At 40.8% G+C, this 115343-nt stretch carries 120 protein-coding genes, 9 tRNA genes, 1 pseudogene and 1 riboswitch (1 of these 131 running past the window's edge); of the genes and pseudogenes, 29 read left to right on the forward strand and 101 right to left on the reverse strand.

Translation table 11 applies throughout. The features are described 5' to 3' along the window. Positions 1-58: 58 nt before the first annotated feature. From V514_RS0113345 to acpS, 23 genes are all read right to left on the reverse strand, one after another. Positions 59-132, reverse strand: a tRNA-Gly gene (locus V514_RS0113345). Positions 133-135: 3 nt separating this feature from the next. After that, positions 136-212, reverse strand: a tRNA-Arg gene (locus V514_RS0113350). A gap of 30 nt (positions 213-242) precedes the next feature. Then, positions 243-328: transfer RNA gene (locus V514_RS0113355), tRNA-Leu, on the reverse strand. Positions 329-405: 77 nt separating this feature from the next. Beyond that, a tRNA-Lys gene (locus V514_RS0113360) sits at positions 406-481 on the reverse strand. Positions 482-527: 46 nt separating this feature from the next. Continuing rightward, positions 528-602 (reverse strand) — tRNA-Gln (locus V514_RS0113365). A gap of 9 nt (positions 603-611) precedes the next feature. Beyond that, positions 612-688, reverse strand: a tRNA-Asp gene (locus V514_RS0113370). Between the two features lie 2 nt (positions 689-690). Continuing rightward, positions 691-767, reverse strand: a tRNA-Met gene (locus tag V514_RS0113375). Between the two features lie 19 nt (positions 768-786). Beyond that, positions 787-861: transfer RNA gene (locus V514_RS0113380), tRNA-Glu, on the reverse strand. Position 862: 1 nt separating this feature from the next. Next, a tRNA-Asn gene (locus V514_RS0113385) sits at positions 863-939 on the reverse strand. 109 nt (positions 940-1048) lie between these two features. After that, entirely contained in the window at positions 1049-1498 is a 450-nt protein-coding gene (locus V514_RS0113390) for a SprT family protein (protein WP_029500421.1), read from the reverse strand. A gap of 63 nt (positions 1499-1561) precedes the next feature. Then, the gene (locus tag V514_RS0113395) at positions 1562-3691 is read right to left on the reverse strand and encodes a Tex family protein (protein ID WP_029500422.1); all 2130 of its coding nucleotides are present in this window, start codon (positions 3689-3691) and stop codon (positions 1562-1564) included. 81 nt (positions 3692-3772) lie between these two features. Beyond that, the gene (locus V514_RS0113400) at positions 3773-4357 is read right to left on the reverse strand and encodes a PP2C family serine/threonine-protein phosphatase (protein WP_161630207.1); all 585 of its coding nucleotides are present in this window, start codon (positions 4355-4357) and stop codon (positions 3773-3775) included. Continuing rightward, the gene (sigB, locus tag V514_RS0113405; RefSeq protein ID WP_029500424.1) at positions 4350-5129 is read right to left on the reverse strand and encodes an RNA polymerase sigma factor SigB; all 780 of its coding nucleotides are present in this window, start codon (positions 5127-5129) and stop codon (positions 4350-4352) included. The genes V514_RS0113400 and sigB overlap by 8 nt, the downstream gene beginning before the upstream one ends. After that, positions 5107-5580 carry an anti-sigma B factor RsbW gene (rsbW, locus tag V514_RS0113410; protein ID WP_029500425.1) on the reverse strand — a complete coding sequence of 158 codons (474 nt, stop codon included), beginning with the start codon at positions 5578-5580 and terminating at the stop codon, positions 5107-5109. Before rsbW ends, sigB begins: the two co-directional genes overlap by 23 nt. Before the next feature lie 4 nt (positions 5581-5584). Further along, a complete protein-coding gene (locus V514_RS0113415) occupies positions 5585-5905 on the reverse strand; it encodes an anti-sigma factor antagonist (protein WP_029500426.1) in 321 nt (106 codons plus the stop codon). A 21-nt stretch (positions 5906-5926) separates the two neighbouring features. Continuing rightward, positions 5927-6910: a SpoIIE family protein phosphatase gene (locus tag V514_RS0113420; RefSeq protein WP_029500427.1), complete on the reverse strand. Its 984-nt coding sequence runs from the start codon at positions 6908-6910 to the stop codon at positions 5927-5929. Positions 6911-6957: 47 nt separating this feature from the next. Further along, entirely contained in the window at positions 6958-7356 is a 399-nt protein-coding gene (locus tag V514_RS0113425; RefSeq protein ID WP_029500428.1) for an anti-sigma regulatory factor, read from the reverse strand. Positions 7357-7358: 2 nt separating this feature from the next. Further along, positions 7359-7724 carry an STAS domain-containing protein gene (locus V514_RS0113430; protein ID WP_035944883.1) on the reverse strand — a complete coding sequence of 122 codons (366 nt, stop codon included), beginning with the start codon at positions 7722-7724 and terminating at the stop codon, positions 7359-7361. A gap of 5 nt (positions 7725-7729) precedes the next feature. Further along, positions 7730-8509 (reverse strand): STAS domain-containing protein, encoded by a 780-nt coding sequence (locus tag V514_RS19280; protein WP_029500430.1) that lies wholly within the window; start codon positions 8507-8509, stop codon positions 7730-7732. A gap of 172 nt (positions 8510-8681) precedes the next feature. After that, positions 8682-9032, reverse strand: coding sequence for a type II toxin-antitoxin system PemK/MazF family toxin (locus V514_RS0113440; protein WP_029500431.1), 351 nt, complete (start codon positions 9030-9032; stop codon positions 8682-8684). Positions 9033-9059: 27 nt separating this feature from the next. Beyond that, on the reverse strand, positions 9060-9320 hold the full coding sequence (locus V514_RS0113445) for a hypothetical protein (RefSeq protein ID WP_029500432.1): 261 nt from the start codon (positions 9318-9320) through the stop codon (positions 9060-9062). A gap of 159 nt (positions 9321-9479) precedes the next feature. Further along, complete coding sequence (alr, locus tag V514_RS0113450; protein WP_029500433.1) at positions 9480-10598, reverse strand: alanine racemase; 1119 nt, start codon at positions 10596-10598, stop codon at positions 9480-9482. Between the two features lie 163 nt (positions 10599-10761). Further along, positions 10762-11118: a holo-ACP synthase gene (acpS, locus tag V514_RS0113455; RefSeq protein ID WP_029500434.1), complete on the reverse strand. Its 357-nt coding sequence runs from the start codon at positions 11116-11118 to the stop codon at positions 10762-10764. Positions 11119-11188: 70 nt separating this feature from the next. Between acpS and V514_RS0113460 the strand changes: the two genes are divergently transcribed. Then, positions 11189-11809 (forward strand): rhomboid family intramembrane serine protease, encoded by a 621-nt coding sequence (locus V514_RS0113460; RefSeq protein ID WP_029500435.1) that lies wholly within the window; start codon positions 11189-11191, stop codon positions 11807-11809. A 34-nt stretch (positions 11810-11843) separates the two neighbouring features. On the opposite strand, the gene V514_RS0113465 is transcribed toward V514_RS0113460, so the two are convergent. From V514_RS0113465 to V514_RS0113495, 6 genes are all read right to left on the reverse strand, one after another. After that, the gene (locus tag V514_RS0113465; RefSeq protein ID WP_029500436.1) at positions 11844-13304 is read right to left on the reverse strand and encodes a PH domain-containing protein; all 1461 of its coding nucleotides are present in this window, start codon (positions 13302-13304) and stop codon (positions 11844-11846) included. Beyond that, complete coding sequence (locus V514_RS0113470; protein WP_029500437.1) at positions 13297-13776, reverse strand: PH domain-containing protein; 480 nt, start codon at positions 13774-13776, stop codon at positions 13297-13299. Before V514_RS0113470 ends, V514_RS0113465 begins: the two co-directional genes overlap by 8 nt. A 209-nt stretch (positions 13777-13985) precedes the next feature. After that, positions 13986-15542, reverse strand: coding sequence for a DEAD/DEAH box helicase (locus V514_RS0113475; RefSeq protein WP_029500438.1), 1557 nt, complete (start codon positions 15540-15542; stop codon positions 13986-13988). A 450-nt stretch (positions 15543-15992) separates the two neighbouring features. Beyond that, positions 15993-17348, reverse strand: a complete 1356-nt coding sequence (locus tag V514_RS0113485; RefSeq protein WP_029500440.1) for a UDP-N-acetylmuramoyl-tripeptide--D-alanyl-D-alanine ligase — start codon at positions 17346-17348, stop codon at positions 15993-15995. A 15-nt stretch (positions 17349-17363) separates the two neighbouring features. Beyond that, on the reverse strand, positions 17364-18428 hold the full coding sequence (locus V514_RS0113490) for a D-alanine--D-alanine ligase (protein ID WP_029500441.1): 1065 nt from the start codon (positions 18426-18428) through the stop codon (positions 17364-17366). Between the two features lie 215 nt (positions 18429-18643). Further along, positions 18644-19405, reverse strand: coding sequence for a hypothetical protein (locus tag V514_RS0113495; protein WP_327059470.1), 762 nt, complete (start codon positions 19403-19405; stop codon positions 18644-18646). Positions 19406-19547: 142 nt separating this feature from the next. On the opposite strand from V514_RS0113495, the gene V514_RS0113500 reads away from it, so the two are divergent. Then, positions 19548-20726: an FtsW/RodA/SpoVE family cell cycle protein gene (locus tag V514_RS0113500; protein WP_029500443.1), complete on the forward strand. Its 1179-nt coding sequence runs from the start codon at positions 19548-19550 to the stop codon at positions 20724-20726. 677 nt (positions 20727-21403) lie between these two features. On the opposite strand, the gene V514_RS0113505 is transcribed toward V514_RS0113500, so the two are convergent. After that, on the reverse strand, positions 21404-22573 hold the full coding sequence (locus V514_RS0113505; protein ID WP_029500444.1) for an MFS transporter: 1170 nt from the start codon (positions 22571-22573) through the stop codon (positions 21404-21406). Between the two features lie 371 nt (positions 22574-22944). On the opposite strand from V514_RS0113505, the gene V514_RS20520 reads away from it, so the two are divergent. Next, entirely contained in the window at positions 22945-23082 is a 138-nt protein-coding gene (locus tag V514_RS20520) for an Lmo0850 family protein (RefSeq protein ID WP_199754697.1), read from the forward strand. A 133-nt stretch (positions 23083-23215) separates the two neighbouring features. Here V514_RS20520 and V514_RS0113515 read toward each other — a convergent pair whose 3' ends face one another. Continuing rightward, complete coding sequence (locus V514_RS0113515; RefSeq protein WP_029500445.1) at positions 23216-24607, reverse strand: L-cystine transporter; 1392 nt, start codon at positions 24605-24607, stop codon at positions 23216-23218. A 208-nt stretch (positions 24608-24815) separates the two neighbouring features. Between V514_RS0113515 and cls the strand changes: the two genes are divergently transcribed. Then, on the forward strand, positions 24816-26264 hold the full coding sequence (gene cls / locus V514_RS0113520; protein WP_029500446.1) for a cardiolipin synthase: 1449 nt from the start codon (positions 24816-24818) through the stop codon (positions 26262-26264). A gap of 39 nt (positions 26265-26303) precedes the next feature. On the opposite strand, the gene V514_RS0113525 is transcribed toward cls, so the two are convergent. The 5 genes from V514_RS0113525 to V514_RS0113545 all read right to left on the reverse strand — a co-directional run bounded on the left by V514_RS0113525 (position 26304) and on the right by V514_RS0113545 (position 29878). Next, complete coding sequence (locus V514_RS0113525; RefSeq protein ID WP_029500447.1) at positions 26304-26942, reverse strand: M15 family metallopeptidase; 639 nt, start codon at positions 26940-26942, stop codon at positions 26304-26306. A gap of 68 nt (positions 26943-27010) precedes the next feature. Continuing rightward, the gene (locus tag V514_RS0113530) at positions 27011-27769 is read right to left on the reverse strand and encodes a M15 family metallopeptidase (RefSeq protein ID WP_029500448.1); all 759 of its coding nucleotides are present in this window, start codon (positions 27767-27769) and stop codon (positions 27011-27013) included. A 26-nt stretch (positions 27770-27795) separates the two neighbouring features. Beyond that, positions 27796-28041: a hypothetical protein gene (locus V514_RS0113535; RefSeq protein WP_029500449.1), complete on the reverse strand. Its 246-nt coding sequence runs from the start codon at positions 28039-28041 to the stop codon at positions 27796-27798. Positions 28042-28105: 64 nt separating this feature from the next. After that, a complete protein-coding gene (gene yidC / locus V514_RS0113540; protein ID WP_029500450.1) occupies positions 28106-28990 on the reverse strand; it encodes a membrane protein insertase YidC in 885 nt (294 codons plus the stop codon). A gap of 102 nt (positions 28991-29092) precedes the next feature. Next, complete coding sequence (locus tag V514_RS0113545; protein WP_029500451.1) at positions 29093-29878, reverse strand: AraC family transcriptional regulator; 786 nt, start codon at positions 29876-29878, stop codon at positions 29093-29095. A 556-nt stretch (positions 29879-30434) separates the two neighbouring features. Here V514_RS0113545 and V514_RS0113550 point away from each other — a divergent pair. Both V514_RS0113550 and V514_RS0113555 read left to right on the forward strand, forming a co-directional pair. After that, the gene (locus V514_RS0113550; RefSeq protein WP_010307316.1) at positions 30435-31085 is read left to right on the forward strand and encodes a LytTR family DNA-binding domain-containing protein; all 651 of its coding nucleotides are present in this window, start codon (positions 30435-30437) and stop codon (positions 31083-31085) included. A 262-nt stretch (positions 31086-31347) separates the two neighbouring features. Then, positions 31348-32850 (forward strand): succinate CoA transferase, encoded by a 1503-nt coding sequence (locus V514_RS0113555; protein ID WP_029500452.1) that lies wholly within the window; start codon positions 31348-31350, stop codon positions 32848-32850. Positions 32851-32985: 135 nt separating this feature from the next. Here V514_RS0113555 and V514_RS20555 read toward each other — a convergent pair whose 3' ends face one another. Next, positions 32986-33525 carry a hypothetical protein gene (locus V514_RS20555; RefSeq protein WP_029500453.1) on the reverse strand — a complete coding sequence of 180 codons (540 nt, stop codon included), beginning with the start codon at positions 33523-33525 and terminating at the stop codon, positions 32986-32988. Positions 33526-33681: 156 nt separating this feature from the next. On the opposite strand from V514_RS20555, the gene V514_RS0113565 reads away from it, so the two are divergent. Continuing rightward, entirely contained in the window at positions 33682-34257 is a 576-nt protein-coding gene (locus V514_RS0113565; RefSeq protein WP_029500454.1) for a TetR/AcrR family transcriptional regulator, read from the forward strand. A gap of 128 nt (positions 34258-34385) precedes the next feature. Here V514_RS0113565 and V514_RS0113570 read toward each other — a convergent pair whose 3' ends face one another. The 16 genes and pseudogenes from V514_RS0113570 to V514_RS0113645 form a co-directional block, all read right to left on the reverse strand. Next, on the reverse strand, positions 34386-34859 hold the full coding sequence (locus V514_RS0113570) for a DUF4064 domain-containing protein (protein WP_029500455.1): 474 nt from the start codon (positions 34857-34859) through the stop codon (positions 34386-34388). A gap of 134 nt (positions 34860-34993) precedes the next feature. Further along, positions 34994-35278 (reverse strand): GNAT family N-acetyltransferase, encoded by a 285-nt coding sequence (locus tag V514_RS0113575; RefSeq protein WP_029500456.1) that lies wholly within the window; start codon positions 35276-35278, stop codon positions 34994-34996. A gap of 66 nt (positions 35279-35344) precedes the next feature. Beyond that, positions 35345-35542: a VOC family protein gene (locus V514_RS0113580; RefSeq protein ID WP_029500457.1), complete on the reverse strand. Its 198-nt coding sequence runs from the start codon at positions 35540-35542 to the stop codon at positions 35345-35347. A 91-nt stretch (positions 35543-35633) separates the two neighbouring features. Continuing rightward, positions 35634-36621, reverse strand: a pseudogene (locus V514_RS19290) (RNA-guided endonuclease TnpB family protein). A 15-nt stretch (positions 36622-36636) separates the two neighbouring features. After that, positions 36637-37041: an IS200/IS605 family transposase gene (gene tnpA / locus V514_RS0113590; RefSeq protein ID WP_029500458.1), complete on the reverse strand. Its 405-nt coding sequence runs from the start codon at positions 37039-37041 to the stop codon at positions 36637-36639. 99 nt (positions 37042-37140) lie between these two features. After that, positions 37141-37971: a VOC family protein gene (locus tag V514_RS0113595; RefSeq protein WP_029500459.1), complete on the reverse strand. Its 831-nt coding sequence runs from the start codon at positions 37969-37971 to the stop codon at positions 37141-37143. 145 nt (positions 37972-38116) lie between these two features. Further along, positions 38117-39061 carry a DUF1002 domain-containing protein gene (locus V514_RS0113600; protein WP_029500460.1) on the reverse strand — a complete coding sequence of 315 codons (945 nt, stop codon included), beginning with the start codon at positions 39059-39061 and terminating at the stop codon, positions 38117-38119. 90 nt (positions 39062-39151) lie between these two features. After that, positions 39152-40012, reverse strand: a complete 861-nt coding sequence (locus V514_RS0113605; RefSeq protein ID WP_029500461.1) for a CvfB family protein — start codon at positions 40010-40012, stop codon at positions 39152-39154. 30 nt (positions 40013-40042) lie between these two features. Further along, a complete protein-coding gene (mntR, locus tag V514_RS0113610) occupies positions 40043-40468 on the reverse strand; it encodes a transcriptional regulator MntR (RefSeq protein WP_029500462.1) in 426 nt (141 codons plus the stop codon). A gap of 80 nt (positions 40469-40548) precedes the next feature. Beyond that, the gene (locus V514_RS0113615) at positions 40549-40833 is read right to left on the reverse strand and encodes a late competence development ComFB family protein (RefSeq protein WP_029500463.1); all 285 of its coding nucleotides are present in this window, start codon (positions 40831-40833) and stop codon (positions 40549-40551) included. 14 nt (positions 40834-40847) lie between these two features. Continuing rightward, a complete protein-coding gene (locus V514_RS0113620; protein ID WP_029500464.1) occupies positions 40848-41957 on the reverse strand; it encodes a GNAT family N-acetyltransferase in 1110 nt (369 codons plus the stop codon). An 88-nt stretch (positions 41958-42045) separates the two neighbouring features. Further along, a complete protein-coding gene (locus V514_RS0113625; RefSeq protein ID WP_029500465.1) occupies positions 42046-42387 on the reverse strand; it encodes a fluoride efflux transporter FluC in 342 nt (113 codons plus the stop codon). Then, complete coding sequence (locus V514_RS0113630) at positions 42384-42740, reverse strand: fluoride efflux transporter FluC (protein WP_029500466.1); 357 nt, start codon at positions 42738-42740, stop codon at positions 42384-42386. The genes V514_RS0113625 and V514_RS0113630 overlap by 4 nt, the downstream gene beginning before the upstream one ends. Further along, the gene (locus V514_RS0113635) at positions 42733-43491 is read right to left on the reverse strand and encodes an exodeoxyribonuclease III (protein WP_029500467.1); all 759 of its coding nucleotides are present in this window, start codon (positions 43489-43491) and stop codon (positions 42733-42735) included. Before V514_RS0113635 ends, V514_RS0113630 begins: the two co-directional genes overlap by 8 nt. Positions 43492-43547: 56 nt before the next feature. Next, the gene (gene murB / locus V514_RS0113640; protein ID WP_029500468.1) at positions 43548-44480 is read right to left on the reverse strand and encodes a UDP-N-acetylmuramate dehydrogenase; all 933 of its coding nucleotides are present in this window, start codon (positions 44478-44480) and stop codon (positions 43548-43550) included. Between the two features lie 81 nt (positions 44481-44561). Next, complete coding sequence (locus tag V514_RS0113645) at positions 44562-44870, reverse strand: winged helix-turn-helix transcriptional regulator (RefSeq protein WP_029500469.1); 309 nt, start codon at positions 44868-44870, stop codon at positions 44562-44564. A gap of 152 nt (positions 44871-45022) precedes the next feature. Between V514_RS0113645 and V514_RS0113650 the strand changes: the two genes are divergently transcribed. The 3 genes from V514_RS0113650 to V514_RS0113660 all read left to right on the forward strand — a co-directional run bounded on the left by V514_RS0113650 (position 45023) and on the right by V514_RS0113660 (position 46979). Further along, a complete protein-coding gene (locus V514_RS0113650) occupies positions 45023-45886 on the forward strand; it encodes a VOC family protein (protein ID WP_029500470.1) in 864 nt (287 codons plus the stop codon). Positions 45887-46003: 117 nt separating this feature from the next. Then, a complete protein-coding gene (locus tag V514_RS0113655) occupies positions 46004-46528 on the forward strand; it encodes a YceI family protein (protein WP_029500471.1) in 525 nt (174 codons plus the stop codon). A gap of 115 nt (positions 46529-46643) precedes the next feature. Next, a complete protein-coding gene (locus V514_RS0113660) occupies positions 46644-46979 on the forward strand; it encodes a DUF2500 domain-containing protein (RefSeq protein WP_029500472.1) in 336 nt (111 codons plus the stop codon). A 570-nt stretch (positions 46980-47549) separates the two neighbouring features. On the opposite strand, the gene V514_RS0113665 is transcribed toward V514_RS0113660, so the two are convergent. Then, positions 47550-48197, reverse strand: coding sequence for an FMN-dependent NADH-azoreductase (locus V514_RS0113665; RefSeq protein ID WP_029500473.1), 648 nt, complete (start codon positions 48195-48197; stop codon positions 47550-47552). Positions 48198-48324: 127 nt separating this feature from the next. Beyond that, positions 48325-49029, reverse strand: a complete 705-nt coding sequence (locus tag V514_RS0113670) for a DsbA family oxidoreductase (protein WP_029500474.1) — start codon at positions 49027-49029, stop codon at positions 48325-48327. A gap of 171 nt (positions 49030-49200) precedes the next feature. Here V514_RS0113670 and V514_RS0113675 point away from each other — a divergent pair, with 171 nt between their 5' ends. Further along, complete coding sequence (locus V514_RS0113675; protein ID WP_029500475.1) at positions 49201-50076, forward strand: SH3 domain-containing protein; 876 nt, start codon at positions 49201-49203, stop codon at positions 50074-50076. Positions 50077-50233: 157 nt separating this feature from the next. Here the strand turns inward: V514_RS0113675 and V514_RS0113680 are convergent, their stop codons facing one another. After that, on the reverse strand, positions 50234-51160 hold the full coding sequence (locus V514_RS0113680) for a manganese-dependent inorganic pyrophosphatase (RefSeq protein ID WP_029500476.1): 927 nt from the start codon (positions 51158-51160) through the stop codon (positions 50234-50236). 236 nt (positions 51161-51396) lie between these two features. Here V514_RS0113680 and V514_RS0113685 point away from each other — a divergent pair, with 236 nt between their 5' ends. Continuing rightward, positions 51397-52197, forward strand: a complete 801-nt coding sequence (locus tag V514_RS0113685) for a GNAT family N-acetyltransferase (protein ID WP_029500477.1) — start codon at positions 51397-51399, stop codon at positions 52195-52197. Between the two features lie 54 nt (positions 52198-52251). Here the strand turns inward: V514_RS0113685 and menC are convergent, their stop codons facing one another. The 5 genes from menC to V514_RS0113710 all read right to left on the reverse strand — a co-directional run bounded on the left by menC (position 52252) and on the right by V514_RS0113710 (position 58346). Continuing rightward, a complete protein-coding gene (gene menC / locus V514_RS0113690) occupies positions 52252-53355 on the reverse strand; it encodes an o-succinylbenzoate synthase (protein WP_029500478.1) in 1104 nt (367 codons plus the stop codon). A 15-nt stretch (positions 53356-53370) separates the two neighbouring features. Continuing rightward, the gene (locus V514_RS0113695) at positions 53371-54540 is read right to left on the reverse strand and encodes a M20 peptidase aminoacylase family protein (protein ID WP_029500479.1); all 1170 of its coding nucleotides are present in this window, start codon (positions 54538-54540) and stop codon (positions 53371-53373) included. Positions 54541-54677: 137 nt separating this feature from the next. Beyond that, positions 54678-56171, reverse strand: coding sequence for a glycerol kinase GlpK (gene glpK / locus V514_RS0113700; protein ID WP_029500480.1), 1494 nt, complete (start codon positions 56169-56171; stop codon positions 54678-54680). Positions 56172-56189: 18 nt separating this feature from the next. Then, entirely contained in the window at positions 56190-56993 is an 804-nt protein-coding gene (locus V514_RS0113705; RefSeq protein WP_029500481.1) for an MIP/aquaporin family protein, read from the reverse strand. A 132-nt stretch (positions 56994-57125) separates the two neighbouring features. Further along, the gene (locus V514_RS0113710; RefSeq protein WP_029500482.1) at positions 57126-58346 is read right to left on the reverse strand and encodes an MFS transporter; all 1221 of its coding nucleotides are present in this window, start codon (positions 58344-58346) and stop codon (positions 57126-57128) included. 214 nt (positions 58347-58560) lie between these two features. Between V514_RS0113710 and thrC the strand changes: the two genes are divergently transcribed. The 3 genes from thrC (at position 58561) to V514_RS0113725 (ending at position 61423) form a co-directional block, all read left to right on the forward strand. Then, entirely contained in the window at positions 58561-59613 is a 1053-nt protein-coding gene (thrC, locus tag V514_RS0113715; protein ID WP_029500483.1) for a threonine synthase, read from the forward strand. 1 nt (position 59614) lies between these two features. Beyond that, entirely contained in the window at positions 59615-60526 is a 912-nt protein-coding gene (gene thrB, locus V514_RS0113720; protein WP_029500484.1) for a homoserine kinase, read from the forward strand. Positions 60527-60772: 246 nt separating this feature from the next. Further along, the gene (locus V514_RS0113725; RefSeq protein ID WP_029500485.1) at positions 60773-61423 is read left to right on the forward strand and encodes an NAD(P)-dependent oxidoreductase; all 651 of its coding nucleotides are present in this window, start codon (positions 60773-60775) and stop codon (positions 61421-61423) included. Between the two features lie 147 nt (positions 61424-61570). Here V514_RS0113725 and zupT read toward each other — a convergent pair whose 3' ends face one another. Then, the gene (zupT, locus tag V514_RS0113730; protein ID WP_029500486.1) at positions 61571-62380 is read right to left on the reverse strand and encodes a zinc transporter ZupT; all 810 of its coding nucleotides are present in this window, start codon (positions 62378-62380) and stop codon (positions 61571-61573) included. 175 nt (positions 62381-62555) lie between these two features. Here zupT and V514_RS0113735 point away from each other — a divergent pair, with 175 nt between their 5' ends. Further along, positions 62556-63752 (forward strand): MFS transporter, encoded by a 1197-nt coding sequence (locus V514_RS0113735; protein ID WP_029500487.1) that lies wholly within the window; start codon positions 62556-62558, stop codon positions 63750-63752. Here the strand turns inward: V514_RS0113735 and V514_RS0113740 are convergent. After that, positions 63747-64340 carry a phosphatase PAP2 family protein gene (locus tag V514_RS0113740; protein ID WP_029500488.1) on the reverse strand — a complete coding sequence of 198 codons (594 nt, stop codon included), beginning with the start codon at positions 64338-64340 and terminating at the stop codon, positions 63747-63749. The two genes, V514_RS0113735 and V514_RS0113740, sit on opposite strands and share 6 nt — an antisense overlap. Positions 64341-64411: 71 nt before the next feature. Here V514_RS0113740 and solA point away from each other — a divergent pair, with 71 nt between their 5' ends. Then, positions 64412-65533 (forward strand): N-methyl-L-tryptophan oxidase, encoded by a 1122-nt coding sequence (gene solA / locus V514_RS0113745; protein ID WP_029500489.1) that lies wholly within the window; start codon positions 64412-64414, stop codon positions 65531-65533. A 453-nt stretch (positions 65534-65986) separates the two neighbouring features. Here the strand turns inward: solA and V514_RS0113750 are convergent, their stop codons facing one another. The 3 genes from V514_RS0113750 to V514_RS0113760 all read right to left on the reverse strand — a co-directional run bounded on the left by V514_RS0113750 (position 65987) and on the right by V514_RS0113760 (position 69869). Continuing rightward, on the reverse strand, positions 65987-67474 hold the full coding sequence (locus V514_RS0113750) for a peptide MFS transporter (RefSeq protein WP_029500490.1): 1488 nt from the start codon (positions 67472-67474) through the stop codon (positions 65987-65989). Positions 67475-67823: 349 nt separating this feature from the next. After that, the gene (gene hflX / locus V514_RS0113755; RefSeq protein ID WP_029500491.1) at positions 67824-69092 is read right to left on the reverse strand and encodes a GTPase HflX; all 1269 of its coding nucleotides are present in this window, start codon (positions 69090-69092) and stop codon (positions 67824-67826) included. A gap of 81 nt (positions 69093-69173) precedes the next feature. Further along, positions 69174-69869, reverse strand: a complete 696-nt coding sequence (locus V514_RS0113760; RefSeq protein WP_029500492.1) for a VOC family protein — start codon at positions 69867-69869, stop codon at positions 69174-69176. 328 nt (positions 69870-70197) lie between these two features. Here V514_RS0113760 and nhaC point away from each other — a divergent pair, with 328 nt between their 5' ends. The 5 genes from nhaC (at position 70198) to V514_RS0113785 (ending at position 76974) form a co-directional block, all read left to right on the forward strand. Further along, positions 70198-71580 (forward strand): Na+/H+ antiporter NhaC, encoded by a 1383-nt coding sequence (gene nhaC / locus V514_RS0113765; RefSeq protein WP_029500493.1) that lies wholly within the window; start codon positions 70198-70200, stop codon positions 71578-71580. 83 nt (positions 71581-71663) lie between these two features. Continuing rightward, positions 71664-72824 (forward strand): class I SAM-dependent methyltransferase, encoded by a 1161-nt coding sequence (locus V514_RS0113770; RefSeq protein ID WP_029500494.1) that lies wholly within the window; start codon positions 71664-71666, stop codon positions 72822-72824. A gap of 235 nt (positions 72825-73059) precedes the next feature. Then, entirely contained in the window at positions 73060-73932 is an 873-nt protein-coding gene (gene efeO / locus V514_RS0113775; RefSeq protein WP_029500495.1) for an iron uptake system protein EfeO, read from the forward strand. Between the two features lie 17 nt (positions 73933-73949). Then, positions 73950-75221 carry an iron uptake transporter deferrochelatase/peroxidase subunit gene (gene efeB, locus V514_RS0113780; RefSeq protein ID WP_029500496.1) on the forward strand — a complete coding sequence of 424 codons (1272 nt, stop codon included), beginning with the start codon at positions 73950-73952 and terminating at the stop codon, positions 75219-75221. Further along, positions 75199-76974 carry an FTR1 family iron permease gene (locus tag V514_RS0113785; protein ID WP_029500497.1) on the forward strand — a complete coding sequence of 592 codons (1776 nt, stop codon included), beginning with the start codon at positions 75199-75201 and terminating at the stop codon, positions 76972-76974. Before efeB ends, V514_RS0113785 begins: the two co-directional genes overlap by 23 nt. 247 nt (positions 76975-77221) lie before the next feature. Here the strand turns inward: V514_RS0113785 and V514_RS0113795 are convergent, their stop codons facing one another. Then, complete coding sequence (locus V514_RS0113795) at positions 77222-78964, reverse strand: methyl-accepting chemotaxis protein (protein WP_035944895.1); 1743 nt, start codon at positions 78962-78964, stop codon at positions 77222-77224. A gap of 219 nt (positions 78965-79183) precedes the next feature. Further along, positions 79184-80566 (reverse strand): class II fumarate hydratase, encoded by a 1383-nt coding sequence (fumC, locus tag V514_RS0113800; RefSeq protein ID WP_029500499.1) that lies wholly within the window; start codon positions 80564-80566, stop codon positions 79184-79186. Between the two features lie 472 nt (positions 80567-81038). Between fumC and V514_RS0113805 the strand changes: the two genes are divergently transcribed. Both V514_RS0113805 and V514_RS0113810 read left to right on the forward strand, forming a co-directional pair. Continuing rightward, positions 81039-81659 (forward strand): DUF47 domain-containing protein, encoded by a 621-nt coding sequence (locus V514_RS0113805; protein ID WP_029500500.1) that lies wholly within the window; start codon positions 81039-81041, stop codon positions 81657-81659. Positions 81660-81670: 11 nt separating this feature from the next. After that, positions 81671-82672 (forward strand): inorganic phosphate transporter, encoded by a 1002-nt coding sequence (locus tag V514_RS0113810; protein WP_029500501.1) that lies wholly within the window; start codon positions 81671-81673, stop codon positions 82670-82672. A 192-nt stretch (positions 82673-82864) separates the two neighbouring features. Here V514_RS0113810 and V514_RS0113815 read toward each other — a convergent pair whose 3' ends face one another. From V514_RS0113815 to V514_RS0113830, 4 genes are all read right to left on the reverse strand, one after another. Next, positions 82865-83473 carry an alpha/beta hydrolase gene (locus tag V514_RS0113815; protein ID WP_029500502.1) on the reverse strand — a complete coding sequence of 203 codons (609 nt, stop codon included), beginning with the start codon at positions 83471-83473 and terminating at the stop codon, positions 82865-82867. Between the two features lie 85 nt (positions 83474-83558). After that, the gene (locus V514_RS0113820; protein ID WP_029500503.1) at positions 83559-84023 is read right to left on the reverse strand and encodes a hypothetical protein; all 465 of its coding nucleotides are present in this window, start codon (positions 84021-84023) and stop codon (positions 83559-83561) included. 78 nt (positions 84024-84101) lie between these two features. Further along, entirely contained in the window at positions 84102-85184 is a 1083-nt protein-coding gene (locus V514_RS0113825; protein ID WP_029500504.1) for an AI-2E family transporter, read from the reverse strand. 121 nt (positions 85185-85305) lie between these two features. Further along, a complete protein-coding gene (locus V514_RS0113830; protein WP_029500505.1) occupies positions 85306-87003 on the reverse strand; it encodes a M3 family oligoendopeptidase in 1698 nt (565 codons plus the stop codon). Positions 87004-87201: 198 nt separating this feature from the next. Here V514_RS0113830 and V514_RS0113835 point away from each other — a divergent pair, with 198 nt between their 5' ends. Next, positions 87202-88296 carry a YecA family protein gene (locus V514_RS0113835; protein WP_235073414.1) on the forward strand — a complete coding sequence of 365 codons (1095 nt, stop codon included), beginning with the start codon at positions 87202-87204 and terminating at the stop codon, positions 88294-88296. A gap of 68 nt (positions 88297-88364) precedes the next feature. On the opposite strand, the gene V514_RS0113840 is transcribed toward V514_RS0113835, so the two are convergent. The 9 genes from V514_RS0113840 to V514_RS0113880 form a co-directional block, all read right to left on the reverse strand. Next, positions 88365-88931: a YdcF family protein gene (locus V514_RS0113840; RefSeq protein ID WP_029500507.1), complete on the reverse strand. Its 567-nt coding sequence runs from the start codon at positions 88929-88931 to the stop codon at positions 88365-88367. Between the two features lie 64 nt (positions 88932-88995). Next, on the reverse strand, positions 88996-90696 hold the full coding sequence (locus V514_RS0113845; protein ID WP_029500508.1) for a methyl-accepting chemotaxis protein: 1701 nt from the start codon (positions 90694-90696) through the stop codon (positions 88996-88998). Between the two features lie 301 nt (positions 90697-90997). Continuing rightward, positions 90998-91711 carry a YebC/PmpR family DNA-binding transcriptional regulator gene (locus V514_RS0113850; RefSeq protein ID WP_029500509.1) on the reverse strand — a complete coding sequence of 238 codons (714 nt, stop codon included), beginning with the start codon at positions 91709-91711 and terminating at the stop codon, positions 90998-91000. A 218-nt stretch (positions 91712-91929) separates the two neighbouring features. Further along, complete coding sequence (ypfJ, locus tag V514_RS0113855; RefSeq protein WP_029500510.1) at positions 91930-92778, reverse strand: KPN_02809 family neutral zinc metallopeptidase; 849 nt, start codon at positions 92776-92778, stop codon at positions 91930-91932. Between the two features lie 72 nt (positions 92779-92850). After that, complete coding sequence (locus tag V514_RS0113860; RefSeq protein ID WP_029500511.1) at positions 92851-93303, reverse strand: low molecular weight protein-tyrosine-phosphatase; 453 nt, start codon at positions 93301-93303, stop codon at positions 92851-92853. 55 nt (positions 93304-93358) lie between these two features. Continuing rightward, positions 93359-93901 (reverse strand): signal peptidase I, encoded by a 543-nt coding sequence (gene lepB / locus V514_RS0113865; RefSeq protein WP_029500512.1) that lies wholly within the window; start codon positions 93899-93901, stop codon positions 93359-93361. 146 nt (positions 93902-94047) lie between these two features. Beyond that, a complete protein-coding gene (locus V514_RS0113870; protein WP_029500513.1) occupies positions 94048-94335 on the reverse strand; it encodes a helix-turn-helix domain-containing protein in 288 nt (95 codons plus the stop codon). A 91-nt stretch (positions 94336-94426) separates the two neighbouring features. Further along, positions 94427-95029, reverse strand: coding sequence for a lysophospholipid acyltransferase family protein (locus V514_RS0113875; protein WP_029500514.1), 603 nt, complete (start codon positions 95027-95029; stop codon positions 94427-94429). Between the two features lie 398 nt (positions 95030-95427). Next, entirely contained in the window at positions 95428-95943 is a 516-nt protein-coding gene (locus V514_RS0113880) for a DUF2179 domain-containing protein (RefSeq protein ID WP_029500515.1), read from the reverse strand. A 448-nt stretch (positions 95944-96391) separates the two neighbouring features. Here V514_RS0113880 and V514_RS0113890 point away from each other — a divergent pair, with 448 nt between their 5' ends. Continuing rightward, positions 96392-96859 (forward strand): VanZ family protein, encoded by a 468-nt coding sequence (locus V514_RS0113890; RefSeq protein ID WP_268744228.1) that lies wholly within the window; start codon positions 96392-96394, stop codon positions 96857-96859. 15 nt (positions 96860-96874) lie between these two features. Here the strand turns inward: V514_RS0113890 and V514_RS0113895 are convergent, their stop codons facing one another. The 5 genes from V514_RS0113895 to V514_RS0113915 all read right to left on the reverse strand — a co-directional run bounded on the left by V514_RS0113895 (position 96875) and on the right by V514_RS0113915 (position 102099). Next, positions 96875-97387 carry a GNAT family N-acetyltransferase gene (locus V514_RS0113895; RefSeq protein WP_051392479.1) on the reverse strand — a complete coding sequence of 171 codons (513 nt, stop codon included), beginning with the start codon at positions 97385-97387 and terminating at the stop codon, positions 96875-96877. A gap of 11 nt (positions 97388-97398) precedes the next feature. Continuing rightward, positions 97399-98730: an FAD-dependent oxidoreductase gene (locus V514_RS0113900; RefSeq protein ID WP_029500519.1), complete on the reverse strand. Its 1332-nt coding sequence runs from the start codon at positions 98728-98730 to the stop codon at positions 97399-97401. Positions 98731-98820: 90 nt separating this feature from the next. Beyond that, positions 98821-99654, reverse strand: a complete 834-nt coding sequence (locus V514_RS0113905) for a putative RNA methyltransferase (protein WP_029500520.1) — start codon at positions 99652-99654, stop codon at positions 98821-98823. A 65-nt stretch (positions 99655-99719) separates the two neighbouring features. Next, on the reverse strand, positions 99720-101063 hold the full coding sequence (locus V514_RS0113910; protein WP_029500521.1) for an MATE family efflux transporter: 1344 nt from the start codon (positions 101061-101063) through the stop codon (positions 99720-99722). A 106-nt stretch (positions 101064-101169) separates the two neighbouring features. Beyond that, complete coding sequence (locus V514_RS0113915; RefSeq protein ID WP_035944898.1) at positions 101170-102099, reverse strand: 1,4-dihydroxy-2-naphthoate polyprenyltransferase; 930 nt, start codon at positions 102097-102099, stop codon at positions 101170-101172. A gap of 135 nt (positions 102100-102234) precedes the next feature. Here V514_RS0113915 and V514_RS0113920 point away from each other — a divergent pair, with 135 nt between their 5' ends. Beyond that, positions 102235-102675, forward strand: coding sequence for a GNAT family N-acetyltransferase (locus V514_RS0113920; protein ID WP_029500523.1), 441 nt, complete (start codon positions 102235-102237; stop codon positions 102673-102675). Positions 102676-102707: 32 nt separating this feature from the next. Here the strand turns inward: V514_RS0113920 and V514_RS0113925 are convergent, their stop codons facing one another. The 3 genes from V514_RS0113925 to V514_RS0113935 all read right to left on the reverse strand — a co-directional run bounded on the left by V514_RS0113925 (position 102708) and on the right by V514_RS0113935 (position 105771). Continuing rightward, positions 102708-103592, reverse strand: a complete 885-nt coding sequence (locus V514_RS0113925; RefSeq protein WP_029500524.1) for a DMT family transporter — start codon at positions 103590-103592, stop codon at positions 102708-102710. A gap of 98 nt (positions 103593-103690) precedes the next feature. Beyond that, positions 103691-103867, reverse strand: coding sequence for a hypothetical protein (locus V514_RS20445; protein ID WP_161630208.1), 177 nt, complete (start codon positions 103865-103867; stop codon positions 103691-103693). A 77-nt stretch (positions 103868-103944) separates the two neighbouring features. Continuing rightward, complete coding sequence (locus V514_RS0113935; protein ID WP_029500525.1) at positions 103945-105771, reverse strand: APC family permease; 1827 nt, start codon at positions 105769-105771, stop codon at positions 103945-103947. A gap of 79 nt (positions 105772-105850) precedes the next feature. Then, a riboswitch (cyclic di-AMP (ydaO/yuaA leader) is annotated at positions 105851-105993 on the reverse strand. Between the two features lie 135 nt (positions 105994-106128). On the opposite strand from V514_RS0113935, the gene V514_RS0113940 reads away from it, so the two are divergent. Beyond that, the gene (locus tag V514_RS0113940; protein WP_029500526.1) at positions 106129-106323 is read left to right on the forward strand and encodes a hypothetical protein; all 195 of its coding nucleotides are present in this window, start codon (positions 106129-106131) and stop codon (positions 106321-106323) included. An 870-nt stretch (positions 106324-107193) separates the two neighbouring features. On the opposite strand, the gene V514_RS0113945 is transcribed toward V514_RS0113940, so the two are convergent. The 9 genes from V514_RS0113945 to V514_RS0113985 form a co-directional block, all read right to left on the reverse strand. Beyond that, complete coding sequence (locus tag V514_RS0113945) at positions 107194-107427, reverse strand: hypothetical protein (protein ID WP_029500527.1); 234 nt, start codon at positions 107425-107427, stop codon at positions 107194-107196. A gap of 160 nt (positions 107428-107587) precedes the next feature. Further along, entirely contained in the window at positions 107588-108313 is a 726-nt protein-coding gene (locus tag V514_RS19820; protein WP_029500528.1) for a hypothetical protein, read from the reverse strand. A gap of 138 nt (positions 108314-108451) precedes the next feature. After that, a complete protein-coding gene (locus V514_RS0113955; protein ID WP_029500529.1) occupies positions 108452-108952 on the reverse strand; it encodes a DNA-deoxyinosine glycosylase in 501 nt (166 codons plus the stop codon). Positions 108953-109316: 364 nt separating this feature from the next. Further along, positions 109317-109805, reverse strand: a complete 489-nt coding sequence (locus V514_RS0113960; protein WP_029500530.1) for a GNAT family N-acetyltransferase — start codon at positions 109803-109805, stop codon at positions 109317-109319. A 266-nt stretch (positions 109806-110071) separates the two neighbouring features. Then, complete coding sequence (locus V514_RS0113965) at positions 110072-110449, reverse strand: hypothetical protein (protein ID WP_029500531.1); 378 nt, start codon at positions 110447-110449, stop codon at positions 110072-110074. A 31-nt stretch (positions 110450-110480) separates the two neighbouring features. Further along, positions 110481-111359, reverse strand: coding sequence for a cation diffusion facilitator family transporter (locus V514_RS0113970; protein ID WP_029500532.1), 879 nt, complete (start codon positions 111357-111359; stop codon positions 110481-110483). Positions 111360-111497: 138 nt separating this feature from the next. Further along, positions 111498-112595 (reverse strand): 3-phosphoserine/phosphohydroxythreonine transaminase, encoded by a 1098-nt coding sequence (gene serC, locus V514_RS0113975; RefSeq protein WP_035944903.1) that lies wholly within the window; start codon positions 112593-112595, stop codon positions 111498-111500. A gap of 312 nt (positions 112596-112907) precedes the next feature. Then, the gene (locus V514_RS0113980) at positions 112908-113348 is read right to left on the reverse strand and encodes a universal stress protein (RefSeq protein WP_029500534.1); all 441 of its coding nucleotides are present in this window, start codon (positions 113346-113348) and stop codon (positions 112908-112910) included. A gap of 112 nt (positions 113349-113460) precedes the next feature. Further along, positions 113461-113607, reverse strand: coding sequence for a helix-turn-helix domain-containing protein (locus V514_RS0113985; RefSeq protein ID WP_235073451.1), 147 nt, complete (start codon positions 113605-113607; stop codon positions 113461-113463). A 148-nt stretch (positions 113608-113755) separates the two neighbouring features. Here V514_RS0113985 and V514_RS0113990 point away from each other — a divergent pair, with 148 nt between their 5' ends. Then, a complete protein-coding gene (locus V514_RS0113990) occupies positions 113756-114433 on the forward strand; it encodes a Dph6-related ATP pyrophosphatase (protein WP_200864034.1) in 678 nt (225 codons plus the stop codon). Between the two features lie 34 nt (positions 114434-114467). On the opposite strand, the gene V514_RS19300 is transcribed toward V514_RS0113990, so the two are convergent. The 3 genes from V514_RS19300 to V514_RS0114005 all read right to left on the reverse strand — a co-directional run. Then, complete coding sequence (locus tag V514_RS19300) at positions 114468-114782, reverse strand: iron chaperone (protein ID WP_051392480.1); 315 nt, start codon at positions 114780-114782, stop codon at positions 114468-114470. Between the two features lie 82 nt (positions 114783-114864). Continuing rightward, the gene (locus V514_RS0114000) at positions 114865-115260 is read right to left on the reverse strand and encodes a DUF6892 domain-containing protein (RefSeq protein ID WP_029500537.1); all 396 of its coding nucleotides are present in this window, start codon (positions 115258-115260) and stop codon (positions 114865-114867) included. Positions 115261-115328: 68 nt separating this feature from the next. Continuing rightward, positions 115329-115343, reverse strand: partial view of an antibiotic biosynthesis monooxygenase family protein gene (locus V514_RS0114005; protein ID WP_029500538.1) — the 3' end only. The gene runs 312 nt beyond the window's last position; 15 of the gene's 327 nt are visible here — the last part of the coding sequence; its start codon lies beyond the right edge, outside the window; its stop codon occupies positions 115329-115331.

Below are 115343 nucleotides of genomic sequence, written 5' to 3' on the forward strand. Positions count from 1 at the left end.
ATTGTGATTACATCTTGCTTGTTCAGTTTTCAAGGTTCATTCCTTAAATAATAATACTTGGAGCGGGTGAGGAGAATCGAACTCCCGACAACAGCTTGGAAGGCTGTGGTTTTACCACTAAACTACACCCGCATATGGTGCGCCCAGCAGAAGTCGAATCCACAACCTTCTGATCCGTAGTCAGACGCTCTATCCAATTGAGCTATGGGCGCATTATTATAAAGTTAAAATTATGAAATATTTGGTGCGGTCGAGAGGACTTGAACCTCCACCGAGTTGCCTCGACTAGGCCCTCAACCTAGCGCGTCTGCCATTCCGCCACGGCCGCATCTCATTTAACGAAGTGTTCATATTATAACATCTGTGTTTCACAGTGTCAATACTTAACTTCCAAAAAAAATAAAATGGTGAGTCATGCAGGATTCGAACCAGCGACCCTCTGATTAAAAGTCAGATGCTCTACCAACTGAGCTAATGACTCATGACCAAAAATAACAAATGCAATAAATTAATTTCATATTTAAAAATGGCTGGGGTACCAGGATTCGAACCTGGGCATGACGGAATCAAAATCCGTTGCCTTACCGCTTGGCTATACCCCAATATTTAAATGGCGGTCCGGACGGGACTCGAACCCGCGACCTCCTGCGTGACAGGCAGGCATTCTAACCAGCTGAACTACCGGACCATTGGTTGCGGGGACAGGATTTGAACCTGCGACCTTCGGGTTATGAGCCCGACGAGCTACCGAACTGCTCCACCCCGCGATAATAATATTGAATTAAATGGTGACCCCTACGGGATTCGAACCCGTGTTACCGCCGTGAAAGGGCGGTGTCTTAACCGCTTGACCAAGGGGCCATGGCTCCGTTGGTAGGACTCGAACCTACGACCCTCTGATTAACAGTCAGATGCTACTACCAACTGAGCTACAACGGAATAATAATAATAAAATTTTCGTGCCGTTCAAGTAAGTGATTACCTTGTCGACTTTTACTATTATAGAGAGGTATATGAGAAACGTCAATAGTTTTTCCAAAAAAACTTTTTATTTTTCTAAAAGCTGCCCTGAACACTTACCACAACGGTATTTCATTATATTTACCCTACGTTTCCGCTCATAGCTTTGCCCACATTTATTACATACATAATGATGTTTATATAATGTTTTGGCCGCCGGATGTTTAATCGATGCACAATAACGTGGTGCCCCTACCTCAGCGAGTAGCTGCTTAAAATCTCGATCGTTATGTTGGTAGCCCTTTTGTTCAAGATGTAAATGGTAGTGGCATAACTCATGTTTAATAATTCCGATTAATTCATCGAGTCCAAATAATTCATACATTGTATAGTTTAATTCAATATTATGTGTGCGTAACATATAGCGCCCGCCCGTTGTCTTTAAACGCCTATTAAAAAATGCTTCATGCCGAAACGTCTTCTGAAAATCGCGCGCTGAAATCATACAGACGAGTTGATGTACTTCTTCATTTGTCATCACAAGCCCTCCCGTCAAAAAAGCACTACCTTCTATTGTACACAGAGAAAGTAGTGCTTGCTATTATTGTGGCGCAAGCATCGTCAAGGCAATGCGCTCTTTTTTCGTATCAACTGAATCGACCCATACCGTCACGATATCACCTAATGAAACGACATCTAGTGGATGCTTCACAAAACCTTTTTTCAATTTTGAAATATGCACAAGGCCATCTTGTTTCACACCAACATCAATGAACGCGCCAAAATCGACAACATTTCGTACGGTTCCTTGTAATTCCATCCCTGGCTTTAAATCTTCCATTTTTAAAATATCTTTCTTTAATAATGGTTGTGGAAAGGCATCACGCGGGTCACGCGCTGGTTTCATTAACACGTCTAGCGTATCTTTTAACGTAATTTCGCCGACTGCTAATTCCGCGCTCAACTCACTGATATTGAGCTTGTGAAGTGCTTCTTCAGCATCAGCTGCACCAATCGTGACATTCGCACGTTTCAATAACTCTTTTGCTAATGGGTAGCTTTCCGGGTGAATACCTGTCGCATCTAATGGATTTTTCGCATCGACTACGCGTAAGAAACCAATTGCTTGTTCATATGTTTTCGCACCAAGTCGTGGCACTTTTTTCAATTGCGTACGCGCCGTAAACTTGCCCTTGTCGCCACGCATCGCCACGATGTTTTCAGCGACGCTTTTTGATAAGCCTGATACATACTGTAGTAGCGATGCAGATGCTGTATTCACGTCTACACCAACTTGGTTTACGGCTGTCTCGACGATAAACGTCAGCGACTCGGATAATTTCTTTTGCGATACGTCATGTTGATACTGCCCAACACCGACCGCTTTAGGCTCAATTTTCACGAGTTCAGCTAGCGGATCTTGTAGACGGCGTGCAATCGATACCGCACTGCGCTGCTCTACTTGTAAATCCGGGAATTCCGCGCGCGCCACATCGGACGCTGAATAGACGCTCGCACCCGCTTCGCTCACAATAACATACGCCGCGCTACTCGCCGTTTCCTGTAACACTTCCGCTACAAATGCTTCCGATTCGCGTGAGGCAGTACCATTGCCAATCGCGACAATCGAAATCGGATACTGCGCTAATAGTTCTTTTATAATGCGCTTTGCATCATCGCGTTTCGCTTTCGGTGGATGTGGATAAATGACCGAAATAGCAAGCATTTTACCGGTATCATCGACAACGGCTAATTTACAACCCGTACGATACGCAGGGTCTAAGCCTAGCACATATTTGCCTTTCATCGGTGGTTGCAGCAATAGACTGCGTAAGTTTTCTGAGAAAATATGAATGGCCTGCGCCTCTGCTTTGTCTGTTAACTCACCGCGTACTTCGCGTTCAATGGACGGTGCAATCAAACGTTTGTAGCTATCTTCAATCGCAAGCTCCACTTGTGCGGCAGCCGGTGACTGTGGATTTGTCAGCCACACGCGTCGCATCGCTTCCTCAATTTTTGCAACAGGTGCCTTAATCGCCACGCGTAAAATATCTTCATGCTCACCGCGATTAATCGCTAATGTCCGGTGCGGCACGATTTTTGCAAGCGGCTCTTCGTAGCTATAATACATTTCAAAAATTGCTTTTTCATCTTGCTCTTCATTTTTTACAGCCGTTGAAATGACGCCTGCTTTCCATGTGAAGCGGCGAATCGTCTCACGAATTTTTGCATCATCACTAAAACGTTCTGCTAAAATATCACGCGCCCCTTGCAATGCACGCTCAACATCTAATGCATCCGACGTAAAACTTTGCGCCAAGACCGCTAATGACTCGCGCGAAAAAGTCATCAACAAATCAGCCAATGGTTCTAACCCTAACTCCTTCGCAATCGTTGCTTTTGTACGGCGCTTTTGTTTATACGGACGATATAAATCTTCTACTTGCTTTAAAATCGTCGCCGCATTAATTTGCACCACAAGCTCTGGTGTTAATTTTTGTTGTTCATCAATCGAGGTGATGACGTCTTTTTTGCGCTCTTCTAGTTGTACTAAATAATGATGACGGTCCTCAATCGCTTTGATTTGAACTTCATCAAGTGAGCCGGTCGCTTCCTTTCGATAACGCGCAATAAATGGTACGGTGTTGCCATCTTCTAGCAACGTAATAACAGCTGTCGCCTGCTTTGGCGCAATGCTTAGTTCTTTTGCAATAATCGTTGAAAAATTCATCTATGTCATCCTTTCTCATTGTTATTAGTTTATCATTTTTGCGTGACATAAAAAAAGAAGGCCCGTTACCGGCACCTTCATTTAAAAATTAAGCATCACATACGTTAGATCATCATCTTTATATGTGAGATATTGTTCGGTATCATCGTGTTCCAACGCTTGCCACGTTGTGTCGTCAATCAATTGTGTTATTTCATTTACTTCGATGCCGTCTGAATGTAGAAAACAACGGTCCCCTACCGTAAATGAAATCGTTTCAACAAAAGGCTCAATGCGCTTGCCAGCTAAATAGCCGTAATGTGGTTTTGGATAACTCACTTTATTATCATGAATAAAATAGCAAGAAATATTGCCAACACCACAATACTGTAACGTCTGTTGCTCAAAGTCGATATACATAATCGAGGCGACAGCTCCGCGCTGCATCCGCAACACGTCATTGCATTTATGCATTAGCTGTTGAAGCGATAACGTCGCACCGTATGTCGATACCGCTTGCGTCACACGCTCAGCACTGTCATGCGCATTTGGCCCGCTTCCTAACCCATCTGCTACAACGCAAACGAGGCGCTGCTGAAACTCACCAATAAAAAAACTATCTCCACAAACATCATATTCCTTTTTATTGCGCTGAAAAGCATGATACGACCACTCTATATTAGACACCACCTGAGGCGATAATCGCCTGCTGTAATTTTTTAATTGCTTTACGCTGCAGGCGCGACACATGCATTTGTGAAATACCGAGGCGCTCGCCCGCTTCTTTTTGGCTCAATTGCTCTAAATACGTCAATTGAATAATTTGTTTTTCGCGTTCATTTAACACGTTCATTGCTTCTGAGACAATCATGCGGCGATTCGTTTTTTCAAACTCATCGTCTTCTTGACCAACGACATCAAATAACGTTACCGTACTACCATCTGAATCCGATTCAATCGAATGGTCCATCGATAATGCTTGATAGCTACGGCTCATTTCCATCGCTTCAAGCACTTCCTCTTCCGTCACTTCGAGGCGTTCGGCAATTTCTGATACCTTTGGCGAACGTTGCAATTCTGTCGTCAACACCTCAACGGTTGCTTTAATACGCGGACCAAGCTCTTTAATACGGCGCGGCACATGAACATCCCAAGTTTTGTCGCGTAGGAAGCGTTTAATTTCACCAACGATTGTCGGCACCGCAAAGGCTTCAAAGCTACGACCAAATTCTGGGTCAAAACGACGAATGGCCCCTAACAGACCGAGCATCCCTACTTGCACGATATCGTCATGATATGAACGCCCATTTGAATATTTACGCGCAATCGATTCCACTAAATATTGATAGTTTTCAACGAGACGCGTTTGTGCTTCATCGTCTTTTTCTTCTTGGTATAATTTAATCCAAGCAAGTACTTGTTCTTTTGAGGCATTTCTAGTGGACGTCTGTTTCCACATGTGCATTCACCTGCTCTCGTGAAACATATTTGGTCATGAACACTGTTACGCCATTTTCGTTTAATACTTTCACTTCATCCATTAAACTTTCGATTAAAAATAACCCTAACCCTCCTTCACGAATAAATTCAACTTCCGTTTCTTCGTGATACGGGCCTACTTTTTCTTTTACTTCTTCAAATTCAAAGCTGCGACCATAATCCGCAACCATAATTTCTAATTTATCTTCATATACTGCACAGCCAACGACAACTTCTTGCTTCTCTTCATCTTCTACATAAGCATGTTGAATCGCATTTGTTACCGCTTCGCTTGTCGCAATTTTTAAATCTTCAATATCATCATACGAAAAACCTAGACGACTTGCTAAACCAGATACTGTTAAGCGCGCCACACCAACGTATTGCGTTTTTGACGGAATGCGCATTTCAAAATAATCGAATTCTCTCATGTTGCTATGCCTCCTCCTCTACGTGAATAATACCGCTTAAACCTGTAATATCGAATAAACGTTTTAACCGTGGAGACAAGCCAATTAACGTAAGCTCACCGCCATCTGCAATGACGCTTTTGTAAAACGCCACGATGACGCCGATACCAGTACTATCCATATAACCTACACCCGCTAAATCAAGTACGGCTTTATTTGTGCTTTTCGTATCGATCGCTAGTAATTGTTCGCGTAGTTTCGGCGCTGTATGTGCATCGATTTCACCGCTAATAACACCTAAAATACTGTTGTCTTGTTGTGTTTTAATATTTACTGTTAAATCCATCTTCTACACCTCTTGTTTAATTTACTGTACTTTTTTAATAACCGCTAATGTAAAATCATCGCGCTGATGGAATGCCTGGAATTTTTCGAGCGCTTTAAATACGCTATGCGCTAAATCACCGGGCGTCTCATCTTTAACGTTATAAATCATATCGATTAGCTCTTGTCGTGATAAAAATCGCTCATTTTCTGTGCGACATTCTGTTACGCCATCTGTCATAATAATAATCATGTCATTTTTCGCTAACTTAATCGAACTTTCCATATAATGAACATCTGGTAAAATGCCTAATAATAACCCTTTTGATTCATCAAGATCATAAAATTTTTCTTCACGTGCGCAATAATAAAGTGCTGGTTCATGCCCCGCCGACGCATATGTAAACACCGACTCTTCATTGTCATACCGTCCATAAAACATTGAAATAAACATGTTATCTTCCACACTTTTTTCAACGATGCGATTTAATACATCAAGTGCATAGGCCGGACTAATGCTCGCTTGCCCTAATGTATCAAGCCCATTTTTCACCATCGACATGCACAATGCTGCAGGAATCCCCTTTCCTACAACATCTGCGACACCAATACCAACAAAATCGCTATCATCATCTTGGAAATAAACGTAATCACCATTCATCTTGCCTGCTGGTACAGAAAGAAAATCAATATCCACACCATCTAACTCCGGCTTTTTTGTACGCAACATCGTATTTTGCACTTTCGCTGCTAATTCGATTTCATGATTCATCGATTCTTGTTGCTCAACTAAAATTTTATGTTCGCGTAGCGCCAAGCCATACTGAATCATAAATTCCGTTAAAAAATCGAGTGAAATAATCATCGTATCGGTCATGCCTAATTCTTGAATCTCTTCAAGCGCAACTTTATGAATACTAATGACCTCTTCTGGTGTAATGTTCTTTTGGACAAGGTGGCGACTAAAGTTTTGACCTAAATATAAATTTCTCTCGGTTTGATACTTTAAATATTGGCTCAGTAACATCGTATACTGCTTTTGTATCTCTTTCGTAACGCATCCTCACCTATCTGCTAAGACAACCATTTTACAATTGTAATCTTCGTGCCTTCTCCTACTTCTGTTTGAATATCAAATTCATCCATCAAACGCTTTACCCCTGGAAGCCCTGCTCCTAAACCATAAGAAGAAGAATATCCATCTTGAAGTACTAATTGTACATCGCCAATCCCAGGTCCTTGATCCTCTGCAATTACTCGGATTCCTACTTTACCGTCTTTTTCGAAACGTCCAATCGTGACGCTTCCTTGCTCCGCATATAAATAAATATTTCGAGCTAATTCGCTAATTGCCGTTGTGATACGCGCTTGGTCTACAGCGCCAAAGCCAATTGTTTTCGCTTCGCTACGGCCCATTTGACGTGCAGCAACAATATCCCATTCCGTCAAAATGCTCACTGAGGAAACGTCCATCTTTATCCCTCCAATTCTTGTTGTAATCTATCTAAGCCACTCTCTAAATCGAGCGCTGTTAATACATCACTTAATTCAATTCCTAATTCAACAAGCGTAATCGCAATCGGTGGCTGAATGCCCGTTAGCGCTACTTTCGCGCCCATCATGCCAGCCATTTGAATGACTTCATCTAAAATTCGCGCAATAAATGAGTCGATAAAATCAAGCGCTGTTAAGTCGATAACGACACCCCGCGCATTGGTTTCATGAATTTTTTTGAGTACATCTTGTTGGAATTGTAGCGCCGTAGCGTCATCTAGCTCCCATTGAATCGAAATAATCAAACAATTTTTTAATTTTAAAATCGGCACTTTTGGCTGAATCATCGTTATCACACCTCGTTAATTTTTCGCTTTGTTAAACGTAATGCCTCTTCTACTCCGCGCTGTAATGTACCGGTTGTTTTAAAGTTATCTAAATTAATACCTAACGACACAATCGTATGGGCTATTTCTGGGCGTATGCCAACAATGATACATGTTGTGCCAAGTAGCTTTACAGCTTTCACCGCTTGCATAATATGATGCGTCACCATCGTATCAATGACGGGTACACTCGTAATATCAATCAGCAGTACTTCCGACTTGTGCTGCAATACACCGTCTAATATATCTTCCATAATTCGCTTAGCACGCATTGTGTCGATCGTACCAACGAGCGGTAACACGGATATTTTATCAAGAATGGGTATAATCGGCGTCGATAATTCTTTTAATGCGTTGCGTTGCGTATCCATCGCATATAAATAACTACGCTCATATTCCTCGATAAGTGAACGTTCAATGTCATGCATCTTTTTCAGATTTTCTCGTAAAAAAATGCTTAGCTGCTCAACGGAATGGGTATTTGATTTAAGAACGGCGTCTAATATGACTTCTTCTACAAGTTGTATTAAAAAAACCGTATCCTGGAAATACGCATATTTTCGGCTGTACAATTGGCAAACTTGTTGTCGATGCTGCTCATCGTCACTATAAATGGTTTGCTCGACTAGTTGCACGCTATCAATAATTTTTTCGTCGGCAATTTCTTGCCCATTCGTCCGCTGTTGCCACATGTTGGCTACACCTGATATAATTTCTGATTTATATTGTTCAATCCAGTTAATCAAAACTCACCATCCCTCCAGTTTAATCTTTACACAATTGTATAATATTTCTGCACATAATTCACTTTTAAAAGTCATTTTTTTCTATATCAGCTATTTTTTATTTTTCTACATATAATAGATTTTGGATACAAAAAAGACTACTCGAAATTCGTGTAGTCTTTTTTTATGTATACTAAAATTTAATGAGGCCTAAACTAATCTCCAATGCCGACTCCACTTTGCGCATTAATGGTCCGTCCAATTGAGTTATTTTATCCGTTAGTCGAGACTTATCAATTGTTCTAAGTTGTTCTAACAAAATAACCGAATCACGCTCGAAGCCATATTTCTTCGCATCAATTTCGACATGTGTTGGTAGTTTTGCTTTTTGTATTTGTGCTGTAATCGCCGCAATAATTACGGTCGGGCTAAATCTGTTACCAATATCATTTTGAATTATCAACACCGGTCGCGTTCCACCTTGCTCGGAACCGACCACTGGTGATAAATCTGCAAAAAAGACATCTCCGCGTTTTACGTTCACTTTTTCATCCTCCGCAAACGAGACGCGTTACCATATACGGCCAGTTACATGCTCCGCTTCATACTCCACATGCAAACATTCGCTGCATATCGTAAGGTTAATTTGGGACATCTCTTCGTATCCTTTAACCATTGCCTCTCGAATATGTTTTTGTTGTTCTTGACGCGCATGTTTACGCACATCACTTTCATACGCATAATGCTGTGCAATTTTTTGCAGCACAGCTTCATACGCTTTTTCCATTTCATATTCGGGCAATTGCACTAATTCTAATTGTTTTTGACTCACAGCCAGCACCTCCAAAACAAACCTCAATTTATAGTCGTTCTCAAATAAGCTTAACACCCATACTACCATCGATTTGGTATCTTGAAAAGGTGTAAAACAAAATAAGCGATATAAGTAAAGTTAGTTTTCAGAATCTTCTTGCCTTCTACAGCGCCAAAATCAGGCGTTGTAGACGCGTGGAATCCGAGTTGTTAGCATACATGGAATCTCGTAAACAATCGTATTTAGACGACTTGCCCACTCCTGCATTGTAATTTCATCATTACCTTGTTTACCGATTAACACGACGCGTTCACCGACCGTCATTTTTTTCGGTAATTTAATCATAATTTGGTCCATACAAATGCGACCAACGATTGGTGCGCGCATACCTTGTACTAAAACTTCTTGGTTTGCAAGGCCGCGAAGTACACCATCTGCATAACCGACCGGGATCGTGCCAATCCATTCGTCACCCGTAGCTTCGTATGTAGCACCATAGCCAACCGTCTCGCCGTTGTGTAGCTCTTTGACATGAACAAGCTCCGTTTCTAATGAAAACGCAGGTTGTAATGCATATGGCAAATGCTCGCCCACATATGGGGACGGCGCTAGGCCATAAAGAGAAATCCCAAAACGTACCGCATCAAACTGCACATGTTCTTTAACAAGTGCAGCGGCTGTGTTTGCGGCATGTACGAGACGCGGCTTTGTAGGAAGGGACGCCACAAGCTTTTTAAATGTTGCAAGCTGCTGTTCGTAAAATGTCGTTTCTTCATCATCGGCCGTCGCAAAGTGCGTAAAAATGCCATCGACAACGACGTGTTCCATTTGCGCTGCATCATATACGGCACGCAACTCTTCAACTGTGCGAACGCCAATGCGGCCCATGCCACTATCAACCTTCACATGAATACGTAACGGCTTTTCAAATTGTGGCGCAAGAGGTGCTAGCTGCTCAAGCCATTCCGTTGAAAAGACCGTTAGCGTAATGCCGTATTTTGCTGCATATGGTGCAAAAGAAACCGGCACCGCTCCTAAAATTAAAATCGGTGTGTCCGCGATATGACAGCGAACATGTAGTGCTTCCTCTGGTGTTGCTACTGCAAGCATCGTCGCTCCTGCCTCAAGTGCAGCTTCAGCCACGCGAATATCTCCATGGCCGTAAGCGTTTGCTTTAATGACTGCCATAATATGTACGTCTGAATGCAAGTGCTTGCGTAGATTTGAAATATTTGATTGAATCGCTTTTAAATCGATAACGGCCTTTGTAGGTCGAAAGTTTTGTAGTTCTTCCATTTGTCTAACCTCTTCTAATCGTGATTTATGCTAATATTATGTACCTCTCAATTGATGAGGTCAATCTTTCCAAAGGCTCTTTAAAAGACCATTTTTTCGATTTACAGGCGATAATTTTCTTTACCCGTAAATTCGCTTTTTAAGCCCTTTTTCATAAGAATTTTTAAGCCTCTTCCAAAATAACCTGCGCTGCCGCATAGGCTTTTGAATGCGTAATTGATACGAAACCAGCGACTTTTTCCCCTTTAAAATAAAGCGCCGGGCGACCACTTGGCTCTTTCAAAATTTCAACATCATGCAGTGCACAATGCTTGCCAAGCCCCGTACCGAGCGCTTTTGAAAAAGCTTCTTTTGCTGAAAAGCGCCCAGCTAAAAATTCAAGTTGGCGCGATGGTTTAAGCGTCTCATAAATAGCTAGTTCTTTTTCCGTAAGTACTTTTTTGCGAAATGCGGCGCTACGAGCATTGATTGCTGCAACGCGCTCAAGCTCGACAATATCGAGACCAATTCCTGTAATCATCTAGCTCACCCTTTCTTTCTTAATCTTGAACCATGTATAATAACGGTAAATTAGAACGAGGAGTGACTGTATGTTCAACCGTAATGAAAAACTTTCGGATTATGTGAAATGGTATCCAATGGTTGCATCGCTCATCATTATTAACTTAATTGTTTATATTGCCGGGCTTGTGCCATCTATCCGCGTTGAAATTTTAAATTATGGCGCGGCTGCCAATTGGCTCATTGCAGATGGCGAATATTGGCGCGTCATTACCGCGGTATTTATTCACGGGGGCTTCCTACATATTTTATCCAATATGTTTTGGCTTTATGTGTTTGGCCCTGAGCTTGAAAAAATCGCCGGCAAATTGCGCTTCTTTACAATTTATATGATGTCTGGCATTATCGGCAATGTTGCAACGTATTTTATTCAAGGTCCTGAATACGTATCCGTTGGTGCAAGCGGCGCCATCTTTGGTATTTTAGGTGCCTTTTTAGCACTCGTTTATTATACGCGCAACATCTTACCACAGTTGCGTCAAATGATTGTACCACTAGCGGTCATTTCTGTAATCATCACATTTTTACAACCAAATGTAAATGCGACTGCTCATATCGCCGGCCTCTTAACAGGGGCGCTTTTCGGCTTTATTAATTTCCACCCAAAAAATATTTTAAAATGGCGTGAACAACGCAAACAGCGCAACTAAAAAAAGAGGCTTCCATCAACGGAAGCCTCTTTTTTTAGTTGCGTCTTGCGGGTCGATACCAGTCAAAAATTTGCATGAGTTTGTGCTTTTCAAAAAAGCGTAATGCCGTTTCAGACTCTGCAGTACCCGCCACAATCGACACGTGAAGACGCGCCAAATCACCACGTTCAGCTAGCACACTTTGACGAACTTGCATCGTTTGAATCCGTTGCTTCATGACGAAAAAGGATTCCTTTGAAAACCTACGCGTCACAAGCGTTAATTGCTTGTCATGCAGCGCAAAACCGGACGAACGATATTCAGCGTAACCAAAGAGCATTAACAGAGGCAACACAACAAGGCTATATAAACCATAACCAAGCGGCACAAAATAGCTCACTAACGCGACCGGAATCACTGCCCATGCGCTAAAGAATAACATAAAGCGCCACGCTGCACGTTTCGGCGCTTTCACGAGCGTATGCTCAAATTGATAGGTCGGAAATAGTTCTGACAACAATTCCAGTGCCTCGCGCTTTTTAATAAGTGGGACAAGTGAAATTTTTGAATCGCCGTCCTCTTCAGTATTGCCAGCACTTTCTAAATGAATCGCCGCAAAACCAAACAACTGACGCAGCGGTGTCTCGACAATTTTAATGCCTTGAATGCGTGACATCGGCACAGCGACACGTTTTTTCTCTAATAACCCTTTTGAAATAAACAGGCGATCCTGTTCACGCTCGACGATAAAATTCGCATGATTTAAATACGTGATGACGACCGAAATCAGCCACGAAATAAACAGCACCGTAAAAACGATGAGCGACACAATTAAAATGCCATATTTCATAAAATCTTTTAATTCATTAAAAATTAATTCATACGGAATTACATCCGACAGCTGCGACATAACGGCTGCCACCGCTGAAAAAATAACGCCAATACCACTTGAGGTTGTCGCCAAAATCAATAAATTTTTTGTCGTCATATGATAAACCATTTCACGTGTAGTTATTTCTTCTTGCTCTGCCTTCTCTACTGTTTCATGACGTTTAGCGCGTTTTGTTGCCGCATCAATCCAATCGGCCTGTTCACGTGAAATAGCTGTTAATGCAATCCCAGAATCTTCACTGCCAGCCGTTTCAATCGTCACTTTCACAAGACCAAATGGCCGGTGGAAAATACTTTCTTTAAAATTGACGCTTTGAATGCGCTCAAACGGGACATACTGATGCTTTTTAACGAATAGGCCCTTTTCAACATGGAGCTCTTCATTTTCAACCCAATACGTATATTTACGCCAAAAAACCCATGTGAGCACAAGCAATAAACACACTAAAAAAAAGGCGATTAACAGCCCTAAAAGCGTCCACTTAAAATGAGGGTCCATTGGATTCCACGGGATATTTTTAATATTGAGGACAAAGATGACCGCTACTGCCGCAATCGTTTCTTTTATGATTTTGAGGAAATTTAATAAAATCGTAATCGGGTGAAGATGCTGCTTATCATACATCGTCTTCAGCCACCCTTGCTAACGCGGAAATTTTCGAGCGCAACACATCGGCCTCTTCTTCGGTTAGCGCCGGAATCGTATGAACCGTTGCTGCTGTTGAGATTGAAATTTCTGCGAGATGATATTTTTTCAAAATCGGCCCCTGTGTCGTATTCACATGCTGCACGCGCACCATTGGGACAAGCACGCGTTTAATAATAAACAAGCCGTACTTTAAATCGATTTCCTCTTCGCGCACTTCATAGCGCCAATGATGCCATTTGATTTTCGGGAAAATGAAAATCGCGGTCGCCGCTTCTAAGAAGGCGAGCACCGCAATAACAATATAAAGCCATGAATACCAATCAAAAAAATACGTCAATGCGCCGATAACGCTTAACAGAAGCCAGACGATAAGCGTTTCGATGACGCCATGAATGCGCCACACCGTTAAGCCCTTTCGCGAAATTTGTTGCGTTGGTTCTTGCAAAATAATCCACCTTCTCTCCTATAATCCTTTTTAGTGTCTCATACATCGTTTATTTGCACAAAAAAGAGGCTGCGACAAAACAGGTCATTTTTCTTTTTTAGCGTTCACAACAAAAAACCGGAACCGCGCCACAGCGCGATTCCGGTTTTTCTTATGCTCATCTGAGAGGGTGTTGTTACACGTATGTCCCAGCTTCTTGAATGATTCGTTGCTTAACCTTCGTTGTTGCTACGACGAGGACGACGACGGCTATCATTGCTGCCGCTGCGACGTTCACGACGTTCTCCGCCACCTTCACGATTGTCACGACGACGTTCTCCGCCACCGCCATTGCTGCTACGATTACGGTTACCACCGCGGAAGTTACGGCCACCGCCGTTACTACCACGACCGCCGTTACCACGGCCACCACCGTTGCCGCCACGACCGCCGCCGCGACCGCCACGCATTGGAAGTGGACGTTCTTCAGAGATTTTAACCGGTGTATCATCTGGCTCTTTTGTTAATGATTTAAGAGCTGCTGCAACTAAATCGATTGCATCTGCCTCTTGTAATAACTCTTCAGCCATTGCACGGTAAGTGCTTAAATGATTTTTTTCAACGATTGCTTTTAATTGTTGTACCGCTACTTCTTGTTGACCAACTAATGCTTCATCAGCAGTTGGTGGCTTAAGAGGTGTCATACGTTTTTTCGTTGTTTCTTCAACGATACGTAGGTAGCTCATTTCACGTGGTGTTACGAATGTAACCGCTACGCCTGATTTACCAGCACGACCAGTACGGCCGATACGGTGAACGTAAGATTCTGGATCTTGTGGAATATCGAAGTTGTAAACGTGTGTTACGCCTGAGATATCAAGACCACGAGCAGCTACGTCCGTTGCTACTAATACATCAATTTTGTTTTCTTTGAATTGACGTAATACAGAAAGACGTTTCGCTTGAGAAAGGTCACCGTGGATACCTTCTGCAATGTAACCGCGGATGCTTAGTGCGTGTGATAATTCATCAACGCGACGTTTTGTACGGCCGAATACGATTGCAAGTTCAGGTTTTTGAACGTTTAATAAACGAGATAAAATATCGAATTTTTCACGTTCTTGAGATTTCACGAAATATTGGTCGATGTTATCAACTGTTAATTCTTTCGCTTTGATTTTTACGCTTTCAGGCTCTTTCATGAATGTATCCGCAATTTTACGAATTGCTGGAGGCATTGTAGCAGAGAATAAAAGTGTTTGGCGTTCAGATGGTACGTTTTCTAAGATTGCATTGATATCTTCAATGAATCCCATGTTTAGCATTTCATCTGCTTCGTCTAATACTAACGTTTTAACGTTTTCTAATTTTAATGTGCGACGTTTAATGTGGTCTAAAATACGACCTGGTGTACCAACAATAATTTGTGGTTTGTTTTTAAGTGCGCGGATTTGGCGGCTAATATCTTGACCACCGTATACAGAAAGAATTTTAGAACGCTTGCCGTAACCGATTTTGTGGAACTCCTCAGAACATTGGATTGCTAATTCACGAGTCGGTGCGATTACTAACGCTTGGATTGTTGGATCTTTAGGATCTACTTTTTCAATTAATGGAACACCAAAGGCAACAGTTTTACCTGTACCTGTTTGTGCTTGACCGATAATGTCACGGCCTTCAACAGCTAGAGGAATTGTTCCTGCTTGGATTGGTGTTGCTTCTTCAAATCCCATACGTTCTAGGGATTTTAATGTAGATTCGCTAATATTTAATTCTGAAAAATTTGTCAAACTTCTCATTCTCCTTTTAGTTAAGTGTGCAGTTGACAAATGGTTACATTTTCAGATGAAAATAGGGCAAATCGAGCCTCATGTCTAGGATTTTCATAATCCTGAACGCTTATACCTCCATTAAAATGGAGTAGGTTTATATAAAGTAAAGCCCGGACTTTGCCGAGCGGTTTAATTTCGAAGTTAAATAACCTCATCATCATTGACCGTTAATGTTCAAAAAAAAGTACCCTCCACATCAAACGACCGGAGAGTCTCATACAAAATGTATCCATTGCTCTAAGTATTCTACCATGCACGTTGACACTATGCAACGAATAACAATCGATTGAAATTTTCTGAAAATTAAACACACACCATAAAAGCGCTCTCATTTTTGCGCGCGCCAGCGAAGTGCATGACGAAAACAATTAAAAAAGGAATCATGCCGCAGCACAATTCCTTCGTCTGTTATTTTGTAAATGCTTGTAGTACATTTTCAAGCGCCATACCACGAGAACCTTTTAATAGTACTAAAGAATCTGCAGATGCTTCGCGTGCAATCTTGTCGATAATCGGTGCATAATCGTCGCGACTCCAAACGACATCCGCACGGTCTTTAATGTTGTTGTAAAGTGCCTCCATACGCGGACCGTACAAGCACACATGTTGAATCGCCGCTAAATTTAAATCGTCGGCAATGTTTTCATGATAGTCACGCTCTAATGCGCCAAGCTCTAGCATATCGCCAAGCACGACCCATTTATCGCTACGCATACTAGCGTGTTCAACGAAGTCCAGTGCGGCACGAACCGATGTTGGCGCCGCATTGTACGCATCATTAATAAATAAAATATCATTGTTGCCTTTAACGAGTTGCATACGCATATTCGTTAATTCGACACCTTTTAGTGCGGCACGAATTTGCTCATTTGTTAAACCAACTTGCTGTGCAATTAATATCGCGACAAGTGTATTTTTCACTTGGTGACGACCTAAGACAGAAATAAAGAAGTCATCATTTAATAACCCGTGGACCGTAAATTGGCTGCCTTGTTCCTGTTCTGTAATGGCTGTCGCATATAAATCGTTCGTTTCTTCTAAGCCAAACGACACAGCATTGATATTTTCTGCTGCAACTAATGGACGTAATAACGGCTCATCGCCATCATAGAAAAATACGCCATCTGCTTGTAAACCTTGCACAATTTCAAACTTCGCTTTCGCAATACCTTCACGAGAACCAAGCGCTTCCATATGTGCTTCGCCAATATTTGTAATAACGGCGTAATGCGGCTCAGCTAATTTTGTCAGCAACTCAATTTGATGGAAGCCGTCCATGCCCATTTCAAGCACCGCAAATTGCGTATCGTCATCTAACGCTAACAATGTTAATGGTAAACCAAGTTGATTATTGTAGTTACCTTCTGTTTTTTGCACTTTATAATACGGCGCCAATGTACCGGCAATTAAATCTTTTGTCGATGTTTTACCATTTGAACCCGTTACGGCGATAAATGTCGCCTGATGTTCTGCACGATACGCGCGCGCCATTTGTTGCAGCGCCTCTTCTGAATCGTCCACAAAAATTAATGGCACATGTTGTGGTGGGTTCGGTTCATCTTTTTGCCAAAGTGCCGCCGCTGCACCTTGTTCAAATGCTTGCGCGACATATTTATGACCATTCGCTTGTTCACCGTGGAATGGAATAAATAAATCTCCCGGCACAAGCGTACGCGTATTAATCGAGATGCCGGTCACAACCGTATCCTCAAATGTTTGCGGTACGCCAAGCCATGCTGCGATTTCATTTATCGTCTTTTTCATGTTTAAAGACCCCTCTTATTGATATTGAAGTTGTTGTTTTTCGTTATGGCGTTCGATACCAAGGTTGATTAGTTTTTCGATTAATTCGCTGTATGAAAGACCAGTGTTTTTCCAAAGAATTGGGTACATACTTACCGGCGTAAAGCCTGGTAATGTGTTGACTTCGTTAATGAAGATGTCGTTCTCTGCTGTCACGAAGAAGTCAGCGCGTACTAAACCAGCGCCATCTAAAATTTTAAAGGCGCGTTTTGCCATATCAGAAAGCTGTGCTTGTACGTCATCTGTGACAGGTGCTGGAATTAATAAATCGGTGCTGTTGTCATTGTATTTTGAATCGTAATCGTAAAATGCTGTTTTCGGTTTAATTTCACCAGGTACAGATGTTTCTGGCTCGTCATTGCCGAGTACAGCCATTTCTACTTCGCGTGCAACAACGCCTGTTTCTACAACGATTTTACGGTCATATTTCAGCGCCACTTCAACCGCTTCGATTAATTTTTCACGATCATCCGCTTTTGATACACCAACACTTGAGCCTAAGTTAGCTGGTTTTACGAACATCGGGTACGTTAAGTTTTCTTCCATTTCAGCGATTAATGCTTGTTGGTTTTTTTGCCATTCATTGCGAATGAAATAACTATAAGGAACTTGAGGAAGGCCTGCGATTTCGAATAATTGTTTCATTGAAACTTTATCCATACCAGCTGAAGAAGCAAGTACGCCGTTCCCTACGTACGGTAAGTTTAATACTTCTAAGAAGCCTTGTACGGTACCATCTTCGCCATTTGTGCCGTGAAGTAATGGGAATACAACGTCAAATTTACGTTCTTTTAAAGAAGTTAAAAATTCCGTTACATCATTGTCTGTTGCCGTATCGCGTGTGAATGCCAGCTGTTCAATTGATTCCGCTGGTGCTGTTAATTGTTCGCCTACGCGCCATTCGCCACCACGCGTAATGAATACTGGGAAAATATCATATTTATCGAAATTTAATGCTTGAGTTGCTGCCTTTGCTGTTGATAACGACACATCATGCTCTGCCGATTTACCACCGTATAATAAACCTAATTTTTTATTCATAATAGTCAGTTCCTCCAAATTATAATTGGTCTACGAACGAATGTCCTGGAATCGAATAGGACGATTTCTATCGGATAAAGTTTCCACATCTTCATGCAAGAAAAATATCATTACCTATAATAGCACTGTCTTGCACATTTTCATAAAAAAATCGAAAAAAAGATTCCTATTCGTCATGCGAAAGGAATCCTATACATCACCGTATTTATCGCGGACTACTTATGTACCTCTAGTACCCCATCTGGCTTTTGCTTTAACAACGAATTTAAATCGTCCCAAATCTCATCGACGAAATTGATATCGGCCACATTACGAACTTCGAGCACATAGGCCACTTTCGGCTTTTCAATGCGGTACATCGAAAACAGTGCCCCGTCCTTCATATGCTCACGAAAGGCATCGCAAACATCGATTGTAAAATGCGGCATCACCGTTGCAACGCGACGACGCCAAAAACTCGTCTGACGCTCTTTCAACTGAATGACGTTATTAAACACATTGACGACAAGACGATCATTGTCCTCTAAATGACGAAAATAAACTTTTGTATACTTATCTTCTTTATTTTCTAAGTAGACATATTTATTTTGTAGCTGGTGATAGAAAGGTGACCGCAGTGGCTCCTTTTTATGACCAATATAAAGGAGCTCCGCCTGCTCTTGCGGCGTTAGCAAATTCAACTTTTTCTCATCTGAAAAATCAATCCAGCATAAATCTTGTTTTGAATCTGAAATTTTCTTTGCAAAGTAAGGCATGCTCTTATCATCAACAAACCCTAAGCGCGTGTGCATGTTAAACGAGCCGTCTTCGAACTCATTTTTCAACAGTAAAATGTTTTGAAGCGAACCGACTGAGGAAGCAAATTCGTGAAATTTTAAACCGCTTAATACCACAAATTGATTCAACTCATTAACATGTACATATAAATGATGCAAAAAATCATCCGCAGCTCGCATTTTCTTTGCCAAGTCGATCACCCCATTCCTCTCCCTATTATAGATTGAATTGCATGAATTTGAAACATTTGTGATTCGATTTCGTCACAACTTTATGCACAAGCGTGTTACAATAAAATACGCTATAATAAGTAAGTTAAATAATTAATATTAGGTGGCAAATATGAATAACAATCGAAAAAATTTCTTCGATCGTTTGGATTGGACACTAATCCTCATTATGGGCCTTTTTTGTATTGTTAGTATCGCTGCAATTTCATCAGCGCAAATGTCCGGACAATATGCAACAAACTTCGTACCAAAGCAATTATTCTGGTACTTTGTCGCTGCTTGCATCATCTCTGTCATGATGTATTTCGAGCCGGAGCAATACAAAAAAATGGCTTGGTATTTGTTCGGTTTCGGTGTTTTTTTACTAGCTGTTCTTGTAGCCTTACCTGACTCAATGGCACTTGTTGAACCACGTAATGGTGCAAAAAGTTGGTTCCATTTACCTTTTGCCGATATTCAACCGTCCGAGTTTATGAAAACCTTTTACATTCTCGCACTCGCACGCATTGTGACAAAACACCATGAAGTAAATCCAGTCAAAACGATTAAAACCGACTTTATTTTATTAGGAAAAATCTTTTTAACATTAGCAATTCCACTCGCGTTTATTATGCAACAACCCGACCTTGGGACAAGCTTAGTATTCTTAGCAATCACAGCCGCGATGATTGTCGTTGCAGGTGTTGCTTGGCGCATCATCTTACCAATCGCTACAGTGGCGATTGCTGCTGGTGGTACGCTGTTATGGATGGCACTGTACAAACAAGAATTTTTAAATGATGTTCTTGGCGTGAAAACATACCAATTCGCACGTATTTATTCTTGGCTCGATCCATACTCTTATTCATCAAGTGATGGTTATCACTTAGTAAAATCGCTTAATGCTATTGGCTCTGGCGAAATTTTCGGTAAAGGCTACAAACAACATGAAGTGTATGTGCCGGAAAACCACACCGACTTTATTTTTAGCATTATCGGGGAAGAATGGGGCTTCGTCGGCGCTAGTGCCGTGATCGTACTGTTCTTCTTCCTAATCTATCACCTAACGAAATTAACGCTCCAAATGAAAGATCCATTCTGTACATATGTGTGCGCAGGGATCATCGCGATGATTACGTTCCACGTGTTAGAAAATATCGGTATGACAACGCAAGTTTTACCAATCACAGGTATCCCATTACCATTCATTAGTTATGGCGGTAGTTCGATGATGGGGAATGCGTTCGCACTCGGCCTTGTATTCAGTATGAAATTCCATCATCACACGTACATGTTTGGTCGAGATGATTAATAAAGACGTTTCACTTTTGAGCTCAAAAGTGAAACGCCTTTTTTTATGGCGTGGCTCATCAGAAATCAGCTATGAGCTCAAAAAGCGTGTTTTCGATACAACATAATTAAAAATAAGTGTCAAACAAGGACCATTCATGCACGAAAAAATCACCTTTTAGTAAGCATCGTGCACAAAGCTGTCAACAAAAATTTTTATTTACGATAATATCACAAATCATTACTACTTTTGAAAAATGATTTAGGCGCGTTTTTGCCCAAAATGAGCCGAAAAGGGTTGATTTTACGTTTCTGACGGGCATTTTCAACACGAAAATTGTCGCAACAAACGGCATGCTGTCATTTATTTAAAAAAACGAAAAATGCGACATTCCGCGGTGAAGCGGTGCATGGCTATAACACAAAAAAGCCTAAAAACATCTAAAAACATGCAAAACCCATGCTCTAACGGGCCTTTTTTGTCCCATTTTTGGTAGGTGATGTTATGAAGTTATTGTAATTATCGCCATTCTTATAGTACTTATTTGAGAAAAAGCCAAGTTGAAGCAAATGATTAGCTTTTCTCTAGGGTGATTCACTTAGTACTGGCGCATATTAATATTTATGTTGTATTCAAAACACGCTTCTTGACGTGATAGCCAAGACGAAAAAGAGACTCGGAAAATCCGAGTCTCTTTTTTATGATGCTTTTTTCTGCCGCAATGATTTCGTGCTGCGTGTAAATAACACGAGTACGCTAATGCCAAGTAACGCGAGCGTCGCTGACACGTAGTAAGTGTTGCCGCCTTGCCACGTCAATAGCCATGTGAAAAATAATGGGCCAAGAATGCGTCCTAAATTATCCATCGAATAACTAAGCCCCGCTGCCGTACCGTACATACCGCCTGATTCTTTTGATGCGAGCGATGTGTTCAATGTGCGCGCTAACGCATTCCCCGCTGTAAAGACGCATAGTGCAAGACCTGCGTAAAATAAATTCATTGTAAATGGTAGCATCGCTAAACCGATCGCTGTCACAACTTGTGCACCAGCCAACCATTTTGGCTCGTGACCATCTTTTACTTTGCGCACGACCAAGCCTTGAATTAAAAAATCAACGAAGCCGCTGAATAAAAATAACGAACCAAGCTGTGCCGATGTAATATGGATTTGATCAATTTGGAACAGCTGTAACGTAGACTCAACACCTGACAATAAAAATGTCACGATAAATGAGAAAATAAATAAGTAGCGCACACGATAACTAAAGAGCTTTGATGTACCTTTTGGAATAATTTCTTGTGCGGAACCTTTTTTATGCGCTTCTGGCTCTTTTAACACAGCCGCCGCATAAAATAGTAATAAAAAGATTAGCATTGCGGATACTGTAAATGGTAGCGTTAAACTCACCTGTCCAAGCAAGCCACCAATCGCCGGGCCAAAAATAAAGCCTAGGCCAATCGACATTCCCATAAAGCCCATATACATATTGCGATTATCATCGTTTGAAATATCACCGATGAAGCCTGTTACCGCGGTGTATAAAGCGCCCGAGAAAAGACCGCCAATCACGCGTGACGCATAAAGCATTGGGAGCGAGTCAATAAAGAGCGAAATCAGTAAAAAGCTCAAGCTAAACCCGACAAGGCCGATTAAAATTAATTTCTTACGGCCAATCCGGTCTGATAAACGTCCCCATAGCGGGGCTGTGAAAAAACTTGCTAGCGCATATACTGTTAGTAAGCCTCCAACATGCATATCATGGAATCCTTGCTTAACGATGACTTCTGGCAAGATTGGAATAATTAAACCAAAACCAAAATAGACGAAAAATTGTACAGATACGAGTAGCATTACTGCCTTTTTCATTCTGTTTCCTCCTCTCATTATCCCCTCAAAATTAGCATTGCTTACAAAATAGTGTACTGCTAGTGAATAGGAAATAGCAACGGCATACTATTCTCAATTATTTTTTTAAAAAATAGGTGTTTTAGCTTTTTTTTCGGGAATAAATAATACAGTAAATTAATTATAAGCGTTGATTTATAAAGGGTTTCGATAAAATCAACGTTTATTTATGCTATTTAAGAAAATTTACGAATGTAACAATTTTGAAAAACTCTCATTGAGAAAATCATGTTATTATAAGTATATTAACAACTTTGTCAAATAAAACGCTGAAACTTCTCCGAAAGCTTTTGCGTCTTATTATAAAACAAACGAAATTGAGGTGGCTCATGATGACAAAAGAAGTTGACATTACAAAAATTATTTCAAATTTGTCTAAGTTAGGCGTTAAAGCATCGAAAACAAAATCGCGCTTAGAATTACTTAAAACACTTGCCCCACCGAAATCAACTCCGCAAACTCAAAACTAGATAACAAACTTGAATTTGCTTCGACGATGTCGGGGTTTTTTTCTGTATACATAATGCGTCAACGTCCAATCGATGGGCGTTTTTTAATACAAAAAAGAGGCTAGGACGAATGGTCCTAGCCTCTTTGTATCGTTTAAATTTCAGCTAAATCTTGCGCTTCTTTTGAATTGTATGTGTCTGTGTCTAACTCGCCTGTTGCGCGCGCTGTTGTGACGCCAGCTACCATCGAGTCACTAACATTTAATGCTGTACGCCCCATATCAATCAATGGCTCAACAGAGATTAAAATACCTGCTAATGCAACCGGTAAATCCATCGCAGATAATACGATGATCGCAGCGAATGTCGCACCGCCACCAACGCCGGCAACACCAAATGAACTAATCGCAACAACGGCGATTAACATGAAAATAAACTGCCATTCAAACGGGTTAATGCCTACGCTCGGTGCAATCATAACCGCAAGCATCGCTGGGTACACACCGGCACAACCATTTTGACCGATTGATACGCCAAATGAACCGGCGAAGTTTGCAATCCCTTCTGGCACGCCTAGACGCTTACGTTGCGTTTCGATATTCATCGGTAATGTACCCGCACTTGAACGAGAAGAGAACGCGAATAATAGCGTTGGTGCTACTTTTTTCACGTACGTGATTGGGCTCATACCTGTTAACGAAATGATAAGCAAATGAATCATAAACATCGTAATTAACGCGACATAGGAAGCAATGACGAATTTCCCCATATTGTAAATCGCATTGAAATCCGATGTTGCGACGGTGTTTGTCATAATCGCTAAAATACCAAATGGCGTTAAGCGTAATACGATTGTGACGATGCGCATCACTAACGCATAAATCGTATCGACTGCTTTTTTAATATATGTCGCATGTTCTTCGTCTTTGCGCACAAGCCCTAAATAAGCAAAACCGACGAAAACAGCGAAAATAACGACCGCGATTGTTGATGATGGACGAGCGCCTGTTAAATCTAAGAATGGATTCGCTGGAATAAATTCAAGGATTTGCTGCGGCAATGATTTGTCGCCCATTTCTTCTGATTTAGCAGTGATTTCTTGACCGCGCGCTTGTTCGGCATCGCCGCCAACTAATGATGTACCATCTAAGTTAAAGGCTAATGCAGAGGCAATCCCAACAGAAGCGGCAACGGCTGTTGTACCGACTAATACCGCTAAAATAATCGCCGCATATTTCCCAAAGCTTTTCCCCGCTACTACTTTTGTGAAAGCGGCAACGATTGAAATAAAGACTAGTGGCATCGCAACCATTTGTAATAATTTCACGTAACCTGAACCGATAATGCCGAACCAGTCTGTTGTTGTTGCTGTAATCGTTGAATCTACGCCGTAAATAAAATGAAGTGCTAGGCCGAATAAAATACCTAAACCTAAACCGGCGAAAACACGTTTAGAAAATGAGACGTGTTTTTTGTTCATGTTGAATAACAACATTAATAAAATAAACATCACGACCATATTCACAATAATCCATAGTGTATCCATGTTTATTCCTCCATATGACTTAATTAATTTTGAATAATAATGACAATGCTTATATTAATGCCACAAAACCTATAAGTCAAGTAGGTTTTATCAAAAAATGTTTTTCATTTTAGCGTGTGCTATTTCATGAATACGATATACTAGAACATGAGATATTTTTCATAAGGAGGGGCTCCCGTTGCTAAGTCAGTTAACGGATTTCACATATATTAATATTACGTCCGCCATTCTTTCGGTGACGTTGTTTATTAATTTTATTTTTGCGGCAACAATTATTTTTCTAGAGCGACGGGAACCAACGTCGACATGGGCTTGGATTCTTGTGCTCTTTTTCTTCCCTGTTGGCGGCTTTATCATCTACTTATTATTCGGTAGACGTTTGCGCCAAAAACATTTATTCCGCTGGGAAGGGAGGAAAAAAATCGGCATTGATTCGCTTGTCGACTATCAAATCGAAGCCATTAAACATAATACGTTCGAATATCGCCTAAGTGATTCCGCACATTACCGTGATTTAATTTATATGCACCTTGTCAACAATCATGCGGTGCTCACACAAGACAATAAAATCGATATTTTCGATGATGGACACGAAAAGTTTGAGATGCTTATTCAAGACATTTTAGCTGCGAAAACGAATATTCATATTCAATATTATATTTTCCGCCTCGACCATCTCGGGCAGCGTATTTTAAATGCACTAATTAAACAAGCAAAGCGCGGTGTGAAAGTGCGTCTGCTTTATGATGAAATGGGGTCGCGCGGCATACATAAACGCCACTTCAAAGAACTATTAAATGCTGGTGGTGAAGTGGAAAGCTTTTTCCCGTCGATTTTACCGCTCATTAATCCGCGTATGAATTACCGCAATCACCGTAAGCTTGTCATCGTGGACGGGCGCATCGGTTATATTGGTGGCTTTAACATTGGCGATGAATATTTAGGGCTCGATAAAAAGTTTGGCTACTGGCGCGACACGCATTTACGCATTGAAGGTAGTTCCGTGCATCCAATGCAAACGCGTTTTTTACTCGATTGGAATCAAGCATCGGACCGCAAAGACCTTGAATATGAAGACCATTTTTTCCCGACAATTTCACGTAAAGGTGAAGTCGGCTTACAAATTGTGTCGAGTGGCCCTGATTCCGACTGGGAACAAATTAAAAGTGGTTATTTAAAGCTGATTAATATGGCGAAGAAATATATTTATATCCAATCGCCGTATTTTATTCCCGACGATAGCTTTATGGACGCGGTGCGCATCGCCTGTCTATCGGGTATTGATGTGCGCATTATGATTCCAAATAAGCCCGACCATATGTTTGTGTATTGGGCGACGTATTCCCATGTAGGCGAACTCATTCAAGCCGGCGCTAAAATTTACATTTACGATAATGGCTTCTTGCATACGAAGATGATTGTCATCGATGACGAGGCATCGACAGTTGGAACGGCGAATATCGACTCGCGTAGCTTTAAGCTGAACTTTGAGGTCAATGCTTTTATTTACGACCGCAACATTTCACATCAGCTCGCTGAATTATTTGAACGCGATATGTTGTACTCACATGAATTAACACCACAAATTTATGAAGAACGCTCGCGAGTTATTAAAATGAAAGAGTCGATTTCGCGGCTATTATCACCGATTTTATAAGCAAAAAAGAGGCCGAAACAACATTGTTCCGGCCTCTTTTTAATGAAGTTGCAAATAGTGTTCAAGCGTTTGTTTTTCGCGGTAAATATTCGTTGCAGCTGTTTTGCCAACGTAGCGGAAATGCCACGGCTCATACATATACCCAGTCACCGCTTGTTGTCCTTTTGGATAGCGCATAATAAAACCGTAGCGATGCGCTGTTTTTGCGGCCCATTTCCCGGCGGCGCGCGTCCCAAAGCGCGTTGTTGCATACTCAGACGGGCGCTTCACTTCACCAATATCAAACGCTAATCCTGTTTGGTGCTCCGAATAACCCGCTCGCGCACTATAACGATCCGCTGCGTTACGACCATCTTTTTTCACATAATGATTGTACAGCGTTTGCTGGCGCGCATACGAACGATACGTGCTAAACGCCTCAAAACGATAGCCCGCTTTTTGCGCCGCCTTATTCCAACGCGTAAAAGCGGCGCGTGCTTGTTTACTTTCACCTGGCGCATAGTTCGCCGGTAGCGGATACGTTTTATTCACAACGATGAAGCCATCTACCATCGTCGGTTGTTGCGGCAATTTTTGTCCAACAATATAGCCGCCTGTATCACGCTTTGCAGAAGCCGTATCACTGTTATACAGACCAATTACAACGAGTGTACACGCTGCTAGTAGCCATTTTTTCATGACGCTCACCTCCTCCCTTTCTATACCCACCTCGTAAAAAAGCTGCCGATAATCGACAGCTTTTTTCGTTAACCTTCGACACCTAAATATTCTTCAAGTGTCGAATCATTGTTGTAAATTTCAGTAGCAATGTCGTTGCCAACATAGCGGAAATGCCATGATTCATACATATAGCCTGTTACTTCTTCTTTGCCATCTGGGTAGCGCATAATGAAACCATAATCATGTGCATTTTCAGCAAGCCATTTGCCAGCCGCTGTTTCACCGAAGCGGTTTGACGCATAATCATTCGGATTGCTCGTTTCACCAATATCAAACGCTAATCCTGTTTGATGCTCTGAAAAACCGGGTCTTGCACTATAACGATCCGCCGCTTCCTGGCCATCTTTTGCGACATAGTTATTATATAACTCCGTTTGACGGTCATACGAACGGTAGGTGCTAAACGCATTAAATGTATAGCCCGCTTGCTGAGCTGCGGCATTTAATTTAGCAAATGCCGCACGCGCGTCCGCACTTTCGCCCGGCGCATAATCGCCCGGCATCGGATAACGTTTGTTGGCAATGACAATACCATCAACCTTTTTCACTGCCGTTGCAGGTGCTTGGTCAATAATATAGCCCCCAGCATCGCGCTCTACTTCCGGTTCAGCGGGTTGTTGTTCTGGCGTTTCCTCAGTGCCGTTATCGGTCGGCGTTTCTTCTGACGTTTGCTCTGTCGCTGCTTTTTTATCAGCAGTCGGTTCCTCGTCATTACTACATGCAGCAAGAACCATCGCACTCGCTGCTAATGCAATTACTGGAAATTGAATAAACGATTTTTTCATAACTCTCTCCCCCGAATTTTGCTATATTAAATGAATAGAGACACAATAGCTGCGATTGTTAAAACACTAAAGAAAAACGAGACACCGCGCATCACTTTTGCCTCTTTCACATATCCTTTTTCATTCATATCTTTCGCACGTAATGCGTTGGTTAATGTGAACGTGAACGATATTAAAACGACTGCAATAGCAAATTGTTGCTGGAATAAAAACCATACTGCTAAAACACTCGCTACCGCCGTCACAATACCTGTTAAACGCTGAATATTCACGAGTCCATTCCACCTCCTCAAAAAAATAAGCCAGAGCGCACATACACTCTGACTCAATTATACATTATTTTTTCTTTTTCTTTTGCGCTTTCGCTGCACGTTCTGCAGGCGTTAATTTACGCTTTTCTTGTGGCTCTTCAGCGACAACTGCTTCCGTAGTAGCTTTTGCTTTTTTCTCTTTTTTAATCGGGTTACCATGTTCATCTAATGGTGGATATAAAATACGACCAAGATATGTTTGACCGACTAATAATAAACCAGAAACTGACCAATAAAGTGGCAATGCACCCATACTAGAGAATGAAATCACCATGATCATAATTGGTGAGATATACATCATGATTTTCATTTGTGCTTGTTGTTGCGTTGGCATATTGGCCATCGAAACTTTTGATTGCCAGTAGTAAATCGCACCGGCAATTAATGTCATGATAATATCTGGCTCACCAAGCTCGAACCATAAGAATTTATGTGCATGTACTTCTTCTGAATACAGAATTGCATAGTACAAGCCCATGATGATTGGCATTTGAATAATCATAGGAAGGCAACCCATATTTAGCGGATTGACATCATATTTTTTATAAAGTCCCATCATCTCTTGTTGTAGCGCCATTTGTTCTTCCTTAGAAGACGCTGCTTTTAATTTCTTTTGGATATCTTCCATTTCTGGGCGAAGTTTATCCATTTTCATCTTCATGCCTTGTTGATTTTTATACGTTTTCAGCATGAACGGCATTAAAATTAAACGAATTAAGATAGTGATGACAATAATTGCGCCACCATAGCCACCATCGAATAATGTGTTACCGAAGAAATCTAGCAGGAATTCCATAGGTTTTACAAATGTGCTATAGAAAAAGCCTTCACCATTTTTAACGGACTCACAGCCAGCTAAAAAGAACGGTGCAAGGCCCAGCATTGAAAGTAAGCCTATTTTCTTCTTCACTATTTTTTCACCTACATCATTATTTTAAACTATAGTGAAGTATACCGTATTTTTATATGACATATCAAACTAAAGCAGAATGATTTTTCGAATATTTCATAATTACACTAAACGTTCTGGCAATTGGAAGCGGAAATATTCGTGATCTGGTTGGTCGCGGAAGTGTTTCGGCGTCAAACCAACGTATTTTTTAAATATTCTTGTATAGTAACTTTGATTACAGAAGTGGAATTGCTCTGAAATGTTTGAAATGCTCTTTGTCGTATGGCGTAAGTAATATTGAGATTCCTCAACGCGACGCACATTTAAGTATTCAACAAGTGTAATACCAACATGTTCTTTAAAAATACGCGATAGATGACTTGTGCTAATTGAGAAATGTTGCGCAATATCTTCTACCGATAAATCCGTTTCGACTTCATCATCAATAAACATGATGACCTTATTAACCGTTTGGTGCTTATATGACGGTTGTTTACGCTCTGAAATGACATAGATGTAAAATTCCACTAAATCATCTGCAAATTGTAGGAATTCCGCATCGTTCATGCGCTCATCGACCATTTGTACGCATGCTGAATTAAACGCAAACGCTTTTTTAAGCGGCGCTTGGTTTTCGATTAATTTACGTGTCACAACTGACGACAACACGATAAAATAATGACGGATTGCGCGGAAAAAGTGCTTTCCTGAGCGCTCCGATAATAAATCAATTAATGCACGTAATGATTCTTTCGCTGCTTCTGTTTCTAATTGATAAATTTCTCTTATAAGCTGAGCTTCAATTTCGTAAAACTTTTCGATGCCATCATAGCGGTTCATTGTTTCTATTTCTTGAAAATAACGCTTTGAAATCGCCTCTGAGATAGAATATTGATGTTGTAACATATAGAATCCCCATCTTTCTGAAAAATACGCATTTTGTAATAACCATAAACACTCAACCAATGACAATAGTATCAATTAATGCACGCACGTATCGAACCTAATTTTTTTACAAATCCGCCGTTTAGGTCGTTCTACTTAAATAATTTACAAAGTAATTGAGTGATTTTTATAAAAATTATACAATATTATGCAGTAAAGGAAAAGAGACTTTTGAAAAAAATTATGCAATTTTTATTATTTATTGAAAAAGTTATAGTCCATTCTACATAAGTCGACAAAATATCATTTTTTTGTTACGATGGGAGAGTCTTTAGCTTCATTTTTTTAAAATAGATAAATGATTCATTTTTTCTTTTCACGAAGGTATGTTGTATTCTACTAAAATTTGGTATGCTCTAATCGTTCAAGTTGCAAAATTTTCTGCTTAAAAGCATTATTTTTGACACTATTTGTAGGAAATTTATTTTTAGTACTTAATTTTGGAAACAAACTATAGTAAAATGTTATGACAGGATGAAATGAATTTAAGATATCGGAAGAAACGAGGTATGAATGGATGGATCCTAAATCAATTGAAGAATTAATAGAGGTCATTAAAGAATTTTTCCCTGATAATACTTCTATTGTAATCTCGGATACAGAAAAGTATTTATATTATCAACCAAGCAAAAAAATCGATTTAAAGATTAAGCCTGGTGATGAGATCCCAGAAGGCTCAGCAACACATAAAGCCCTTGATTACGGCCAGAAAATTAACTCATTTATCGAACCAGATGTATTTGGTGTGCCATACTACGGTATGAGTATTCCATTATTAGAAGAAGGCGAAACAAAAGGTGCTATTACAGCTATCTTCCCACAAAAGCCATCTCCGTTCTTAACAAACTACATCACAATTAAAATCGATGATTGCTGGTACCCAGTAAAACACAATGAAGTGATTTACTTAGAAACACAACTTCGTAAAACATTTGTAAAAACGATGAAAAAAGAAGGGTACCACCGCTTAAACTTAAGCGACTTAGAACTTTTCTTATCGCCTGACACATTCATTCGTTGTCACCGCTCTTACATCGTCAACATTGACTACATCGATGAAATTCAACCAGATTCACACTCGACATTCTTATTAATCATGAAAGACGGCACGCGCATTCCTGTTAGCCAACGCTACGCTAGCTATTTCCGTCGTTCATTAGGTTTCTAATTATGTCTGTAACGAGAATTGTGCCTATGCGCAGTTCTCGTTTTTTTGTGTATTTTTTCGATATATCACGATAATACTAGCATGCTACAATAACCTTTAATTTTCTCTAATAGCTAACAAATCGTCCCTTTCATACGTCCTAAAAAGAAATTGTGACAATTTGGTGATAAAATTTAACATAATAAAGGCGCGGTTGTTTCGTTAAACAGTAACCGCACTTTAGATCAGGATTTTTCCGAATGAAGAAAGAAGGCAATTTTTTATGACTAGCAAAGTCGAAGAAAGATTACGCTTCGCCGGCTTAAACGACAAAGTAATGTCTGCTGACGCCGCTGCAGCACTAATCAACAATGGCGATACACTTGGCTTGAGTGGTTTCACTCGTGCCGGTGACGCTAAGTTTGTACCGCACGCTCTTGTAGAACGCGCAAAAGGACTAGATGATTTCAAAGTAGATGTCTATACAGGTGCTTCACTCGGTTTTGATACCGATGCGCTCATGTCTGACGCTGGCATCGTGCGCAAACGCCTACCATTCCAAGTAGACCGCACAATGCGTGGACACATCAATAACGGTGACGTTGGTTTTATCGACCAACATTTATCAGTCACCTCTGAATACTTACGTCAAGGTGCGATGAACATTGATGTGGCGATTATCGAAGCAACGGCGATTACAGAAGATGGCTACTTAATCCCAACATCATCTGTCGGTAACTCTCCTATTTATGTTGCGTCAGCTGACAAAGTCATCATCGAATTAAATGTCGCTGCGCCTGCTGAATTAGAAGGTTTACACGATATTTATGTTCCTGAAAAACAAGGTGAGCGTGGCCCAATCCCAATCATGCATGCAAATGACCGCGTTGGTGCAAAAGGTATTAAACTCGACATGACAAAAGTAGTCGCAATCGTTGTCACAGAACAAGAAGATTCCCCTTCTACGATCGTGCCTCCAGATGCCGAAACGCAACAAATGGCCAACCACTTACTTGAATTTTTCCGTAAAGAAATTAAAGAAGGGCGCCTAACAAACACATTAGCGCCGCTTCAATCAGGTATTGGCTCGGTCGCAAACGCTGTGCTTGCAGGTATGGTGGACTCTGAGTTTGAAGAACTTGAAGTGTATTCTGAAGTACTACAAGATGCCGTATTCGAATTAATCGATGCCGGCAAAGTAAAATCCGCTTCTTGCTGTTCCTTTACATTATCTCGCGAGAAAATGGATACTGTACTTCCTCGCTTAAAAGATTATGCAGATAAGCTCGTATTACGCCCACAAGACATTTCAAACAGCCCTGAAGTAATTCGTCGTTTAGGTCTGATTTGCATGAATACTGCGCTTGAATTTGATATTTACGGCAACGTCAATTCTACACACGTCTCCGGCAGCAAAATGATGAATGGTATCGGCGGTTCTGGTGACTTTGCACGCGCCGGCCGCCTCTCTATTTTCGTCACAAAATCAGTCGCAAAAGACGGCAAAATTTCATCGATTGTGCCAATGGTATCGCATGTCGACCATACCGAGCATGATGTCGATGTTGTCGTGACTGAACAAGGGATTGCCGACCTACGTGGCTTAACACCTCGCGAACGCGCTGAGTTGATTATTAAGAACTGTGCGCACCCAATGTATAAAGAAGCGCTCCAAAGCTATTATGATGAAGCTAAAGCAACGGTTGGCGGTCAAACACCGCATATGCTTACAAAAGCATTTACATTCCATAACAATCTTGCAGAACATGGGACAATGTTACATTAAACAACACAACAAGAGGCTGAAAATATCCTCTCAGATGAGCATAAAAAAAACCGGAATCGCGCGGTGACGCGGTTCCGGTTTTTCGTTGTGAACGCCAAAAAAGAAACATGACACGTTTTGTCGCAGCCTCTTTTTTTATGCGTTTTTTGAATCGGTATCTTGTTTCTCATTGAAATATTGCACCGATGTGCCAGCACCTTCTGAAATCATATCGCGATCTTCGATTTGGTACGATGCGGCATTTTTTAATTCTTTTTCATTGTCATCTTCGGTCTGCGCCTCTTCATTTTCATAACCTACTTTTGTCAGCGCACCTTCATCAGCCATCTCTTTATCTTCAATGAAATATTCTAAATTATCGCGTTCATCGACTTCTTCTTGCTTTTCTTCGTTGAAGTACTGCACAGTTGTTAAAGCGCCTTCTTCAACCATTTCCTTCTCACCGATATAATAAGATGTATCGCGGTCTGGAATAATCGTATGATCACCCGTTTCTGGGTCTGCTGCACGCTTACTTGCAATAGTTTGCTTTTGTTGCGCCACAAATTCGCCGACTTTATCTTTTGTGCTATTAAATGCCGCTGTTGCTTTATCACGGTTTTCTTGCTTACGTAAATAAGCGTAGGCCCCTGCTGCAAGTCCTGCAATGAGAAGTTTATTTTTTTTATTCGCCATAGTAAAGCCCTCCCGTTACGTTCTATAGTTAACAAATACCCCCGAATCATGCGTTTTAATCCATACTTTTATCGTAAATCTTGAACGAAGATGTTACATATGGCGTTTTTGTGCTACGATAATGTCACAAATGACCATCGAAACGGAGTGGAAGAAATGCCAACTAAGGGCGACTTAACGAAACAACGCATTTTAGACGTTGCTCGCGGATTATTTTATCAAAAAGGCTTTGACGCAACTTCGACAGCAGAAATTGCTCGTGGTGCTGCTATTTCAGAGGCTGCGATGTATAAATATTACAAAAGCAAAAAAGATTTATTAACAGCCGCTGTACAACCAACCTATTTTATTGAAGATGACTCTACGTATTCAACATTAACAAATAGTGAATTGGTGCAACGTTGGACGGCGTTATTTTTAGAAAAAGTTGAAAATAATTTGCAGCAATACATTATTTTATTTAGTGAATCGGTCAAATATCCGGAATTATCCGCAACGTATTTAGCGACATTTCATAAGGAAACGGCCGCCGATACCGAAGTACAAAAACGTATGCGTACAGGCGATTTCCCAGAGATTGATATGACGCTCCTACAAGTTGGTATGATTGGCGCATTGATTGCGATGGTACAACATCTCGTTATTTATAAAAAGCAACATGATTTAAGCAGCGTGCCGCCAAAAGTGAAAGACGTTATTAGCAGTATTATTAGTGGCAAGTTTTTTAGTTAAACATGGCAAGAGGCTTGACAAAACAATTTTCTTTTTTAGCGTTCACAACGAAAAACCGGAACCGCGCCACCGCGCGATTCCGGTTTTTCTTATGCTCATCTAAGAGGGTATTTTCAGCCTCTTGTTGATTATTTAATTTGTTCGTGATTGTTTGAAACTCGGTGTTGTGCTTTTTTGCCAACCGGTGATTCTTGCGGTTGATCTTTTTTACGTGTGAAGCATAGGATTGCGGCAATATAAAATAAAATTGACGGTACAGAAATGAGGCAAGAGAAAATACCTGCACCGATAAATAAAATGCCTGCTAATTTCGTATCGCTATTGAGTTTAATCATACCTGCTGTGCCGATAATTAAACTAATAACTAACACGACGATGACAAACCAACCAACCGAGCCAAATAGTTGTGAAATATTTTGGAGCCCGGTCATTGTCAACTCGGTACCTGTACGTTGTTGCACGTCATCAATAATTTGTTGCTGAACGCCATCATTTTTAAGAAAACTATCCATACTAAAGAAAAATATGCCGGTGCCTGCGATGCCAAAAACATTTAAAATCGACGCAATCATCGCCAGCACTTTTTCAATCGTTCGGTTCATAGGTTCTCACCCCTTCTTCATACGCCTGCGCACCGAATTGGTTACCTACTGTATTCGCCCTATTCTTTCCTATACCCTTTTCATCAATTTAAAAAAACGAGGTGGATTATTACCAACCTCGTTTTTCGTCACAATTACGAAACTTTTACATCATCGTAATCTGTTGATTTATCGAATGATGCTACTACATAAGAGCATACTGCTTCGATTTTGTAATTTTTTTCGCGTGCAAAGTCTGCCGCACGATTTAATAATTGTTTTGCAACGCCTTGTCCTCGAAGTGAATCATCGACGAATGTGTGCTCAACGACCATAACATCTCCAAGTTGTGTCCAGCTAATCTCAGCATCTACATGCTCGCCTTCTTTATGTTGAAAAGCGTACTCTTCGCCTCCGCGGTTTGTTAATTCAAATTCCATGTGGTCCACTCCCTTTACTAAATTACCGTCATTGTAGCATATATTTTCCAAATTAGCTGTTGCTAACTATTGCTCCAATGCTAATGGATGCAACGATGCTTCAATCTCATCGCGGCGTCTTTCTAAAAATGGTGGCAATGCTAATTCTTCGCCCATATGTTCTAGCGGCTCATCAGAAGAGAAGCCTGGTTCATCTGTTGATACTTCAAACAAAATACCGTTTGGGTCGCGGTAATACACAGCTTTGAATTGAACTACCCCCACTTAGCCGTTCTTCGAACGTTGCTTGAAGTGGGAGATTCCTACGAACAGTGCTTGCTTGTTTCCACTTGTTCGAAACAGCGGCTTCACTTTTTTAGTAGGCTATCCCCGTAGTTCCTACGGTTTGGTTGCTTCGAAAAGGCGTAATCCTTCTGCTAAGATGTTGCGACTTGCATTGACATCCCGGTCGAGGGTTGTGTGGCAAGCTGGACATACCCACTCGCGAATAGCTAATGTTTTTTTGCCATCACGGTGCCCACATACATGGCATAGCTGGCTTGATGGGAAGAAGCGATTGATTTTCATGACTGCTCGACCATACCATTTCGCTTTATATTTCAGCTTTTGGACGAATGAGGACCAGGATACGTCACTAATCGCTTTCGCTAGTTTATGATTTTTCAACATGCCTTTGATATTTAAGTCCTCTAGACAGATGACGTCATACTGGCGGACTAATTCCGTTGATAGTTTTGGTTATCCACTTTACGCCCATCGGAAAGAATCGCGAAGTCAGTGATGCCTAAATCTATCCCAACAGATTGGTTTGTTTTAGGCAAAGGCTTGAAGTCGGGTACTTCACACAAAAGCGACACGTAGAATTTGCCACTTGCATTATATTTGATTGTTGCTTTCAGTATACGGCCTTCAATGTCACGCGACTTCGCAAACTTCACACGCCCTAATTTTGGTAGTTTCATTTGATTGCCGACAATCGCAATACAGTTATGGCTGTTCTTCGTTGTATAGCTTTGAACAAGGTTCTTTTTACTTTTGAAACGAGGATACTTATTTTGTCCTTTGAAAAAACGTTTAAAAGCATCCATTAAATTTTCATAAGAGGCTTGTAACGCCACACTATCTACATTGCGTAACCATGCCGTATCATCTTGTTTTTTCATCTTTGTGAGCATTTTAGACATGATGGAACGATTCAACCCTTTTCCTTCTTCTTTATAAGAAGTATTCCAACGTTCAAGGAAATGGTTATAGACAAAACGACAATGTCCATGTGTTTGATGAATAAGCGCTTGCTGGTCTTTATTTGGGTAGATACGGAATTTATACGCTTTATGTGGCATAACAGTCACCTCTTTCTAATCATTATTTTGTCCTTGAGACTGAATATATTTTTTAATCGTTTCTATCGATGCACCGCCAGTTGTTACAAGACAGTAACTTTTAGACCAAAACATTCCTTGCCATAATTGCTGTTTGATTTCTGGAAAATCTCGTTTTATTAATCGTGAGCTTGCGGATTTATACGCATTGATGAATTTTGAAAGTTCGGTATTAGGGTGTGCTTTAAATAAAATGTGAACATGGTCTTTATCATGGTGCCATTCGATTAAAGATATGTTGTAGTTGCTTCCTATTCTTTCAAAAATATCTTTTGCGTAATTTGATTTCTCATCATTAAATACTTTTTTTCGGTATTTGACGACTAAAACTAAGTGGTAATTCAATGAGAACACTGAATGATTATTGCTATCTAAAACCATTGTTGCATCAGCCTTTCTTGTTTATAACACTGATTATACAATCAAGCTGATTTACAGTCAAGACTTAATGCCCTGTAGCATTCACCACCCACCTACTCGCTACGCTCGTTGAGGTGGGCGTCCTCTGCTACATTTAAGATAGAAGCGGTCGATTTTACCTGACGTATGCAATCCTAACGCTTCGTACTGCGCAATCATCGCGTCATATTCTTCGACTGATTTTACGCGGAAGGCAACATGGTGAACACTGCCGCGGCCATGACGTTCAATTGGTAAATCATGACGTTCTTCAATGTGTACTTCACCTGCTGGACCACCTTCACCTGACGAATAAACAACGATGTCTCGTTGACCTGCTACTGGCGATGGATACGTTCCTACTTTTTTGAAACCATAAAGCTGCGTTAAGACGTTTTCCGTTGCCGCTGGTTTTGCAAGCGTTAATGTTACGCCACCTAAGCCGACAAGCGCAAATTGTTCTGGGACATCTGTTTCTGTCCACGGCGTCCCGTATGGAATACCGGTGCCATCATCCACTACTAATAAGAAACGCGCGTCCTCAAAATCTTGGAATGGCAATACTTTACGACCAAAGCGCTCTGTAATGTCGCCATGTGCGATGTTGTTATCATCAAAGCGTTTTACCCAGTAATGAAGCGCTTCTTCCGATGTCACGCGAAATGCTGTTGAGTTAATACTTGATACGCCTGGTAATGTGCGTCCCATGCCTGGAATATCAAAGTATGTCATATCTGTTCCTGGTGTACCGACTGCATCGGCATAAAATAAATGATATGATGAAGTATTGTCTTGGTTAACTGTTTTTTTCACAAGACGTAAACCTAAAATTTGTGTGAAGAAATGATGGTTGCGTTCGATTTGTGCTGTAATTGCTGATACGTGGTGAATTCCTGCTACGTTTACGGTCATGTTTGTTCGCTCCTTTTACTTTATCTTGAATTCAAGATTCTTTATAGACATATAATAGCACATATTTTTTATTTTGCAACGCGAAACGCATTTTTTTACTACAAAAAAAGACTGGGTCATGCTATCATCGCCCAGTCTCATTACATTATTGAGTTGTGTCTGTCTCGGTATTGTCATCGCCAATGCCAAATAAGTTTTTGAACCATTGGACAACTTTATCCCAAAATCCTGTATTTTCGTTAACGCTATCTTTTAAGTTGTTAATTGAATCCGTTATCTTGCTTCCTAAGTCATTCAATTGATCGGACCATTGACCGAAATTAATATCTAGGTTGCTAATTTTGTCCATTAAATCAACAAGTAATTGACGGTCCTCATCGCTCAAAGTAATTTGTAAGCTTTGCAATTTGTCATCGACAATTTGTGCAACTTCCTCTTTTGTCGCTGGTTTTTGCTCCGCAATTTGTTGTTTGATTTCCGTTAATAATTGACTCACCTTGTCTTGGTCAATGCCGGCTTTATCAGACAATGTCGTCGCAACGCCTAGCTCTTGGTTCGCCACATCGGTACGCTCCGTATCTAACTTTTCACCGGTTGTTGCTTCGTATGCTTTGTACACACCCGCAAGCGCCGAGTGACCTGTTACTGGCTTCGGCGCCGCAACTTCTACTTTCGCATCGCTAATCCCTGCCGTTAACATCGCATTCGAATACATATCTGATGTTACTTGCGTAATATTTTGTGGTGTTTTAATTTCTACGACAATGCCGTAACCTGAATCTTCAGGCGTAATTTTTGCAGAGGAATACAATCTGGCAGAGGAATTCCCATTTTGAATATATTTTGCAATGTCGCCACCGGTTACTGTTACTTCCTTCACCGTACCAGAAACGCCTAATTCTTTTTTAACTGTTTCTTTTTCACTATCAGTTAAAGAACCCCCGTACACAACGATTGGGTCGCCTAATTTTTCATTCACAACTTCCGCTGAAGCTGATTGAGTAAAACTTGTCATCGTAACGGCTGTTGCGCCGACTGCTGCTGTCGTTAGGCATAATGCTGCAATAATGGCATAAGCTCGTTTTTTCATCGTTTTGTCTCTCCCTTAAATAACTATTTTGATTATAATACGCAAAAAAGGACGAAAAAGTTTCATTCCTTCTTTTTCGTCCTCTTATTATTAATGTTTAATTTTTGTCCAACCGTCCACTTGCTCGATGCGACCAGCTTTCATTAACGTCCCTAATGCGCGTTTAAATGACCCTTTTGAAATATTGAACATGTCTTTAATTTCGTCTGGTGATGATTTATCACCAAATGGCATTTGACCGCCTACTTCTTCAAGGTATTTAAAAATTTGCTCCGCATCACCCGTTAAACGTTCGTATACACGTGGCTTCATTGAGGCATTTAACGTGCCATCTTCTTTCACTTCGATAATACGCACGCTCACATCTTGCCCTAGGCGTGGCTCTGCATCGCGCTCTGTTTCGTGTACAAAAATGCGGTATGGCTTCTCGACGCCTATTAAAAATGTACCGATTGGTAATAGGCGGTACGGACGCGCTACAATATTTTGATTAAACAGCGTTTCTTCGCCGTCCTCAAATTGCTCCATCATACGTTCTTCGGTAATTAAACGACCAAATAAGTTGCCGTTATAATCAACGCGTAACGTAATGAATAAATGGTCGCCTACTTCTGGCCATACGTCTTCCATTTGCGGTAAATCTTCTGCTGGTACGATAACTTCGCGTGACGTACCAATATCCACAACAGCACCATCATGACGTGACATACGCATAACGCGTGCCCAGCCAAATGTGTCCTTTGTAATCGTTGGAATCGCCGTCGTTGCCGCTAAATCGCCTCGGCGGTCAGCGTATAAAAATACTTTTACTTTATCGTGCTCGTTTAACTCCTCAAGCACTTCCGATGCGTTTAGTGGCACATCCACTTCATCGTTTGTTAATACATATTGAGATGCTAACTTTTCTTTCACAATAAGTGTTACAACATCTCCTGATTGTAATTCAGTCATGTTAAAACTCCTCTCACTTTATGACGCGTACTATTCAATGTGGTGCTCTAAATCTTTCAGTGCAGCAATCTTTTGTACAAACTCAGGATTGTCTTCCAGTACTTGTATTAGGTCTGCAATACGGTCTATGGAGTTCCAGCTAAGATGGTGCTCTATGCCTTCTACATCGTTGTAAATCAAGTTCTCATCGACGCCAATGAGTCGTAAAAACTGCTCCAATAAACTATGTCTTTCAACAAGACGTTTCCCTAACTTTTTACCTTTTGGTGTTAGCGAAAGGCCTCGGTAACGTTCGTATATTAAATAACCATCTTTATCAAGTTTTTGAACCATTTTAGTAACGGAAGAAGGAAGAACGGACAACGCTTCCGCGATGTCTGATACCCGCGCATAACCTTTCTGATCAATAAGTAAATAGATTTGTTCGATGTGATCTTCCATACTCGGTGTCGGCATCTACATTCCCTCTCTTTCCAGTAGTTATCTTCCCATTTTACTACACTTGACATGAAAACGTAAGGACGTTTCAGTGGTTCCTAACTTTTGTGCGTATTTTGCCCAATTATGTGAATAGCATGAATCACTTGCTTATTAATCTCTGCAATTTGCTTTGGCTGTTTTAAATAAGAAAAGGCTCGATCGCGGTCCTCAACCGTTGCTACATAATGACTTTCTAAATGATTCAATGCAATGGCCGATGCCTTCGCTTCACACACTTCACAATGACAATATGTCGGATACTCTGGCCCATGTAATAAGAAGCGCACAATCCCTCGTACAAGCTCCTCTGTTACATTTATTAATGGAACGTTTTGCTCCACAAAAACTCCCCCTGCTACATTAAACTAATTTTGGCATAAACGCATGTATCACGTAATTGATGTGTATTCGCATTACGTGAATCTTGCTTCAAAATGCCTTCTAATTCAAAATGATTTTTTTCTGCTACCGCGCGACTGCGAATATTATCGCGGTCACAACGAATTTCTAAACGATTGGCCCCTAAATCTTCAAACGCAAACAATGTCATACTATGCACTGCCTCGGTCATATACCCTTTACCGCTCCAGCGCTCGTCAATCCAATAGCCAATTTCAAACTTCGGAATTGTCCAATCAATGTGCTGCAAGCCTAACACGCCAACAAATTCGTTCGTTTCTTTAATAAATAAATGGAAGCGTAATTCTTCACGATTCATAAATTTAGCAATCGCTTTACGAATATTTTCTTTGACGTTTTTATGCGTTGGTTTTTGTTGTGCCCACGACATAAACATTTTCAACTTAACGATCGAGCGTTCAATCGCTTCATAGACTAATTCTGTATCCTCTTCACGAGGAATACGAACAACTAAGCGCTCCGTCTCAAATTGTGATGGGAAATCCCAATATTTTTTATAATCAAACTCCACTGGCTCATCATTCCACGAAACTGGCGTCGTTTTTTTACTAAAGAAATCTTCGCGCGTAATTCCGTATGTTACCGCATCATAATAAGCGTCCTCTTTTGGCATATACCAAGCATCGCGGAAATGCGCCTCTTTTACGAAACCAACGCTTTCAAACGTTTTTCGCATCGGTACATTATCTTGACGCGTATGACCTTCTAGGCGAATTTTCTTTTCAGGTAAACTGAAAATAAATTCCGTCACGAGTAATAACGCTTGCTTACCGTAACCTAAACCACGCCACTGCTCCGCAATACGCAAATCAAAGACCGGAATTTCATCTTGTAAATCATAAATTTGCGCCATTCCTACTTTTTGTCCTTCATCATTTTCAATCCAAAACGTTTTAACATCATCTGATTCATAGCCGCCCTCTTCAATTGTACGTTCAATTAATTCACGTCCAGGGTGTGATTGTACATGATAAGGCCATTCATTTTTCGTTAAAAAGTGAATCAGTGGTTCTTGTTCTTCGATTGTCCATTCTTTTAGTCGCATGTAAACACCTTCTATAATTAATTGGGCTACCTTTATTATATTGAAAGCGCCTTAAAAGGTGGACCTTTTAAAACGCTTTTTTCTCTCTTTATCTTATTTTAAACCCTAGCACGATGCAACCAAAGCTAATTACCATTGTCAGCAGCACATAAACTAGCGCTTGCAAGCGACTCGTGCGCATTAAACGGACAGCATCAAACGCAAATGTTGAAAATGTCGTGAATGCCCCAAGAAAGCCAAGCGCCAAAAAAGCGAACGCAACTGATGATTCAAGTAAATGGAGCGCCATACCCATCAAGAACGAGCCAACACTATTCACAACAAATGTCGCGATATAAAAAGGCCGCGCTGTGCGTGCAAACCATTGAATGACTGCAAAACGTGTACAAGCTCCGAGCGCACCACCAATTGCTACTACAAAAAGCGTCATGCGCGCTCACCTCGCTTCATGATTACATAACCGACAAAAGCAGCTGCTATACAGCCGAATGTCATCGCTAATGCATAGCCGATTGCCACGAGCGGACTGTGCATCATATAGGCCAACCATTCCGCTGAAAATGCTGAAAATGTCGTAAACGAACCGAGTAAGCCCGTTGTCAGTAACAGCTGAAGCTCTGCGTATAGCCGGCGCTCAAAATAGGCATTGAGCATACCCATCGCAAAACTACCGACAATATTAATGAACAATAGTACAAGCTGTTCGCTAATAACGAGCATACAGCCATAGCGCAGCAATACGCCCATTACTGCACCGATCGCGACGAGCAAATAATTACGCATTCGTCAGTTCTAGTACGACCGGGCAATGGTCACTCCCGAGTTGTTGATCGTGAATCGCAGCCGCTGTAATTTGCGGTACTAGGCGGTTTGAGACGATAAAATAATCAATACGCCACCCAATATTACGCTCGCGCACTTTATTCATATACGACCACCATGAATAGCGCTCGGTCGCTGCCGGATACAACGCGCGGAACGAATCGGTGAAACCACTCGCAAGTAACGTTGTCATTTTGTTGCGTTCTTCCACTGTAAAACCTGAATTCCCGACATTTGATTTGGCGTTTTTCAAGTCAATTTCTTCATGTGCGACATTCAAATCCCCACAATAAATAACCGGTTTTTTCGCATCTAATGCGACTAAATAGGTACGCAACTCATCTTCCCATTCTAAGCGATACGCGAGGCGCGCCAAGTCACGCTTCGCATTCGGCGTATAAACGGTCACCATATAAAAATGGTCATATTCGAGCGTAATAATACGCCCCTCATCTTCGGTATCGCGTTCGCCTACGCCATACTTCACACGAAGCGGCTTATGCTTTGTAAAAATCGCCGTGCCCGAATAGCCTTTACGAAGCGCATAATTCCAATACTGCTCATACCCAGGAAGTTCAAGCTCCACTTGCCCTGCCTGACATTTTGATTCTTGAATACAGAAAAAATCTGCATCTACTTCGTTAAAATAATCGATAAAACCTTTTTTCAAACAAGCTCGAATACCATTGACATTCCACGAGACAAACTTCATGCTGCTACCTCCAAAAAAAGGCGCTCCTCTCAAAAGAAGAACGCCCAACGATTCATTTATTTCACTGTTGCGGGTATGTCTTCCCCAACAATTTTAACTTCTGTTTCTAATGCGATATCAAAGTTTTCCTTTACGACGCGTTGCACCATATGGATTGTATCGATATAGTCAGTCGCTGTCGCTGTACCTGTTTTATTAATAATAAAGCCGGCATGTTTTGTTGACACTTCTGCACCGCCAACTCCTTGCCCTTGAAGACCACTATCTTGAATTAATTTACCGGCGAAGTGACCTGGAGGGCGTTTAAACACTGAACCCGCTGACGGATATTCAAGTGGTTGACGCGATTCACGTTTGAATGTTAAATCCGCAATTTTTTCATCGATTGCAGCTTGGTCGCCTTCCACTAATGTGAATACAGATGACAACGCATAATACCCTTCATCCGCAATAATACTTTTACGGTACCCTAATTTTAGCTCTTCTTTTGATAACTCTAAAATATCGCCCGCTTTAGTTAATACTTTACAGCTTTTAATGACATCATTAATTTCGCCGTCATAAGCACCAGCATTCATGGCCATCGCACCACCGATTGAACCGGGGATACCACAAGAAAATTCTAGGCCGCTTAATGTATTCGCTGCAGCGATTTTTGATACTTCTTTAATTAACGCACCTGATTGTGCATATACCTCTGTCCCATTAACTGCTACTTTGTCTAATTTAGCAAAGTTTAAAACGATGCCACGTACACCGCCATCACGAACAACCATGTTTGAACCATTGCCTAATAATAAAATAGGAATGTTATGAGCGCGTGCATATTTTACAATGGCACTTGCTTGTTCTTCTGATTCTGGCATAACAAAAATATCGGCTGGTCCGCCTAGTTTTGTCATTGTGTATTTATTTAGTCGTTCATCTATTTTAACATTTGCTGGATCTACGATTTTTGCTAAATCTTCTGCCCATTGCATTTTCATAATGGAAAAATCCAATCCTTTCTACTTCAAGTTCATCACAACTTAGTATGAATCTTCATTAGACATTTTACAAGCTTTCCACTATTAAAGCCACTCTTTCGACCATTTTTCGATTTCGTTAATGGCCCCTTTCATGCTATAGCCCTTGTCAGTTAGCTTATATTCCACACGAACAGGCACTTCCGTATAGACACATCGTTCGACCATTTCTTCTTTTTCAAGTTCTTTCAGGCGTTCTGATAACAGGCGACCACTAATTGGTAAAGCGGACTCAATTTGGTTAAAACGCTTTGGACCATCTAACAATTCGTACAAAATAAGGCCCACCCATCGCTTTCCTATTAAATCCATCGCTTTCGATAATCTAGGGCATAGTCCCGTTTGTTGTTCCATAATCATTCACTCCTTGTCCTTGTATTGTACCTACATAAAAAAAACTTTTCAACTTTTCGTAACTAAATTACTTGACGTAATAAAGTTATAAATATATAGTAGGTTACATAAAGTAAGTTATATGAATTATTTCGGAAAGGAAGTCTCAACTTATGAGCTTTACATTAGACCCACAACTTCAATTAGGCTATACACAACTACGCGTTATGGATATTCAAAAACAAACAGCTTTCTACGAAACATTAGGCTTTCAAATTTTAGAACAATCGATGGAACGTGTCGTATTGGGCGCTGGCAGCAATGAACCCGTACTTATTTTAGTACACGAAGAAAACTCGATTCCTCGTCCACCGCGCACAACAGGACTGTTCCACTTTGCCATCTTAGTGAAAAGCAAAGAAGATTTAGGCCATGTAATCGGCAACTTAACGCAGCGCGGCATTCGCTTTACAGGTGCTGGCGATCACCTTTATTCTGAAGCCTTTTATTTAAATGACCCCGAAGGCAATGGCATTGAAATTTACCACGACCGCCCGCGCGACGAATGGACAATCAATGAAGATGGCACAATTGATACCGATACACTCGCTGTTGACGTGCAAGCAATTTTAGCGTTGCATGACGCGAACCGCGAATGGACGGGTTTCCCTGCCGGTACTATTCTTGGCCATATGCACTTAACTGTTTCTCATTTAGATGCTAACTTAAAACATTTATATTTTGATGCGCTTGGCTTTGATTTTAAAACGAATTTCCGCGAATCCGCTTATTTTATTTCAGCTGGTGGTTATCATCACCATATCGCACTCAATACATGGATGGGCGTAGGTGCACCACCATCACCACAAAATGCCTCTGGACTAATGGCTTATTCACTCAACCTTTCATCACTTGAAAAGTTACAGGAACTTCGCGAAAACTTAATAAAAGAAGGTGTTTCATTTATCGACAAACGGGAAAAACTCGTAGTGAACGACGTTAATGGTCATGATATGGTATTCATCGCAAAAAAATAATTTGATAGTTCGAATTAAAAACTCTTGAATTAAAGATAAATGCGTTGTATACTAAGTTCAGCAAGTAAATAAGTTAATTAAACACAACAAAAACATTTTTTAGGAGGAATTTTAGTTATGGCAAAATATGTAGTAGATACAGCTCACTCTTCAGTAGGTTTCCAAGCAAAACATATGATGATTTCAAAAGTGAAAGGGCACTTTGATAGCTTCAGCGCTGAATTAGATATTAATCCAGAAGATTTAACTGGTGGTAACATCCAATTTGAAGTTGAATTAGCTTCAATCAACTCTAACAATGAAGATCGTGATAATCACTTACGCTCAGCCGATTTCTTCGATGTTGAAAACCACCCTACAATGACATTCGTTGCTACAGATATTAAAAAAGTAGACGATGACGAATATAAACTTACTGGTGACTTATCAATCCGTGGCGTGACAAAACCTGTAACATTCCAAGCTGAATACAACGGTAAAGGTACAAATCCATGGGGTGTTGAAGTTGTCGCATTTGAAGCGGACGGTAAAATTAACCGTAAAGACTTCGGTTTAAACTGGAACTCTGCCCTTGAAACTGGCGGTGTATTAGTTAGTGACGAAATCAAAATCCATATCGAAATCGAAGCAAATCCAGCTTAAATTTCAATAACCTATAAAGCCTAGAAAATTTCTAGGCTTTTTTTTGCGTAAAATTGTCGCAATTTTTCAAAATTTAATTATAATAGATACTATAGTCAAGAAAGGAGCGTTCAACATGAATATTTCAGATGGACTTTTATTTTTTTATGTTATACCAACTATTGTGATAGGTTTTATACTATATGTCGCAATAAAGGAATTCAACGAATATAAACGCAACAATGCAGCCGACGTCGAGCTAACACCGGCAAAGATTGTGAGTAAACGTACAGAGCTACTTGGTGATGGTGACGCAGGAATGACAATGGATTACTACATTACATTCCAACACGATCATGGCAAGCGTATGGAGTTTAAAGTAAATGGTCTTACATATGGTCAATTAATTGAAACAGATAAAGGTTTACTGAAATTTAAACGTAAACGCTTCTTACAATTTAATCGCCATTAAAAAAGGCTGGACAACACATGTCATGTTCCTTTTTTAGCGTTCGCCACAAAAAACCGGAACCGCGCCACAGCGCGATTCCGGTTTTTCTTATGCTCATCTGAGAAGGTGTTGTTACACGTATGTCCCAGCCTCTTTCATTTTCTTAGCGCTGTTCAAAACTCTAAGGAATATTTCATTATTCTTTAGCACTGCATCCACTACAGTCTAAAGGGATATTTAAACGGTGAAACACTAAATTGATGAGTCTTGCGTTCCCTATTTAACTATAGCCTTTTTGCTTATTTTTCAAACGTCCAAACAGCGAAGATTCCTGTCTGGCAGTCGTTCCGCTACACTAGGACATAAGAAGCGGAGTGATGTTCATGTGGGCGACCATTTTTGTCACCCTTGCGATTCTCTTGTTCTTTGTTCGGTGGATGCCTGAAAAAATCATGCTGCCCTTTGCACAAGCAGACGGTGCGCATTGTCGCATTATTAGGTGCTGTTGCCTTTATCGTACTTGCGCTCATTCATTTTTTACATAAAAAAAAGAGGCTTAGGAAAAATCCTAGCCTCTTTTTCATGCATTTATTAAGCTTCTACTAGAGATGCTACTTTGTTTGCTGCTGCTTTAACTGCTTCGTAACCAGCTGCTTTAATTTCTTCAGCTTGTGCTGGCATTGCGTTATGACCTTCTATAACTACTTCATCGATGATTTCCATACCGTATACGCCGCCTACTACAGCTTTCATGTAGTTTACTGACATTTCCATTGCTGCAGTTTCTGGAGTTGAGTAAATACCGCCACGAGCGTTTAATAATACTGCTTTTTTGTCAGTTAATAATGATACTAATTGACCTTGCTCATTGTATTTGAATGAGAAGCCTGAAGCGTAAGTGTAGTCAACGAAAGTTTGTAATGCTGCTGGAATTGTTAAGTTCCATAATGGGAATGCAAATACAACTACATCTGCATTTGTTACAGCTTCGCGTGCTTTGTTTTGAGCTGCCATTACGCGCGCTTGTACGCCTTCTAATTCGTTACCAGCTTGTAAGTTACCGTAAGCATCAAATACATCTTGACCGAAGTAAGGCATATCTTCTGCGAATACGTCATATGTTGAAACGTTTACGCCTGCTTTACCTTCTAATTCGTTCATGAATACTTCATACATTTTTGATGATACACCTTGGTCCGCTGGGCGGTTGTTAGCTTTTACTACTAATACGTTTGTCAAAATAAAATCTCCCTTTATCTAGTTAATATTTATTGTTAAATTATTTATCTCAAATTTAAGATACTCTAATTCTAATTAAAAAACCGAAAATAATCAACTATAAAATACTCAGACTTTTGACCGAATTTTAAAGTTTGCAATTATCGCCATCGCAAGTTGCTGATTCGTCACCAAACATTTTAAGCGCTGGTGTTAAATTTTCTTCGTCGGCAACTTGTTGAATTGCTTTCTTAAATACGTCACTTGGTTGAGCACCTGAGATCGCATATTTTTCGTTAATAACGAAGAATGGTACGCCACGCACGCCTACTTTTTGTGCTTCTTCGATATCTGCTAATGTTTCCGTTGCAAAGCTTTCTTGTTGAAGTGCTGCTGTTACAGCCTCTTCTTCAAGTCCTACTTCTTTTGCGAGTGCTACTAATACCGCTTCATTCCCGATACGTTGGTTTTCAACAAAATAAGCTTTTAATAAGCGCTCTGTCATGTCTTTTTCTTTATTAACGGTTGCAGCATATTTTGCTAGACGATGTGCTTTGAATGTATTTTCATTATACATATCTTCAAAGTGATAATCTAAACCAACTTGTGCTGCACGTGCTTTAATGCCTTCTGTTTGTTGTTGAACCATCTCTGGTGTCATATCGTATTTTTTTGCTAACGTTTCTTGGAATTTTTCATTGTTTTCTACCGGCGTCGTTGGATCTAGCTGATACGCTTTGTACTCCACTTCTACCTGACTATCAAAACCTGTTTCCTTTAATGCATTTTCTAATTCACGTTTACCAATATAACAAAATGGACATACATAATCTGACCATACTTGAATTTTCATTTTTCTTCACCTCAGCGTAATTGTATAGAGATTTATAAAACAATGCACATAAAATGCTCATGGGGGTATTTTTCAACTAAAGAATAACTAGCATATTTACATATATATGAAAATATTCTATAATTCACATAACAGCTAATAGATAAAAATACTTAAAAAAGAGGTTTTAATATGAAATATAAAATTCCTTTACTACTATTATCTACTTCTTTACTAACGGCTTGTGGTTCCTATAATATTTCGATTGAAAAAAATGAAGAACAACAGCAAGCAGCACCACAAACAACCCAAACGACAACACAGCAAACTTCTACACAAGCGCCTTCAACACCTAAATCAGCGCCGTCTTCACAAATCATTCAAGACAATTCCGGCGATTACGTGCAAGCTTCTGGAGAGGCGAATATTCGAAAGTCACCAGACATCAATAGCTCCATTGTCAAAAGTGCTAAAAGTGGCGATGTTTTTGAGTATTTACATGAAAAAGTACAAACGAGCGATAACCGTACATGGTTAAAAGTGCGCTACGGCTCATCTGGCATCGGCTATATCAGTCAAAAAGTCGGCAATGTCTCCTCAAGCACCCCAGGGTATGTTCGTCTACTTGAAAACGGCACGAATATTCGCATGGACACTTCGACAACAAGCACGATTGTTGCGACCGGCAATGCCGGCGACACCATTGCCTATACGGGCTATAGCTACCCAAAAAATGATGGTCGCATTTGGCTTGAAGTTGTCTTTGATGATGGTACCGTTGGCTATGTCAGCCAAAAAGTCGCGTCGCTTACAACAATAGGCTCTGGCTCGTTAGCAGCAAGCTCTTCGAACAATTATAGTGTCGTGGTCGTTACGGCGAATGAAGCGAATATTCGCTACAATACAGACAAAGATGATACATCAGCGATTATCGAAAAAGCCTCTAAAGGGGAGCGCTTTGACTATACCGGATACACATTCCCTGACAATGGCCGTGATTGGTACGAAGTGTATTCGTCTACAGGCGAAATCGGTTATATTAGTAGCCGCGTCGGTAGTTTACAATAACAAAAAAAGAGGCTGGGATAAAACAGTTCATTTTTCTTTTTTAGCGTTCGCAACGAAAAACCGGAACCGCGCCACAGCGCGATTCCGGTTTTTCTTATGCTCATCTGAGAGGGTGTTGTTACACGTATGTCCCAGCCTCTTTTTAGTATGCTATTTTTTAAGCAAATTGTTCTGTTAATACAGGTACGATTTGTTTTTTACGAGAAACAACGCCAGGTAATGCTACTTGACCATTTTCTACAGCTGCGTTGAATGCTTTAGCAGATTCTGCGATGAACGCACCAGCTGGTACCGCTACTGAATCGTTGTTTAAAATATCTGTTACAACGAAGAAGAATAAGTCTAACCCCTTCGCTGCTACTTCGTTGTTTAATAATGCTGTTAATTCGTCTTGGCGACCAAGTACATCATTTACGTCAACTGCGTTTACTTGTGCGATGATTACTTTTTTGCCGTTCATGTCGAATTCTTTTGCATCAAGGCTTAATAAATCTTCCAATGCTTTATCAGAAAGGTCAGCGCCAGCTTTAAGCATTGCTAGACCGTATTCATCTAAGTTTACACCCGCGATTGCCGCAAGTTCTTTTGCAGCTTTCACATCTTGCTCTGTGCAAGTTGGTGATTTTAATAATAATGTATCAGAAACAATCGCAGATACCATTAAACCAGCGATGTTTGCAGGGATTTCGATGCCATTTTCTTTGAAGATTTTGTTTAAGATTGTTGCTGTACAACCTACTGGCTCAGCGCGGTAGTATAGCGGTGCTGCTGTTTCGAAGTTTGCGATACGGTGGTGGTCGATTACTTCTGTAATTGTTACGTCAGCGATATCATCCGCTGATTGTTGGAATTCGTTATGGTCAACTAAGATAACTTCGCTTGCTTCTGCAGCTACTTTTTCAACGAAGCGAGGTGCTTCAAAGCCGAATTTTTCTAACGCGAATTTTGTTTCATCATTTGGTTCGCCTAAACGTACCGCTTCGGCTTCTACGCCTAATTGATTTTTAAGGTATGCATATACGATTGCTGATGTGATTGTATCTGTATCTGGGTTTTTGTGTCCGAAAACAAGAACTTTACTCATGTCTAAAATTCCTCCTACTATTTGCTTTTTACCGACTTCATTTTACCATAATTATTCGCGAAAAAGAACGTTCCTGCTTTAAAACATAGTGATTTACTATTATATTCATTTTTTAACAAATCCCTCATTTTTTTAATGATTTACGAGAAGTTTTTTCATATTTTTACATCCATTAGTCACGAAAATATGGTACGATTCTGATATATTGAGCTTTTTTAATTTAAAGAGGTGTCATTTTGGAACAGAAGATTGAAAAGAAATATATTCCTTTATCAAATTATTTTCAGTCTACAGAGCAGTCGAGTATTCAACTGTCGTTCACTGAAATTGAAAACATTATCGGTCAAAAATTGCCCAATGCGTCTTACTTAAATAAGAGCTGGTGGCAAAAAACAAAATCACCACTGAAACATTTTCTTGCGTGGACAGCAAATGGTTATCAAGTAACCGCGGTACAACCCGGTTATTATGTAACTTTTCAAAAGCCTGTGCAATATGAAAATACAGCCGAAACAACGAATAATACGAACGCCTATCCATTCATTATTAGACAGGCAGAATTAGATGATGCGCGCGATATTGTCTTTTTAGGAGAGCAATTATCGCTGAAAATGTTTAAATATCCGTATGGCCAACAGCATCAAAAATATTCTGTACAAAGCTTGCGTAAAAGCATTGCTGAGTGGAAAATTGCGAATACGTCTATTATGTTACTCGCGATTGTAAACGGCGAAATTGGTGGCTATTTATTTTTAGAAGGTTATGATTCTCCGTATTTAAAGCATCGTGCAACCTTAACAATTGGCCTTTTAGATGAACATACGAATCAAGGCATTGGAACGAAATTAATGGTTGGTGCAGAAGAATGGGCAGCGAATAACGGCTTACGTCGTCTAGAATTAAATGTTGCCAAAACAAACGAGGCGGCCATCGCATTGTTTAAAAAATTTAATTACGTCGTAGAAGGCGAATGTCATGATGCCATTTTAATTGAGGACCGCTTTGAAAACGAATTAATTATGAGCAAATCACTTTAAAAAAGAGGTAAGAGCCTCCCAGGCTCTTACCTCTTTTTTAGTTATCCACAGCGACTATAATTCCAATTGACGCTCTGTATATTTATCCAAACGTGCGCGATTTACCGTATAGCCAATGCCCGGTGCGTCTTGCATATGCACAAAACCACCTTCGACATCAACAACTGGCTCAATCAAATCTTCATGCCAATAATGATTCGACCCCGCTGTATCACCCGGTAGTGTAAACCCTTCAAGCGACGTTAACGCGACTGCATGGGCGCGACCAATACCAGACTCTAACATTCCTCCGCACCATACTTTAATGCCATGCTGCAAACATAAGTCATGAATACGGCGAGCCTCTTCTAAGCCTCCAACACGCGCTTGCTTCACGTTAATGACACCACAACTATGCAATTCGATTGCCGTTACGACATCTTCATAAGAATGAATACTCTCATCAAGGCAAATAGGTGTCATAAGCTCCTTTTGCAACTTCGCATGATTTAAAATATCATCGGCTGCTAACGGCTGCTCAATCATCATCAAATGAAAGGCATCTAATTGACGCAGCGTAGCCATATCCGCCAATGTATACGCCGAATTGGCATCAGCCATTAACGGCACATCTGGATAACGCTCACGAATCGCGCGAATCAGCTTCACGTCATTCCCTGGTTTAATTTTCACTTTCAGGCGCCCATAACCATCTTCTAGCGCCGCATCAATCTTGTCATAAAGCTGGCTCATTGTTGGCTGCAGTCCGATGCTAACACCAACGGCGATTTTTTCACGTGTCCCGCCGAGTACTTGCCATAATGGCTTGTGTAATCGCTTTGCATACGCATCCCATACGGCACATTCAACAGCCGCTTTCGCCATCATATTGCGACGAATAGGCTTAAAAAATTTCGTGACTTCACGCGGATGCTCAATATCGCGATTCAGTAAAATCGGTGCTAAAAATTCTTCAATCATATGCCAGCATGTCGCGGTTGTTTCTTCGGTATACCACGGTGCTTCAAAGGCTTCTCCTTCACCATAACCACAGTTTCCTAGCTCATCATACACTTCCACAATTAAAAAGCGCTTTTCTTGAACAGAACCAAAACTCGTTGTAAATGGTGACTTCATCGTCATATTCATTTGACGTAAGACGATTTTTTCTATGCGCATCATGCTTCACTTCCCTTATACATTCATCGCATTCATTTTCGCATATTGCATCGCATTTATGACCGTATTTGTTAAAATTTCTACGCCATTAATTAATTGGGCATGATCAAACTTCATGTGTGGGTGGTGTAATCCAGGCGTCACGCCACAGCCAAGCCCGAGCATCGCCGCTTTCACGTTAGGGCGCATTTTCGTATAGAAGTGGAAATCTTCACCGCCTGGTGTCACAACAGGTTCTGCTAAATGCTTATCGCCAACCGATTGCACGATGGAGCGGCGTAAAATTTCCTCTGCCTCGTCATCTACTTCTGCCGCTGGAATATTTAACATCACTTTTGCATTGATTTGTGCATCGTACATTTCACGAATCGAGCGAATCGCGCGCTGAATCCCTACATCTAATTGCTCCATTGCCGCATTTGTTTGCGCGCGTGCATCCATCGTCAGGACCGCTTTTCCTGGAATCGTATTACCATGACCAACACCCGCTGAGAATTTTGTGACTTTAACAGACCACGGAATACGTGTATCTACGCGAATTGTTTTTAGCGCTTCGATAACACTCCCGCCAATTTCAATCGCATTTTTTCCTAAGTGTGGGCGTGCGGCATGCGCTTCTTCGCCATAAATCTCACATTGCACCATCATCGATGCACCGTGATACAGCGCTGGAGAATGCTGGCCGACCGGAAGCTCTTGAATAGGGCGTACATGCACACCAAATAAATAGTCTATATCATCAATCAAGCCACGTTCTACCATTGCGAGTGCGCCGTTCCCTTTTTCCTCTGCAGGTTGGAAAATAACGCGAATCGTACCGCCTGTTTGCAACGTAAAGTCTTGTGTTTCTTTTAATTTCTTTAGCATAAGGAGCACGCCAACTGCCATCGTCATGTGTCCATCATGCCCACAAGAGTGATTGGCTTTATGTACACCATCGACCTCTTGGAACAACGAATCAATATCTGTCCGCAATCCGATGACCGGCGCTCCACTTCCAATTTCAACATACAACCCAGGTGAATTTTCAAATAGCTGTGGCTCATACCCTTCATCTGCTAATAGCTGTGCCAAATATTTCGTCGTTTCCCATTCTTCCCAACTTGGCTCTGGATTTTCATGTAAGTATTCAAAAAGATTTAATAGCCTTGGCTCTAATGCGTCTAAATATGCTTGCCTAATCATGTTCATCCCATCCTTTTTGTATAAAAAAAGTGCTTTTTTACCTGTACCCGTTATCCGTAAATTATAACGCGATGGCATCGTTCGTAAAACAGCAAAAAAGGACAGTGATAAGCACAGCACCGTCCTTTACAGCTAGTTTATTTGAATGCTTGTGCAGCTTTAACTGCCTTATGCCAACCTTCAACAAGTTTTGCAGCATCCGCTTCAGCCATTTGTGGTTCAAAGTCTTTTTCAAGCTTCCAATACTCTGCAATTTTTTCTTGCGATTCCCAGAAGCCAACCGCAAGTCCTGCAAGATACGCCGCACCGAGCGCTGTTGTTTCATTAATTTCGGGACGCTCAACCGGCACATTTAACAAATCTGCTTGGAATTGCATGAGGAAATCATTTTTTACGGCACCACCATCAACACGTAAACGCCCTAGTGGAATGCCCGAATCCTCCTCCATTGCCTCTAACACATCATTCGTTTGATAAGCTAATGATTCAAGCGTTGCGCGTACGAAATGTTCTTTTGTCGTACCACGTGTTAGACCAAAAAAGGCCCCGCGCACATCAGAATCCCAATACGGCGTCCCTAACCCAACGAATGCTGGTACCATATAAACACCTTCTGTTGATTCAACTCGTGTCGCATATTGCTCGCTCTCGGCTGAATCTCTAAACATCCGTAAACCGTCGCGCAACCACTGAAGCGCCGATCCGGCAACGAAAATACTGCCCTCTAAGGCGTAAGTTACTTTGCCATCAATGCCCCACGCGAGCGTTGTAAGAAGTCCATGCTCGGACCGCACAGCCTTTTCACCGGTATTCATCAACATAAAGCAGCCGGTACCATACGTATTTTTGACCATCCCTTGTTCAAAACAAGCTTGTCCAAATAACGCTGCCTGCTGATCGCCGGCAATGCCCGCAATCGGTACTTCCTGACCAAAGAAATGTTTTGATGCCGTATGGCCATACACTTCTGATGACGGTCTTACTTCCGGCAACATCGACTTTGGTACCGTTAACATCGCTAACAACTCATCGTCCCATTGTAAATCATAAATGTTGTACATGAGCGTACGCGAAGCATTCGAATAATCGGTGACATGCTTCTCGCCATTCGTTAGTTTCCAAATAATCCACGTGTCGATCGTACCAAATAACAAATCACCGGCTTCAGCTTTTTCACGCGCGCCTTCGACATGGTCTAAAATCCACTTTACTTTTGTTCCAGAAAAATAAGCATCGATTAAGAGCCCGGTTTTATCACGCACCATGTCAGAATGTCCTGCCTCGCGCAATTCATCGCAAATGTCAGCTGTTTGACGCGACTGCCAAACAATCGCATTGTAAACCGGCTTTCCTGTATGTTTATCCCACACAACGGTCGTTTCACGTTGGTTCGTAATCCCGATACCGACTACTTGCGTGGCACTAATATTTTTCTCTGATAACACACCAACAATGACCGACAAAATCGAACTCCAAATTTGTTCAGGGTCATGCTCTACCCAACCCGATTGCGGAAAATATTGCTTAAATTCTTGTTGCGACGTATGAAAAATTTTGCCATCCTCATCGAATAAAATGGCACGCGAGCTCGTTGTTCCTTGATCTAATGCCATAATAAATTTGTTTGTCATGAAAAATCTCCTCCACGTTTAATAATCTTCTTGTGCATGTTTAACAGTCAGTTGTGCTCCGATAAAAATAATAACTACAATAATAGCGACAAGCCAAAAGGCCAGTGAATTTTCTCCTTCGAAAACTTGTTTAAAAAATAGCGCACCAAAAACGCCTCCAATAATCGGACCGACAATCGGCACCCAAGCGTACCACCAGCCAGAAGAACCTTTCCCTGGAATCGGCAACAAGGCATGGGCAATACGCGGCCCTAAGTCACGTGCTGGATTAATCGCATATCCCGTTGGCCCACCAAGCGCCATACCAATGACAACAATTAACATCCCGACTAGAAACGGATTGAGGCCATCTGTCATTTCATTCGTTCCTAATGCGAGAATTCCTAACACAAGTGCAAATGTACCGGTCATTTCAGCAATCAAGTTTGAGAATGGATGCTTAATTGCCGGCATTGTCGAGAATACGGTAAGCTTTGCGCCTGGGTCTTCTGTGCCTTTCCAATGCGGCAAATAGACAAAGTAGACGATGACAGCACCTAAAAATGCGCCGAGCACCTGCGCCAAAATATACAGTGGTACATCTGCCCACGGAAAATTACCAATAGACGCTAAATCAATTGTCAGTGCTGGGTTTAAATGTGCACCGCTAATACTACCAACTGCATAGGCAGCCATCGCTACGGCTAAACCCCAAGCAAATGTAATCACAACCCAGCCAGCGCCAAAGCCTTTTGACTTGTGAAGTGATACACCAGCTACAACGCCGCCACCAAATAAAATTAGCATCATTGTACCAACTACTTCAGCTGTAAACGTAGACATCTTACTCCTCCTTTTGAACAAAATTTTCCTTCATTCAATACCCTTATTTTGGGTTTAAAAGACATAAATGGTTAAAAAAATAACGTTTTAACGACAAAAAAAGAGGCATAGCGTTAAGCTAGCCTCTGTCATTTAATCAATTTCTAATTGCTTCGTTTCTTTCCCAAGTACGAGTACGGCGACAACAGCAATGGCAATCGCTACCGCAAAAATCGTAAAGATTGGTCCTAATCCATAGCCAGCTACTGTCAGTGACCCAACAAGAAGCGGTCCAATAATACCGCCAATACGACCAACAGCCGCGGCCATCCCTACACCTGTACCGCGAATCACGGTCGGATAATTTTCAGGTGTGTACGCATACATCGCTCCCCAAGCACCTAAGTTGAAGAATGATAATAACATCCCGAACACGACAAGCATCGTCGCATCGGTCGCAAAGCCGAATGCAAGTGCGCTAAGTGCCGTACCGCATAAATAAACAGCAAGCACCCATTTACGCCCCATTTTTTCAATGAACCATGCGGCTGTAAAGTAACCTGGTAATTGTGCCAATGTCATAATTAACACGTATTCAAAACTTTGAATTAAACTAAAGCCTTTCATGACCATGACACTTGGTAACCATAAGAACATGCCATAGTATGAGAACACGACCATAAACCATAGCACCCATAACATCGTTGTAGCACGGGCATATTCTTTCGTCCACACTGTTTTAATGTTTTGCATGACACTTGGGCGTTGTGATTTTGCTAACGCCTCGTATTTTTTTGAATCGGGTAACTTAATGCGCAAGTATACCGCATACAACGCTGGTATTGCAGTTAGCACTAACGCCACGCGCCAGCCATACTCTGGAATAATAAAATAAGAAATAACTGCTGCAATAATCCAACCAGCTGCCCAAAAACTTTCTAGTAATACAACGATACGTCCACGTTCATGTGGTGCGACACTTTCTGATACGAGCGTCGATGCAACCGGCAACTCACCGCCAAGCCCTGCACCAATAATAAAGCGTAAAATTAAAAAGGCAGTCAACGTCGTTGTAAATGCTGATAAACCACTCGCAAGTGAGAAAATTAACAGCGTCCACATAAAGACATTTTTACGGCCATATTTGTCGGCTAAAATCCCACAAACGAATGCGCCGACCGCCATGCCAATCGAGTTGACACTACCAATCCAGCCCATCTCTGTTGGCGTCAAATTCCAGTCTACAGCGAGCGCAGCGACAACGAACGATAAAATCCCTACGTCTAGCGCGTCAAAGAGCCAACCGACGCCTGCCGTTGCTAATAAACGATTGCGCGACATCGGCTTTGCTGCTGTTCCATTTTTTGTTGTCATTGAATTTTCCACCTGTCTTGTCATTAGTATACGCATAATATACACTTATTTTATTTTTGTGACAATACCTCTGTTTTTTCAAATTGTTCGGAAAATTTATGATATTCTAGAGGAATATAAAAGATTCTATTGAATATAGGAAGAATTAACGGTAAAATGTCTTTTATAGAAAAACAACTGTTTATTCAGTGCGAACAAAAGGAGATCATTGCATATGTGGAAAGGCTTATTAGACAATTACAAAGAATACTTACCAATCACAGAAAACACACCAGCTCTAACACTTCACGAAGGTAACACACCATTAATTCATTTAGAAACACTTTCTAAAGAGCTAGGTATTGAACTACACGTAAAATTCGAAGGCTTAAACCCAACAGGTTCATTCAAAGACCGCGGGATGGTTATGGCAGTTGCGAAGGCTATTGAAGAAGGTAGCAAATGCGTCATTTGTGCATCAACTGGTAACACATCTGCTGCGGCTGCTGCATATGCTGCTCGCGCTGGTATCCAAGCGCTTGTTGTTATTCCAAAAGGCAAAGTTGCTGCTGGTAAATTAGCACAAGCTTATATGTACGGTGCAAAAATTATCGAAATTGACGGGAACTTCGACGAAGCGTTACAAGCTGTTCGCGACATTAGCGAAACAACAGACGTAGCACTTGTAAACTCAGTAAACCCATACCGTCTTGAAGGTCAAAAAACGGCTGCCTTTGAAGTATGTGATCAATTAGGTGACGCACCAGATATCCTTGCTATTCCTGTAGGGAACGCTGGTAACATTAGCGCATATTGGAAAGGCTTTAAAGAATATAATGAGAAAAAAGGTACTCGTCTACCTAAAATGTTCGGTTTCGAAGCGGAAGGTGCTGCGGCAATCGTTCAAGGCGCACCGATCGCTCAACCTGAAACAATCGCAACAGCAATTCGTATCGGTAACCCTGCAAGTTGGACATTAGCTGAAGCAGCACGCGACGAATCAAACGGTAAAATCGCTTCCGTTACAGATGAAGAAATCTTAAACGCCTACCGTCAAATCGCTGCCAAAGAAGGCGTATTCGCAGAGCCTGGTTCTGCAGCATCAATCGCTGGTGTTATCCAATCTGTTGAAAACGGCTCAATTCCAAAAGGTAGCCAAGTGGTGGCAGTCCTTACGGGTAACGGCTTAAAAGACCCTGATACAGCAGTAAAAGCTTCTACAGTCGAAATGGTATCACTTCCAAATGATGAACATGAAATCCGTAAATATATCGAGAGCGTACTGTAAGATGACTAAGACATGGTCCATCACAGTACCTGGTAGTACAGCCAACTTAGGTCCGGGCTTTGACTCCATTGGCTTAGCGCTCGGTCTTTATTTAAAATTGGACGTTACGTTACAAGATGAGTGGGAATTTGAACATCATTCCGTTCACCTTCCAGAAAAATTTACTGTAGAAGATCATCTCGTATATACGGTCGCAAAAGAAGTAGCAGAGCGCTTTAACGCTGAGGTACCTAGTTGTAAAATCGTCATGACAAGTGAATTACCGCTTGCACGTGGCCTTGGTAGCTCTGCCTCTGCTATCGTTGCCGGCATTGAAGTTGCCAACCAAGTATGTGATTTAAAGTTAACATTAGAACAGAAATATACACTCGCTTCTCGTATTGAAGGGCACCCAGACAATGCTTCAGCATCTGTTTGTGGCGGTCTAACAATCGGTGCTAGCTTACCCAATGGCGACCTTGAACTGATTCATACACAAGACGTTCAAGCAGCCTTTGCGGTATTTATTCCAAATGTTGAATTAAAAACATCTGAAGCGCGCAAAGTATTGCCTGCTCAATATGATAAAGCTTATGCCGTTCATGCGAGCGCAAATGCTAACATGTTAACAGCTGCTTTATTAACGAAAGATTATAAACGCGCCGGTAAATTTATGGAGCATGATTTATTCCATGAACCATTCCGTGCCAATTTAATCCCGAACTATCATGAAATCCGTCAAACAGCGAAAGATGCTGGCGCATATGGCACAGCAATTAGCGGTGCAGGTCCTACAGTCATCTCGCTCTTAACGCCTCAAAACGTCACAGCATTCGTTGAAAAAATGAAGCCGTTGTTCCCGACTTACGACATCAAAGCCGTTCATGTCGATACAAAAGGTGTGCAAGTGACCGTTCATGAAACAATTAAATAATCGCTTAAAGAATCGTGCTACGGCGCGATTCTTTTTTTGTGCAACAAGAGCATGTTTAATTTCTTCAAGCAAGGGAATTTTTTGTTATGAGCTTACTAAAATGAGCGACAACATGTTTTCGTACACCAAACTATTATGTTATGTTTTTTTAAGCTTTGGTGGAACATACAAGTACAATGGGCACTAGGCGATAAATTTCACTTGCTAGTAGCCTACATGATAACAATGATTAGGAGGAATTTTATTATGAAAATCGGTATTATTGGTGCAACGGGTAAAGCAGGTAACAAAATTTTAAAAGAAGCAACGAAACGTAATCATGACGTCACAGCCATCGTCCGCGATGCTTCAAAATTAGAGCAAAAAGACATCCCTGTTATTGCAGGCGATGTCATGGATTTAACGACAAGTGATGTACAAGATTTTGATGTTGTCATTAACGCATTCGGTGCCCCAGCAGGTAAAGAAGCGTTACACGTTTCTGTTGGCCGCCATTTGATTGATATCTTTTCACCAATCGACACGCGCTTACTTGTTGTTGGCGGTGCTGGTAGCTTATATGTCGATGACGATCAAACGACTAAATTAATCGACACCCCCGATTTCCCGAAAGAGTTTGTACCAACTGCAGCAAACCAAGGTCAAAACTTGGAAGATTTACAAGCGTCTGCTGTCAACTATACATTCATTAGTCCTTCTGCGTTCTTTGATCCAAAAGGGAATCGTACAGGGAACTATATTTTAGGAACCGACAAATTGTTAGTAAACAGCGATGGCGATAGCTATGTATCGTATGCAGACTTTGCGGTAGCTTTATTAGATGAAGTGGAAACACCCGCGTTTAAGCGTCAACGCTTTACAGTCGCCTCTGAAAAAGGCCTTCCAAATCCATTATAAACGCAATCAAAAGAGCCTGGGACACACGTGTAAAAACACCCTCTCAGATGAGCATAAGAAAAACCGGAATCGCGCGGTGGCGCGATTCCGGTTTTTTGTGGCGAACGCTAAAAAAAGAACATGAACTGTGTTGTCCCAGCCTCTTTTTTACGCTAATAATAATAAACTGACGGCCATAACCGCCATGCCTAATACAACACCATAAATCGATGTATGTGTTTCATCGTATTCACGAGCTGCTGGCAATAATTCATCTAATGAAATAAAGACCATAATCCCGGCAACACCGGCGAAAATAACGCCAAACATCGTATCTGTTAAAAATGGCATTAAAATTAAATACGCGACGATTGCGCCAAGCGGCTCTGATAGCCCCGATAAAAATGATAAATTAAATGCGCGCTTGCGGTCCCCTGTCGCATAATACAGCGGTACTGCCACTGCGATGCCCTCTGGAATATTATGAATCGCGACAGCAATCGCAATCGCAAATCCAAGCTGCGGGTCTTCTAAAGCAGACATAAACGTCGCGATACCTTCTGGAAAGTTATGAATTGCAATCGCTAGTGCAGTAAACACACCCATTTTTTTTAACTTCGTAAATTCAGCAGCTGTTGGTTCATGTTGCAGCGCTTCGACTTTTTTCACCTCATGTGGGTTTTCGGCATTTGGAATTAAGCGGTCGATTAAGGCAATCAACAACATCCCACCAAAGAAGCCAAGTACCGTATAAAGATACCCTTGTGTTTCACCCAATGCAGCTGTTAATGAATCTTTTGCTTTCACAAAGATTTCCACAAGTGAAACATAAATCATAACTCCCGCTGAAAAGCCTAATGCAAATGATAAAAATTTTGTATTTGTGCGTGACGTGAAAAACGCCACTAAACTACCTAATCCGGTCGCCAAACCTGCAAATAATGTTAATGCAAGAGCGTATAATACGGCTGAATCCACTGTGTCACCTCTTCTAATTGAAATTTATTATTTTCAGTATACCAAAAAAGTTTCTTTTAGGAAACATTTATTTTTTCATGCGCACACTGCATCACATTGATAAACAGGTTAAATTGTTTTTAGTTTTCACAACGTTTTACAATACTAGTATGAATGATTAAAGGAGTTTTTTATTATGCCATACATACAAAAAGGAACGAAGGCATTTCGTCATGCAAATCTTGCACTCTTTGCAGGCGCTTTTAGTACGTATGCCAATCTCTATATGACACAGCCAATTTTGCCTGCACTCTCACAACAATTTGGCGTGTCACCTGCTGTCGCTAGTTTGTCATTATCATTAACAACAATGACGTTAGCGATGGCGATGTTACTAACAGGTTCTCTCTCCGAAGCATGGGGCCGAAAACCGATTATGACGTTTTCGATGATTGCGGTCGGCATTTTGTCGCTCGCGATTGGCTTTGCGCCTAATTTTGAGTCGTTACTTATCCTACGCATCATTCAAGGTGTTGTCTTTGCTGGCTTACCGGCGATTGCGATGGCTTATTTAGCGGAAGAAATGGACCATGGAAGCCTCGGAGCTGCGATGGGGCTCTATATTAGCGGCAACTCGATTGGTGGCTTAGCAGGGCGTGTCATGATGGGTTCGATGACCGATGCCTTTAATTGGCACATCGCCATGATTTCGATTGGGATTGTTAGCCTTATATTAGCATTGGCATTTTATGTGTTATTGCCGAAATCACAACACTTTATTCCACAAAAACTAGCGTTTAAACCACTATTTCGTTCGATGATTGCTCATATGAAAGATCCTGCGCTTGTGATGCTCTTCTCGCTCGGCTTCTTGTTAATGGGTGCTTTTGTGACGCTATACAACTATGTTGGCTTTGAATTATTAGCACCCCCGTACTCACTGAGCCAAACGGTTGTCGGCTTTATTTTCCTACTTTATTTAGTTGGCACATTCAGCTCCGCGTTTATGGGGAAACTAGCTGATTCTCACGGACGCTTTTATATGATTTTAGGCGCTTTTTTTCTAATGTTAGTCGGTGCTCTTCTAACGTTAAATACGCTGCTTACATTAAAAATTTTCGGTATCGCGCTGTTTACATTCGGGTTCTTTGGCGGCCATTCCATCGCAAGTGGTTGGGTCGGGATGCGCGCAACACATGACAAAGCTCAAGCATCGTCACTGTATTTATTCTTTTATTATGCTGGTTCTAGTATCGGCGGTACAATCGGTGGTTTCTTTTTCTCTCGCTTCGGTTGGGGCGGCGTCATCACGATGATTTCCAGTTTCTTACTGCTCGGTGCCTGCGTAACATTGCTATTAAATCGCTCAATGAAAAAAGAGAACCCCCTATAAGGAGTTCTCTTTTTTCGTACGCATATACCAATAAATCACAAGCATAAAGAACGCAAAACCGAGTGTCCAGCCACCAAGTACATCACTCATAAAGTGACGTGAGCCGGCAACGCGTGATAGCCCAACAAGGAATGTCCCAAGCCCTGCAATGATAAACGCAATGCGCTTTTTCGTTTTAGTCATATTAGAAGTAATTAAAAATGCCGCGGTCATCATATAAAGCATCGACAACATCGAGTGACCTGACGGGAAACTATACGATGTCAGTTGGTCTGGAATGAGCGGGCGCGGACGCTCTACGATAAATTTAATACTTTGGTTAACAACCGTCCCCCCAACGAATGTAAACAATACAAACGTCATGTTGCGGTAGCGTTTTTTCACGATAAAGTAGACGACGAGCACAACACCGACAAGCACAACAAACCATATCTCACCAAGATAATGGAAAAACTCTAAAAATGAATTGCCGCCAAACGTACGCTCACCCCATGCATCAAGCTTGTGAATGAAGTCCGTATCAAGCGACAGCCAAATGCTGATAAAAATAATAAAAGCGATGACCGCTAATGTATGATAAATAATCACGTTAAGTTCCTCCTTATACCATTGTCTAATTTTAAAAATTCATTGTAAACTAATAAGAGGGGGTGTTTATTATGCATTATGACGTCATTGTAGTCGGTGCGGGTTCAATGGGCATGGCTGCCGGCTATCAATTAGCGAAAGCGGGCAAGCACGTACTCATTATCGACCGCTATAATCCACCGCATGACCATGCAAGTCATCACGGGGAAACACGCATTATCCGCTATGCATATGGAGAAGGACAAAATTACGTGCCGCTACTCTTGCGTGCACGCGAATTATGGCAAGAACTTGAGAAAGAAGTACATAAAGAATTACTCGTCCAAGTAGGGGCGATTAACGTTGGGCGTAGTGATAGCACATTCATGCAAAATGTCATTACGAGCGCCAAACGTTACGAGCTTCCATTAGAACTTCGTAATGCTTCAGAAACAATGGAACGCTTCCCGGGCATGTACGTACCCGAAGATTTCATTAGCTGTTTTGAGCCCACTGCTGGCTTTTTGCGTGTAGAGGACTGTGTACAAGCTTATCGTGAGCGCGCTATTTACTACGGTGCTACCGTACTCGTAAATACAGCAGTCATGAACATTGTACCAAAAGAGGCACATATCGAAGTCCACACAAGCCTCACTAAACTCACAGCGAATCAAGTTGTCATCACAGCTGGTGCCTGGGCAAAAGAACTGTTACATCAACTAAACATCTCGCTTCCTGTCACGCCAACGCGCAAAACATTCGCGTGGTACGATGCCGATGATGCGCTTTATGGTAATGAACATTACCCAACATTCGGCTTTGAACTCGAGAATGCACTTTATTACGGCTTCCCTAGCGATAATGGTGCTGGTCTAAAAGTTGGGCGTCATGATGGTGGCGAGGCAATCAATCCAAACGATGAACGCATCGCTTTTAATGCGCATGATGAACAACAATTAACACAGTTTTTAAATCGCTATATGCCGCAGCACGGCCCATTAAAAGTCGGGAAAACATGCATGTATGCGATGACGCCCGATGAGGATTTCATTATTGACCAACATCCGACTGATGCGCGCATTCATATTGCAGCCGGCTTTTCTGGCCATGGCTTTAAATTTGCAGCCGTTGTTGGTGAACTATTAAAAGACTTCGTAATCGATGGTAACAGCACATTTGATTTAACGGATTTTTCATTGCAGCGCTTCAACTAAAAAGAGGCTTGGACATACGTGTAAAGAGCATAAGAAAAACCGGAATCGCGCTGTGGCGCGGTTCCGGTTTTTCGTTGCGAACTCTAAAAAAGGAAAATGAAATGTTTTGTCCCAGCCCCTTTTTATCATTCAAAATACAGAATGCCTGATGAAACTCTACATTAGTTTCCCTACGTGATAGAACGATAGAGGTCAATTATTTCATTATGCGACGGCTATATAGCATGCCTTTATTTATGCCACTAAATAAAAGATGCCTGTCAATAGCTACTAATTGAACGTTTTATTGTTTCGCGAACTAGACGATTCTGCCTTCTAAAATTAGAATTACTCTCTCATTATGCACATGTCAAATTATGAAAGTCAATGGTAACTGATAATGATAATCATTATTTTTAAGCGTTGTTGTACAAAAAAGGAAGTTAGCTTAACGCTAACTTCCTTTCACTCGTGTTATTTAATTGAACCCATTTTACGAGAAATCCAAGGGCTGATTAACAGCATTACAACGAATAATACGATGGCTGCACCACCAAGGAAACCGAAGTATTGAACTTCAGAAACTTTGTCGAACACTTTCGCAAATTGCGCATTTAATGCTTGTGCTACTGTACTTGTTAAGAACCACAGTGACATTGCTTGAGCAGCGAATGCTTCCGGTGCAAGTTTTGTTGTAGCTGATAAACCAACTGGTGACATTAATAATTCACCGATTACTACTAAGAAGAATGATGCAACTAACCACCAAGGGCTTACTAATGCCGTACCGCCTGAAGTGATTGCTGGAATAATCATAATTAAGAATGACGCACCTGCAAATAATAATGAGAATGAGAATTTAACAGGTGTTGTTGGACCTCTATCACCAAGTTTCATCCAAAGAGCTGCCATAACTGGTGCCATGATGATGATGAATAGTGGATTTAATGATTGGAACGTTGCAGCTGGGATTTCAAATGAACCAACTGACAGATCCGTACGTGTATCTGCATATCGCGCTAAAATTGTAGAGCCTTGTTCTTGAATAACCCAGAACATTGTACCAGTAATAAATAGCGGAATGTAGGCAAGTAAATGTGATTTTTCTTCTGCTTTTGTTTTCTTTGATGTAAACATCCAAATGAACACGCTAATTGGTGCAAGAACACCGACTACTGTGAAGAAGTTGATTACGTTGTTAATTGTAATTAAATCTAAGAAGTACGCGATAACGACAAGAATCACAATCGCGATTACTGCAATCGTTGTCTTCTTAAGAATACTTGTTAATTCATGTGGCTCTAATGGGTTTGTAGGTTTTACACCTGCAAGACCAAGATTTTTCTTTTCAGTAACTTTGTACATGATTAAACCGATAGCCATACCAATTGCTGCGATTGAGAAACCAGCGTGGTAGTTATAGTTTTCTTGAACAGCACCTACGATTAATGGAGCTAGGAATGACCCTAAGTTGATACCCATGTAGAAAATACTGAAACCTGAATCACGGCGAGGATCATTTGTTGAATAAATGTCCCCTACTACTGAAGATACGTTTGGTTTTAATAAACCTGTACCTAAAATGATAAATACCATCGAAACGAATAAGAATGCAATACCACCAGGGAATGCTAAGCAAATATGCCCTAGCATAATTAACACACCGCCCCAGAATATTGTACGGCGTGTACCTAAAATACGGTCGGCAATCCAACCACCGATAATACCAGACATATAAACAAGCGAACCGTACATCGACATGATTGAAGCTGCCGTTGTTTTATCGATTCCTAGACCACCGTTTGCTACGGTATCATACATAAAGTAAAGTAAGATTGCTCGCATACCATAGTATGAGAAACGTTCCCAGAATTCGGTGAAGAATAAACTAAACAGACCTTTTGGATGCCCAAAGAAGCCTTTTTGAGGGATCGACTTAACGATCTCTTCCTTTGTTGCCATGTAGACTTACCTCTTTCTCTTTTCAATATAAAAAATAATCTAATAATTCAAAACGTTTAGTTTGCGTTTGAAAAACGTATGTCCATTATACATATACATTTTTATTATGTCAAAAATTATTATTATATAGAATTTTCTGATTTTAAAAGGTATTTAACTAGCTAAAAAACACCTTAAAGTATGGAATTTTCCCCATTTTCAGTAAATACACATATTGACAGAATAATATTTCAATTTATGTATTCTTTTCAAGAAACACATTTATATTTTTTGTAAATTCCATTTTTCTATACTAAAGCGCCTACATAAAAAAAAGAAATCAAACCAATGTCGGTTTGATTTCTCTTTATTATATGAAGAAAGTCTTCATGCGATTGACATCAGCTACTTTTAATTCGACTTTTAACACCGTACCCGCTTCATCATATTCCGTTGATAAAATAGTAGCCTGTTCATTTAAATAAGAAACAATGTCACCGCGATCATATGGAATGCAAAGTGTACGAACTTCATAATCAGCGAAAATTTCTTTTTTAATCATCGCTAACAATTCATCGAGGCCTTTGCCGTCTTTTGCTGATAAATAAATTTGATTTTGATTTACATACGGATACGCGATATTTGCGCGGTCCGCTTTGTTATAAACAAAAATCGTTGGCACATCCTGAACGCCAACATCTGCTAATGTGTTGTTCGTGATTTCGACCATATAAGCATTTTCAGCATTTGACGTATCGACGACATGCAATAGTAAATCCGCCTCGCGCGCTTCTTCAAGTGTTGAACGGAAAGCTTTTACTAAATGGTGCGGTAGCTTACTAACAAATCCAACGGTATCCGTTAATAAGAAGCGTTTATTATCTTCTAGCTCAATTTGGCGCACCGACGTATCAAGCGTTGCAAACAGCATATCTTTTTCAAAAACTTGTTTTTCTTCATCTGGATTTGTACGCGCTAGTAACTGATTCATAATCGTCGATTTTCCGGCGTTCGTATAGCCGACTAATGACACGACTGGCATCGCATTTTTTTGACGCTTTTTACGCTGCGTCGAACGCTGTGCCTGAATTTCATCAAGCTCACGGCGAATTTTTGAAATTTGCTTCTCAATTTTTCGGCGGTCGAGTTCGAGCTTCGTTTCACCTGACCCTTTATTTTGGAAACCACCACCCGTACCACCACCTTGACGTGATAGCGATGCGTTCATACCGACTAAGCGCGGCATTAAATATTGCAGTTGCGCAATTTCAACTTGTAGCTGTGCCTCGCGCGTTTTCGCACGACGCGCAAAAATATCGAGTACGAGCGTCGTACGGTCGATGACTTTCGCATCGATGTCATGCTCTAAATTGCGCAATTGTGCTGGCGATAATTCATCGTCAAAAATGACAACATTGGCATCGAGTGAATCATATAACTCGCGAATTTCTAAAATTTTACCTGTTCCTACATAATGAGATGGCGTGGCACGCTCTAAGTTTTGCGTAATCACGCCAACTACTTCAACGTCCATTGCTTCCGCTAAATTGCCAAGCTCTTCAATTGAATAATCAAAATGGCGATCATTGCGAATGTTGACGCCAACTAATATTGCTCGTTCTTTGATGTTTTCCTCCATCAAAAGCACCCCCGTAACTTAAAAAAGAGAGAGCGACTGCATTGCCTGCTCTCCCTACAGATAAATTTATCGTAACATAGCCTATTTCTCCTTGGCAATTTCAATCGACTGCAAACGCTCGACAGAATCCTTACTTTGGCGGAATTCAAACACCGTATTGCCAAGCTTTAATTGATTCCCTTTAATCGGTAACGACAATAAACGCGACCAATGCGTCATTTTACGATTGACGTCCTGAACATCAAAGATGCATTTCGTAATCGTCAGCGCTTCATTGCCGGGCTGAATCGTGCCATCTTCGCGCAGCGTCGCATAACGTTCGTCATCGGAATTTTCCCATTGAATGAAAAATGGGTATGGCAATTTTTTATCAATTTTATGCTCGATAAATAGCATTTTCCATTTGCGCACAGCACCGCTCTTCGTCTTGCGTTCCGATTCTAATAAACCACTTGTACGGTAGCCAAGCTTTTGAAAATAGCGATTTTGTTCTTCTAAATTTTCCGAACGCAGGCAAACCGAACCAAAGCCTTCTCGGAACTCTAAATCGTTTAGCAACTGCTGTGTTAGCGGATGTGTCGAAGTAGCTGTTCGTTGTTCATCTTCGACCGCTAAATATTCGATATAACTGTTTTTCGTATAGAGTAGCGCATTATGCGTTCCCCACTGTAAATGTTGTCCACCTTCGACGGGATGAATACCTTCAACTGATACCTCTTGTGCAATTTCCGCCGGTGATTTTTTCGTAAAATATACAACATGATCTAATTCAAACATAACTTCATCCCTTTCAACGGTGTAATATACTAAGTCCCTTTTATATTATCATAAAATTTAGATAATTAACTTAAAAAAAGCAACGTAACTTCATATTATTTCCATTTACTAAAAAAGAAACACCACAGCGATTAGCGGTTAAACATTTACTGATTTTTGCGTAAACTCACATTGGATTCCTGTAAAAGATACGACTCATTACTTGAGTTATGTCTTTTTTCCATGTCTTTTTGCGTAAAACCATTGACTATTATGACGTAAATGCTAAAATTCTTTATAGCTTCACCGCGTTGAAGCAAAAAAGTTTTATCAGGAGGCGCAACACAGCATGTTTCATTCAGACTCAGCCTTAAAACCAACTTTTTTTGAGGCTAGCATTCTTTTACTGCTCATGATTGTCATCATGGCCGTTTCATTGTTAGGTTTTAACTCAACACCACATATTCCCGTTCTATTCGTCATCATTATGCTTCTATGCTATGGTGCCTTTAAAAAAGTAGCATATCGTACGATGGAACAAGGTTTAGTAGACGGCGCAAAATCAGGTTTAGCAGCCATTTTTATTTTCTTTTTTATCGGTATTTTAATTAGTACATTTATGATGAGTGGTACGATTCCAACGATGATTTACTACGGCTTTGAATTAATTTCGGGTCAATTCTTCTTTGCCATCGTATTTGTTGTCACATGTATTATCGGCGTAGCAGTCGGTAGCTCGCTCACAACAACCGCAACGATTGGCGTAGCGTTTATCGGTATGGCACAAGCGATGGATTTATCACTCGCTATTACTGCAGGTGCGATCGTCTCTGGCGCATTTTTTGGTGATAAAATGTCCCCCCTTTCCGACACGACAAACTTAGCATCATCGATTATGAATGTAGACTTATTTGAACATATTAAAAATATGGCTTGGACAACAATTCCCGCGTTCGCGATTTCATTAATCGTCTATGGCGTCTTATCACCATCGGGCAAAGAATTAGCAAACTCAGGTGTAGCCGATTTCCAAGCAGCGCTTGCATCAACAGATTTAATTCATTGGTATACGTTAATCCCTGTTGTGTTATTAGTCTTATTTGCACTCAAAAAAATCCCCGCTATCCCAACGTTAATTGTTGGTTCAATTGTGGCGATTATCATTTCGTACTTCCACCACACATATAGCGGTAGCGAAGTTTTAACGATGTTATTTGAAGGCTATAAATCAACAACCGGCGTGGCAGAAATTGATTCACTACTGACACGCGGTGGTATGAGCAGCATGTTCTTTACAATCAGCTTAGTTATTTTAGCGCTCGGTATGGGCGGTCTGTTATTTAAGCTAGGCATTATTCAAGCAATACTTGCGAAAATTGAACATCTCTTTAAAACAGTTGGTGCCACGATTACCGGAGCTGCCGCAACAGCAATCGGCGTGAATTTATTTATCGGTGAACAATACTTATCGATTTTATTACCTGCTGAAACGTTCCAAAAGCAATTTGCAAAAGTCGGCTTAGCGTCGAAAAACTTAGCGCGTACCGTTGAAGATGCGGGTACCGTTGTCAATCCATTAATCCCTTGGAGTGTGTGCGGTATCTTTATCGCCGGCGTGCTGCAAGTGAATACATTGGATTACGCACCATTCGCATTTTTCTGCTTACTATCACCAATCTTAACGATTTTATTTGGTTGGACAGGCAAAACATTAACGTACTTAAATAAATAATAATGTCGAGGCTTCGAATAAACGAAGCCTCTTTTTTTGTGCTAAACTAATGCGTATCGGGTAATTTACAGGAGGATTTTTACATGGAATTCCAAGAAATGAAGCAGGCGCTAGTTGAGCGTCTTTTAAATAAACAACTTGTCGCTGCGACGATTAGTCAGCCGCGCATGAAATCAAATGACGTCAAACGCGTCAAATTAAAGCCGATCGAATTAAAAGGGGCCTACCATATTCAATTAGAATATCAGTATGAGCGCATTTTAAAGCACGACAATATTGAGCTCGATTTAATAGAAGCAACATTCGATAAGTTATTTGACGATTTCAGACAATTCCAGGGCGATTTCGAGACAGAAAGTATACAAGTACAACTATCGAAGAAAAATAAAGTGCTGTTTAAATCGACAGCCAATGCAACGGCGAAAAAGGCCAATCTATCACATAACCGTAAAAAAAATTATTTATTGGACCCCGACACACCGTATCCGTTTTTAATTCGTTTAGGTGTACAATCACCGGACGGTCACGTAAAAAAACAAAAATACGATAAATTTAAACAAATTAATCGCTTTATCGAATTCATTCACGACTCACTTGATTATTTACCGAAGGACCGCACGATTCGTATTTTAGATTTCGGTTCTGGTAAATCGTATTTAACGTTTGCGCTCTATCATTATTTAAAGGTCGAACAAGGGCTTGATATTCGTGTGACTGGCCTTGATTTGAAAAAAGAAGTAATCGAAGAATGTGCACAAATCGCCAAAGATTTACAATACGACTCACTCGAATTTTTAGTTGGCGATATTAACGATTACAACGATGAATCGAGCGTCGACATGGTCGTGACGCTACATGCTTGTGACGTCGCAACAGATATGGCGTTATCACGCGCTGTAAAATGGGGCGCTAACGTAATTTTGAGCGTCCCTTGCTGTCAGCATGAGCTAAACAATCAAATCGACAGCTCACCGCTAGATATTATGCTACAACACGGCTTAATCAAAGAACGCTTCTCTGCGCTCGCAACAGATTCCATTCGCGCGGAGCTGTTAAACTTAGTTGGCTACGATGCACAATTGATGGAATTTATCGATATGTCGCATACGCCAAAAAACATTTTAATTCGCGCTTACTATACCGGCAAAAAGCCAACTGATGAGCAACTTGCTCGCTACCATGCGTTTACAAATTTCCTACACGCTACACCATTTTTAGAAAAAGAATTACAACATTTATTCTAGTTAACAAAGAGAACGTGCTTGCATTTACGAGCACGTTCTCTTTGTCGTCTGCAGATGTTGAATTTTCGACAACTAACGATATTTGAACGAAAAATGCGAAATACTTTATTGGAATTTTCGTATTGTATTGTAGTAAAATAGCACTTTTGTTTAAAATTCTATTGACTTGTCATTGATAATGATTATCATTATCTTATCGGTACATACTCTATTAGAGAAAGAAGGATTTCATTCCATGAAAGCAACATCATTCGCAGCACTATTATTAGCAGGCGGTGTCGTAATGGGCGGCTGCGGCAACTCCGACGACACAGCAAAAAATGGCGATTCAACAACGGAACAATCAACAAGCAATTCAGCAACTACAAACACGCTTGATAAAGAAACACAAGCATATAAAGATTTCGCGTTAGAACAACTTGACCAATTCACAAAAGCAACAGAAGAATTTGTCACAGCATTCAAAGATGGCGATATCGAAAAAGCAAAAGCACTATACCCTACAGCTCGTATGTACTTTGAACGCTCTGAACCAATCGCAGAAAGCTTTGGCGACCTTGACCCTGCAATCGATGCCCGTTTAGCAGACTTAGAAGCGGAAGGTCAAACGAAAGAAGACTGGACTGGTTACCACAAATTAGAGTACGCGCTATGGGAAGATAGTACAACAAAAGGCTATGACAAAGTAGCAGATAAATTAATTGCTGACACGAAAGAATTACGTGCGCGTGTTGAAACGGTTGAGGTCACACCTGACATGATGATCAACGGTGCTGTTGATTTATTAAACGAAGTATCAACGTCTAAAATCTCAGGCGAAGAAGATATTTTCTCACATACAGACCTTTACGACTTCAAAGCGAACGTAGAAGGTGCTGAAAAAATCTTTGAAATTTTAGAGCCATCGATTAAAGAAAAAGATGCCGCATTAGCTGAAAACTTAACGGATAAATTCAACGCAGTAAACGACTTATTAACAAACTATGAAACAAAAGACGGCGGTTACGTGTCGTATACGAAATTAACTGAAAAAGATACAAAAGCATTATCTGAAGCAATTAATCAACTTGGTGAACCACTAAGCCAAATGGGCACAATCTTAGAGTAATTTTGGAGTGATGAAACATGGCTAAATCAACTAAAGAGAACTTTATGGACAAAAAGCTCTCTCGTAGAAAGATGCTGAAAATGACCGGTGCTAGTGCAGCTGGCGTCGCCATTGGGGCATCTGGATTAGGCGGCGTATTAAAGGCATTCGGAGTGCCACAATGGTTAGATGATGACACGTCCGTAGAAAATAAAGTGAATTTTTATGGGAAACATCAATCAGGTATTGCGACAGAAGTGCAATCGCATGTCTATTTTGCCTCTTTATCTGTTTTAGTTAAATCGAAAGCGGAATTGCAAGAGCTGTTTAAAATGTGGACGCCGCTTGCCGTTAGCTTAATGAACGGTCAACAAATCGGCGAAACGACAAACGGCCACATTCCACCCATTGATACAGGTGAAGCAGTCGGTGTAGATGCTAAAAACTTATCGATTACATTCGGCGTAGGACCTTCATTATTTAGCAACAAAGATTTAGGTCTTAGCCAACTCAAACCAACAGAATTAAACGACTTACCACACTTCCCAAAAGACCAGCTTGAAGAAGCATATACCGGCGGCGATATGTGTATCCAAGCATGTGCCGACGATCCACAAGTAGCGTTTCATGCCGTGCGTAATTTAGTACGTGCCGCAAGCGGAAAAGTATCGGTCAATTGGACACAAGCAGGCTACAATTCGATTCCGGTAAATAAAGAAGGCAAACGCGAAACACCGCGTAATTTATTCGCCTTTAAAGATGGCACGGAAAATCCTCGTAGCGACAAAGCAATGAATGACGTTGTGTGGATTCAAAACGGTGAATCTAAGCCATGGATGACAAACGGCTCGTACTTAATCGTTCGCCGCATTCAAATGCATTTAGAAACATGGGACCGTACATCGTTAAAAGCACAGGAAGAAACATTTGGTCGCTATCGTCACAACGGTGCGCCATTTGGAAAACAGCATGAATTTGATGCAGTGGATGAGCAGCGTAAAGATGACGCTGGCAACTATGTCGTGCCGGAAACATCACACGTCTTTTTAGCACGCCAAGTGAAAGCGCGTATTATGCGTCGCGCCTTTTCATATGCCTCTGGTGTCATGGACCATACAGGTGCTTATGATGCAGGTCTACTGTTTATCTCATTCCAAAAAGACCCGCAACAATTTACAGATATTCAAAATGCGCTTGGTCGCTTAGATAAAATGAATGAATACATTACCCATCGAGGCAGCGGTGTTTTCGCTTGCTTCCCTGGTATAAAAAAAGGGAGTTATATCGGTGAAGCACTTTTTAACGCGTAGCAGTCAATTGATGATCATTGCGCTGCTTATGGTCATGACAATTATCCGCCCGTTACCAACGCTAGCGGCGGATTCATCATCTTATAGCGGCCTATACATTTCAATTAGTGATGCCATTATGGATATCCGTAATGGTGAAGGAAATGATGCTGAAAAAGCATTAAAGGAATTTGATAAAGCATGGCAACAAAAAGAAGTAGCAGATGACCATGCAGCAGAGAAAAAAGCGGTTGATGCAGCATATGACAAAGCTTTTTCTGAACAAGATAACGAGGCACGTCTAGCGGCACTTACGGACTTATCAAAAGCGCTAACAGCTTTAGAAAAAGCCGAAAACCCTGTTGATGAGAAAAAAGAACGCAAACAGTTTGTTACAACGATTACACCTGCTTTATCCAATTTAGAAACGGCGCTTCAAAGCGGTGATTTAGAAGAAATTAACGCGCAATATAAAACGTTTAATAGCTTCTGGAATTTAAAAGAAAAACCTGTGCGCGAATTTGATATGGCTGCATACGGTCAAATCGAAACGCAAATGTCTTTTTTACGCATGGAACTTGCGAATGACGAACCAAATGTAACAGCGCTACAAGATACATTTAACACGTTAAAACAAAGCATTATCGACTTCGGTAACAATAAAAAAGTAGGCGCTGTTAAAAAAGGCTATTCACTGCAAACATTAGTCGATTTAATTGACGAGGCGACTGCGGCGATTGATGACAACGAGTATGAAAAAGCATCTGCGAACATTAAAAAATTCATTACCACATGGCCAAATGTTGAAAGTGATATTAGTACGCGCAACGGCTCATTATACACATCAATCGAAAGTGATATGCCGATTATCGCCAGCAACTTATTAAAAGATAATAGCGATAAAGACAAGCTGAAAAAGCAATTAACGGATTTCAAAAAGGAAATTCAATTACTGCAAGATGATGATAGCTATTCACTTTGGGATTCTGCCCTTATTTTATTACGTGAAGGATTAGAAGCTATTTTAATTATTATGGCATTAGTGGCGTTCCTGAAAAAATCTGAACAAACACATATGACAAAATACATTTACTTTGGCGCTGCCGGTGGTATTGGTCTAAGTGCGATTATGGCTATCTTAATGTCGATGTTCTTCAACTCCGCTTCGATGAATTCAAGTCGCGAACTGATCGAAGGGTACGTTGGTTTAATCGCCGCAGCGATGATGATTGGTGTCGGCGTATGGCTGCATAGTAAATCGAATATTAAAGCGTGGAATAACTACATTTCAAAACAAATGAATCACGCGATGTCACGCGGCTCTGTGTGGGCGATGGCGTTAATCAGTTTCCTTTCCGTATTCCGTGAAGGTGCTGAAACACTCATTTTCTACGCCGGAATTGCGCCGAAAATGGAAACAAGCCAATTTGCATTAGGTATTGTTTTAGCGATTGTCATTTTAGCGATTGTTGCTTTCTTCATCGTCAAAGTGAGCGCGCGCATTCCAATTCACCGCTTCTTCGCTGTAGCGACCATTTTAATCTACTTATTAGCCTTTAAAATTATTGGCGTGTCGATGCATAAACTCCAATTGATGGGCGACATCGATACACATGTAGTAGACGGATTACCGGTAGTCGCAAGTATTGGCTTCTATCCTACGGTCGAAACGATGCTTGCTCAAGGTGTGTTAGTCGTGTTAATTGTCGGTACGATTATTTGGAAATATCGCAACGAGAAAAAAGAAGTTAGCATTTCGGAACCGACCCATTAACATGGGACAGTGACAAAGACACTTCTTTTAGCTGAATTTAACCACCTTTTTTCGGTGAATCATCGGAGAGAGGTGGTTTTGCTTTGCCAAAATTTTTGAACGTTTTCATGATGGCGTTATTAGCGGGTACATGTCTTTTTCTTTAATTGTGTAAGGTCCTTTGCCGTAACGATGTTGTTTGCCCATCAAAAAACACCTCTAAAGTTTTTAATCCCTTAGAAGTGTCTGTCGTTTTTATATTTTGCGCTTATTTAAAATGCTTTAATTGCTCTAACACCGCGGTTGTCGTTTGTTCAACGTCTTGAATAACATGTTGCAAGCGCTCAACAACTTCTTGTTGCATCGTTGCGGCTTCATTTGTTTCATTCGTAAATGACGCGGTCGCACGCAAACGCTCATTCATTTCATTCATCGAAGCGAGTACTTCTTCAGAACCTGCAGACATTTGTTCAATGATAGCAGATTCCTCTTGAATGCTATTGTTAACACCCATAACGGTCGTATTAATGTCGCGTAAGTGAGCGCCAATCGATGATACTGCTTCATTCCCAGCAACCATCTGCGCTTTACTGTTCATAATTTGCGTATGCGTGCGCTGTGATACGACTTCGAAGCTATGTAGCTCCTGTAAAATATCTTGCGCAGCTGTGCCAGATGATTCAGCGAGTTTTCGCACCTCATCGGCAACAACCGCAAAGCCTTTCCCTGCCTCACCAGCACGCGCCGCTTCAATTGCTGCATTCAGTGCTAATAAATTCGTTTGATCGGCAATGTCGGTAATAATTTTCACCATATCTTGTACGCTCGCAAATTTTGTCGTCAGCTCTTCTACATCTGTTGCCGTTTGAATAACAGTTTGTTCGACTTGTTGCATTTGTTCGACGACTTTTTCCGTTTGCTGTACGCCATTGTTGACTAAATCGGTCATATCATTAGATGAACTTGCTACATCCGATGTCATATCAGCCATACGCTGAATGCCGACCGTCATTTCATCCATCGCAATGATTACTTCATCATTACTCGTTGCTTGCTGATTACTTTGCTGTGCTACTTGCGACACATTTGTCGTAATTTGATTGCTTGATTGTTCAAATGTACGCGAAGCAGTCGTTAACTGCGCCGTAATTTGTTGTAATTCATGTGCGCGTATTTGAAATTCTCCAAAGGTTTGTTGCAATGTCGCTAACGATTGGCCAAAATGATTGGCGAACGTCGTAATTTCCGTACGCCCTTTTAGATCTAAGTCGTTGACGATTTTGGCTCCTGCTGTCAATTCTCCTGCAGCCATTTTGCTCGCTGCCTCATTCAATGTTTGAAGAGGCTGTAGCTTTTTATTTACATAGAAATACATAATGGCACCTGAAAGTATCATCAACACTACAAAGAATAGTGATACACCTGGCAGTACGCTTAAAAGAGCACTCTTTTGTAGTGAAGATACTTTGCTCGCATCAATATCAACGCCTAAATAGGCAACCGTTTTGCCAGCATCATTTTTAATTGGCACTGTGCCTGACACGTATTTTCCAAATGAGCTTTCTAAAATTTTTGATGTGTAGCTCCCTTTATTATCGACTTTCTCTAAGTCGCTAACAGTCGTTGACGATGACTCCGCTTGAATCTTTCCAACGACTTCTTCTTTCGCATCGCGCGGCTGACCATCTACTAAAAATTGTACTTTATTTTGTTGTGGTACGGAAAACGTATAAGCATATAACACCCCATTATGTTCGCGTAGTTCATTCAGTTCATCGCGAAGCTTCCAATAGGTATCATTTTCAATTGGATTTTTCGCTAATGTTTCGTAGCTTGTAGCATCTACATGACCCGCTAAATTTTGTGCAATGGACGTGGCCGTTTGAGCGGCTGATTTTTCAGCTACTTTTTGAGTTGTATAATTGACTGCTAGCACAAAAAAGATTAATAATACACTAAAGATGAGCGCAATCATCGCAATGATTTTTCTGCTTAACTTGCCTTGCTTCATGTGAATCCTCTCCTCTATTTAAAATGAAATGAATAGTTAGATGTTGGTCGAATTCAGTATAACAAAGCATGTTAGTTATGTCTAAATGCTTATACAACCATTTTATTAACATACTATGTACATAGGACTTCAATCGTGGTTTCTTTTAAAAATAATAGTTTTCTTAAAAAAGGCTAAAAAAAAGAGGCTGGTTTATACCAAGCCTCTTTTTTCCGTTTACTAGAATTTGATCATTTTTGAAGGAACAACCCATTCGTCGAATTGTTCTTCTGTTAATAAACCAGATTTTAGTGCGCCTTCTTTTAATGTTAAGCCTTCTTTATGCGCCATTTTAGCAATTTTCGCCGCATTTTCATAACCGATATATGGGTTAAGTGCTGTTACGAGCATTAATGAGTTATTTAAGAAGTGTTCTAATTTATCTTCATTTGCTGTAATACCCGCTAGGCAGTGTTCATCAAAGCTGCGAATAACGTCAGCTAATAATTCAGCTGATTGCATGAAGTTGTGTAGAATAACTGGTTTGAAAACGTTTAATTCAAAGTTACCTTGTGATGCCGCAAAGCCGATTGTTGTATCGTTACCCATTACTTGAACCGCTACCATTGTTACGGCTTCACATTGAGTAGGGTTTACTTTACCTGGCATAATTGATGAACCTGGTTCGTTTTCTGGAATTGAAATTTCACCGAAACCAGAACGAGGGCCAGAAGCTAACCAACGAACGTCGTTAGCGATTTTCATTAAGTCAGCTGCTAATGCTTTCATTGCGCCATGAGTAGTAGCGATTTGGTCATGCGATGTTAACGCATGGAATTTATTTGGTGATGGAACGAAGTCTAAGCCTGTTTCTTTAGAGATTTCAGCGACAACTTTTTCGTCAAAACCGTCTGGAGTGTTAAGACCTGTACCTACTGCCGTACCACCGATTGCAAGTTCACGCATGTTTAAAGCTGCTTCTTTAATCATTTTTTCAGAAGCTTCAATCATGTATAACCAGCCGCTAATTTCTTGACCTAATGTAAGTGGTGTTGCATCTTGTAAATGCGTACGACCAATTTTGATTAAGTTCATGAATTCTTCAGATTTCGCTTGTAATGTCGCTTTAATTTGTTGTAATGCAGGAACAAGATTGCGTTCGACAGCGATTGAAGTGGCGATATGCATCGCTGTTGGGAATGAGTCATTTGAAGATTGAGATTTGTTCACGTCATCATTTGGGTGAAGACGTTCTTCAGAACCTTGTGCTTCAAGGTATTCATTACCGATGTGAGCGATTACTTCGTTGACATTCATGTTTGTTTGAGTACCTGAACCTGTTTGGTAAATGACTAGTGGGAATTGATCATCCCATTTACCTTCTACGATTTCATCTGCTGCATGAGCGATTGCTTCCGCTTTTACTGCAGATAATGTTCCTAATTCAACACAAACTTTTGATACTGATTTCTTTAAAATTGCATAACCGTGAATGAAATCGATTGGCATATGATCAGAACCGATACGGAAGTTTTGTGTACTACGTTGAGTTTGAGCACCCCATTTTTTGTCTGCAGGTACTTTAATTTCTCCCATAGAGTCATGTTCGATACGGTATTCCAAGACGTTCATCTCCATTTCGTTTTTATAAAATTTAAAATTCATCCTTACGGTTATAATGATAGCGTTTCTCAATCAAAATGTCTTTAAAAGTGGTTTATTTGCGTCTAAATTTTGTCCGAAATAGTCAACTCCCCCCTTTTTTGCGTTTTTCGATAGAAATATCTGAAAATTCTCCTATTTTAAAGCTCTTTTTAAGTCTTTCTGAAAAAAGAACGTTTTGTGTCGTAATAACGCGCTGTCAAGTTAATTTTTCGTAAATGAAATGCCCGTTCATTCAAATATATTCTACAAAATACTGTATTATTCACTTAATTATTAGTCGTTTTCACACGATAATTGTCGAAATTGATTGTTACACGATTGTAAAGATTGCGTAATTTTATGTAAATTGAATATGGTTTTTTCGGTGAGTTTGTTATGATAAGAAGTGCGTTTAAATATGAATACGCGGTTTATTATTAGGAGGATTTACATGTTTAGCTCAAAAAAACCCGATCCGTTCTTCAATGCCCTTTACGATATTGCAGTTAACTGCAACAAGGCGGCTCACTATGCAGAAGAATTTAAAATTACAAGCATTGCTGACTTAAAAGAGCTTAGCGTTACGCTAAAAAAATACGAAACAGATGGAGATACATTAATCCACAATCTGATTCAAATGTTAAACAAATCATTTATGACACCAATCGAGCGCGAGGACATTTTAGAATTAGCTGTTCGTATGGATGATATTTTGGATGGTATCGAAGGCTGTATCGCTCATTTTGAAATGTTTTCATTAACAGAAGTAGATGACTACATGCGTGACTTCTTAAAATACATCGTGCTAAGCACTGATGAAATCACAAAAGCGATGACTCACTTAACGAATAAAAAATTAGTGAATATGCGCGAACATGCGATTTTAATTAAAGATTATGAGCGTAAATGTGATGAAGTATTGCGTACGTCAATTAAACAGTTATTTTTACATGAACAAGATCCAATTCGTATTATTAAGTTCAAGGACATCTATGAGCAACTTGAAGAAGTAGCAGATTACTGTCAAAATGTTGCGAATTCAATGGATACTATTATTATGCGAAACGCGTAGGAGCTATCAACATGGAGAGTATACTTATTCTAACCGTTTTAGTCGTTTTCTTTGCGTTAGCATTCGACTTCATTAACGGATTTCATGATACGGCGAATGCGATTGCAACAGCCGTATCCACTCGTGCACTACCACCTCGTGTTGCTGTCTTAATGGCCGCTACGATGAACTTTCTCGGCGCCATTACATTCACAGGTGTTGCGCAAGCTATCGCTAAAGATATCGTTGACCCGTTTGCACTTGAAAACGGCGTCGTTATTATTTTAGCAGCTTTACTATCAGCGATTGTTTGGAACTTAGTTACATGGTATTTTGGTATTCCATCAAGTTCATCTCACGCCTTAATCGGTTCATTAGCTGGCGCGGCCGCAATGGCAGCTGGCTTCAGTGCGATTAACTGGGAAGGCTTCACAAAAATTATTAAAGCGTTAATTTTAGCACCATTTATCGCAATCGTTGTTGGTTTTTTAATGATGACATTATTCAAAGTCATTTTCGCTGGCTTTAGTCTATATAAAACAAACAATGGTTTCCGTAAAGTACAAATCTTTACAGCGGCGATTCAATCGTTTACACATGGTACGAACGATGCACAAAAATCAATGGGTATTATTACGATGGCATTGATGGCTGGTGGCTTGCTTAGTCAAGGCTCTGAAGTTCCGTTATGGGTCCGCGTGTCATGTGCGCTTGCAATGGGTCTTGGTACGTCCGTTGGTGGATATAAAATTATTAAAACAGTCGGTAGTAAAATTATGAAAATCCGTCCAGTCAACGGTGTAGCGGCAGATATGTCATCTGCTTTCATTATCTTTGGCGCAACAACACTTCATTTGCCTGTTTCGACAACGCATGTTATTTCTTCAGCAATCATGGGTGTCGGGGCAGCTCAAAACGTCAAAGGGGTAAAATGGGGTGTCGCACGTAATATCGTTATTACGTGGGTGATCACATTACCACTTGCCGGTTTAATGGGTGGCTTAATTTTCTTATTGCTCGATTTATTCTTATAATGAACCGCAAAGAAGCTGGTGCTTACCGGCTTCTTTTTTTGTTATTAAAAACGAGGCTGAGATTAAACATTTCATGTTCCTTTTTTAGCGTTCGCCACAAAAAAACCGGAACCACGACACAGCGCGATTCCGGTTTTTTTATGCTCATCTGAGATGGTGTTGTTACACGTATGTCCTAGCCTCGTTTGTACATTATTTAAATGTTTGATTGTACCAAGCTTTTGCGGCTTGAACTTCCTCCATTGTCAATTGGTGACCATGTTGATGCCAAAATAGTTCCACGCTCGCCCCTTGCTGTTCTAAATAATATTTTAACGCCGTAGATTGTTCAGGCGGTGTCATTTGGTCGTTTTCACCGGCACCAATCCAGACGTGTAAGCCGGCCAAATCTGGTACTTCAACATCATCACGCGGAACCATCGGATGGTGCAAAATGGCACCTTTGACGATATTGCCCCGTTCAAAGAAAATATTTGCCGCGATATTTGCGCCGTTTGAATAGCCAATCAAAATGACATTGTCGCGATCAAAGCCGTATTGCTTAGCCGCTTCGTCAATAAATGTCGCTAATTCTTCAGTGCGCTCCGATAAATTATCTAAATCAAAAATACCCATTCCTAATCGACGGAAAAAGCGCGGCATCCCATTTTCTACTTCGCTACCTCGCACGCCAAGTAATGCTGCCTCTGGGTCAATTTCACGCCCTAAACCTATTAAATCCTGTTCATTGCCACCTGTGCCATGTAGTAATAAAAATGTTGGTGCCTCGCTATTTGTACCGTTCACAAAAACATGTTCCATCGCTATCCGCCTCCATTATCTTGAATTCGAGATAATTATAAAATAAAAAAACAGAAGAGTCAAAAGTTAACTCCCCTGTTCGCAATTATTTACTTTTTCTAAAGCCTTCTGACAATAAGTATTCTTCCGCATCATCGCGTGTGCCAAAGCTTTCTTCTAAGTTGAAGCCATGATAAACATTCCAGAATGAACCGTCAAATGTTAATAACAATTGGTCGCCTGCGCGGTTGCGGAATGCTTCTTCAATCGTTACTTCTTCGACGATATCATCTACTTCTGTTAAATACGTAATCGAATCTTCAATTACATCGCGCAGCTGTTGTTCAGAAAAATCACGAATGTTTACAAGACCGCGGTCATCTGCTTTATACGCTAATAAATCACCAACGTACACAAAGCCGTTGCCATTTGGATGTAATTTTTCAACGACAATTTTTTTGTCGTATTGGCTTCCTGGATAATGATAATTGAAACGATTCATTGAAATGGGTTTCGCCACAAGTTCATCGAATGATTCAATAATTGCTTTTTTTTCTTCAAATGATAGCATTTTTTTCGCTCCCTAGTTTGGACTTACATTTAGTATACAAGAAAAAAAGCCGTCCTCCTAGTGGACAGCTTCTTTTCATTATACATCTTCTTTTGCGTACGTCTTAATTTTTTTACGGCGGTCGTAAATGCTAATCACGACTACTTTTATGACCGCGTAAATTGGCACACCTAATAAAATCCCGACGAAGCCGGCGATATTTCCGGCTGCTAAAATAACAGTAATGACCGTTAATGGATGGACATCAAGCGATTTACTCATCACGTTTGGCGTCACGAAGTTACTATCAATTTGATTGACTAATAACGTAATAATACATACCCATAGCGCTTGCATCGGGTCGTTAACGAGACCAATAAAGAACGCGGGAATAAACGCCAGCCACGGCCCAATAAACGGCACCATGTTTAGGAAAAATGCGAGCACACATAATAATAGTGCATAATCTAAACCGATAATGCTGTAACCAATAAACATTAATGTCGCTAAAATCGCACTCACGAGCATTTGACCTTGTACATAGCCACGCACCACATCGTTAATATCTTCTAACGTATCTTTTACCCATTCGCGCGTGCTGCCTGAGAAAACGTTATATACTTTCGGACGGAACTTTTCATGATCTTTCAACATAAAAATGTAGAAGAATGGAATTAAAATTAATAATAACGCGCCGTTAATAAGCGCACTAATTAAATCAACGACAAATTTACTTGTCACGACCGCCACATCTTGTAGTGAGGCAAGGAAATCATTAATTGCTTTTGTCACTTGTTCAGGGAAATTTTCGCGATTATTTAACACGAAGTTTACTTGATTGGTCACTTCTTTGAACAACCACGGAATATTGTTAATTAATAACGTAATTTGCTTCGTTAAATACGGCGCTACCCACGACACAGCGACGAAAATGACGCCGATTAGTACAATAATAATCGCTAAAATACTGCCCCAGCGCGGAAAGCGTAGTTTCTTTTCTAATAAGCGTTGTAGAGGCTCTGTAATATAAAATAAAATGCCCCCCGCTAAAAGTGGTACAAAGATGGCACCTAAAATGATGCCAAGTGGTTTGAAAATATGGTCGATTTCCAAGAAAAATTTGATGATTAAAATCGCAATAAGCACACCGATGCCTAGTTGAAACCAACGCTTATTTAGCATACATCCACTTCCTTCTATGTTTTCTTTTTAGTATAACGTATGTTTTCACTGAAAAGCATTGCACATCTATTTTTCGTCCATTAAAAAAGGAACCGCCTACAAGCGATTCCTTGCTAGTTAACTACAATGCTGTATCATCAACGCCGTCTAAATAACTACGAATCGCCGTCATCACATCTTCTAAACAGCCAGCTTCAAATGGCGACACAAGATTGGCCTCTGCTACTAATTTTGTAAATGATTTTGACCCACCTTGTCGGCATAGCTGCACATAATCTTGCCATGCTTCGCCATGATTTTCGCGGTCGCGTTTCCAAAATTGGAATGCGCATACTTGTGCTAATGTGTAGTCAATATAATAGAATGGGCTATTGTAAATATGTTGCTGACGTTGCCAGAAGCCGCCGCGCTCTAAATAATCATAGCCATCGTAATCGCGGTGTGGTAAATAAATACCCTCGATTTTTTTCCATGCCGCTTTACGTTCTGCTGGTGTCATGCCCGGATTTTCGTACACAACGTGTTGGAATTCATCAACTGCGACGCCGTATGGTAAAAATAATAATGCTTCACTTAAATGGGAGAATTTATATTTTTCAACGTCCTCTTTAAAGAACAATTCCATCCAAGGCCATGTGAAAAATTCCATACTCATCGAATGGATTTCACATGACTCATACGTAGGCCATAAATATTCTGGAATGCCGATATTGCGGCTAGAATACACTTGGAACGCATGACCCGCTTCATGGGTTAACACATCGATGTCGCCTGACGTGCCGTTGAAGTTTGAGAAAATATACGGTGAGTTGTAGTCCTCAATAAACGTACAATAACCGCCGCCTTCTTTGCCTTTTTTCGCCACTAAATCCATTAAGTCATGCGTAATCATAAAGTTGAAAAATTCATCGGTTTCATGAGAAAGCTCGGCATACATTTTTTTGCCGTTATCGACAATCCACTGTGGGTCGCCCTTCGGAATGGCATTACCTGTTTTAAACGCGATTGGCTCATCGTAAGACTTTAATTTATCGACACCGATACGCTTCGCCTGACGCTCGCGTAGCTCAGTCGCATATGGTACGACAACATCACGAATTTGGTCGCGGTAATTTTTCACCATGTCGGCATTGTAATCAACGCGATTCATTAACACGTAGCCAAGCTCTACATAGTTGTTGTAGCCCATTGTCGTCGCCATTTCATGACGTACTTTTACTAAATCATCATAAATACGGTCAAACTGCTGTTCATGTGCTGCATAGAAGCCAAATTTAGCCTCTTGAGCCGCTTTACGCACATCGCGGTCACTTGATTCAGCAAACGGTCCAAGTTGCGCTAGCGTGTACGTGTCACCGTTAAAATCGATTTGTGCAGAAGCTACTAATTGTTGGTATTCAGACGATAGTTTATTTTCCTGTTGCATTAAATCAATCACATCTGGTGAGAAACCTTTAATTTGATAGTCTGCAAGGTCAAATAACTGCTGGCCCCATTTCGCTTCAAGCTCGTTGCGGAATTTTGATGTTGTCAGCGCCTTGTAGTATTCTGTGACGAATTCTTCATATTGTGGGCTAATTTCATCAATGTAGTCGCGCTCTGCTTTGTAAAATTCATCATTCGTATCGATTGATGCACGAATGTAACATAAATTCGCGGCTGTCGAGAAGCGATTTTGAATCGTATTGATTTCGTCAATAACGTCACTTTGCGCTTCCACAGTGTCAGCTGCATTGAATTTCTCTAGTAATTCAGTGTAGTCTTGTTTCATATCGTCCATGTCTGGGCGTGCATATTGATAATCGTTAAAGGTTACCATTTTTCATCCTCCTCTATTTCGCATTACGAAATAATTACTCTATTTATTGTCATTTATTAATTGAAAATTTGCAACAGTTATTGACGATATCACGTTATACCTAGAAATATATACTATAAAGCTGTAAATTAGCGTAAAATACTTATTTTTTTCGCGACATTGTGATAATCTAATTCTATGCCTAAATTTTAAAGTGAGGTGCTTACATTGGTAGGACGTAATGATCCTTGTCCATGTGGTAGTGGCAAAAAGTATAAAAAGTGTCATGGTAAAAATGTAAATGGCGATATTACTGCAGTAGTAGAAAGCGAATTTAATCGTCTTAAAGGCGTATTCGCTCAACATTACTATCAAAATTTCAACTATAAATTACAACCACGTTATCAAGCATGGAGTCAAGAACTTCAACATGCTCCACATCTTCCAGAAGGATATCTTGAGTACGCTGTAGCAGATACAGCAATGTACGTAGATGAAGCGGCAGATTGGAAACAATATGTTGAACAAATTCAAGCGGATGAATCAGTTCGCGAACAAGTAAAAGCTGTATTCGCAGAAGCAGCTGAACCTAAATTCGTATTAGCAGAAGTAACGAGCATCGACGAGCAAGTATTAAACTTACAAGACGTTGCAACTGGCGAAACATATGTCATGGCTATTTCAGAAAATGCTAAAACAGCGAAATGGGTATTCGGCGTAATCTTCAAAGATTCACGTGTTGGTGAAAACGGAATTACTGTTGCACAAAGCACATTATTCATTCCAGAAGCACTTAGCATGGTAATCGATATCATGAAAGCTAAAATCGACAACGGTGTAACGGATGCATTAGAACTTTACAAAGCATTCGTTGAAATCTTAGAAAACGATACGACTGATGTTCCTGTTGAAGCAAAAGAAGTAACGGCTACTGAAGAAGCAATCGTTGAAGAAGATGGCGATGCAGATGCTGGTGAACCAGTTGAAGCAGAAGAAATCGTAGACGTTGAAGAAGCAACTGAAGAGCAAACATTTGAACAAGAAATCGCTGCTCTTGTACAAGCTTACTTAACGAAATACAATTTAGACGCGGCTGACTTCGTAGCTGCTGTAGATGCTTACTTAGCTGAAACAGACATTAAAGCGAAAAAGGCTGGCGCTGTAGCTGCTGGTGCAATCCTTGCTGGTCAAACAGCTGGTGTTGTTCCAGAAGGCGGCCTAACAAAAGTGAAAGATGTTGCTGAACACTTCGATGTTTCTTCATCATCACTATCTAAATACCGTAAAGAAATCGCTGAATACTTAGCGAAATAATTTACACGTAAAAAGACTCCTCCCGGTAACGGGAAGAGTCTTTTTTAGTTATACACATGTGGATAACTTTATCGCCCAAATAACCAGGCGCGTAAAATGGCTAATTTCTCGCGCTCACGCACCTTACGTCGAATGCCACCCGGCGTTTTGGCAGCGAGCGTATCAACGTTTAAGCCTTGCCACCTCGCAAGTACTTTTGCACGCTCTAGATGATAATCATTTGAAACGATTGTGACGTGTTTTAAATCCGGTAACAACTGACGCGTAAATAAAATATTTTCATAGGTCGATGTCGAACGATCCTCTTCTGTAATGCGTGCCTCGGCAATTCCTTGTGCCATTAAATATCGTTTCATCACCGATGCTTCAGTCGCATCTTCATCAAAACCTTGCCCACCCGATACAACGAGCTGTACATGTGGATGTTGTTTCGCATAAACCGCTGCTGCATCTAAACGATATTGCAATGCCTTTGTCGGTTCGCCGCCGCGCTTTACTTTTGCGCCGAGTACGAGCGCCGTATCATAGCGCCCTGTTGCTTTTGGATAACCACCACTTCGTAGTGCTGCACTCACTAACGTGTAAATAGCACCAATTGCCGTTGTTGCACCTACCATTTTTGTTGTCCATTTCATTATGCGTCACCTCTTTGGCAAAAAGAGAGGCTGGACTGCTTCCAACCTCTCTTTTAACAGTTTGTTATTTTAATTTATAACGACTTACCAATTCCATCAAGTTTTCTGCTGTCGCCGCAAGTTCATCGGCGCTTTTAGTTACTTCATACATCGACATACTTGACTGCTCAACAGAAGCGGTCGTTTGTTGAATACCAGCGGCCGATTCTTCTGTTAGCGCGGCATTATCTTCCACAATATGCGTCATGTCAACGCTCTCGCTTAGCACTGCCGTTAAGTTTTGAGATACTTCGCTCACATTATTTGCCACTTCGACAATCGCATCGTGAATCGTCGTAAAATTATCACCTGTATGTTGAATTTGCGCCGTCCCTTTTTCAACAGCCGCATAACCTGTTTGCAAGGCATCGACTACATCGCTTGTTTCTTGTTGAATACCGCTCACGATGCCCGTAATATCTGACACCGAGCTAGATACTTGTTCCGCTAATTTACGCACCTCATCAGCGACAACCGCAAAGCCCTTACCATGCTCCCCTGCACGCGCCGCTTCGATTGCCGCGTTTAGCGCCAGTAAATTCGTTTGATCCGAAATTTCTTGGATGACTTCAACAAGCTGTGTAATTTCTTTTGATTGGTCGTATAAACGATGCACTTTCGTCACGGAATCTTTGACGATATGGTCGATTTCAACCATTTGTTGCACTGAATCATTCATCAACGCTTGACCATCTTTTGTATTGTCTAATGCGGTCGTTGCGTGATGCTGAATTTGCGTACCGCTATCATTGACATCATTTAAATGGCGCGTAAATTTCTCCATTTTCGATGACATATCACCAGAATTCCCTGCTTGTGACTCGGCGCTTTGTGCTAATTCATTCATCGTAATCGCAATTTGATTTGAGCCTTCCATCGTTTCATTCGCCGATTGATGTAGCTCTTCACTATGCGCAGAAAGCACTTCCGCATTTTCCCTAATCTGTTGTAACATTACGTTGTTCTTTTCTAGTAGCTGATTGCTAATATCGACAAGCTGCGCTGTTTCATCGCGTAAATTCGTGTCGATTTTATCGCCCGTCAAGTCGCCATCTGCAACGGCGCGCAATTGACGAATAACACGATTAAGCGGTTTTGTAATCGCTGTCGCTGTATAAAGCGCAATCGCGATACCTACGATTAAAATGATAATCGATACCGTTGTAGACATTTTAATAATGTTTTGACCAACTTCAATCGCAGCTTTACTATCATTTAACACTTGCGTTTCGCGGTCCGTCGCCACATGATTGAACCCTTCCATAATATCGCGCGCATACATTTGTGCCTCGCCTTGTAAAAGTTCAGAGGCTTGTTCTTTCTCACCATTGTCATAGGCTGCGAACACTTCATTCGTAATAATATCAGACCATTGCGCATTTTTTTCAAGCAATGCCTTTGTTTCTTCTGAGCCAGACATGCTTGCTAAGTCGCTAGCAATTTGCTCCGCTTCAACGGTATACGTTTGGAATTTATCTTTATAATCTTGCTCGCCCGTTAATAAATAACCGCGTACTAATGCAATGCGTTCAGCAATATTAAACGCCATTTTTTCGTCATTCACAAGAAGCGGTAATTGCTGATTCCCTAGTTTTTTCAAATCCGAGTTAATTTGATTAATCGAATTGATGCTGTAAACACTTAACATCAAGTTCAGCATTAACACTGCCGCAAAACCGAATAATACTTTTGTTTTTAACTTGCGAAAATTAAAATACTTTTTCATATTGTTCTCCTTCCCTTTAAAAAACAAGGAATATAGTATTATATAATTACATTTTTATAACTCTATTTTACTATTTATTATAGGGCTTTACAATCAAATTCGTTTTTTTACACAAACTGTACACAAATATTGAAAAAAGAAAATTTTAGCGAAAAAAAGAGGCTGGGACAACACATTTCATGTTCCTTTTTTAGCGTTCGCAACAAAAAACCGGAACCGCGCCACAGCGCGATTCCGGTTTTTCTTATGCTCATCTGAGAGGGTGTTTTTACACGTACGTCCCAGCTTCCGTCGTTGATTCTTAAAGGTCTACGTTGTGATAAATTTGTTGTACATCTTCAAGTTCATCTAAAGCATCAATCATTTTTTCAAATTGCGCTTGTGTTTCTTCATCAAGTTGTACTTCTGTTTGTGGTAGCATTGAGATTTCAGCTACTGTGAATTCTTCAATACCTTCCGCTTTTAATGCGTTATCGACAAGCGCAAAGTCAGTTGGCTCTGCATAAATAATTGTAACGTCGCCTTCTTCAAATACGTCGCGCACGTCGATATCAGCCATAATGAATGTTTCTAATAAATCGTCTGCAGATTTACCTTCAACACCAAACACCGCTGTTTTTGTGAACATATAATCTACTGAACCTTTCACACCCATGTTACCGCCATTTTTACCAAATGCAGCACGCACGTCAGAAGCAGTACGGTTGACGTTGTTTGTTAATGCATCAACGATTACCATTGAACCGTTTGGACCGAAACCTTCGTAACGTAATTCATCGAACACTTCATCAACATTGCCTTTTGCTTTGTCGATTGCGCGGTCGATAATATGTTTTGGTACGCTATATGTTTTTGCACGTTCTAACACGATTTTTAGAGCGCCATTTGATACTGGATCGGGTTCACCTGATTTTGCCGCCACATAAATTTCGCGACCAAACTTAGCGTTAATACGGCTAGCATCTTTATCTTTTGCAGCCTTTTTTTCTTTAATGTTATTCCACTTACGTCCCATGTAAATTCACTCTCTTTCAAAATTAGGATACATTTAAATGACGTTGTGGGCAGAAAAATAGCGCCCACAGAAGGACGAGCCATTAATGGACTCATTATACACTATTAAAATAGTTGGAAAAAGAAAAAGTTATACAAGCGCCATCCGTTTTCAACAAAAAACACTACGCTACAAACAAAAAAGCAGCAATGAGCTCTGCAAAATTGCGGCCTTCGTTGTTATAAATCGCTCGCACTAAACGTATTGCCATGCTTTAAGTCGCCGTACTCATAGCCACGCTCCAACCATCTCATACGCTGTGCAGACGTGCCATGCGTAAATGTTTCGGGTACCGCATAACCTTGTGCTTGTTTTTGAAGTGTATCATCGCCGATTGCGCTCGCTGCTGTAATCGCCTCTGAAAAATCACTTTTATCTAAGTATTGTTGATTATGATGCGCAAAAACGCCGGCATAATAATCCGCTTGTAACTCAAGTTTTACTGATAGCGCATTGGCTTGTTCTTTTGATAGTTGGCGCTGCTCGTTACTTACTTTTGTTGATGTGCCTAATAAGTACTGCACATGATGTCCAACTTCATGTGCCACAACATATGCCATCGCAAAGTCGCCCGGCGCATTAAATTGCGTTTTTAATTCCTGGTAGAAACTCAAATCAATATAGAGCTTTTGGTCGCCCGGACAATAAAACGGTCCAACGGCTGATGTCGCACTACCACAAGCAGTTGCGACACTATTCGTAAATAATACGAGTTTTGGGTCTTTGTACGTTAAGCCATTTTCTTTAAAAACCTCGCTCCAGACGTCCTCTGTATCAGCAAGCACAACGCTCACAAAATCCGCCAACTGTTGTTCTTCAGCCGTTGGTTCATAATGTTGTGTTGCCTGATTTGTTGGTTGCGAAGCGGCATTGTTTAAAATGTCGGTCGGATTGCCCCCAAGTAACGTATAAATAATAACGACGATGACTCCTAAACCACCGAGGCCTCCAATCGCTAAACCGCCTCCTCCGCTCTTACCGCGTTGGTCTTCGACATTGGCGCTTTTTCGTCTGCCTTTCCATTCCATATCAGAACACCTCACTTTGTCGTTGATATACCCTTATTTTCCCACAAAAAAACAGCAGTTCATACTACTGTTTTAAGCCTTTTTTAGTTTTTGTAACAAGTGGCTACAACCATCTAAACAGAGCTGGTACGTTTCTTCAAAATCCCCGGTATAATAAGGGTCTGGCACTTCCGTCAACGCATTGTCCGCTAAATCCAGCAAACGAATGACTTCTTTCTCTTCCCCAACAATGCGGCGCGTATTTTCCACATTGCTATCATCCATACAGACGAAATAATCAAAAGCGTCTCGGTCGTGCTGCGTCAGTGGTCGGCTGTACATTCCATCCGTTGAAATGTCATACTCCGCTAACTTCGCAAGTGTCCCGCGATGTGGGCGCTCCCCCTTATGCCAACCAGCTGTTCCGGCTGAATCAATATGAAACGCCTCTGTCAGTTGCTCGCGCTCAACTAAATCGCGAAAAATCGCTTCTGCCATTGGCGAGCGACAAATATTTCCTAAGCACACAAACAATACATTTTTCATTCTTTTCCTCCATTAAAAAAGAGCTCGAAGGTAGTCCCTCTCGCTCACTTCTTCATTATTTCCAAGGCCAGTAACGGAATACTACTTTCCCGTCTACGGCATCTTTGTTAATAAAACCATACGCACGACTATCACTACTATTCGGGCGGTTGTCACCTAATACGAAATAAGAATCTTTTGGTACTGTCGTTTCGCCCGTCACTTCGTCGATCGTAAAGTCATCTGTGTACGGCAAATCTGTATCTTTTTCATATTGTGCAGTTGCTTTATCGATGTACGTTTCCTTTACTTCTTTACCGTTAACGTAAAGCTTATCATCTTTTACTGCGACAGTATCACCGGGTAAACCGACAATACGTTTAATATAATGATCGTCCTCTACAGGCGATTGGAATACGATTACATCATCATAATCAAGGCCACCTGGTTTTAAAATCATCACGCGGTCGTTATCATGATACGTCGGTTCCATCGATTCCCCTTTAACGGTAACCGGAGCTAATAAAAATTGGCGTACGACAAATGCGACAATTACTGCAATGACAATCGGTACAACCCACGATAAAAGCTCTTTTGTTTTACTTTGCTTTGCTTCCATTTTCTCATCACCTTTACATTTATGAGTTCTTAAATATTATGCCATTCTTTTTCTAAATGTGCTATTCACTGCACTTTAATACGACAAAAAAAGAAGCGACTAGGTTCCCTTCACCCAATCACTCCATGTTTATTAAGCAATGCTTATTAGTTTATGTATTGCTTTAAGTCTTCGAGATGTTCTTCGGTAATCCCTAACACTTCATAAACTTTTTGTAACGTTGTTTCGCGAACTTTTGTATCCCCACGTTCAATACGACTAACTGTTTTTTGAGTAACATTCGCTTTTTCTGCAAGCTCAGATTGTGTTAAACCTACATTCATGCGTTGTTTGAAAATAATTTGGCTACGGTGCTCTGCCATTAATTCTACCGCTGTCTTTTCATGTACGGCCTTGCTTTGTTCTGTATTTTCTAAAATGTTAACTGTTACCATTGAATCCACCACTCCTAATTTTGTATGAATTTGCAAGTAGCAGCAATCCCAAAAAATAGTTTATCGCATGCGCTCTCCCCTATGCGTATGGCTATTTCTCAGCAGCAATTTTTCGTTGTAATTCTTTTTGAAGTTCGTCAATTGTATGTTCTAAACGTTGCGTATATTCATCGCGACCTTCTTTACCCTTAGCCTCTACATAAAAAGGCTCTCCGTAAATTAAGTATCCTTTTTGACGCTTGAAAACGTCCTTTGGATTGTTCGGGCCGATATATGCTGCGGGAACTACTGGCGCCTTGGCTAATTGCGCGATTGTAATTGTTCCTTGTTTCAAAGAATCTCCCTCGGCGTTACGTGTGCCACTTGGGAAAATACCAACGATTTTGCCTTCTTTTAAAAGTTGGCGTGGTATTTTAATAACACTTGGTCCTGGGTTATCACGATCAACCGGAAAAGCATTCATCTTATTGATAAACCATCCAAGTCCCTTAACATCAAAAAGTTGCTTTTTCGCCATGAAATGAATTGGCGTTGGATAAATAGAAACACCTAAATTCAAAATGTCAATCCAACCTGTATGCGTACAAGCGATAATATAACCGCCCTCTGTCGGTAAATTACCTTTGTTATAAACTTTAACCTTATTAAACAGACCTAAAAACCAAACTACAAATTTTCCTACTTGTTTATACATTTTATATCTCCAGCCTTTACAGAATTTCAGGCCAATCCGCCCCACTCTGTATCGTGCCTGTTTTGCATGGACTCGTCAACTACCTGCGGACAAATTCATGTGACAAAAATACAAAAACAATGCCTTGAATCGTTGTTTTCTATTTCCCTATATGTAAATATTGTAAATGAATTTTCAAAAAATTAAAGCCCTATTTAGCTGAAATCTTTTAATTATTTTGTTTTTTCAAAAAATTTACGTTTAAAAGAGCGATTTTCGACATAAATAGTCCAATTCCTTACTCCCTAATTATGACATAAAAAGATAATTTTCGTCGTCGTTAAATTGACGCTAAATCGTTTGTGTCCTCCTGAAACGGAAAAAAACGATAACATACACATGCTATCGTTTCGTTACAACTAGCCGCGCATTTGCTTTGCGAGGAAGCCTCCATTTAGTTTATTCGGTTCATACGACACGATAAATGCTTTCGGCCACATTTGTAAAATCACCGCACGTAAGTTTTTTTCCTTTTTACGCTTTGCAATGACCGTCATACATAATTTGCGACCATCTTTTCCGTCTGCAAACCATGACGTCACGCCGTAACCACGCTCACGAAGCTGTGACACGATTTCAAATTCGGCGGCATCCACAATAATTTCAAATAGTACATAACCGAGTGCTAGACGGCGTTCAATCAAGCTACCTACATAGACACCAAGACCCCAGCCAAAACAATAGGCAGCCATATTCCACGGATTTGAAATTTCATCGAGCACCATCGTTAAACCGATTAAATAGACGAATACTTCGACCATCGATAAAATGGACGCAACCTTCGTATAACCTTTAATGACCATAATAAGACGCAACGTTGTCAGCGTCATATACGTTACGTTAATCACAATAATTAACAGCACCGTTTCGAGCATAAATTGGCCTCCTTTCACACCAATCTTATTCCCGTCACGTCCATTTTTACGCATTAAAAAAGACTTCTCACGACATTTGTGACAAGCCTTTAGGATGTACGTTTTTTTGTATCTTGCTTTTGGAGGAAAAAATAAAGTAACACAACCGCAATGATATTCAAAACAATTCCTCCAATTAAACACGCCCACTGAATCGCTAGAGGGAGTGTGCGTGTCATCCCAAATGTAATGCTCAAGCAGCCTATTACAATACAAACTAAATATGCGGGTAATCGATTCACTCGCCGTCCTCCTCGCGTTTTATTACCGCCAATACTATCATTTATTAGCGGAAATGTCTAAATTTTTTATTTATTTAAGCTACTGCTGTCATGCATTTAACGTGCTTTTATGGTACGTTATAAAAGATTACTAGAAAGGCGCTGATATTTTGCGTTTTATAAAATTTGTGCCATTGATTTTGTTGATTATGATTGTGTTCATTTCATCGGCTACACCGTATCAACAACAAACGATTGTACCTACATTAATGAAATTACTCCCCGGTGAGCCGCTGATTGGTCCATTGTCGCTGCTTCACATTCCTTATTACGGCATGGATATTTCAGTTGAGTCGCGTGGATATTATTATTTCTTAGAATTTTTAGTGCGTAAGTTTGCGCATCTTACAGCATTTGGTGCGATGGCCATTGCCGTCTATATCGCGCTACCGAAAAAAAACTACCGCTATTTACTCGCAATTGGTATCACATTCTTATTTGCTTGCGCTGACGAATTACATCAATACTTTACAGTAGGACGCACCGCTTCTGGCCAAGACGTATTACTTGATACAGTAGGTGGGCTTCTATGGCTAACCATTTTCGTAGTCATTTTGCGCAAAATACGTGCTAAAAAAAAGGAGACACCAAATTAGGTGCCTCTTTTTTCATTACAATAAATACGTCATTAAGTACTCATCAATGAACGCCCCGTCCTCATCGCGAATCGATTTTTTATCGACACCGATGACTTCAAAACCTAGCTTTTTGTATAACTCAAATGCTCGTTGATTACTTGTGAATACGCCTAAATCTAGTTTTTCTAAGTGATCATGTGCGTGTGCCCACGCAATAATCGCTTTCATAATTGCTGCCCCAGCGCCATTTCCACGCGCATCTGGTGACACATAGACCGACCCAATATAGCCGCGATGCTGTGTTTTGACGGTCGTATCAATCGTCAATGTCGCAATGCCGAGCAAGCGCTCATCGATAAATGCGCCGAAAATATGCTCATGATCTCGTTTGATTGTTTTTTCAATTCGTTCGACAGGATTGTCATGACTTGTCGCCTCTTTGTATGTTTCACCAAAAGCGCCTGGGTCTTGTGTTAATGCTTCTTTACGGAGCGCCCAATATTCTTTTGCGTCCTGCTCTTCTAGTAGCCGAATCTCCATTGTCATCCTATCACCTCTTAAAATTGTCGTTTTGCTAACTGTTGAATCGGGTCCCATACCGAGTTAAACGGTGGGGCATACGATAAATCTAAATCTAATAACCCACGTAATGTCATGCGCTGCTGTAAAGCCGTCGCAAAGACATCGATGCGTTTATCAACGCCCTTTTTGCCGATGATTTGCATACCAAGTAGCTCTTGCGTGCGCTTACGCCAAATAATTTTAATCGTTAAATTTTCAGCATGTGGATAATAGCTTGCGTGACTGCCCGCTTCATGTGTATACGTTTCATATTGATAACCGGCTTGTTGCACTTCAAGCTCATTTAAGCCCGTTTTTGCAATTTGTAAATCGAAACATTGTAAAATCGATGTCCCGACAATGCCGCGAAATTCATCGGGAATACCGGCCATATTTAACCCGGCAAGGCGCCCTTGTTTATTCGCCGTCGTACCAAGTGGAATGTAGTCATTTTTACTTTTGACATTATGATAATGCGATGCACAGTCCCCTGCCGCATAAACATATTGCATACTCGTTTCCAAATGCGGATTAACGAGGATAGCCCCATTTTTCAGCGTATAAATGCCGCTATCTTCAAGGAATTCGGTATTCGGCTGCACGCCAACCGCTTCAACAACCATGTCCGTTGGGTAACTTGCATGATCGGTACGGACAGCCGTCACATGGTCATCACCTTCATAACCGAGCAGCTTTTCGTTGAATATCACTTCAACACCTTTATCTGCAAGCTCCGCATGAATTTTTTCAGCAAATGAATACTCTAAAAAGCGTGCTACTTGTTCGCCACGCAACATCATACGCACCTTTTTCCCGGCATTTGTAAACGTTTCAGCAAGCTCAAGCGCAATATAGCCACCGCCGATAATCGTCACATGTTGTACATGTTGCATACTTTCTTTTACAGCATTCGTCTGTGGAATCGTTTTAAAATAATAAATGCCGTCTAACGTATATGCGGCGTCATCAAGCGCTTTTTTTGGCTCGGCACCTGTCGCAATAAGCAGGCGGTCGTACGTTTCTTCAAATGGCTCATTCGTATCGGTTTTATAGCCGTATACAACGCGTGCAATGCAGTCCACATTCGTCACACAATAGCCTGTACGCGCATCGATGCCATACTTTTCATTAAATTGTGCCGCCGTTTTATGTACGACATCTTCCGCATTTGGTACGCGACCATCTAACACATATGGCAATCCACACTGACCGTACGAATAATGCTGTCCTTTATCTAGTGTCGTAATTTGTGCTTCTTTATCATGGCGATAAATTTCCATTGCGGCGCTCATACCAGCCGCGTCGCCTCCAACAATTACATATTTCATATCCGTTCACCTCACTGAGTCTTTTCCCCGTCATCGTAAATTCAAAACGATACAAAAAAGAGGTTAGAAAAAGTTTCTAACCTCGCTCCATTATTGCCCAATTAGGACATCAACATCAATCGTTATCTCCGTTAATGTTCCCGCTTCAATTTGTTGTTCCTGATGCCATCCCATCGGCGTCATATGCGCGAGTAATGGCACAAGTTCCGCACGAATCGGTAACGTCGTTGTGACACGCTGCACACGCACGTCATCAAAGTTTTCACTAAAACGCGTAACCGTTTTGTCATTTGAATACGATTCCTTCTCAGAATCCGCGAAAAATAGCGCGCGCAGTTCGCGTAAATAACCTGCTTGTGGCACGATTTTAATCACCTTACCAGACGGCTTTAAAATGCGCTTAAACTCATCGTAATTTGCCGGTGATAAAAAGTTTAAAATAATATCAAACGCTTCCTCTGCATACGGACTTTTCGCTAAATCCCCAACAATCCACATCATGTCACTATAATTTTTCGCAGCCTGTACGATGCCCTCTTTCGCAATATCAATGCCTGATGCGACCATGTCACCGCTATAGCTCGCCTTTAAATTAGCTAAATGTGACCCTTCGCCACAACCCGTATCTAGCATCGCAACATCTCCTGCTAGCTCGGCTAAAATGACGTTATACACTTCGCGATATAAGTCGCTATCAATGACTTCTTTGCGCGCCTCAAACAACGATTTATCATACATCGACGTCGCCGGGTGCGTCATCATATTGACATAGCCTTGCTTGGCCATATCGAATGAATGATTCGCCAAACAGCGTACAGTCCCGTTGTCATCAACAGTCATTGCCCCGTGACAAATTGGACATTGTAGTAACATGCTATGCTGTGCTAGATAGCTAGCTGCGCGTTGTTTTTTTGTTAATCCCACAAAAACACCTCATATAAAAAGGAGGCACATAAAAGGCCCCCACATTTTTTCTTTAGTATACCATGCTATTTTGGTGACACGAGAATATGGCGCTCCCACTTACGACTTTTCCAGCGGAACATCACGACAATCGCGCGGAACCATTCATCCGCCGCAATCGCTAGCCAAATGCCTGGCAAGCCCATGTCTAAGTGAAAGACGAGGAAGTAACCGAGTGGCACACTCATACAAAGCATCGACACGATTCCAAGCATGAGTGGGAATGTCGCATCACCGGTAGCACGCAGCGTATTAATGACCGTAATATTTACGGTACGTCCGGTTTCTAGGAAAATACTCAACACGAGCACGCTCGCACCAATTTTTACGACTTCTTCATTATCGGTGAACACACGCATTAACGGTTCGCGGAAGAAAATAACGACTGCCACCATCACAAGCGTAAACATCATCGCAAGGCGCACACTACGCCACAGTTGATGATACGCTTCATCCTTCATGCCAGCGCCAGCATAACGCCCAACAATAATCGCCGTTCCCGCACCAATCGCCATCGCGAATAAATACGTAAACATCGAAATATTGTACGCATACTGACGTGCCGCTAATGCCTCGGCGCCAATAAACGTCACGAAATACATTAAAATAATTTGGCACGTTTGATACAATGCTTGCTCAAATGCAGATGGAATCCCGATTTTAAAAATCTTTTTAATATAGTCAGTCGGTAGCGCTACATAATCGCGCCATGTCATTTTTACATCGAGCACGCGATACAGCAACCAGAAAAAGACGACAAGCGCGAGTGCACGACTAATAACAGACGAAATCGCCGCCCCTTGCACACCTAGCTCTGGCGCACCAAACTTCCCAAAAATCAGCACGTAATTTAGCACAATATGAACGATATTCATACCAAGCGACACATACATCGCCTGCTTCGTAAAACTATGTACACGCACGACTGCCGCTATCGCATTAATGAGTGCCTGCAAGAAAATCCCGCCGCCAATAATGACTAAATATTGCTCCGCATATATTAAAACATCGCCATGTAAATTCATTGCGACCATCATCTGTTTTGAAAATAGTACAAATACGATGCTCAGTATCAAACCAAACAATAAGTTCATGAAAATCGCGACACCAGTAATTTTCGGTACTTCGCTCAATCGACGCGAACCGATATACTGCGCAACGACAATCGAAGCCCCATTGCCGATGACTTCCATAATTAAAATCGTCACATGAATAAATTGATTGGCCGTCCCGACACCGGCGACCGCATCATCGGCTAGCTTACTTAGCATGAGCGTATCGACAATGCCCATCATCGTAAACAGTAGCATCTCTAAGAAAATCGGCCATGTTAGTGAAAACAAATTCAATCTTTCTTTCATCGTTTCCATAAATGCCTCCTTATTTTCATAATAACTGATGTATCATAGCATAATTTTTTCAAAAACGATACAAAAAAAAGAACGCTACGCACAGCCGGCGCAGCGTTCTGATTTGTTAATTTAACACGTAGGCGATAATTAAACCAATCGATAATAAGAAGCCGAAAAATGTATTCGTCATCGCTGTTGATTTCATTGCTAAACCTTGCTTTTGCGGGATACCTTCACCTTCGCGGAAGTTTTTAATCGCCGCTACTGGTTTTGGAATACTCACGAGCACTACGAGTAACCACGGGCTTACTTCGCCGATTACGACAAGTGCGATAATCCATAAATACGATACGATAAAGCTAATTGCTAGCACCGTAATCCCTTTATCGCGACCTAATAAAATCGCCAATGTTTTACGACCGCCAAGCGTATCTTCTTTAATATCACGAATATTATTCGACATATTAATGGCCCCAACTAAAATGCCTAATGGTACTGATACTAAAAAGCTCGTCATGCTGACATCACCCGTTTGAATGAAGTAAGAAATCAAAATAAAGCCAATACCCATGCTCAGTCCAGCGAATAATTCGCCAAATGGTGTGTACGCAATCGGGAATGGTCCACCTGTGTATAAGTAACCAATCGCCATCCCAATTAAGCCAATTACAACAAGCCACCAGCTACTCTCCAGACAAATGTAAATACCGATTACCATTGCAATCGCATAAAGCACAAGTGCAAAAGTTAGTACTGTTGATGGTTTTGTACCGTGACGCACGAGCGCGCCACCAATCCCTACTGAATCCGCTGTATCTAAACCGCGTTTAAAGTCATAGTATTCATTAAATAAGTTTGTCGCGATTTGTAAGCATAAGCAGCATACAAGCATCGCAATAAATAAAAGCCAATCGATTTTCGTATCAAAAAGCGCTAGCGCCGTTCCTAAAATAACAGGAGAAAACGTCGCTGTTAACGTATGTGGACGCGTTAGCTGCCACATTAATTTCGCCGTACTAATATCTTCGATTGGTTGTTGCATTGGTTGCCCCATATCACAACTTCCTTTCAAATTTGTCTAACTCTATAATAGTAACGTATTTTTCATGCCTTGCCAAAGCTGTTATTTTCGTTCGCGCTATTTTTCTCGTATAATGAACATACCTTGCCCATTAAAGGAGGATTTCCCATGACATTAACCCCGATTGTTGTCGCAACTGCCGAAGATTTAGCGCGTGAATTTATGATTCGTACGCAAGTATTCGTCAACGAGCAAAATGTGCCGATCGATGAAGAGATCGATGCCTTTGACGTTGTTGGCGGCGAATGCACACATCTCTTAATTGAAAACGACACAGGTGAGGCTGTCGGCACCGGTCGCGTTCGCTTAATTGATAAATACGGTAAAATCCAGCGCGTGGCGGTACTGAAAAACTTCCGCCAGTACGGGATTGGCCGCGTCATCATTTTAGAGCTAGAAAAATTAGCCGCAGCACAAGGCGCAACTGCCGCAAAATTAGATGCGCAAGTTCATGCGATTGGCTTTTACGAAAAACTCGGTTACGACGTACAGTCCGAGGTCTTTTTAGATGCCGGCATCGAGCACGTTTTAATGGTGAAAAAATTATAGAAAAAGCGACCTCGCAACAGGTCGCTTTTTTTCTATATGTTCTCGACCACAACTCGCTGCGGTGCTGGTTTTAATAACGTGTAAATAATACCGCCAAAAATAAAGGCGATGCCAAGTAGCTGAATCCAGCTTGGACGGAAATCTAAAATGACAACGTCTAATAAAATCGCCACAAGCGGATCGACAAATACGAGCGCTGACGTCACGATGGCTGGTAGTTTGCGTAAGCTATTAAAAAATAAATAATACACAAAGCCCGTATGTATAAAACCCGTTCCTAAAATATAAAGCCAATTCGTCGTCGTTAATCCAGAAAATTCTGACATTGAAACGATTGGTGCTAGCATAACAATCCCGACCATCGTTTGTAAAAACGTCGTCGCATACGTGCTCAGCTGCTGAATATTTTTGCCGATAAACATCGTCATCGCATAGCACAATGCCGATAAAATCGCCCAGATGAAGCCCGAATTTAAAAAGTTATCGACAGATTTAAATTGTTCTAAACCGACAACGAATAAACTCCCTAAAAAGCAGACCGCTACAGCGCAGACTGATTGAATATTTATACGTTCTCCTAAAAATAACGTGCCCATAATCAACACAAAAATCGGCGCTAAATTGTAAATCGAAATCGCCGCTGAAATCGACATTGCCTCAAATGCTTTAAATAAAAACACCCAATTCAACACAAGAAAGACACCGCAAATCAGTGTACGTATGACCTCACGCTTTTGCCAAACTTCGCGCTTTGCATAACCTAACATGAGCCATAAACCGCCTAAAAATAGCGTCGCACAAATACAGCGAATAAAGACGAGCGCCTCTGCACTAACGCCTGTTTGCCGCGTGAAAAAGCCGATGGAACCAAAGATTGCCATCGACACAACCATTTGAAAAGCTGCATTTTTGTTCATTCCCCAAATCCTTTCCATTTATTGCATTAGTTCTATGATACCGTTCCGCGCAAAAAAAGACTATGCCTTTTCAGCATAGTCTTACTATTTATCGGTCATTATTTGAATAGATTATTGGCTTCACTTTTACCCGGCAACATTAAAATACCGATTGCGAAGATAATAATACCGGCGTAAAGAGTATACTCCACTGCCGTTGATTGAACGATACCTAATGGATGTGTTAATCCAATTAATACGAGCATCAAGCCCCCATAAAACATTAGTAGTCTCATATCTTCTTCACTCCCTCAACAAATTTTCTAGGAAATAGACCCACATTTCTATTTCTCCATAAATATTATATTCCCGATTATTTTCTTTTTAAACCAATGTGATATGGAACAGTAATGATTGCGACATCCTTTCTATATAACAGATACGTTCGTAAAAACACGCCCGTTTGATTATGCAATGCATACTGCCAACGTTTTTCCGGTAAAAATTGTGGAATGACAATCGACACTTGTGCATCTTTATATTTAGCAATTTTTTGGATGCGATCAATGACGCGTGTCATCGGCTGTAACATCGTACGGTACGGCGAATAAACCGCAACAATCCGCGTATTCGGCTGCCAATTGCGCCACTGTTCTTCAAATAGCTTGCACTCCTCTTTCTCAAAACAAACGTGGACTGCAATAATTTGCCCTGGATTCAATGATCTCGCATAATTTAGCGAATGCTCTACAACACTCGTCATACCTGCAACCGGCAAAATAAAAATATTGCCTTCTTTAATATCGATAACATGTTGTAATTTCATCGCTTCATTTACTTGTTCATAATGACGATGAATTTTGTAAAAAATAAACGTCATAATTGGTAAAAAGATAAGCACCGGCCACACATGTGAAAATTTTGTTAGAAAGAAAATCATCGCTACGGTACATGAAATAAGCGCGCCGACTAAATTTGTTACCATCTTCACAACAAAGCCTTTTGGACGCTCGCGCAGCCATTTCATAAACATCCCTGTTTGCGCTAGCGTAAATGGAATAAAGACACCAACTGCATACAATGGAATGAGGTTCGTCGTTTTCCCTTTAAAAATGATCAACAGTAAAATCGCGCCCAGTCCAAGCATTAAAATCCCGTTCGAATAACCAAGACGGTCACCACGCATTTGTAGCATACGCGGTAAATAACCATCTTTTGATAAGCTCACCGCTAACATCGGAAACACCGAAAAACCGGTATTCGCAGCAAGTACTAAAATCAATGCCGTCACCGCTTGGATAATATAATAAAACACGCCATGACCAACGATAGCTTCCGCTAATTGCGAGACGATTGTATTCGCTGACTGTGGCATTAAACCATAGGCATATGTTAAATAAACGATTCCAGAAAACATCATTGCTAATAATAAACCCATTAGCATCAACGTTTTTGTCGCATTTAGTGGCTCTGATTTACGGAAGTTTGGCACAGAATTTGAAATCGCCTCCACGCCTGTCAAAGCCGAACTACCTGATGCAAACGCCTTTAATAATAAAAAGAGCGAAATGCCAGCTACCGGCGTGCCAATCGGTGTGTGGACAACATGTGCTTGCCCGGTCACGACTTTAAATAAGCCGACAATCAGCATTAAAAACATCGCGCCGATAAATAAATATACCGGATACGCAAGCACCGTTGCTGACTCGGTAAGTCCGCGTAAATTCAAAATCATCAGCACAATAATAAACAAGATTGATAGCTCTAAATTATATGGGTGCAAGCTTGGAAACGCAGACGTAATCGCATCGGCCCCTGCTGAGACACTTACCGCTACCGTGAGCATATAATCAACGAGCAATGCCCCGCCCGCAACAAGCCCCGCATTCAGTCCTAAATTTTCCTTTGAGACAATATATGCGCCACCACCATGTGGATACGCGTGAATGACTTGTCGATACGATAAAATAAGCGCCGTTAGTAACAACACTACACCGATTGCAATCGGTAATGAGTACCACAACGTTGCCGCACCGACCGCCATTAAAACGATTAAAATTTGTTCCGGACCATAGGCCACTGATGACAGCGCATCAGACGACAAAATAGCGAGCGCTTTTGTTTTCGATAACCGCTTGTCACTTAACTCCGTCGATTTTAATGGTCTACCGATAAAAATCCGCTTCAATGACATAAGCATATTCAACACCTTCTCTAATTAGAATGTGTCCCTAAGCGCTTGATTGAACGAAAAAAGGCAACGCCAAATAAAAGGAGTCGCCATCTCCTTATAACGCTTACGAGGTTAGCTGTCGGATTCAGGCCATAAGAGTTAGCCTTACCACAATGTGGATTCACCCCTAGAAGTACATACTTCATAACGATTGGTTCCCCCGCGTTTTCACTTCAGCGATTTAGAAACGTAAAATAGTTGATGTTATTTTACGCCCACCTTTTTTCATTGTAAATCTATCGAAAGTCCTTATCATTTCCAGGTTTATTTAGACTATATAAACGGGAAGAGTGTTACAAATCCATTATAAGGAGGGCGCATATCATGTTAGAAACATTAGCAATTACGTATGAAAATTTACAGCTGCATACAGAGGAACTTGTGAAAAAAATTCATCAAACCCATTGTCCAAAAACGCAATCATCACTGTATAACGAATTTCAAATTGTTGATCGTCAACTTCAAATGATTGAGCATCAGCTATGCATCCTTACTAATGAGCCGTCCGCGCTAGTTTAGACGTTTACATGAGTGTATAAATCATCGCGCGTCATAACCGTATAACTAATCAATACCCCAACAGCCGCCGTCATACCCGTCCTATTGTCGAAAACAGCTGTGTTGCACCTGTTGGCTTTAAATTTCGAACGTCAAATGAATCAGCACGCGGCGTTCTGTTGCTTCATTCATTTTCCGCTTTTATAAGATGGCCGCTCAGACATGTACATACGAAAAGTCCAAGCTGTTATCAGAAATCGCTCATGAGCTCGAAAAGCGGGTTTCGGATACAACATAAATTCAAATATGCGACATACCTATGTGATTACACCTAGCTATTTAGTAACCATTTGCACAAACTTTTGATTATCAACAATAATTAATAAATGACTGGCGATAGTTACTAAAAGCTAGTACGTCGTAGCGTTCAAAACCGGACAAAAAATGCCCGTTAGAGCCGCGATTCAAGTCGTTTTCGCTCGTTCATCGGGCTTTTCAACACAGCGCTGCAACGAGATCACTAATGTTATGGCGCAAGTTGTCGTTTTTTAAATAAATGTCACGCACGAATTTTCGCCGCGAAATTCCGTGCAAAAAATGCCCCTCAGAGCTTCAAAATCAACCGCTTTTGTCCCATTTTGGGCAAAAGAGGGCAAAACTACTTCATTAAAAATAGTAATGATATGATTTTTTAGTAGCAAATAAAAATTTTCATTGACACAATATGCACGATGATTATGAAAAGTCGATTTTTCCGCCTGTCAATAGTCCTTATTTGTCACTTATTCTCAACTATGTTGTATCCAAAACACGCTTCTTGGGCTTTTAGCAATTTTCCGAAAAAAAATCTGGGACGATCCTATTGATCGCCCCAGACGTTATGTTCAACTGCTATTCACTCAACATAAGTTGTTTTTTTCGTAGTTCCGCGCGTCTCCAAGCAAATTGATAAAGTGCTGTAGCTGCTGGGAAGAAAATCGCGACAATCATCACGAAGCCTGTAACATCTTGCCAGAACTCGGTCACTTGCCACGCTACGTAGCCTGCCGATGCAATTTTTAAAACAAGCGCTAGCCCAACAAGAAGTGCTAATAGCGCACTCCCGATAAATACTAAATCTTTCACTGTCAGCATCCTAAATTCCGTATGATATTCTCGTACAATCACACATACCAAAACGACGACGAACAACAGAAATAATAGATTTATCACTCATTGCACCTCCATTTGCTGTTATCTATAGTGTACAACAAGGTTGTTAAGCTACCGTAAAAATCATTTTAAGTTAGCGTACGGATGTCGCAATTTCAAGTAATGTTTTGGCAGTTGCTACTTTATCAATTGTCATCACGCTCGTACCTTTTTGTAAACTTAAGAAATGTCCGTCACCAACCGCATTCAATTGAATATAGCCATAGCGATCTGGCGCCGGCAACATATGCGTTTCTAAATAATTTACCGTATCTTTTGCCATCGCGACACCAACTGCATTTTGATCGGTATAAGTGTGCGTTGCTAATGCCCAGCGTCCCTCATTCCAGCCTGTATATAGCTGACCTGCGCCAGCATTTTGATAACCGGTAATACCATGCGTTAACGCGACTTCTTGACCGCCGTATTTACTGTAATCCAAGTAGTTTACATGAGACAATGCTTCTGCTTTTGTTGCATATCGTTCCATTTGAATGCGTGCAACGACTTTTTTAGAAACGGTCGCCAATTTTTTCGCATTCACTGGTACTTTGTTAGACGTTTCATAAAAAACTACTTTATAATAATTTTTTGAAACGCTCGTTTTTGCTGTTAAGTGTTTGCCACTTGTTACAGGAATTTTATGCGGTAATGTAACAGGTAGCGATGTGTTTAACGCATCCTCTACTTGAGCCATGACCTGCTCTGTTTCCGTTGCTGCCTGCACAGAAATTTGTGACGTAGGCAACACAGCTACTGTCCCAATTCCTACTACCCCTGTCGCTGTAACAAATGCTAATCGTTGAATCCATTTTTTCATTTTCGTTGCACCTCTTTCCTATCGAGCTATAATTTAAAAATTCCCTTTCCTAGGATAAATAAAACGTAATTTACCAAAAACAAGAAAAAAGCCACCCTATTTTTTCAAAGCAGGATGACTTAACCAAATTTTTTCCAATTATTCGATATAGGTTTTTAAAATCGACCAGCTCTTCACTTTTTCATGAAAACTTTGAATATTTTTCCCTGGAATCGGACTAGTTGATGGCATTTTGTAATAATGGCGTCCTTTTAGCAGCTCAAAACCGATAAACTTTTTAAATACTTGCTCGGCCTTCCCACCATTAAAAAGAATGCATTCAATATGTGGATAGCGATGTAATAACTCACTAAAATCATTTGGTATTTCGTTGCGGATTGCTGAATCAAGACTTCCTTGACGCTCACAACACTTAATGGTGTCCCACATGCCGATATGATGACTTTGTAGCCAAGCTAGACGTGCTGTATAATTTTCCGGTACGTGCTCTTCTAATAATTCAGACATAATTGGCCAAAAATGATTACGTGGATTGCCATAATACTGCTGTTTTTCAAGTGATTGCTTTCCGGGCATCGAGCCGACAATTAATACGCGTGTGTTGGCATTAATGACTGGCCCTAAGACATTTTCAATCATGCTGTTCACCTCTAGCTTCATTATATACAGGCTGTTATTAAAAATCATCTCGCTTGCGTGACAGAGAACGTCACTTGTTTATTTACATGCCTAAGTTTTTTTCAAAGGTACGTAAGCTACGTTCGCCGTCGTCCAGACGGCAACGCTTACGTCGGGGACCCACGTTTTTTCTATCCAGCCTCTTGCGCTTGCTTTTCGGGTCGTTTCGTCCCCTCCTGCGTGACAGAGAACGTCACTTGTCAGGAACTATAAACGCCCTTCAAAGCAGAGCGAGCGCATTCGGCTTTTAATCAAAAAAAATAGGACCGGCTCGTTTTTGTTGTTACGAGTCAGTCCTATCTACTATTTGCGGTATCGTCCATTGTTATATCGCCACCAATTGTTGAATTTTGTAATGCATTACGATGACTTCACCTTTTGCCCCCATCGTGCGGACACCTTCATCGATAAAGCCACATTTATGATATAAGCCTTGCGCCGCTTTGTTGTAAATATTTACAACGAGCACAATCTCATTTTTGTTTAAAAAGTTTTGTGAGACAAATTCCGGTAACATGTTCATCACACGTTTCGCATAGCCTTTGCCTTGATGATGGAAGTCCGTTGATACGGCGCGCAGTAAAATCGCATTCGCATTTTCTGAATAAAGCTTGCGTCCTTGGTCTCCATCTAACATTAAGAAGTTTACGATTGCCCCGTTGTCGATTGCAACGATTGGGTAGCGATACGGATCATCTTTCGCCATTTCCATCGCCTCATACGGTGACGTTGTAAAGCGTAATTGCTCCTCTGTTAACGTGTAGTTTGCAAGCATTTCTCCGTGCTCGTTTTCATTGTAAAAAAATAGTTCCATTTCTTAACCCCTTTCAGGCTGTAGTAAATAATTTTAACGACTTAAATCGTTTTTTTCAACAGAAAATTATTGTCTATTTTGTGTTACCATTTCGCTGTAAATTCACTTTTTCAAACTAAAAATAGTTGTTTTTTTCTAATAAATAATGTAGCCATTTTACACCCTGTATCACAAAGTAAAATTGTAAAACAATCACAGAGAAAAAGCGAGATTTTTTTAAAAAAAGCCATAAAAAAACTACGCAAAAGGCGCAGCTTCTTTCTTACTTATAAATATTTTGCGTTTACAACTTTATCTGCTTTACCAAGTTCCGTCACCATTGTGTTATAAGCTTCAACTGCTGTTTCATACAACTCTTTTGATTCCTTTACATCTACTTCTGCAGGTTGTTTTACACGTAGCGGCGCATAAGGAGCATCAAATGTTAAAATATGTTGTTGGAAAGCTTGTACATGTTCATTTTCATCAACTTCAGGATCCATATGTGTGTACACATCAAATGAGTGGAAATTAGCAAAGAAGCGCGTGTAATCGTCCGATGCTTTATCCATTTTACGATTTGAAAAGTTCCATAAACCATTCATTGATTTTAATACGTTTAGACCTTGCGTTACAACCATCTCAACTGCTTGTGGATTGGCCATTGTAACCGCCTCCTATATAAAATTCGTTCCTTTATATTGTAGCATAATTGGCCGGTTCTATATGCACAAGTGTCACCGCAAATGGATTGTACTCGCGAATGACACCTTCAATAACCTCAGTAATATGGTGACTTTGTACAACGTCCATTTTTGGTTCAACCGTAATCGTGACATCTAAAAACATCATATTGCCAGACATACGCCCTTTCATATCTTTTACCTCAATGACGCCACCAACATCTTTAATTAAGCCCTCAATCTCCGCAAGTTCATGCTCATCAAAACCATCTGTTAATGTATGCACCGCTTCGACGAAAATATCATACGCTGTTTTAATAATTAATAAGCCGACAAGTACTGCTGTAATCGAGTCAATGATTGGAAAACCAAAAATCGCGGCGAAAATACCGATAGCCGTTCCAAAGCTAACAAAGGCATCGGAACGATTATCATACGCTGCTGCCTTTACAGCCGAACTTTTAATGCGTCGTGCTAAGCGAATATTATATACATAAACGATGTACATAACGATGCCACAAACAATCGCAACAATCGCTGTCATCATTGATGGTGCCTCGTGATGGCCGCTAAAGAAACTTTTTATCGCATTGAACACAACTTGTAGTCCGACGACGGCCATAATGAATGAAGCAAGTAAGGACGAAACTGTTTCCGCACGTAAATGCCCGTAGTGATGGTCCTCATCTGGTGGGCGCTGAGAAATACGCAGGCCCACAAGCACTGCAACCGACGCGACAATATCGGTCGTATTATTAAGACCGTCCGCCTTTAGTGCCTCAGAGCCTCCAACAAAGCCAACCGTTAATTTCAAGGCACTTAAACAGAGATACGTGAAAATACTAACCCAAGCGCCTTTTTCCCCTTCACGTAAATTTTTATAGACGTCCAAAAAGTTTCCCTCCCTCAAGAATTCCAGAAACGACAAAAACGACGCAACACACAAAAAGTGCGTTACGTCGTTTTTTTATTCCGTTCGTTATTAAGCCAATTTATTATAACAAAGTCTGACTTTTAATAAAAGGAAAGTTTAGTGCTTTGCTTGGAAATCTTTCATGAATGTTGCAAGTGCTTGGCACGTTTCAACTGGTACAGCATTGTAAGCAGATGCACGGCAGCCACCTACTGAACGGTGACCATTTAAGCCTACGAAACCTGCTTCTTTTGCTTCTGCTAAGAATTGTTTTTCTAATTCTTCATCAGCTACGCGGAATGTAATGTTCATTAGAGAACGGCTACCTTCTACTGCGTGACCTGTGTAGAAGCCATTGCTTGCGTCGATTACGTTATAGATTAATGCTGCTTTTTCTTCGTTGCGTTTTGCTACTGCTTCTACGCCACCTTGTGCTTCAACCCATTTTAATACTTCACCTAACATGTAAATACCGAATGTTGGTGGTGTGTTGTAAAGTGAGTTTTTATCAGCATGTGTTTTATAGCTTAACATTGTTGGAATATTTTCCGCTGCTGTTTCTAAGAAGTCTTTACGGATAATAACAACAGTTACGCCTGAAGGACCTAAGTTCTTTTGAGCACCTGCATAGATCATCGCAAATTTAGAAACATCTACGGGTTTAGATAAAATATCACTCGACATATCGGCTACAAGTGGCACGTCACCTGTATCAGGGAAATCTGCCCATTCTGTACCAAAGATTGTGTTGTTTGAAGTGATATGCACATATGCATCATCCGCATTGTAGTTTAACTCATCAAATGCCGGAATGTTTTTGTAGTTGTTTTCTTTTGTGCTTGCCGCGATTGCAGTAGTACCTAAAAGTTTTGCTTCTTTTAATGCTTTTTCTGACCATGAACCAGTTTGTACGTAGCTAGCTGTTTGACCTTCTTTTAGGAAGTTCATTGGAAGCATTGTAAATTGTAAGCTTGCGCCGCCTTGTAGGAATAACACTTCATAGTTTTCAGGAATGTTATAAAGTTTTTTAAGACGTGCGATTGCTTCAGTGTGAACTTCATCATACTCTTTACTACGGTGGCTCATTTCCATTACGGACATGCCAGCACCTTTAAAGTCTACTAATTCTTCTTGTGCTTTTTGTAAAACCTCTAGTGGTAGTGCTGATGGACCTGCATTAAAGTTATAAGCGCGTTTAACTGTTGTCAATGTAATACACTCCTCGTGGAATATTGTTGAATCCTATTTTACGCTATTTTCTGTTTTTTATGAAGGTTTTGACGAATATTCGTCTAAAAATGTCATAATTTTTTAAGAAAAGACACCAAAACAAGAATATTCATGTAAAAAAAGAGCTTGAATCATTGGAAAACACGATTAATGGAAGCATTTTCATTTTTGTTCATTCGGAAATAGGCATAAAACTGTCCTCCACAAAAAAACAAAAGACCTATTAGCGATATTTCTACAAATCAAAGCCATCATATAAAAAAGGGAGCTGCGCCATAAACGCAATTCCCTTTTTTCTTAATGGATAATAAGTACTTGGCATGGTGCAGCTTGTGCAATTTTCGAGCTGACACTACCTAATAGCATGCCTTTAATGCCGCGTAAACCTCGGCTACCGATCACGATAACCGATTGATTTGTTTTCTCTGCATATTCAATCATTTGGTCTGCAGGATTCCCGGCTAATGATACGAGTTCAATTTCGCATTCAGGATGTTTCGTTACAACGGTCTCTTTCGCTTTTTCTAAGCGTGCCTCACTATCTTTTACTAAACCTTCGTTTACTGTTTTCACATAATCACGTGTTACATCATATGGATAGGCTGGTGCGATGGGATTTTGGTGTACATTGACGATCGTTACAATCCCATTATTTAGACTTGCTAGCTCTGCAGCCGCTTCTAAAATTTTATCGTTTAAATCTGATTCATCAATTGCTACAAGAATTTTTTCAAACATTGAACTCATCCTTTCGGCATATTATTTATCTATATAATATGACATAATCACACAAAAATTAACCCCAAATTAAACTTTATTGGAAAAAACATGCTGAAACACCTTACATTGTTCACAAATCGCCGTCGTTATTTTTTTCATATGCTAAACTATCACCCGGCTGACAATCAAGTGCCTCGCAAATCGCTTCGAGTGTTGAAAATTTCACCGCTGTTGCTTGTCCGATTTCTGGAATTAAAAACATACAGAACAAAATCATTGGTAAACTTAATACGATAACAGCCGTCTTTAAAAACAATGTTGATACGTCCTTCATAACCACATCTCACTTTTTTATTTTCCCATTGATAATAACATCGGTTTTTATCGTTTTACAAAAAAATATATTGCAAAGGAGCATATCTTTTATGAATAATTGGAAAACAAATGCACAAAATCAACCTTTTGTCGCCTCGTATAGCGGCGGGAAAGATAGCACATTAGCGCTTTATAAAGCGATGCAGCAAGGTACGGCAATCGGCCTGATTGTCATGTTAGAAGAGGAAGGTCAGCGCTCGCGCAGTCACGGTATGCCACCGGAGTTGATTCAAGCACAAGCGGCGGCTCTCAACATTCCTGTCTATACCGCAGCGACGAGCTGGGAGGCCTATGAGCGCGTCTTTATCAACGTGCTCACACAAGCGAAGGCAAACGGTGCAAACGTGCTTGTAACCGGAGATTTAGACGTTCCAGAGCATGGTTGCTGGCATGATGCTATTACGAAGAAAGTTGGACTAAAACTTAGTATGCCGCTATGGGAAATGGATCATGTCGAGGTTGTACGCGAATTTGTCACTGCCGGCTTTAAAACGCTTGTCGTCACCGTCAATTTGTCGCTCGGTATGCGCGCGGATGACTTAGGTCGTGAGCTCACACATGATTATATTGATGAGCTTATTGCACGCGGGATTGACCCATGTGGTGAAGGCGGCGAATTCCATACGACCGTTGTTGCGGGGCCTATTTTTGACAACGAAATCAATGTCAAATACGGTGCGATTATCCATGACGGAGATTACGCCTTTTTACCACTTGAATTAGCCTAATGAAAAAAGAGAGCCGCAACAGCGACCCTCTTTTTTATTTACGCCAAAATGACGTGCAATCTGCTTTATCTTCAATATTGAAGTCGATGATTTCCTGTAGTAGCTCATAGTGAACAGGCTTTTCAAATGGCATCCGAATTAACTTTTTACCATGCGTGTAGCCAAGTTCTTTAATACGCACTGAAAATTGTTCATCAATATAGCCTTCTGGCGCTACCGAAATATGCGCTTTCGATACGCTAAAGCCAATAATAAACGTCCCGTGGTCAGTAAACATCGGCTGATTCCATTTAAACTCTGGCTTCAGTTGTGGATAGTTGTCATGTACCCACGTTAGCACTTCGACCATGCGCTATCGGCTCAATGTCGTGGATAAAATCTTCAAATACTTCCATTATTAAAAGCTCCCTCCATAACGAACATTCGTTCCTTTATTCTACTGTAATTCCTGCCGCGCGTAAAGGCTCTAACACTTCCGGCTCAGCCATTGACAAATAATCGACCGTCATCAAATTTGGTAACTGTTCAAACCCTTCAACAGATGTCACATCGAACAAGTCATCCTCGCCGTCCCAATCTGGTTGAATAATATGATAAATTTCATTGCCACCATCAAAGCACAAATAATCGACTTTCAATAAATCTTTCTTTGATAACTCAAGATTTTGTAAGTACGTCATAATTTGTGGAATCGGCTTCATGTCCTCGTACCATTCATATTGCGTCGTAAATTGTTCCTTTAGTGCCGCTAGTTCCTGCTCAAATGCTGGCTCCTTATCAAGCAACGCCTCAATCACAATCAACTTAAAATTAAAATCTTTAAACATCGAATCACTCCCTTTATTCTTATACCCGTTCAACAAAAAAAGAGTTGCCAAGAGACAACTCTTTTTCATTATAATACGTAATA

Origin of the sequence: Kurthia huakuii LAM0618, assembly GCF_000505545.1 — a bacterium.
GTDB lineage: Bacteria > Bacillota > Bacilli > Bacillales_A > Planococcaceae > Kurthia > Kurthia huakuii.

Excerpts from the sequence above, each read along its gene's own strand:
- V514_RS0113390 (WP_029500421.1), bottom strand. The coding sequence starts at position 1,498 with ATGACAAATGAAGAAGTACATCAACTCGTCTGTATGATTTCAGCGCGC.
- V514_RS0113395 (WP_029500422.1), bottom strand. The coding sequence starts at position 3,691 with ATGAATTTTTCAACGATTATTGCAAAAGAACTAAGCATTGCGCCAAAG.
- sigB (WP_029500424.1), bottom strand. The coding sequence starts at position 5,129 with ATGTGGAAACAGACGTCCACTAGAAATGCCTCAAAAGAACAAGTACTT.
- rsbW (WP_029500425.1), bottom strand. The coding sequence starts at position 5,580 with ATGAGAGAATTCGATTATTTTGAAATGCGCATTCCGTCAAAAACGCAA.
- V514_RS0113415 (WP_029500426.1), bottom strand. The coding sequence starts at position 5,905 with ATGGATTTAACAGTAAATATTAAAACACAACAAGACAACAGTATTTTA.
- V514_RS0113420 (WP_029500427.1), bottom strand. The coding sequence starts at position 6,910 with ATGTTACTGAGCCAATATTTAAAGTATCAAACCGAGAGAAATTTATAT.
- V514_RS0113425 (WP_029500428.1), bottom strand. The coding sequence starts at position 7,356 with ATGGACGTTTCCTCAGTGAGCATTTTGACGGAATGGGATATTGTTGCT.
- V514_RS0113430 (WP_035944883.1), bottom strand. The coding sequence starts at position 7,724 with ATGATTCAGCCAAAAGTGCCGATTTTAAAATTAAAAAATTGTTTGATT.
- alr (WP_029500433.1), bottom strand. The coding sequence starts at position 10,598 with ATGGAAGAACTACAAAACTTTCGACCTACAAAGGCCGTTATCGATTTA.
- acpS (WP_029500434.1), bottom strand. The coding sequence starts at position 11,118 with ATGATTACAGGAATTGGTCTCGATATTGTCGAGCTTGAGCGCGTTGCA.
- V514_RS0113460 (WP_029500435.1), top strand. The coding sequence starts at position 11,189 with ATGTTCAACCGTAATGAAAAACTTTCGGATTATGTGAAATGGTATCCA.
- V514_RS0113465 (WP_029500436.1), bottom strand. The coding sequence starts at position 13,304 with ATGTATGATAAGCAGCATCTTCACCCGATTACGATTTTATTAAATTTC.
- V514_RS0113485 (WP_029500440.1), bottom strand. The coding sequence starts at position 17,348 with ATGAAAAAGACGATAAATGAAATCGCAGCATGGCTTGGCGTACCGCAA.
- V514_RS0113490 (WP_029500441.1), bottom strand. The coding sequence starts at position 18,428 with ATGAATAAAAAATTAGGTTTATTATACGGTGGTAAATCGGCAGAGCAT.
- V514_RS0113500 (WP_029500443.1), top strand. The coding sequence starts at position 19,548 with ATGAATAACAATCGAAAAAATTTCTTCGATCGTTTGGATTGGACACTA.
- V514_RS0113505 (WP_029500444.1), bottom strand. The coding sequence starts at position 22,573 with ATGAAAAAGGCAGTAATGCTACTCGTATCTGTACAATTTTTCGTCTAT.
- V514_RS20520 (WP_199754697.1), top strand. The coding sequence starts at position 22,945 with ATGACAAAAGAAGTTGACATTACAAAAATTATTTCAAATTTGTCTAAG.
- V514_RS0113515 (WP_029500445.1), bottom strand. The coding sequence starts at position 24,607 with ATGGATACACTATGGATTATTGTGAATATGGTCGTGATGTTTATTTTA.
- V514_RS0113525 (WP_029500447.1), bottom strand. The coding sequence starts at position 26,942 with ATGAAAAAATGGCTACTAGCAGCGTGTACACTCGTTGTAATTGGTCTG.
- V514_RS0113530 (WP_029500448.1), bottom strand. The coding sequence starts at position 27,769 with ATGAAAAAATCGTTTATTCAATTTCCAGTAATTGCATTAGCAGCGAGT.
- V514_RS0113545 (WP_029500451.1), bottom strand. The coding sequence starts at position 29,878 with ATGTTACAACATCAATATTCTATCTCAGAGGCGATTTCAAAGCGTTAT.
- V514_RS0113550 (WP_010307316.1), top strand. The coding sequence starts at position 30,435 with ATGGATCCTAAATCAATTGAAGAATTAATAGAGGTCATTAAAGAATTT.
- V514_RS0113555 (WP_029500452.1), top strand. The coding sequence starts at position 31,348 with ATGACTAGCAAAGTCGAAGAAAGATTACGCTTCGCCGGCTTAAACGAC.
- V514_RS20555 (WP_029500453.1), bottom strand. The coding sequence starts at position 33,525 with ATGGCGAATAAAAAAAATAAACTTCTCATTGCAGGACTTGCAGCAGGG.
- V514_RS0113565 (WP_029500454.1), top strand. The coding sequence starts at position 33,682 with ATGCCAACTAAGGGCGACTTAACGAAACAACGCATTTTAGACGTTGCT.
- V514_RS0113570 (WP_029500455.1), bottom strand. The coding sequence starts at position 34,859 with ATGAACCGAACGATTGAAAAAGTGCTGGCGATGATTGCGTCGATTTTA.
- V514_RS0113575 (WP_029500456.1), bottom strand. The coding sequence starts at position 35,278 with ATGGAATTTGAATTAACAAACCGCGGAGGCGAAGAGTACGCTTTTCAA.
- tnpA (WP_029500458.1), bottom strand. The coding sequence starts at position 37,041 with ATGGTTTTAGATAGCAATAATCATTCAGTGTTCTCATTGAATTACCAC.
- V514_RS0113595 (WP_029500459.1), bottom strand. The coding sequence starts at position 37,971 with ATGACCGTAAACGTAGCAGGAATTCACCACGTATCAGCAATTACAGCA.
- V514_RS0113600 (WP_029500460.1), bottom strand. The coding sequence starts at position 39,061 with ATGAAAAAACGAGCTTATGCCATTATTGCAGCATTATGCCTAACGACA.
- V514_RS0113605 (WP_029500461.1), bottom strand. The coding sequence starts at position 40,012 with ATGACTGAATTACAATCAGGAGATGTTGTAACACTTATTGTGAAAGAA.
- mntR (WP_029500462.1), bottom strand. The coding sequence starts at position 40,468 with ATGCCGACACCGAGTATGGAAGATCACATCGAACAAATCTATTTACTT.
- V514_RS0113620 (WP_029500464.1), bottom strand. The coding sequence starts at position 41,957 with ATGCGACTAAAAGAATGGACAATCGAAGAACAAGAACCACTGATTCAC.
- V514_RS0113625 (WP_029500465.1), bottom strand. The coding sequence starts at position 42,387 with ATGACGCTTTTTGTAGTAGCAATTGGTGGTGCGCTCGGAGCTTGTACA.
- V514_RS0113630 (WP_029500466.1), bottom strand. The coding sequence starts at position 42,740 with ATGCGTAATTATTTGCTCGTCGCGATCGGTGCAGTAATGGGCGTATTG.
- V514_RS0113635 (WP_029500467.1), bottom strand. The coding sequence starts at position 43,491 with ATGAAGTTTGTCTCGTGGAATGTCAATGGTATTCGAGCTTGTTTGAAA.
- V514_RS0113645 (WP_029500469.1), bottom strand. The coding sequence starts at position 44,870 with ATGGAACAACAAACGGGACTATGCCCTAGATTATCGAAAGCGATGGAT.
- V514_RS0113650 (WP_029500470.1), top strand. The coding sequence starts at position 45,023 with ATGAGCTTTACATTAGACCCACAACTTCAATTAGGCTATACACAACTA.
- V514_RS0113655 (WP_029500471.1), top strand. The coding sequence starts at position 46,004 with ATGGCAAAATATGTAGTAGATACAGCTCACTCTTCAGTAGGTTTCCAA.
- V514_RS0113660 (WP_029500472.1), top strand. The coding sequence starts at position 46,644 with ATGAATATTTCAGATGGACTTTTATTTTTTTATGTTATACCAACTATT.
- V514_RS0113670 (WP_029500474.1), bottom strand. The coding sequence starts at position 49,029 with ATGAAAATTCAAGTATGGTCAGATTATGTATGTCCATTTTGTTATATT.
- V514_RS0113675 (WP_029500475.1), top strand. The coding sequence starts at position 49,201 with ATGAAATATAAAATTCCTTTACTACTATTATCTACTTCTTTACTAACG.
- V514_RS0113680 (WP_029500476.1), bottom strand. The coding sequence starts at position 51,160 with ATGAGTAAAGTTCTTGTTTTCGGACACAAAAACCCAGATACAGATACA.
- menC (WP_029500478.1), bottom strand. The coding sequence starts at position 53,355 with ATGCGCATAGAAAAAATCGTCTTACGTCAAATGAATATGACGATGAAG.
- V514_RS0113695 (WP_029500479.1), bottom strand. The coding sequence starts at position 54,540 with ATGATTAGGCAAGCATATTTAGACGCATTAGAGCCAAGGCTATTAAAT.
- glpK (WP_029500480.1), bottom strand. The coding sequence starts at position 56,171 with ATGACAAACAAATTTATTATGGCATTAGATCAAGGAACAACGAGCTCG.
- V514_RS0113705 (WP_029500481.1), bottom strand. The coding sequence starts at position 56,993 with ATGTCTACGTTTACAGCTGAAGTAGTTGGTACAATGATGCTAATTTTA.
- V514_RS0113710 (WP_029500482.1), bottom strand. The coding sequence starts at position 58,346 with ATGACAACAAAAAATGGAACAGCAGCAAAGCCGATGTCGCGCAATCGT.
- thrC (WP_029500483.1), top strand. The coding sequence starts at position 58,561 with ATGTGGAAAGGCTTATTAGACAATTACAAAGAATACTTACCAATCACA.
- thrB (WP_029500484.1), top strand. The coding sequence starts at position 59,615 with ATGACTAAGACATGGTCCATCACAGTACCTGGTAGTACAGCCAACTTA.
- V514_RS0113725 (WP_029500485.1), top strand. The coding sequence starts at position 60,773 with ATGAAAATCGGTATTATTGGTGCAACGGGTAAAGCAGGTAACAAAATT.
- V514_RS0113735 (WP_029500487.1), top strand. The coding sequence starts at position 62,556 with ATGCCATACATACAAAAAGGAACGAAGGCATTTCGTCATGCAAATCTT.
- solA (WP_029500489.1), top strand. The coding sequence starts at position 64,412 with ATGCATTATGACGTCATTGTAGTCGGTGCGGGTTCAATGGGCATGGCT.
- V514_RS0113750 (WP_029500490.1), bottom strand. The coding sequence starts at position 67,474 with ATGGCAACAAAGGAAGAGATCGTTAAGTCGATCCCTCAAAAAGGCTTC.
- hflX (WP_029500491.1), bottom strand. The coding sequence starts at position 69,092 with ATGGAGGAAAACATCAAAGAACGAGCAATATTAGTTGGCGTCAACATT.
- V514_RS0113760 (WP_029500492.1), bottom strand. The coding sequence starts at position 69,869 with ATGTTTGAATTAGATCATGTTGTATATTTTACGAAAAAATCACCGGCG.
- nhaC (WP_029500493.1), top strand. The coding sequence starts at position 70,198 with ATGTTTCATTCAGACTCAGCCTTAAAACCAACTTTTTTTGAGGCTAGC.
- V514_RS0113770 (WP_029500494.1), top strand. The coding sequence starts at position 71,664 with ATGGAATTCCAAGAAATGAAGCAGGCGCTAGTTGAGCGTCTTTTAAAT.
- efeO (WP_029500495.1), top strand. The coding sequence starts at position 73,060 with ATGAAAGCAACATCATTCGCAGCACTATTATTAGCAGGCGGTGTCGTA.
- efeB (WP_029500496.1), top strand. The coding sequence starts at position 73,950 with ATGGCTAAATCAACTAAAGAGAACTTTATGGACAAAAAGCTCTCTCGT.
- V514_RS0113795 (WP_035944895.1), bottom strand. The coding sequence starts at position 78,964 with ATGAAGCAAGGCAAGTTAAGCAGAAAAATCATTGCGATGATTGCGCTC.
- V514_RS0113805 (WP_029500500.1), top strand. The coding sequence starts at position 81,039 with ATGTTTAGCTCAAAAAAACCCGATCCGTTCTTCAATGCCCTTTACGAT.
- V514_RS0113810 (WP_029500501.1), top strand. The coding sequence starts at position 81,671 with ATGGAGAGTATACTTATTCTAACCGTTTTAGTCGTTTTCTTTGCGTTA.
- V514_RS0113815 (WP_029500502.1), bottom strand. The coding sequence starts at position 83,473 with ATGGAACATGTTTTTGTGAACGGTACAAATAGCGAGGCACCAACATTT.
- V514_RS0113820 (WP_029500503.1), bottom strand. The coding sequence starts at position 84,023 with ATGCTATCATTTGAAGAAAAAAAAGCAATTATTGAATCATTCGATGAA.
- V514_RS0113825 (WP_029500504.1), bottom strand. The coding sequence starts at position 85,184 with ATGCTAAATAAGCGTTGGTTTCAACTAGGCATCGGTGTGCTTATTGCG.
- V514_RS0113830 (WP_029500505.1), bottom strand. The coding sequence starts at position 87,003 with ATGGTAACCTTTAACGATTATCAATATGCACGCCCAGACATGGACGAT.
- V514_RS0113840 (WP_029500507.1), bottom strand. The coding sequence starts at position 88,931 with ATGAAATGGACAACAAAAATGGTAGGTGCAACAACGGCAATTGGTGCT.
- V514_RS0113845 (WP_029500508.1), bottom strand. The coding sequence starts at position 90,696 with ATGAAAAAGTATTTTAATTTTCGCAAGTTAAAAACAAAAGTATTATTC.
- V514_RS0113850 (WP_029500509.1), bottom strand. The coding sequence starts at position 91,711 with ATGGGACGTAAGTGGAATAACATTAAAGAAAAAAAGGCTGCAAAAGAT.
- ypfJ (WP_029500510.1), bottom strand. The coding sequence starts at position 92,778 with ATGGAATGGAAAGGCAGACGAAAAAGCGCCAATGTCGAAGACCAACGC.
- V514_RS0113860 (WP_029500511.1), bottom strand. The coding sequence starts at position 93,303 with ATGAAAAATGTATTGTTTGTGTGCTTAGGAAATATTTGTCGCTCGCCA.
- lepB (WP_029500512.1), bottom strand. The coding sequence starts at position 93,901 with ATGGAAGCAAAGCAAAGTAAAACAAAAGAGCTTTTATCGTGGGTTGTA.
- V514_RS0113870 (WP_029500513.1), bottom strand. The coding sequence starts at position 94,335 with ATGGTAACAGTTAACATTTTAGAAAATACAGAACAAAGCAAGGCCGTA.
- V514_RS0113875 (WP_029500514.1), bottom strand. The coding sequence starts at position 95,029 with ATGTATAAACAAGTAGGAAAATTTGTAGTTTGGTTTTTAGGTCTGTTT.
- V514_RS0113880 (WP_029500515.1), bottom strand. The coding sequence starts at position 95,943 with ATGCTCGAAACGGTGCTGTTAATTATTGTGATTAACGTAACGTATATG.
- V514_RS0113895 (WP_051392479.1), bottom strand. The coding sequence starts at position 97,387 with ATGACAATGGAGATTCGGCTACTAGAAGAGCAGGACGCAAAAGAATAT.
- V514_RS0113900 (WP_029500519.1), bottom strand. The coding sequence starts at position 98,730 with ATGAAATATGTAATTGTTGGAGGCGACGCGGCTGGTATGAGCGCCGCA.
- V514_RS0113910 (WP_029500521.1), bottom strand. The coding sequence starts at position 101,063 with ATGGAAACGATGAAAGAAAGATTGAATTTGTTTTCACTAACATGGCCG.
- V514_RS0113915 (WP_035944898.1), bottom strand. The coding sequence starts at position 102,099 with ATGGGGCAACCAATGCAACAACCAATCGAAGATATTAGTACGGCGAAA.
- V514_RS0113920 (WP_029500523.1), top strand. The coding sequence starts at position 102,235 with ATGACATTAACCCCGATTGTTGTCGCAACTGCCGAAGATTTAGCGCGT.
- V514_RS0113925 (WP_029500524.1), bottom strand. The coding sequence starts at position 103,592 with ATGAACAAAAATGCAGCTTTTCAAATGGTTGTGTCGATGGCAATCTTT.
- V514_RS20445 (WP_161630208.1), bottom strand. The coding sequence starts at position 103,867 with ATGAGACTACTAATGTTTTATGGGGGCTTGATGCTCGTATTAATTGGA.
- V514_RS0113935 (WP_029500525.1), bottom strand. The coding sequence starts at position 105,771 with ATGCTTATGTCATTGAAGCGGATTTTTATCGGTAGACCATTAAAATCG.
- V514_RS0113940 (WP_029500526.1), top strand. The coding sequence starts at position 106,129 with ATGTTAGAAACATTAGCAATTACGTATGAAAATTTACAGCTGCATACA.
- V514_RS19820 (WP_029500528.1), bottom strand. The coding sequence starts at position 108,313 with ATGAAAAAATGGATTCAACGATTAGCATTTGTTACAGCGACAGGGGTA.
- V514_RS0113955 (WP_029500529.1), bottom strand. The coding sequence starts at position 108,952 with ATGATTGAAAATGTCTTAGGGCCAGTCATTAATGCCAACACACGCGTA.
- V514_RS0113960 (WP_029500530.1), bottom strand. The coding sequence starts at position 109,805 with ATGGAACTATTTTTTTACAATGAAAACGAGCACGGAGAAATGCTTGCA.
- V514_RS0113965 (WP_029500531.1), bottom strand. The coding sequence starts at position 110,449 with ATGGCCAATCCACAAGCAGTTGAGATGGTTGTAACGCAAGGTCTAAAC.
- V514_RS0113980 (WP_029500534.1), bottom strand. The coding sequence starts at position 113,348 with ATGTTTGAAAAAATTCTTGTAGCAATTGATGAATCAGATTTAAACGAT.
- V514_RS0113985 (WP_235073451.1), bottom strand. The coding sequence starts at position 113,607 with ATGATTTTGTTCTGTATGTTTTTAATTCCAGAAATCGGACAAGCAACA.
- V514_RS0113990 (WP_200864034.1), top strand. The coding sequence starts at position 113,756 with ATGAATAATTGGAAAACAAATGCACAAAATCAACCTTTTGTCGCCTCG.
- V514_RS19300 (WP_051392480.1), bottom strand. The coding sequence starts at position 114,782 with ATGGTCGAAGTGCTAACGTGGGTACATGACAACTATCCACAACTGAAG.
- V514_RS0114000 (WP_029500537.1), bottom strand. The coding sequence starts at position 115,260 with ATGTTTAAAGATTTTAATTTTAAGTTGATTGTGATTGAGGCGTTGCTT.